Below are 115,343 nucleotides of genomic sequence, written 5' to 3'. Positions count from 1 at the left end.
CTTGAAGACCGCCAGGAATGCCCGCCCGTAATGACCAATCGTGAGTTCGCCTGAATGAGCCCCTTGAGTCTTGGCGCGGGACTGGACCGTGACTGGATGAAACTGCCCCATGCCGAGCCGGGCAACCGCATCGGCATTTTCGGCGGATCCTTCAATCCTCCTCATTCAGGTCACCGGTTGGTGGCTTCGACCGTGTTGAAGCGGCTGGGGCTGGATCAGGTCTGGTGGCTGGTGACACCTGGCAACCCGCTCAAGAGCCACGCGGACCTGGCGCCGCTGGAGCGGCGGCTGCGCCTGACGGGGGACCTTGCCGACCATCCACGCATGAAGGTCACCGCCTTCGAGCAGGTTCTGGGAACACCCTATACGGCCAGAACGCTGGTTGCCCTGCGCCAGATGCGTCCATCTGTCCGATTCGTTTGGGTCATGGGGGCTGACAATTTAGCCGGCTTCCATCGCTGGCAGGACTGGCGCGACATCGTCGGCTCTGTGCCGATCGCCATTGTCGACCGGCCGGGAGCCTCCTTGTCAGTGATGTCGTCTCCCATGGCAAAAGCCTATGAAAAATATAGGCTTCCTGAAGAAGATGCAGCACTTCTGCCGGAAATGGAGGCGCCGATCTGGACTTTTCTGCACACGCCATTGGACCGGACATCGTCCACCGATCTGCGCCTTGGGCAAAGGCGGTAAACAGCGGATTTGCCAAGAATTCCCGCGTGTCTTGAAAATGCCAAACGGGAAGCGGTATTATAGGGACGGTCGCGATGAGCGCGGCCGAGGTACGGTCAACCGGTCCTGCATCCAAAACGGGTGACGTACGAAGTCGGACGTTTCAGTTCGTGACGACGTTGGGCGCGGGACGGCATAAACGGCGAAAGGCACAACACCTGACCATGACCTTTGAAAGTGGGCGGACAGACATGTCCTCTCCTCTGCAGGCTTCCGTAGGTAAAGAACTTGCGGCAGACCTCCTCGATACGGTCCTCACCAGTCTTGACGACTCCAAAGCTGAGGACGCTGTTACCCTCGACATCGCAGGCAAGAGTTCACTGGCCGATTACATGGTAATCGTGTCCGGTCGTTCCCATCGTCACGTGGGCGCGATTGCCGAGCACTTGCTGAAAGACCTCAAATCGGCCGGCGCCGGATCGGCAACGGTTGAGGGTCTGAACATTTGCGATTGGGTGCTGATCGATGCGGGTGATGTGATCGTACACATCTTCCGTCCGGAGGTTCGCGGCTTCTACAATCTTGAGAAGATGTGGGCACCGGAAGAGGATGCGGCACCGCATTACATCGGCTGAGCCGGCATTGAGGCCCTGAAGCAGGGCCTCCGTCTGCTGCCGGGCAGATTTTTCACCGGATCGATCTCCGGCAGGGACTTATGCGCTTTACGCTCTTCTGCATTGGCAAAATGAAAGCCGGTGCGGACAAAGAACTTTTCGACCGATATATCGACCGCGCCCGCAAGACAGGCCGCGGTCTCGGCGTTACCGAAGTCATCATCAACGAAATGCCGGAAAGCCGTGCGCAGCGCGCCGATGACCGCAAGGCGGAAGAAGCGCGGGGAATTCTTGCCGCGCTCAACGCCGGGGCGCGGCTGGTGGTGCTGGACGAGAACGGCAAGAACCTGACCAGCCCGGCCTTCAGCCAGAAACTGGAAGCCTGGAAGGATGAAGGTGTTCCCGACGTGGTCTTTGCCATTGGCGGAGCGGATGGTCACGGCCAGGAGGTTCTGAGCCGCGCCGATCTTAAACTCGCTCTTGGTGCCATGACCTGGCCGCATCAGATCGCCCGCATTCTTTTGGCGGAGCAGGTCTACCGCGCCATGACGATCCAGTCCGGTCACCCTTATCACCGTGTGTGAGACTTCTGAAAAAGCCCTGGGAGAGAACTGGTGATACCGGCACTTGAGACCGAAAGACTGATTCTGCGGCCGATGACCATGTCGGACTGGCCGGCGTACGAGGCTTTGATGGCCTCGGATCGATCCCAATATATGGGAGGCCCGCTATCGCGGTTTGCAGCCTGGGGCCTGTTCTGTCACGACATTGCGCAATGGCAGTTGATGGGGCATGGGGCCCTGATGATGGAGGCGCGCGGCTCCGGCGAGGTCTTCGGTCAGGTCGGTATCAATCATGGCCCGCTTTTTCCGGAACATGAACTCGGCTGGTTCGTCTATGAGCATGCGGAGGGCAGTGGCTACGCTTTCGAGGCGGCCAGGGCCTTTCGTGACTGGGCACGGCAGGAACGCCGTCTACCGTCGCTCGTCAGTTATATGGATCAGGAAAACACCCGCTCGGCGCGCCTTGCCGAACGGCTTGGAGCCCATCTCGATGTCGATGCTGCGCGCCCGGACCCCAAGGATATTGTCTACAGACATTACTGATTGTGAAGGACAGGAGATGGGGTTTTCGTCGGAAAACCTGTTGTCGTAACGGCACTATGACCAAAAATTAACGATTGAAACGGCGGAAAAAGGCGAGAATGCCTGTATCTCGCCGCATTCGCCACGTAACGGTCATCGATCAGACAGAAGAGGGAATGCGATCCTCGGTGGGAGCAGAAGTTAATTGGCCGGTCACTAGGGTAAACGGTTCGTTAACGCAGACTGTGTATCGCATTGGAAGATAACCCTTTGGGAGCTTAGGCAGGTTGATAGCGGATCGCATGACAGCGGCGCGTTCGGAACTCGAGAGACGGAAGAAATTCCGCCCGCTCTTGAGTGGCCTGACTGCGGCCTTGCTCGTTCTGCCCCTGCCAGCCGGATCGACGGAAAGTGTCGATGAGACCACCACCCAGGAACAGGCGGCTCCGCCTGCTGAGGTGACTGCTGCACTGGAACGCAAGAAACAACGCGAAGAGGAACTTGCCGCGCTGTCGCGCGATATCGAGGTATCGACGGACCGGCAGGCGACCATCGCACGCGAAATCCGCGCACTTGATCGCGACCGGGACACGTTGAATGCCAAGATCATCAGCACGTCCGACACGATCAAGGGCCTGGAAGGCGAACTGACCGATACCGAGCGGCGGCTGCGCGCGCTGGGGGAGAATGAGGACGCGGTGCGCTTGTCGCTGATTGCTCGCCGCGACGTGCTGGCAGAAGTTCTGGCTGCCCTGCAGCGAATCGGACGCCGTCCGCCACCGGCGCTTGCCGTGCGCCCGAGCGACGCGCTGTCGGCTGTGCGCAGTGCGATTCTCCTGAACGCGGTCATGCCGGAGCTGAAGGTAGAAACCGAGGCACTGGCAGCAGATCTTGAGGAATTGCACCGCCTGAAGACGGTGATTGCTGAGGAAAAAAACCGCCTGCGCGGCGACGCGATGCGATTGGCTGAGGAAAAGTCCCGGCTGGAGCTTCTTCTGAGCGCGAAAAGGCAGGAACATCAAAGATCGGTACAGGACCTTCAGGAAGAGAAGGAGCGTGCAGCGGAACTTGCGGACAAGGCGGGATCTCTCCAAGAATTGATCGCGACCCTGGAAGTGGAAATCGAGAGCGCCCGGGAGGCGGCGGAAAAGTCGCGTCAGGCAGCACTCGAGGCCAGGAAAAATCCGTCGCGCTCGTATGATCCCTTTGCAGATCCTGGGCGTCTGGCACCGGCCATTTCGTTCCAGGAAGCCAAGGGCAAGCTGCCTCAGCCTGTTGCCGGTACGCTTTTGAAGGACTATGGCCAGGAAGACGATTTCGGCGGTGTGACGGAGGGTCAATCTATCGCCACACGGCCTGGGTCCAATATTACGTCACCTGCCGACGGATGGGTGGTCTATTCCGGACCGTTCCGTTCGTTCGGACAGCTCTTGATCCTGAATACCGGCGACGGCTACCATGTGTTGCTGGCCGGAATGGACCGGATCGATGCGGAGTTGGGGCAATTTGTTTTGACCGGGGAACCGGTCGGAGTGATGGGCGCAACCCAGTGGGCAAGCGCTTCGACGTTCGGTTTGGGCTCGACCCAGCCGATCCTTTATGTTGAATTCCGGAAAGACGGTCGTGCGATCGATCCCACACCCTGGTGGGCACGCACTGAAGAAGAAAAGGCTCGCGGATGATACGGAAAGCTTCCTTGCTGCTTGTGGGTGCTCTCATGGGAGCAGCAGCAATCACGACACTGTCCCAGATGCCGATCAATGTCTCGGTAGCGGCCAATGCGGCGGCAACGGATACGTACCGGCAGCTTAACCTGTTTGGCGACGTGTTCGAACGCGTGCGGTCAGACTACGTGGAAGTCCCTGATGACGCCCAGCTCATCGAGAGCGCCATCAACGGCATGTTGACCTCCCTCGACCCGCACTCCAGCTACATGTCTCCGAAGAGCTTCCGGGACATGCAGGTGCAGACCCGCGGCGAATTCGGTGGTCTCGGCATTGAAGTCACCATGGAAGAAGGCCTCGTGAAGGTCGTGTCGCCGATTGACGATACGCCTGCCGCCAAGGCCGGTGTCCTGGCAGGTGACTACATCACCTACATCGATGGCGAACAGGTCCAGGGACTGACCCTCAACGAAGCGGTCGAAAAGATGCGCGGTCCGGTCAAGACGGACATCGTGGTGACGGTGCGCCGCAAGGGCCGCGCCGAGCCGTTCGACATCACCATCACCCGCGACATCATCCGCATCCGTTCGGTTCGCTGGCGGGAAGAGGATGACGTCGGATATGTTCGCGTCACCCAGTTCAACGAACAGACCTTCGACGGCCTGAAGGAAGGCATCGAGGAAATGACCGCGAACATTGGTGAAGACAAGCTCAAGGGCTTCGTCATCGACCTGCGCAACAACCCGGGTGGTCTGCTGGATCAGGCAATTGCCGTTTCCGACGCCTTCCTGGACCGTGGCGAGATTGTTTCGACACGTGGCCGTGAAGCCGACGAAACCCAGCGCTACAACGCACGGGCTGGCGACCTGACAACCGGCAAGCCGGTAATCGTGCTGGTCAACGGCGGCTCCGCCTCCGCTTCGGAAATCGTTGCAGGTGCGCTGCAGGATCATCGCCGGGCAACCATTCTCGGCACACGGTCCTTCGGCAAGGGCTCGGTGCAGACGATCATCCCGCTTGGTGCCAACGGCGCCATCCGCCTGACCACGGCTCGGTACTACACCCCGTCTGGCACATCGATCCAGGCCAAGGGCATCGTGCCGGACATTGAGTCCCTGCAGGATCTGCCGGACGATCTGGTCGGCCGTGTCGATACCAAGGGCGAAGCCGGTCTTCGTGGCCACCTGGAAGCCTCCGAAGGTGAGGAAGAATCCGGTAGCCAGGCCTATGTGCCGTCCGATCCGAAGGACGATACCCAGCTGAACCTGGCACTCGACCTTCTGCGCGGTAATCAGGTGAACAGCGCCTTCCCGCCGGTCTCCGACAGCGCGGCTGTCAAAAACTAAATCAAAAAACGCGCGCCGGTCCGCCGGCGCGCGACTTGCCGTTCTCGTTCTGCGTATATCAAAAACAAACTTTCCGTTTCGGGGACATCCTGAAACCGGGCAATAGGCTCAGGACGATATGTCGAGCGAAGATCTCACAGCTCCTTTAGGCATGGGCAAGCGGCGGCTGGTCAGGCTGCCGTTCGGTCTTATCGGGGTCGGAATTCTGAGCGTGATCCTCACTTCTACGCTCGTCTGGATCACTGTTGTCGACGACCCGCTTGGCGGAGAACCCGTCGCCGTTCTGCCGCTCGACGCCATTGTCGAAGGCGTGACCTCCCAGGACATCGAAGTGGTTGAGATCCGCCCGGGCATCAACGGTGACCTGGGCCCGAACCTGCGTCCGGAAAGCAGCAAGGATCTGCTTGGCCCGCGCTACGACATGGTCATGCGACCGGACGGACTGGGTCCGGAAGCCCCGGTAACCGGCCTGTCGATCAATCCGGACAGCCGTGTCAGCGAACGGTCCGATTTCGGGTTCCTGCCGAAAGTCAGCGATGCCGGTATCCGTCCGCTGGATGCCTATTCCCGGCCCATCGTTCGCGAGTTCACCTCGATCCCGAAAATTGCCGTCATCGTGACCGGGCTCGGCCTGAGTGAAACCGGTACGCAGAACGCCATTACCCGGTTGCCGGCCGATACGACCTTTGCGCTTGCCCCTTATGGTGAAGACCTGGACCTGTGGATGCAGCAGGCCCGGACCAAGGGCCATGAACTGCTGCTGCAATTGCCGCTGGAGCCGTTCGATTTTCCCGACAATGACCCGGGCCCGCACACGCTGCTGGTCAGCCTGCGCCCCAATGAAATGATGGATCGGCTTGGGTTCCTGCTCACGCGGGCGACCAATTATGTCGGCGTCATTCCTGAAATGGGCGCGCGTTTCACGGCGACGAAACCCTCCATGGAGTTCCTTCTGGAAAAACTGAAGGCGCGTGGCCTGATGTTCGCCGACAACGGCACATCTTCCCGGTCCATCGCCGATGATGTCTCCAAGGAAATGCGCGTTCCCTTCAGTGGGGTGGACGTGGTGCTGGACGAAGTACCGCGTGAAGACGATATTAACGCCAAGCTGCTGCAGCTGGAAAGCGTCGCCCGTGCCCGCGGTGTCGCGGTGGCGACCGCATCCGCATTGCCTGTGACCGTGCGCCAGCTGGAAAAGTGGGTGCAGGATCTTGAAGAGCGCGGTCTCCAGCTGGTCCCCGTCAGCGCGACCATCGATCGATAATTCTGAGAAACTGAGCACCAAGAGGTATTCGTGAAGAAGCTGGCACTCGGACCGGGATTTCCGGAACCCGTCGACGGTCTTCCCTATCGGCCCTGCGTCGGTATCATGCTGATCAACAAGGCAGGCAAGGTCTGGATCGGCAGCCGCGATGATGGAGGCAGTTCCTCCAACTACGAATATTGCTGGCAGATGCCGCAAGGCGGCATCGACAAGGGCGAAGCACCCGAACCGGCTGCCCGGCGCGAGCTTTACGAGGAAACCTCGATCAAGTCCGTTTCCCTTCTGGAAGAAGCCCCGGAGTGGTTCGCCTACGACTATCCAGAAGAGGTCGTCCGCACATCGCGCAAGGGCAAGTATCGCGGTCAGGCTCAGCGCTGGATCGCCTACCGCTTCGACGGATCGGAAGACGAAATCGATATCCTCACGCCCCCGGACGGCCACACCGCGGAATTCAGCGAGTGGCGCTGGGAAGATGCCGACCGGCTGCCCGGTTTGATCGTGCCATTCAAGCGCCCAGTCTATGAGCGCGTGGTTGCCGCGTTTTCCCATCTGACCTCGTAAAACGAAGCTCATCCGACACGGGCTGAAAAGCCCCCTGGAACCTGCCGGGTTCGCGGTGCTTTTTGTCCGTGAGGTGCTCCAAAGCGTCAGCATTGGAGTCCCGCTTGTCGTTTTTCAAACAGACAGGCTGACTCGGCGCGGCTAACATCCGGACCAAAATGCGGGGTAGGTCCTGGGTTCGCCTGTTCGAACCATCAGCCGCCCCCGCGAAGATCGAGAGAGGAGCGCGGACGCGAAATCCAGATGCGCTCCAGCAATACGGGAGGTACGCCAATGTCTTTCGGCAAGGGGCTTTCACGCAAGCCGTCCCAGCCAAAAGGGCGTCAGTTGGAAGATGCGGCCCTGGACGAAGTCCGGAATTTGCTGGGTGATGAGCCGCGCCGGCGCGACCTGCTCATTGAACATCTGCACAAGATCCAGGACGCATTTGGCTGTCTTGAGGCTCGGCACCTGCGCGCATTGGCCGACGAGATGCGCCTGTCGCAAGCCGAGGTCTATGAGGTCGCGAGCTTTTACCACCATTTCGACATCGTCCGGGAAGGGGATGCAAAGCCTGCACCTCTGACCATTCGTGTTTGCGACAGCGTTGCCTGCGCGCTCAAGGGGGCGGACGCTCTGGCTGCTGCGCTTGAAGCCGGGGTTGATCCGGCAAAAGTCCGCATCCAGAAAGTTCCGTGCATCGGGCGCTGTGCCGGTGCCCCGGCCGTGCAGGTCGGCAAGCGGGCCATCGACAACGCAAGCGAAGTGTCCGTGCGCGCTGCCTTGTTCGAAGGAACGTCCGATCCGGTGGTTCCCGATTACATCAAGCTGGATGCCTACCGCGAGGCTGGTGGTTACAAGTTGCTGGAGCGCGTGCGCGCAGGTGAACTGGATGCAGCGGCAATTGCGGACAAGGCGCTGGAAGCAGGCCTTCGCGGCCTGGGCGGTGCAGGCTTCCCGACCGGCACGAAATGGAAGATCGTCCACGACCTGCCGGCTCCGAAATACCTCACCATCAATGGCGATGAAGGCGAACCAGGCACGTTCAAGGACCGCGTTCACCTGGAACGCGACCCGCACCGGATGCTCGAGGGCGCGCTGATTGCCGCCCATGCGATTTCCGCCGCGCGCATCTATCTCTATATGCGCGACGAATATCCGGCGGTTCTCCAGATCCTGAAGACCGAAATCGAGGCCCTGCGCGAAGCGGGCATCATCACGACCATCGACATCGAACTGCGCCGCGGGGCGGGAGCCTATATCTGCGGCGAGGAAAGCGCGATGATCGAATCGATCGAAGGCAAGCGCGGCCTGCCACGCCACCGCCCACCGTACATTGCCCAGGTCGGCCTGTTCGGTCGGCCGACGCTCAATCACAACATAGAAACCCTGTTCTGGATCAGGGATATCGTCGAGAAGGGTTCGGAGTGGTTCGCCAGCCACGGCCGCCGTGGCCACAAGGGCTACCGCTCCTTCTCGGTTTCCGGCCGTGTCAGGGCCCCAGGCGTCAAGATGGCCCCGGCGGGGATCACCATGAACGAGCTTCTGGCAGAATACTGCGGTGGCATGGAAGAGGGGCACGTCTTCAAAGGCTACCTGCCCGGTGGTGCATCCGGGGGCATCTTGCCCGCGTCTCTTGCCGACGAGCCGCTGGATTTCGGTACGCTCGACAAATACGGCTGTTTCATCGGCAGCCACGCGATCGTCGTTTTCTCCGATCAGGATGACATGCGCGATGTGGCATTGAACCTGATGCGCTTCTTCAAACACGAGAGTTGCGGTCAGTGCACGCCCTGCCGGTCCGGAACGGAGAAGATGGAACATCTGCTGGCAGCAGGCGATTGGGACAAGACGAAGATCACGGATCTCGATGAAGTCATGCGCTCGGCATCCATTTGCGGTCTTGGGCAGGCAGCCAGCAATCCGGTCACGTCGGTGCTGAAATTTTTCCCGGAGGAGTTCGAGAAATGAGCCAGGTCACTTTCTCCCTCGACGGTCGGATGGTCACCGCGGAAGACGGCGAAACCATCTGGCAAGTTGCCAAGCGTGAAGGCGTCGCCATTCCGCATCTCTGCCACAAGGACGCTCCGGGTTATCGCTCCGACGGCAATTGCCGTGCCTGTATGGTCGATATCGAGGGCGAGCGCGTGCTTGCCGCTTCCTGTATTCGCACCCCTGCCGAAGGCATGGTGGTGAAGACCGCCAGCGAACGTGCTTCCAAGGCACGCGAGATGGTGTTCGAACTTCTGGCAGCCGACCAGCCGTCGCGCGACCATCATCCTGACCCGGAAAGTGATTTCTGGAAATGGTCCGACCATGTCGGTGTCTCCACCAGCCGCTTTGCCCCATGCGCCAAACCGGCCCAGGACATTTCCCATCCGGCCATAGCGGTCAATCTGGACGCCTGCATCGCGTGCAATCTGTGCGAGCGAGCCTGCCGGGAAGTACAGGTCAACGACGTTATCGGCATGGCGGATCGCGGTTCGCACACGGTGCCGGTGTTCGATCTGGCAGACCCGATGGGTCTTTCAACCTGCGTTGCCTGCGGCGAATGCGTGTCGGCCTGTCCGACCGGGGCCCTGATGGAAAAGAGCCTTCTGGATGCCAGCGCCAGCAAGCGCGAGATCTTTGCCGAAGAAACCGTCGACAGCGTCTGTCCTTTCTGTGGTGTGGGCTGCCTGACGTCTGTCTCGGTGAAGGACGGCAAGATCGTCAGCGTCGAGGGACGCGACGGCCCGGCCAACGAGAACCGGCTCTGCGTCAAGGGCCGCTTCGGCTTCGATTATGTTTCCAGCCCCGAGCGCCTGACCAAGCCGCTGATCCGCCGGGACGATGCGCCCAAGCGTGGCGACATTGCCATGACGCTGGAAAACCATCTCGACTATTTCCGTGAGGCAACCTGGGACGAAGCGCTCGAGCGAGCCGTTGGTGGTCTTAAAGCGGTTTATGACGCCAAGGGCGGCCGTGGTATTGCGGGCTTCGGCTCGGCCAAGGGCTCCAACGAAGAGGCTTATCTCTTCCAGAAGCTGATCCGCCAGGGTTTCCAGACCAACAATGTCGACCACTGCACGCGTCTCTGCCACGCCTCTTCCGTGGCTGCGCTCATGGAGGGCATCGGTTCGGGTGCAGTGACAGCCCCGTTCAATGCAGCCGGCGACGCAGACTGCATGATCGTGATCGGCGCTCGTCCGGAACAGAACCACCCGGTTGCCGCGACCTACATCAAGCAGGCGGCCAAGAACGGCACAAAGCTGATCGTCATGGACCCGCGCGGCCAGGGGCTGATGCGCTTTGCGGACTACGGCTTGAAGTTCAAGCCGGGAACCGATGTGGCGATGTTGAACGCGATCCTCAACGTCATCATCACCGAAGGCCTCTACGACAGCCAGTATATCGCCGCTCACGTGGACGGCTTCGAGGCACTGAAGGAAAAGATCGTCGATTTCACGCCGGAAGCGATGGAGCCGGTCTGCGGCATCGACGCCCAAACCCTGCGGGAAGTCGCAAGGCTTTACGCCACCAGCGCCAAGTCGATCATCTTCTGGGGCATGGGCGTTTCGCAGCATGTCCACGGCACCGACAACGTCCGCTGCCTGATTGCCATGGCGCTGACAACCGGCCAGATAGGCCGCCCGGGCACCGGCCTGCATCCCCTGCGCGGTCAGAACAACGTGCAAGGGGCATCCGACGCCGGGCTCATTCCGATGGTGTTCCCGGACTATCGTTCAGTTGAAAACCCGGATATCCGCGCCGAATTCGAAGACGCCTGGGGCCGCACGCTCGACCCCGCGCGCGGTTTGACCGTGGTGGAGATCATGGACGATATCCTGGATGGTGGCATCGAGGCGATGTTCGTTCAGGGTGAAAACCCGGCCATGTCTGATCCGGACCAGGCCCATGCCCGCAAGGCACTCGCCAGTCTGAAACATCTTGTGGTTCAGGATATCTTCCTGACCGAAACCGCCTGGCATGCGGACGTGATCCTGCCTGCCTCCGCCCATGCGGAAAAGCTCGGTACGTTCACGAACACCAACCGCCAGGTTCAGATCGGCCGTCCTTGCGTGCCGATGCCCGGTGAAGCACGCGCCGACTGGCAGATCCTCATCGATATCGCCAACCGCCTGGGCCTGAACTGGACCTATGACGGCGTGCCGGCGATCTATGAGGAAATGCGGTCGCACATGAATTCGCTGAGCAACATTTCCTGGGAAAGGCTGGAGCGCGACGGCACGGTCACCTATCCGGCGGATGCCCCGGACAAGCCTGGCAACGAGATCTTGTTCGGCCAGTCCTTCCCGACGGCAGATGGCCGCGGACGCATCGTGCCGACGGATCTGGTGCCGCCGGATGAACTTCCCGACGATGATTTCCCGTTGGTGCTGACCACGGGTCGCATGCTGGAGCATTGGCATACCGGTGCCATGACGCGGCGTGCGGAAGTGCTCAATGCCATCGAACCGGAGCCAGTCGTTTCCATGAACCCGCGCGATATCGAGCGCTCGGGTCTGGACATCGGCCAGCAGGTGAGGGTGGAAACACGGCGCGGCGCAATCACATTGACCCTGCGCGCAGACCGGGACGTGTCGACAGGCATGCTCTTCATCCCGTTCTGCTTCAGCGAAGCCCCGGCCAACTTCCTGACCAACCCGCAGCTGGACCCCTTCGGCAAGATCCCGGAGTTCAAGTTCTGTGCGGCGCGGATCGGAACGGTCGGACAGCAGCAGGCGGCAGAGTGACGCCGGGTCTCGCCAGAACTCAAGGAACGAGCTAACTGCTTGAAGGCAAAAAAGGGCGGCCACTGGCCGCCCTTTTGGTATTTGCATTCACGTGGTCAGAGCAATCAATTGGCAACAATCTTGACTGCAAGCAGATCCGGCAGGGTTTGCGGTGCTGCCATCGAACCCAGGATCTGCGCCAGCGGAACCGGGTTCGGCGGTGTCAGGGTGACCTTCAGTTCCCCCGGATTGTCGAGGAACTTGGACGCTGCTTCAGTAACCATCTGCGTGAAGGCCGCATTCTGGATCGGCGCGGTCATTTGCGTCGCCTGTGCCACCAGGGCTTCCCGGAAGACATTTTCGGGGATGTTCTGAGCCTCGGCAATGTGGGCCAGGCCCTTCTTGGTGAGGCCGGCATCCTTGAAGGTCAGGGATGCGTCGACGAACTGGGCAACCACAAGGGCCATTTGTCCCTGGTTCTCGGGATCCTCGAACAGGGACTTCGGTACGTTTGCAAGACGTGCGGACAATTCGGCGCGGCCGAGCCCTTCGACATCCACCATCATGCGCTCCAGGCGCAGTTCCAGCGTTGCCTCGTCCCAGTAGAGCCGGGTCTCGTCGGACCAGACGACCGTTTCCAGACCGAGAGCTTCCAGCAATGCCTGGGCTTCCGGGTCATCAATGGCCGCGACAGGCACTTTCAGCCCTTCGGTCCTGGCGTGAAAGCTGGTCGGGATTGGCGGCACCGTAGTGGACAGCGTCATCTCGGCTCTGCCGATTTCGGTCCGACCGAGGTCCGGCACGGCAACGTCCAGTCCTTCCAGTTCATAACCGAAAGAGCGCGGCATGAACGCGCGGGCCACCTCCATCGGGTGATCCTCGCCGAAGCTTGGGTCCGCCATCAATGTGCTGATCATGGCACGCATGGGCGTATATTCGGCGAATTCGATATCGCCAATCGCCGCCCAGTCGATCTTGACCGATGCACCTTCCGGCAGGTCCGGGGCATCGAGACCGACCATCATCATTTCGCCGATACCGTCGGAGTTGATCTCCGACATGGACATTTCCTTGATGGCGATTTCCATCGGCTTTTCTGGACCAGGCATCGGTATGGTCACGTTGATACCGCTGATGCGGGCATCGGTGACGCCGAACGACCGGTAGAACTGGAATACGCCGGTGATCAGTTCTTCAGGGGCTGGAACCTGCTTGGCAAACAGACTGTCGAACAGGGCAAGGATGTTGTTGTCACGCTTCAGAACGGTGACTTCTGAAATCGAGGTCTTGTCGACGGCAATTTCAATCGCAAGCCCGTCGGCGATGTCCTGTTTGGACTTGTAGTCGATCGCCGAAGCCGAGCCGAGCATGACCACTTCATCGCCGGTTTCGGGAACATCGGGGTCAAACAGATCGAAGAACGCGGCCGCGTCCATGTCCGTGTAAACGGTCTTGCCCTGGCTGGTGGTCTGGTTCAGCATCTGGCCCGAGGTCGTGTCCAGGGTCTGCATCGACTGGCTCATGCTGTCGATCGTGTATTCCCCGATCCGGCCATCCACAGCGTCGGCCATGCGGTAGCCGGCAATCTGCATGGTGCCTGACAGAACCAGAGTGTCCTTGCCGTCTTCGACCTCATGTGCCTCGATGGTCATCGCCGTGTTGTCGGCCTTGACTTCGTCGTAGGAAGTCAGGAGGGCGGCCTTCACGAACGGCAGCCAGCGGCTGACCTGATGCGCCTCGTCTTCTGCCGGCACTTCCGGCATGGTGAAGCTGTAGTTCGTCGCGGAAACTCCGCTCAACCGGCCGTCGATCTTCAACCGGCCCTTGCCTTCGGCGCTGGCGGAAAGAACCATTTCTGAATCGTCGGAATAGACCCAGTTTGCGGCGTCAAAGTCGCCGTCTTCATGGCTGAGACCTGTAATGGTGACCGTGCCGCTGCTGAATGAAAGCGAATAGGTCAGGTCGGTCAGCTTTTCCGGTTCGATATCCGTGGCGCCGTCATTGCCCGTGACATCCGTTTCCTCTGCCGGAATATCCTCGATCGTTCCGCTGAAGGAGATCGTGCTGTCGGTGAGGGTCAGAGTATCGGTACCTTCGTCATAAGCGACGCTACCGTTTTCGACCTCGACACCCAGGCTCTTCAAGCCTTCTACATAAGCTTCATAGGCGGTCTCGCCGGTGTCCTGCGCAAGGGCGGAGCCGGAAACCAGCGCAAGCGCGGTGCCGAGCATGAGGAGCCGGACGCGGGCCCTGGCTGGTTTGGATGAGAAAACGGAGGCGGGCTGAAAATTCAATGTCGTGGCTCCAATAAAATGATCGGAATCGAGCGGTTTGAACGAGATCGGTCCCGATAGGGTTGGACGTCCAAGTCCTCATCAAGACCTAGGCCATTCCATGACTATGTACCAATCACATGACAAGGTCGAATCGGGAAAAGCCGGATCAGGATTGCGCGAGGAGCCATTCAGAACGCACGGTCTCGTCCGTTTCAACGCGCAACGCCGCGGTTTTGCGGGCCTGAAAATCTTCCTGTGCAGAAAGTTGGCCGAGTGCCCAGACGGCGGTGCCGCGAACAAGGGCGTCGGCATCGTCGAGCAGCGCTTCGATCCTGCCGAGCAGTTCAGTTTCTCCGGAATTGCCGGCGGCAATCAAAACGTTGCGCAGAAACTTTCCCCGTCCGATCCGTTTCACCGGCGATCCGGAAAAGAGCTGGCGGAAAGCTGCGTCGTCCAGCGACAGGAGGTCTGCAAGCTTCGGAGTAATCATCTCCTCCCGGGCAATCAACTTGGCCTCCCTGGCAGCTTCGGCAAACTTGTTCCAGGGACAGGCAGCCAGACAATCGTCACAGCCGTAAATTCGGTTGCCGATGGCGTTGCGAAACGCGTCCGGAATGGGGCCGGGGTGTTCGATGGTGAGGTAGGAAATGCAGCGCCTCGCATCGAGCTGATAAGGCGCGGGAAATGCGTTCGTCGGGCAACTGTCGAGGCAGGCGCGGCAGGAGCCGCAATGATCGCGTTCCGCACCGCTCGGCGGCAGATCCAGTGTGGTGAAGATCGAGCCGAGGAAAAACCAGGACCCGAGATCTCGTGACACCAGGTTCGTGTGCTTGCCCTGCCAGCCAAGCCCGGCAGCCTCCCCGAGCGGCTTTTCCATCACCGGTGCGGTATCGACGAATACCTTCACATCGCCACCGGATCGGGAAACCAGGAAGCTGGCCAGTTCCTTCAAGCGACCCTTGATGACATCGTGATAGTCGCGGTGTCGCGCATAGACGGAAATGCCGCCGGTGGTCTTGTCGGCCAAATGGGCGAGGGGATGTTCGTGCGGTGCGCTGCCGGGGCCATAGTTCATCGCCAGCATGATGACAGAGCGAACCTCCGGCCATAGCGCTTGCGGTGAGGATCGGCGGTCGGCGGTTTCCGCCATCCAGGCCATGCTGCCTTCATAACCCTTGTCCAGGAAGTGCCGCAGGCGTTCGCCCGCTTCCGGAATGCTGTCGGCAGCTGCAACCTTCACGCCGTCGAAACCGAGGGCGCGGGCCTTCTCCTCAAAGGCGGTCAGAAGCTTTTGCGTCTTTCGGTCCAAGGCCTTCGGCTGCTCGCTGGAACAACGTTCAGTTCAACCGGAACCGGTTGAACGCACGAAGAATGCGTCAGAAATCGAGATCCGCATAGGTCTGTGCGGCCGGCATGCCCAGCACCTTCTCGCCCAGGAGCGGGCGCATCGACGGCCGCGACTTGACCCGCGCATACCAGCTCTTGATGTCTTCCTGATCGCTCCAGGGCACTTCGCCCAGATAGTCGGCACACGACAGGGAGGCCGCAAGGGCGAAGTCGGCGAAGGTCAGCCGGTCGCCGGCAACCCAGCGGCGGGAGGCGACCAGATAGCCGAAGTACTTCAGGTGGTGATGGATATTTGCCCGGGCAACGCGCAGGGCTGCCGAATCCGGTTCACCGCCGCCGGCGGACTTCGGCATGATCTGCTTGTAGATGCGTTCACGCACAAGATGACCGATCACTTCCTGATCGAACTTTCCGAGGCTCCACTCGACCAGGCGTCTCGTTTCTGCGCGGGCATCGGGATGATCCGGCATCAACCGGCGGTCGGCAACCGCATAGCCCCGGGTTTCGTCCAGATACTCCATGATCGGTCCGGCGCCGCAAATGGCAGGGCCTTCGTTTTCCACGATAACCGGCACGGTGCCTGCCGCGTTCAGCACCAGGAGCGCCTGAGGCCGCTCCCATGGGTTCACGTGATGCTCCTCGAAGGCGGCTCCGTATTCGCTCAGGATGAGCCGGATGAACCTTGAAGATGGCGAGAACGGATGATGGTAGAGCGTCAGCATGAAGGGGTTAAGAGCCTGAACTGTGGCAAGACTACGTCAAAGCGAATGCCGAATGCTGCAATCGCCTTAACGGAGAGTTTGCCCCGAATATGGTTATCAAGGGTTTGACGGCGTGACTTCGCTTCGTCAAATAAGCGGCGACTTGGGAGACGCCCTGAGTCGCGAGACATACTTGGTCAGGCTGGTTTTCATCAAGCCATTTGGAGACAAGATACACAATGGACGGCCAAACGATTGTTAATGCTCTCATTTTGGGGATTGTCGAAGGTCTGACCGAGTTCATTCCCGTCTCGTCAACCGGTCACATCCTGCTGCTGGGGCATTTTCTCGGCTTCGACAGCACAGGCAAAACTTTCGAGGTTCTGATCCAGCTCGGCGCCATTCTGGCGATCCTGTCGGTTTATTTCGGCCGTTTGTGGACGCTTCTGGTTACGCTGCCAAGTGATCCCTCCAGCCGGCGCTTCGTGGCCGGTATCCTGATTGCCTTCCTGCCGGCCGCCGTCATCGGCGTGCTGCTGCATGGTTTCATCAAGGAAGTGCTGTTCGAAACGCCCGCGCTTATCTGCACGACGTTGCTGCTCGGTGGCATCGTCCTTCTGTGGATCGACCGCCTGCCGCTGAAGCCGCGCTATACAAATGTGATGGATTACCCGCTGTCGCTCTGCCTGAAGATCGGCTTTTGCCAGTGCCTTGCCATGGTGCCCGGCGTTTCACGCTCCGGTGCGACCATTGCCGGTGCATTGCTGATGGGCACCGACAAGCGCTCGGCGGCCGAATTCTCGTTCTTTCTGGCCATGCCGACAATGGCCGGCGCCTTTGCCTACGATCTCTACAAGAACCGCAACGTGCTCTCGATGGACGATGCCATGCTCATTGGTATCGGCTTTGTCGCGTCTTTCATCGCCGGTGTGTTTGTGGTCAAGGGGCTGCTCGACTTCGTCTCCAAACACGGCTTCGCGCCCTTTGCCTGGTGGCGCATTTTCGTCGGCATTGCCGGTTTCGCCGGACTTTATTTCCTGGGCTGAGGCCGCTTCACCAATGTCCGGATCAGCGTGCATATTTTGCTGCGCTTGTCCGGACCGACGGAGCGAGTGTGACGCGGCTTGGCTCAGGCTGAACGGTTGAGCTGTCTCTTGGCCGTATAGGTCCCCGCCAATGCCTCCAGTTCGCTTGCAAGCTCCTGACGAAGGTCCTCCGGGCCAAGCAGTTCCGCCCCCGGCCCGAGCCAGCGGACGAGCGGCAATATGCGGGCCCGCTCGGTAGAGGGGATGCTGACGAGGATCCGGCCTTCTTCGGCCGGTGTGAAGACGGCGTGACGGTAATACCAGTCGGCGCTCAGCTTCTTTGCCTGTGCGGCAGTGATCAGGATCTCGGCAATCGCTTCTTCCTGCTCCCAGCGACGCATCGCCTGCGACAGCCATGCCCCGCCGAGAAGGCTCTTGATGGAGAAGGTCTTGTCGGGCCGGAAAAAGAGCCCGCTGATTTCCAGATCCCGCAGCCGGTCCGCCCGATAGACCTTGAGCGTGTCCGTATCGACGCAGCGTCCGGCCAGGTACCAAAGGTCCCGGTCGAACATGACCCCATAGGGTTCGACGTCATGGGCTTTCACAGTCCGCCTTGTGGGGTTGACGTGTTCGAAGCGGACCCGTTTGCCATCCAGGATACCGGCCATGAATCCGTCGAGGGCCTTCTGCCAGTCGCCCGTCGGTTCCGCCTTTGTGCCGGAATGAAAGATGTCGGGCGGGATTGGTTCGATGCCCACGATCCTGTCGGCCTCTTTCAAGAGCCCGTGAACCGTTTTGGGCAGGGACGCCAACAGCTTCTTTTCCGCGGCTGCAAGATCGTCTGCCAGCGGCACCGTGCGGCTGGAGCGCACCAGTGCCATTGCAGCCAGCAGGGCGGCGGTCTCATTGCGGGTCAGCGCCACGGGTGGCTGAAGATAACCGCTGGCAAGCCGGTAGCCGCCTTCCGCACCACGCTCTGCATCCACCGGAACGCCAAGCGCGATCAGCCTGTCGATGTCGCGATAGATCGTGCGATGGGAAACGTGAAACCGTTCGGCAAGTACGGTTGCCGGGACAAGTTTGCCGCCGGTCAGCAGAAGCAGGATGCCGAGTGCGCGTTCAATCGGGTTCATGGAAAATCGGGCTCTGTGAGGTCGGAACAAAAAAAATCATAACCTGAGAACAGAACGGGATCAAACATGACTCACTGCTGTCAGGATTGATTTGTCATTCTCATCTCGTCCCCAGAAAGGAACGGGCGTTCAGCCCTTAGGAGAAGAGAGATGAGCCTTGAGATCGACACCATTTTCCGCAGCCGCGCAAACAGCCGCAGTGTTCTGTTTTCTGCCCTTCGTGTTTGTGTGGCAGAGTTCCGGAATTATCTTCGCCGCCGGGAAACTAACCGAGCACTTTCTCGCCTGAACGAGAGTGAGCTGAAGGATATCGGCCTGCAACGCACAGAGCTCGGCTACAGCGAGCTGCACGACGACCGCTTCAAGTTGGGGCCTCGGCGTGGATAATCTTTTCCGGCGGCTGGCAAGTTCTCCTGTCAGCCGCCGGATCCGCGCATCAATGCCTTTATCTCCGGCTTGTTCCAGGCAAAGAACATCACAACAAGAGCGGTGAGAGCCGCGATGATCACACCGTAGAACGGCAGATCCAGATCAAGCCCGATCAGTTCCCCGCCCAGCAACGAGATCACGCCCGCCACCAAGGTGAAGACGGCGATGGTCACACCCATGACCCAGCCCTGTTCCTTGTCGCTCACGGCTGCCGAATAAAGCCCGAGAAACGTCGGGTAGGCGATGCCGAAGGCAAAGTAGAAACAGAAGACCGGCACATAGGTCAGAATTGCGTTGGGCGAGGCTATGAAAGCTGCCGCCGACACCGCCCAGACCGTGAAGGTCATGCCCAGAATAGCTTCCTTGCTGAACCGCTTTTGCGCCGGCACCACCAGAAACGTGCTGGAAAAGGCGAGGGCTATGCCGATCGTCAGCATCACCATCGAGCCGCCGAGCGTGCCGTAACCGAAGCGGCTGGTCAGGTAGTTGTCGACGAAGATGTAGAAAGACAGGTTGGCGACGTGAAAGAAGAAGAACACCACCGTCAGCCGCATCACTGTCGGATACTTGCGGATACGCCATAGAAGTTCGAGGATTTCCGAAGGCCGGAACACGAATTTCTGCCGCTCCGCCTCGGCGTCGTGTGCATCCTTGAATGAGAATATCACCAGCAGGATGGCAATCAGCACCAGTACGAAACAGGCATAGAACGGCAGTTTGATGCTCGCCAGGTCGCCAAGCAGGACCGGGTCCGACAGGAGACCGCCGAGTAGCGGGCCGCCGACCAGCCCGAAGCTGACGCCGGTGATGATATAGCCCATGTTCCGGTTGCGGTCCTCGTCATCCGTGCTGCCATCGATCATCGCGGCCTGCGCGATCGGCTGGTTGCCCGCAGTCAGCCCGGTGATCGCGCGGCCCAGGATCAGGAGCAGGAAGCTGTTGAGATAGAGCGCTGCAATGGTGAGCGCATAGCCGCCGAGCGCGCCGAACAGGCAGATCAGGATCGCATTCTTGCGGCCGATGATGTCCGACAGTTTGGAGATGTAGGGCGCACCGAAGAACCAGCACAAGAAGAAGACACCGATGATGAGGCCATAATCGAAATGGCGCATCGCGTCGCTGGCGGACTGTGGCAACATTGATGTCGACGGTTCCATCACCAGGGAATTGATGATCGGAAACACCAGCCCCTGGCCGAGCAGGTCGACAAAGACAACAAAAAGTAACGTGACCTTGGCAAGAAATGACATCTGCGCCTCCCGTCAATTTTGACGGTAGGCGAAGGAGCGGGATGCGGCAACGAAAAGCTGTGCCGGGTGAGCAGCGGATGAAAGGTTCTGTGTGCGGACGGGCTGTTGGCGTGCGCATACCCGCCCGGCACCGGGCAAGTTTCTTTCAACAGAAAACGGGCCCCGAAGGGCCCGTCGAAGAAGTCAGTTACAAGCAGGCCTTACGCCGGCCGGTGCGCGTCGTACTGGCCGTGTTCGCGGTAGCGTTCCAGATAGGTCGGCAATACGGCGGCAAGCGTTGCCGGGGGAACGCCGATGCCTTCCAGGGTGCGGCCTTCCGCCTTTGCCTTGTCAGACACCACGTTGTCGGTTTTCAGCAGCTCGACCTGATCGGCGGTGAACGGCGCGTAGGGGAAGAGCTGCAGAACCTTGCCCATGGCAGATGCGACCGGGAAGGGCAGCGGCAACAGAACGCGGTTGCGGCGGGTGACTTCCAGCACGTCTTCCAGGCAAGACTTGAAGCTTTTCACTTCAGGGCCGCCGAGTTCATACGTGGTGCCACCGGCAAGCTGGCCATCGACAGCGCGGGCAACGGCTTCGGCAACGTCGCAGACATAAACCGGCTGGAACTTGGACTCGCCGCCACCAAGCAGCGGCAGCACAGGCGAGAAGCGGGCCATGTCGGCAAACTTGTTGAAGAACTTGTCTTCCGGACCGAACACGATGGATGGCCGCAGGATGACGCTGCCGGGCAGGGTTTCCAGAACACCGGCTTCGCCGACCGCCTTGGAGCGGGCGTAGGCGGAGCTGCTCTGTGCGTCCGCACCGATGGCAGAGATATGCGTGATCCGATCAAGGCCAGCAGCACGCGCGGCTTCCGCGATCGCTCGCGGACCGAAACTCTGCACCGCGTCGAAGGACTGTTTGCCGCTGGGGGCCAGGATGCCGACGGCATTGACCACCGCATCCGCGCCGATCACGGCCCGGTCGACCGACCAGCGATAGCGCAGGTTGGCCTGTACCGGCATGATCTGGCCAACGGCGCCAAGCGGCTGAAGATGAGTCGCCAGATCGGGACGGCGGACGGCTGCGCGCACGCGGTAACCGCGCTTGGCGAGCGCCTGAACGATATGACGGCCAAGGAATCCCGATCCGCCGAAAACCGTGACGAGTTTGCCGTTAAGTGCTGTGGACATCCTGAAAATGCCTTCTGTCGCGTCCAAAAGGAGAGGCGGCCTGGAATTTGGCCGGCTCAGTCTGGGAGTTTCTTAGCCCTTTGCCGCGGGTCTGTGAAGGGCTCGCTGTGAATGAATAAAAAAAGTCACACAGAGTGATTGACAAGCCCCGGAACCACCCTTACAAGCCCCCCTCACAGCCCAGGTGGCGGAATTGGTAGACGCACTAGCTTCAGGTGCTAGCGCTCGCAAGGGCGTGGAGGTTCGAGTCCTCTCCTGGGCACCAAATTCCGGTTTTGGACACACTACCAAGGTCCAGAACAATCAAAAAAAGCTCCGGTTTTCCGGAGCTTTTTTCGTTTCTGGGGCTGCTTCGGCGTTTTGGCCTAGTGGCCTACCGATTTCGAGAAAACATTGATGATCACCACCCCGCTAAGGATCAGTCCAAGGCCGATCAGGGCCGGCAGGTCGAGTTTCTGGTCGAACACCAGCCAGGCGACCATGGTGATGAGAACGATGCCCGCTCCGGACCAGATTGCGTAGACGATTCCCGTCGGCAAAACGCGAATCGGATAGGACAGCAGCCAGAAAGAGATCGCATAACCGGCCACGGTGATGATCGAAGGCAGCAGGCGGGTGAAATTTTCGGTTTTTGCCAGAGCGGAAGTGGCGATCACCTCGGCGACGATGGCCGCGACGAGGAAAAGATAGGTGGCGGCGAGGCTGTTCGGCATCTCTGGCTCTTTTAAGCGGTGAGGGAGCTCCGGATGAAGGTACGCGGGCCCTTCAGGGAGTGAGTGGTTTTCGTGTCGTCTGTTTATACGAAAAAGGCCCGCGTGCGCGGACCTTTCTGAAGGTTGGGGCTGTATTTCCGGGCGGCTGTCTGGCGCAAATCACGATGCACGATCCTTCTGGTTGAAGGCGACACGCTCTAGAAGGTGTATTTGCTTTCCAGCAGCAGGCCGTAGCGGTGATAGTTCTGGTCGAGAACCACTTTCTCACCAGTGACGACATATCTGCGGTCGAAATTCGAGTGGAGCCACCAGTAGCGGCCGCCGACGCCCAGTTGCCAGTTCTTGGTCAGGTCGACATTCAGCATCGCATCTGCTTCCAGACCATAGGTCCAGTCGCTTTCCCAGTTTTCGATCTTGTTGTAGCTCCAGGGGACACCTGCGACGTCAACAGACCAGCCGGCGCGTTGGCCGATGTCGCCTTCAGCAGTCATGCCGAGGCGGATCGCATGCCAGTCGCGGGACTGTTCTACGGTCAGGTTTCCGTATTTCGCCGAAACGTCGTCGGACAGGTACTGGTAGCCGACGAACCCTTTCAGCCGCACCTGGTTGTTTGCAAATTGCGCAAAGCCCCAGCCGCCGTCGAGAACAACATATCCGAGCGAGGTCTCATCGGTTTCGTCCATCTCGTAGCCAGAGAAATGCACATCGCCGCCGTCGCTCCTGCCGAGGCCGACATAGCCCCTGAAGAAGGTGTTGGACGTCGTGTCCTCGAGCGTTCCGACCAGTTCAGCGGTGTGAGAGGTCACATTATCCGTGCTGGAAATGTCGAAGCCGCTGTTGTCCAGATCGGAGCGCGACTGGCTGTACCAGTATCGCAGACCGATGCTGCCGCGCAGCGTCGATGGCTGATAGAGCTCGCCGGGCCCTGAGTAGACATCCGCAGCGGAGGCAAGGGGCGCCGAAGAAAGCGCAAGGAAGGCCGCAATCGGAAGGGACTGCAAAAGTCTTTTCATGGCTGAAACACCGCTTGTCTGATTCCGCGGAAATGCGCGCTATTGGTGTGTCAGGTATTGCAATTTATGGTTAACAGTGCGTGAAGGCACACCTGTTTAAGTCAGGTGACGCAGCGTCCCGCCCGGCGGGCCTTGCAAAGGAGGCAGGCCCCGGCACAGGCCCAACACGGCCCCGGCAAGCCTTGCTGCGGGGCCTCTGGTGAAAGTGATTTGGCTCAACCGCCTCCCGCACACTTTCAAGGGGGGGGAGGCGGCGACTTACCGGTGATGGATCAGATCGGATAGCCCTGACCGGGATCTTCGATGGTGATCCAGCGCAGTTCCGTGAACTCGTTGATGCCTGCCGTACCGCCGAAGCGGCCATAGCCGGAGGATTTCACACCGCCAAAAGGCATCTGCGCTTCGTCAAAGACAGTCGGGCCATTGATGTGGCAGATGCCGGACTGGATGTCCTTGGCAACTTCCAGAGCCCTGCGGGTATCCTGCCCGAAGACGGCAGCCGAAAGGCCGTAGTCCGTGTCGTTGGCGATCTCGATGGCATGGGCGGTGTCGCGGGCGCGGATCATCGTGGTGACAGGACCGAAGCTTTCCTCGCCGTAGATGCGCATCTCCGGAGTAACCAGATCGACGATAGTCGGGGCCATCACGGTGCCTTCCTCCGGCACGCCGCCGCACAGAACCTTTGCGCCTTTCGCAACGGCGTCGTCAATCAGGGCTTTGACATGGTCGACCGTGTCGCGATCGACAACCGAGCCGATATGAACCTGTTCGGTTGGCGCGCCCACTTTAAGCGCGCTGGCGCTGGCCGCGAATTTCTCCGCAAAGACGTCTGCAATGGACTGATCGACAACAACTTTTTCCGTGGACATGCAGATCTGTCCCTGGTTCATGAAAGCGCCGAACCGGGCGGCATTGACCGCACCGTCGAGATCGGCATCGTCGAGCACCACCAGTGAAGCCTTGCCGCCGAGTTCCAGAAGGCAGGGTTTCAGGTGCTTGGCAGCACGCTCTGCGATGATCCGGCCAACGCGGGTCGATCCGGTAAAGTTGATCCGGCGCGTCAGCGGGTGATCGACCAGCGCGTTGACCACTTCGGGAGCGTCAGCTGCATCGTGGGTCAGGATGTTCAGGACGCCCTTGGGCAAGCCCGCATCAGCCATGACGTCACCCAGAAGCCTGTGCAGGCCCGGACATTTCTCGGAGGCTTTCATCACCACCGTGTTGCCGCAGGCAATCGGCAGCGCGAAACAGCGGACACCCAGAATGGTCGGAGCGTTCCACGGCGCCATGCCGACCAGAACGCCAACAGGCTGGCGGTAACCCATGGAAAAGGATCCGGGCTTGTCGGAGGGGATGATCTCGCCCTTGATCTGAGTGGTGGAAGCGGCCGCTTCACGCAGGATCTTGGCGGCGAACATGTTGTTGAAACCGAGCCATGGCGCGGTCGCCCCTGTCTCGCGAATGCCGACCTCGACGAACTGCGGCGTGCGTTCTTCCATGAGATCGGCAGCCTTGTTGAGGATCTTGCGCCGTTCACTCGGGCCAGTCTTCGACCACGCGGCAAAGGCAGCCTGCGCGGACTGCACAGCCTTGTCGACGTCGGCCGCCACCGCGGCTGCCGCCACGCTGGCGCGTTCGCCGCTGACCGGGTTCTTGCGTTCGAAGACAGCCGCGTTGCTGGCTGCCTGGTCCTCGTTGTCGATGAAAAGGCCGTAGTCCATGGGATCCTCCGTTGTGTTGGTCTTGTTTTGTCCCGTCAGTCGTCCGGGCCTGCGAACAGGGCGGAGTAGACGAGTGTCTGGTTGGCGTGTTCGCGCATGATCGATTCAGCGCGCTGTGGGTCGCGTTTCGAGATCGCGTCGAAGATGAGGCGGTGCTGCATGTTGCCCAGGCGCAGGCGCATCATGTCTTCTTCGGCCTTGTCGGCGCTGAACACCACCGTGCCCAGCTTGAGCATCGGGAGGCTTTCCATGCGATCGAACGCATAGCCGATGTAGTCGTTGCCGCACTGGCGCATGATCGTCTCGTGAAAGGCGACATTGCCGTCCTGATAGCGCGAGATCTTGTCACCATCCGCCGATGTGTCGGTTAGCGCGATGTCCATGTCCTTGATGACGGATTTCAGCGTCGCCTCGACGTCCTTGCTCATGCCGCTCTTGGCAAGCGTGCCGGCAGCCAGGCCTTCCAGTACACCGCGCACCTCGTAGGCGTGCTTGATGTCGCCCAGATTGAATTCCTGCACCGTGAAGCCGCGACCGTCACGCTTCTTGATGAGACCTTCCACCTCCAGCGCGCGCAGTGCCAGCCGTGCAGGTGTTCGCGACACGTCGAACATGTCGGCAACGCTCACTTCGCTGATCTTCGAGCCCGGTGCCAGCGAGCCGTCCATGATCATGCGATGAAGAACTGCCAGCACGCGCTTGTCGGACGGGGCTGTTTCATTTGCCTTGGTCGTCATCTGTCCTTGCCATTTTCGGATCCATACCTGTTCGAAGGCATGGACCTTATCATGAGCATTTTCATATTTATGTATCCAAAAATAGCGCTTTGTCATTACAAAATTTCTGAAATCACCATTATTGGATGCAGTATGTTGCAAAGTTGAAAATTTATGGATACAAAGCTGAGGCGCGATCAAACGCATGATCTGCGCGACTGGGAGGAGTTCTGATGCGTAGAATAGTTTTTGGAGCGAACGCGCTTGTCGCGGCGCTGCTGGCCTCCACGGCCTTTGCCGCGGACCCGATCAAGATCGGCCGCGTGGTGCATATGACCGGTCCGGCGGCAGGAGGTGATGCTGCCAGCCACAGCCCGAATGTGGAGCTCTGGGTTAGCCAGGTGAACGGACGCGGTGGCCTGATGGTCGGCGGCGAGCGCCGTCCTGTGGAACTGGTCGAATATGACGACAAATCCAATCCGGCCGAGATGATCAAGGCGGTGCAGCGTCTCGCCACGCAGGATGAAGTCGATTTTCTGCTGACGCCCTGGGGCACCGGTTTCAACGCGGCAGCTGCTCCGATCTTCGCAAAATACGGTTATCCGCAAATCTCGGTGACCAACATCACCGACGAGATCGAGGAACTTTCCGAACGGTTTCCAAACATGTTCTTCACCCTCGGCAACACGACCGGTTTTGTCGAGGGCCTGCGCGACACCTTGAACAAGCTTCGTGACAACGGTGCCATCGGCAACAAGGTGGCCATGGTCAACGTGGCAGATGCCTTCGGCATAGAGCTTGCGGCCGTCGCCCGTGAAGTTCTGCCGGCGGCTGGCTACGAGATTGTCTTCGACAAGTCCTACCCCCTCGGCACGGCGGATCTGTCCCCGGTGGTCAAGGGAGCCAAGGCGACCGAACCGGATGCGTTCATCGCCTTTTCCTATCCGCCGGATACCTTTGCCCTGACGGAGCAGGCGATCATTGAAAATCTCGATGTCGGCGCCTTCTATACGGCTGTCGCGACAGCGTTTCCCGCCTACGCCGGCAAATTCGGCAGCAAGATCGAAGGTAATCTCGGGGCAGGGGGCGTCAATCTCGATCTGGAGCCGATGACGGAATACCGCGCGGCCTTCAACGAGCTTCATGGCAACCAGCCTGAATATTGGGCTGCAGCCACCTACTATGCCAGCCTGCAGGTTCTGGAACAGGCGATCGAAGGGGCCGACAGTACGGACCGCGAGGCCGTGACCGAGTACATCAAGGCCAACAGCTTTGACACCGCCCTCGGCACGATCAGCTTCGACAAGCACAATGAATCGAAGCACTACTGGACGGTGGGCCAGTGGCACGACGGCCAGTTCAATGCCGTCGCCGGCGTCGGTGTCCCGGTTGCGGTCGAGCCGGTCGCCAAGGAAGGCTGGAACTGAAGACCTTCGGACCGGCCGGCTCAGGCCGGTCCGGATCGTCTCGCGAATTGGTAGTTTAGATGGACATCCTGATTTCCGGCCTGCTTCTGGGCGGAACCTATGCGCTCATAGCCATGGGGCTCAATCTGCAATATGGCGTCGCCCGGATCATGAACCTTGCCAATGGCGAGGTTCTGGTCATGGGAGCACTGGCGTCGTTTCTTGCCTTTACCGCGGCTAGCTTAAGTCCGCTGATCACGGTGTTCCTCGTGGCGCCATTGGCGTTCGCAACCAGCTGGCTGGTTTACCGCGTCCTGCTTCTGCCGCTTGTCCGGCGGGCAAAAACGCAGGGCCAGCTGGAGGTGGACTCCATTCTGGCAACCTTCGGAATGGCATTCATTCTGGTGGGTACCATGGTGTTGATCTATCCGGAACTGTTTGCCTATTCCTTCCTTGCCGTTCCGGTGGACGTTGCCGGAACGACGGTTGCCGCCAACCGGCTGGTTGCCTTCGGCGGGGCCGTGGCCATCAGTCTGGCGCTTTATCTCTGGCTGAACCGGTCCAACGCCGGATTGGCTGTCCGGGCTGTTGCCGTCAGTCCGATGGCAGCCGGCCTTGTCGGCATCAACGTCGAACGCATCAGCGCGCTGGCCTTTGCCATCGGCGGCACGATCACGGCGATGGGGGGCGTGCTGATTTCAACCTTCGTCACGCTGGATCCGTCGTTCGGTGTCATCTTCACCATGAAGGCGTTGATCATCGTGATCATGGGCGGGGTCGGCGACATTCGCGGGGCGATTGTGGCTGCGCTGATCCTGGGCGTGGTGGAAACCGCCGTGGCGACGCTGATCGATCCGGGGCTGACCCTGGCTGCTGCCTACACGATCTTTCTGCTTGTTCTCCTGTTTCGGCCCCAGGGTCTGTTTGGCAGGAGACCTGCATGAACATTTCAGCCCTTGCTATGCCCGGCGCCGCAGCGCTTCTGGCGGCCGCCGCATGCGTTCCCTTTGTTGCAGACGGCTACTGGCTGTCGATCGCCGTAACCGTTCTGATGTATGCCGCCCTTGCCACTTCATGGTCGCTGTTTTCCGGGCCGACCCATTACATTGCCCTGTCCACGGGCGCCTTTTTCGGCATCGGTGGCTATCTGGTCGGCCTCGGCATGAGCGATTACGACCAGAGCTTCTGGGCCATGGCGGCACTCGCCCCCGTTGTCGCGACAGCGCTTGCCGCGCTGATCGGCTGGGCAACCCTGCGCCTGTCCGGCGTCTATTTTGTCATCTTCACGCTCGGTCTTGCGGAAATGGTCCGCAACCTCGTCAGCTGGGTGCAGAACAATTTCCTCGGCAGCCGCGGGCTCTATGTGCTCACCGACCTGGACGAAACGCATATCTACTGGATGCTGCTTGCCGTTCTTGCCGCCGTGTTCGCGTTCGGCTGGTGGCTTGGGCGGTCGCGGCTCGGGTTCGCGCTGCGCATTCTCGGCAATGACGAGGCCGTGGCGCGTCACGTCGGCATCAATACCGCGCGCACCAAGGTCCTGATGTTCATGACCACCGGCTTCGTCGCCGCTCTCGTCGGCGCCATCGTCGCACCGCGCTACTACTACATCGAACCGAATGTCGTGTTCTCGCCAGAGCTCAGTTTCGTCGTTGTCATCATGGCTCTTCTGGGTGGCACGCGGAAACTTTACGGCCCGCTTCTGGGCGTTCTTCCCTTCACGCTTCTGTGGGAGGTGATTTCTGTCTCTTTCCCCAATGCCACCACGCTGGTTCTGGGTCTCGCCTTTCTTTTGATCGTCTATTTCCTGCCGAATGGTGTCACCGGACTTTTCGGCAAGCTTCTGGCAGGGAGGTCGTCATGACACCAGGTCAACCGATCCTTCACGTGGAAAGCCTCAGCAAGCGCTTCGGCGGTCTTGTTGCAGTGAACAATGTCAGTTTCCAGGTACTCGAGCATGAGGTGATGGGGCTGATCGGGCCGAACGGGTCCGGCAAGTCCACGACCATGAACATGATTTCCGGCGCCCTGAAGCCGAGCTCCGGGGCAATCATTCTCAAGGGGCAGGATCTGACCAGGAAAAAGCCCCACGAAATTGCCCGCTCTGGCGTTTCCAGAACCTTCCAGCTTGTCCGCATTCTGCCGGAGCTGACCGTGCTGGAAAACGTCATCGCCGGCGGCGTCTTCGGCCATGCCAGGCGCTGGGGGAAGGAGGTGGAAACCTTCGCGACGGAGCTTCTGGCAAGGGTCGGTCTGGAAGGGCAAAGTGGCAAGCCGGTCTCCGCACTGACCTACATCGACCAGAAGCGGCTGGAACTTGCCCGCGCACTCGCCAGTGAACCGGAAGTCCTTCTTCTGGACGAGTGGCTCGCCGGTCTCAATCCGTCCGAACTGACGGTCGGCATCGATCTGATTGCCAGCCTGCGCCAGGAGGGGCGTACGATCATTCTTGTCGAACATGTCATGGACGCCATCCGCTCGCTATGCGACCGGTGCCTGGTGATCAACTCCGGCGCCCGGATTGCCGAAGGCACACCTGAAGACGTGCTTTCCGACCCGGAAGTCATCCGGGCCTACCTGGGGGACGGCTGATGCTGGATATCAACGGGCTCACCGTCACCTATGGTCTTCATGCAGCCCTTCAGGGTGTCAGCCTGACCGCATCGAAAGGCGAGATCGTCGTCATCCTCGGCGCAAACGGGGCCGGCAAGAGTTCGCTGTTGCGGGCCATCGCCGGGATCAGTGAAGGAACGGTCAGTGGTGAGGCGGCACTCGCTGGCCAATCCCTTCGCCAGATGAAAGCGGACAGGATCGTCGAGGCTGGCATAGCCTTCGTGCCGGAAGGTCGAGGCATATTCGGCGATCTCAGCGTCTGGGAAAACCTGATGCTGGGTGCCTATCCGGAGCGGGCGCGAGCAAGCCGGCAGGAGAACCTGGAAAAGGTGGTTGCTCTCTTTCCGAAGCTGGCACAGCGGCGCAACCAGACCGCCCGAACCATGTCGGGTGGCGAACAGCAGATGGTGGCCATCGGCCGCGCCATGATGTCGAACCCGGACATCCTGATGCTGGATGAGCCGTCCCTCGGCCTGTCTCCACTCCTGTCGGGCGAACTCTTCGAGAACCTGTCGCGCATCCGGGAAACCGGCATCGGCGTCCTTCTGGTCGAACAGAACGCCAAGCGAAGCCTGGCGATCGCGGACAGGGGGTATCTGATTGAAAACGGCCTGATCACAGGTGCTGATACGGCATCTGCCCTGCTCAATGATCCGGCCGTACAGAAAGCCTATCTAGGATCGGGATAAACACCGGCCGGAGAATAAGCAATTGTCCACCTTGACCTTCCAGCAACTGGAGGGCCTATCTGATGAGGAGATCGAAGATCCATCAGGGCGAACATCATGCAGGATACAGAGATCCAGCCGAACCAGACTGGCGAGGCAGGCAAGGTCACGGACCCGGTCTGCGGCATGTCGGTTACTCTTGGAAAAGGTAAGCCGAGCCTGAAATACAAGGGCAAGGAGTTCCACTTCTGCAGTCCGAAGTGTCACGACAAGTTCGAGGCTGATCCCTATTTCTATGTGTCCGGCAATAGCAGGAAGAAAAAGGCGATGGAGGCGGAACAGTCCGCCAAGGGCGCACTTTATACCTGCCCCATGCACCCGCAAATCGTCCAGGAAGGTCCGGGAACCTGCCCGATTTGCGGGATGGCACTGGAACCGCAGAGCGGCGTTTCCGACGAACCCAACCATGAGCTGGTCGATTTTACCCGCAGGCTCTGGGTCAGCGCCCTGGCGGCTGTCCCGCTTCTGATCCTGACCATGGGGCCGATGGTAGGCGTGCCGATCCGCGACTGGATCGGCGAAGGCGTTGCGATCTACCTTGAAGTCCTGCTGGCTACGCCGGTAGTCCTGTGGGCAGCCTTGCCTTTTTTCCAGCGGGGCTGGGCGTCTCTGGTCACTCGCAATTTCAACATGTGGACACTGATCATGATCGGTGTCGGTGCAGCCTATCTCTATTCCATGATTGCCGCTTTCCTGCCTTTCCTGTTTCCGGATGCGCTGAAGGGACCGGAAGGCCATATGCCGGTTTATTTCGAGGCCGCGGTGGTGATTATCGCGCTGGTCTTCGTAGGCCAGGTGCTGGAACTGAGCGCCCGCGAACGCACGGGCGACGCGATCCGCGCCCTGCTGGACCTTGCCCCCAAGACAGCCCGGCGGATCACGCCGGAGGGTGACGAATACGACGCACCGCTTGAGAATATCCTCGCAGGGGATCTGTTGCGCGTTCGCCCAGGCGAGGCTGTTCCGGTCGACGGCGTGGTCAAGGAGGGTGGTTCATCCGTCGATGAAAGCCTGGTCACCGGGGAACCGGTTCCGGTTGAAAAGAACCCGGGAGACAAGGTTACCGGCGGAACGCTCAACAAGACCGGGTCCTTCACCATGGAGGCGAAGCTGGTCGGTGCGGACACCATGCTGTCCAAGATCGTCGACATGGTTGCCTCGGCGCAACGTTCACGGGCCCCGATCCAGGGGCTGGCCGATCGCGTTGCAGGATATTTCGTGCCTGCGGTACTCGGTGTGGCGGTGCTTGCTTTCGTGATGTGGCTGTTCCTAGGTCCAAGCCCTTCATTCGTTCACGCGGTTGTCGCAGCCGTCTCGGTGCTCATTATCGCGTGTCCGTGTGCACTCGGCCTTGCCACCCCGATGTCGATCATGACGGCAACGGGCAGAGGCGCACAGGCCGGCGTTCTGGTAAAGACCGCCGAAGGTCTGGAACGGCTAGCAGCGGTGGATACGATCGTCGTTGACAAGACGGGAACCCTCACCGAAGGCAAACCGGTTGTCGATGAGATTGTTCCGGCCGCCGGCAAAAGCGAAATGGAGCTTCTGCGGCTGGCCGGCGCGCTTGAAAAAGGCTCGGAACACCCGCTTGCCGAAGCGATCCACGGGGCAGTCAAAAGCCAGGATCTGGATCTGCCCAGGGCAGAAAACTTCGAAGCCGTCACGGGGAAAGGCGTGCGTGCACGGGTCGATGATGCAGTCGTTCTTTTTGGCAACGCCGCTTTTGCCAGCGAAAGTGGCGCCGATTTGTCCGATCTTGGCGATCGTGTCGAAGAACTGGCTGAGCTGGGCAAGACGGTGATGTATCTGGTGCAAGAGGCTGGTGAGACAGCGCAGCTTCTTGGGCTCATCGCCGTTGCGGATCCGGTCAAGGCAAATGCCGGGGCAGCCATCAGCGCCCTGCATGACGACGGTATCAGGATCGTCATGGCAACGGGCGATGCGCCCCGCACGGCAGACGCCGTAGCCAAGCTGCTGGGGATTGACGAGGTTCACGCCGGTGTGTTGCCGGAAGGCAAGAAAAAGCTCATTGAAGACCTGAAGTCCAGGGGGGCAACGGTTGCCATGGCTGGTGACGGTGTCAACGATGCGCCCGCATTGGCTGCTGCCGATGTCGGTCTTGCCATGGGCACGGGGGCCGATGTCGCGGTGGAAAGCGCCGGACTGACGCTGCTCAAGGGCGACCTGGAAGGCATCCTGCGTGCCCGGAAGCTTGCCCGCGAGACGGTTCGCAACATCCGGCAGAACCTCTTTTTCGCCTTCGTCTATAATGCGGTCGGTGTGCCTGTGGCAGCCGGTGTGCTTTATCCGGTCTTCGGCGTACTGCTGTCGCCGATGCTGGCCGCCGCCGCCATGAGCCTGTCTTCGGTTTCGGTTATCAGCAACGCGCTGCGTCTGCGCACGCTGAAGCTCTAAGGAAAAGAAAAATGAATATCGGTGAAGCCTCCGAACAGAGCGGACTGCCGGTCAAGACGATCCGCTACTACGAGGATATCGGCCTCGTCCGCCCTCTGCGCAGCGAGAACGGATATCGCGATTTTATCGACGCGGATCTCCAGCGGCTGAAGTTCCTTCAAAGGTCGCGCAGCCTTGGGTTTTCCATCGACGAGTGCCGTGAACTTCTGTCTCTCTACGAAGACCGCAACCGGGCAAGTGCCGACGTCAAGGCGATCACCCGGGCGAAGATCAAGGAAGTGGATCGCAAGATCGAGGAACTGCGCTCACTCAAGAAGGTTCTGTCAGAGCTGGTGACCGCCTGCCATGGTGACGATCGGCCCAACTGTCCGATCATCGACGATCTGTCCGGCCAGCATGACCACGATCAGCTGGATGAAGATAGCAGGCAGGCTTGATGAGCAGGATCTTTCTGACAGTTTCAGCGATCTTGTCCGTTATTGTGCTGGGCATTCTGTTCTGGGGGCTCGTGTCCGGAAAGAAACAACCGCCTGCCGCCAGTGGAGCCGCGCTGGTGTCGGTGCAAGTCCCGGCCCTGGAAGGAGACGCCCTGGCTGGCGAAACTCTTTTTCGCGAAAACTGCGCGAGTTGTCATGGCGACAACGCTGCCGGGCGCGATGGCATCGCGCCTCCGCTGGTACACAAGATTTACGAGCCTGGCCATCACGCCGACGGGGCATTTCTGCTTGCAGTTTCCCGTGGCGTGCGTGCGCACCACTGGCCATTTGGCGATATGCCGCCCGTGGATGGTGTCAGCCAGGAGGATGTACAAAAGATCGTTGCCTATGTACGCGCGCTTCAACGGGCAAACGGGATCAACTGAACTCGAGGGGCGGGGCGCGAGCTTTGAGCCGGAGGGGTGTTTGTTGGCCTCGGCTGTCGCGCCATCTTTCCGAACCGGTCATGGAAGAGGGATGGCCGGCGGCCGAGTGCCTGGTGCGTTGTTTGCGACTTGGGATTGGAATTGCAATGAGCTGCCACCAGGCAATTCGTATCAAGAAATAGCATTCTCTTCACGTATCGGCATGGTTCTGCGGTCAACCGACTTGCCTCATCCCGCCGCATGTTTTACCTGACGGAAAACTTATTCGAAAAAGCGGCCTGTCGTTTGCCTGTTGCGGGCAGTCGGCAGGCAATAACATTTGCGGTCGTTCAACCTGTGTTCATGTGTCTTGGCATAAATGCAGGTGCGGTCATTGAAGATAAGAAACAGGTGGCCTGCTGGATCAGTATGGCAGGAGCATCGACAGAAATTGTGCTCGGGACAGGCCAGAGGAGACGAAACGTCATGACCATCCGCTATCACAAGGGCGATTTGCCCGATCTGAAAGCCTATGAAACGGCAAGTGCGGTGGCGGTCGATTCCGAGACCCTGGGCCTCAACCCGCATCGTGACCGGCTCTGTGTTGTGCAGCTTTCACCGGGCGATGGCAGCGCCGATGTGGTCCAGATCGCACGCGGCCAGAGCGAGGCGCCGAACCTCGCTGCGCTGATGACCGATACGGCCAAACCGAAAATATTCCACTTCGCCCGGTTTGATGTTGCGGTGCTTCAGCACTATCTGAACATCCAGGTCTCGCCGATCTGGTGTACGAAAATCGCCTCCAAACTGGTTCGGACCTATACGGATCGCCACGGACTGAAGGATATCACGCGCGAACTTCTCGGGGTTGAATTGTCCAAGCAGCAGCAGAGCTCGGATTGGGCTGCAGAAACATTGAGCGACGCCCAACTGGCCTACGCGGCTTCGGACGTGCTTCATCTGCACGCCTTGAAGGAACGGCTGGAAATGATGCTGGAGCGTGAAGAACGTAGTCATATTGCCCGGGCCTGTTTCGATTTCCTGCCGACGCGGGCAGAACTCGATCTGAAGGGCTGGGAAGAAAACGATATTTTCGCCCACTCGTAATGGCTTAGGTGCCAGGAGATCGGGCACACGATTTCGGAGAATGGATTGAGCGCTGTTGGCGATCATATGCACGGACATGCGGCCAGGCGACCATTGACCCGCGCCCAACGAGCCGCGCGCCGACACAGCCTGATGGTGCGCATCATGCGCTGGCTGTTTCCTGGCGTCGGGCTGTTGATTCTGGCAGTCATGGTCGGGCTTGTGGTCTTGTTCAACGTGCTCAGCGGGCTTGGTGCCACCAACATGATGCTGACCAGCGAGGGGCTGGTGATGGATCATCCCGAACTGTCGGGTCATGATGGTGACCGCTCCTACCGGGTAACCGCCTACAGGGCGATCCAGCGCCTCAGTGACCCGCGCGTCATCGATCTTGAGACCATTCGGGCCGACATCACGCTCAGCAAGGACCAGAGCGCGCAGATTGTGGCGCTGAAAGGTACCTACAACAACGCGACGGAGAGCTTGCGGCTCTACGAAGGCATTCAGCTTGAATGGAGTGAAGGCTACACGGTCGACCTGTCCGAAGTGGAAATCGACCTCAGCAACGGGGCTCTGAAGACCTCGCAGGTCGTGTCCATTCGTTCCGATCAGGGCCGTGTCGTGGCGGGCAAACTCGACTATGATAAAGCCAAGGGAATCGTCAGGTTTTCCGACGGTATCAAGATGACCCTCAATCCTGCTTCGCAAGGACAGTAAGAGATGACTTTTCTGAAACGCATGACGATTGCCGCCGCCGCAGCCCTTCTTGCCGGTTCGGCCCATGCCCAGACCTTCTCCGATGCCTTCGCCGGCTTCGGGTCGAACGATGGTGAGCCAATCGAGATCGAGGCGAGTGAACTGAGGGTCGAAGACAACAACAACACCGCAACCTTCGTTGGCGATGTGCTGGTCACGCAGGGCGAAACCAGCCTCAAGACGCAGCGGCTCAAGGTGTTCTACGTCGGCTCAGGGGCTGAGAAGACAGAAGAAAGCGCCGTCCAGCAGAAGATTTCGAAGCTGGAAGCGGCGGGAGGCGTGTTCATCACCTCCAAGGACCAGACCGCGAAGGGCGACGAAGCCAGCTTCGACATGAACAAGGAAGTCATGGTGATGACCGGCAAGGAAGTCGTGCTCAGCCAGGGACCGAATGTTGTCGTCGGGAACAGGCTGACCGTCAATCTGAAGACCGGCCAGGCCAATCTGAGCGCCGGCAACGGGAAGGTGTCCGGCCAGGGCAGCGGCCGCGTCAAGGTGCGCATTCAGCCTAACAGTGTGAACAACGACCAAAACGGCAACTGATATTGACGGCTGGTTCGACTCGACAGTGTCGGCCTCAGACCTTATGTGAAGCCGCGGCAATGATCGGATGGACGGCGCGCCAGTGAAGAGAACGTCTTCGGAGTATAACGGATTGCAGGGAAGCATGCCGGAAACGGGCCACGATGGCGAAGAACTGTCGCAGGCGCTGGTCGTCGATGGCATCGGCAAGACCTATGGCCGCCGCCAGGTGGTGAAATATGTCAGCCTGTCCGTGAAGCCTGGCGAAGCCGTCGGCCTTTTGGGGCCGAACGGTGCCGGCAAGACCACGACCTTCTACATGATCACCGGGCTGATCCGGCCGGATCAGGGCAAGATCTCGCTGGAAGGCTTCGACATCACCCGCATGCCCATGTACCGGCGCGCCCGGCTAGGCATCGGCTACCTGCCCCAGGAAGCGTCCATCTTCCGTGGCCTGACGGTGGAAGAGAATATCCGCGCCGTTCTGGAAGTGATCGAGCCGAACCGGCAGAAACGCCGGGAGGAGCTCGACGAGCTGCTGGCTGAATTCGGCCTCACCCACTTGCGGAAATCGCCGAGTATCGCCCTTTCCGGTGGTGAACGCCGCCGCGTTGAAATTGCCCGCGCACTTGCAAGCCGTCCGTCCTTCATGCTGCTCGACGAACCTTTCGCAGGTATCGACCCTATCGCGGTAGGGGATATTCAGCAGCTCGTGCGTCACCTGACCCAGCGTGGCATTGGCGTTCTGATAACGGACCACAATGTTCGCGAGACGCTCGGCCTCATCGACCGCGCCTACATCATCGCTTCGGGCGAGGTTCTGACGGAAGGGCTCCCCCAGGAAATTGTCACCAATCCGGATGTGCGCCGGCTTTATCTGGGTGAACAGTTTACGCTTTGATGACACGCCGCCAGCTACGTTATACACTCAGTCTGCAATCAAGAAGCAAAAAGCAGACCAACTTGAAATAACGCTTGCCTGGGAACTCAATGGCCATTTCAACCAAGCTGGAGATGCGACAAAGTCAGTCGCTGATCATGACGCCGCAACTGATGCAGGCGATCAAGCTGTTGCAAATGTCCAATCTCGATCTCGTTGCCTATGTCGAAGCCGAGTTGGAACGAAATCCGCTTCTGGAAAAGAACGACATCGCCGAAGGCGGAGGCGAGGGGGATGGCGGCAGGGACGCCGCTGCAGACGCATTTGGCGATGGCGCGGACAATCAGACCCGTCAGGGCGACGAGCCCGATACCGGCGACTGGATGCAGAACGATCTGGAAACCGGGTCGGAGGCCATTGCCTCACGCATGGATACCGACCTGGGCAACGTCTTTCCCGACGAGCCCGGCGTGCCTGCATCGCCGGACCCGGCTCTTCTGAAGGCCGGTGACAGTTACAAGAACGCCGGCAGCAGTGGTGCTTCTGAAGATTACAATCTGGAGGCCTTCGTTGCCGACGAAGCCTCCCTGGTCACGTCTCTTGAAGAACAGATGCATCTGGCGATCGGCGATGAAGCCGACAAGCTGATCGCGACCCACCTGATCAACTCGCTTGATGAAAACGGCTATCTCTATCTGGATTTCGATGAGACGGCGGAGCAGCTCGGGGTCGAAACCGAACGGCTGGAAAGCGTTCTGGCCATCTTGCAAACCTTTGAGCCCGCAGGCGTGTTTGCGCGTAACCTGGCCGAATGCCTGAAGCTGCAGCTCATCGACAAGAACCGCTACGATCCGGCCATGGAAGCGCTGATCGACAATATTGAACTGCTGGCCAGACGCGATCTGCCGGGGCTTCGCAAGGTTTGCGGTGTCGATGATGAGGATCTGGTCGAGATGATTGCGGAAATCCGCGCACTCGATCCCAAGCCCGGCAGTCTCTTCGGATCGGCGCTGGTGCAGCCGGTGGTGCCGGATGTCTTCGTGCGCCCGGCCAACGACGGCACCTGGGCGATCGAGTTGAATTCGGACACCCTGCCGAAAGTGCTCGTCAATCAGACCTATTATGCCAAGGTCATCAAGACGGCCCGAAACGAGACGGAGAAGGAATATCTCACCGACTCGTTGCAGACGGCCAACTGGCTGGCCAAAAGCCTTGATCAGCGCGCCCGTACGATCCTCAAGGTATCGACAGAGATTGTCCGGCAGCAGGACGGGTTTCTCACCTACGGCATCGCCCATTTGCGTCCGCTCAACCTGAAGACCGTCGCGGAAGCGATCGGCATGCACGAATCGACAGTCAGCCGGGTGACGTCGAACAAATTCATGGCGACCCCGCGCGGCATCTACGAGCTCAAGTACTTCTTCTCTTCCGCCATCTCCGCAACGGTGGGCGGCGATGCCCATTCGGCGGAGTCGGTCCGGCACCGGATCAAGCAGATGATCGATGCCGAAGATCCGAAGTCGATCCTGTCGGACGATACGATTGTCAAAATTCTGAAGGACGACGGTGTCGATATTGCCCGCAGGACGGTCGCCAAATACCGCGAAGCCATGAAGATCGGTTCGTCCGTTCAGCGCCGGCGTGAAAAAAACGTGCGACTTTAAGTCCTGATGTGATCTGCCGTTAGGGCTCAATGGTGCAATATTTAAAATGTTTCAGAGATTTCCACTGAAACAATACAAGGCAATTACACGGCTCTTTTTCAACTTTGTTTCTTTAATTCATAATCAATTGACTCTTTGAGCGAGCGCAATTATAGCACCGCCCTCGTGACGTAAACAGGGGATGGCGCTTCGGCGCTGACTGGTCCATTCTGTAAGCTTGAAACGTCTCGCGTTTCAACACCGGCGGCAACGCCGGTGACCTATCGGTCAATAGAAAAAGAAGAGGTCCCCATGGCTTTGCGGATTTCGGGTAAGAATGTCGATGTAGGCGATGCACTGCGCGTCCACGTCACAGACCGAATCGAAGACGCTCTGGAAAAATATTTCACAGGCGGCTTCACAGGCCACGTTACGCTCAGCAGGGAGGGCACAGGCTTCAAGTCTGAATGCAGCCTGCATTTGGACACCGGTATTGTACTTCAAGTGTCCGCGCAGGATCAGGACCCGCGCGCCAGTTTCGATATGGCTGCGGAAAAGATCGAAAAGCGGCTTCGCCGCTACAAGCGCAAGCTGAAGGACCATCATGGCCCCAACGGCCACGACCGGGAGGCTCTGGAAGCAGCATCTTATGTGCTGGCTTCGCCCGAGGAAGACGAGGAAGTGCCGGTGGATTTCAATCCGCTGGTGATTGCCGAAACTTCCGCGAAAGTTAAAACGATGACCGTCGGTATGGCGGTAATGGAGCTGGATCTGACCGAAGCGCCGGTCGTGTTGTTCAAAAACGCGGCAAATGGCGGTGTCAATGTTGTCTATCGCAGGCCAGACGGCAATATTGGCTGGATAGATCCAGCATTGGTAGCCAATCAGGCTGCCGAATAAGGATGCGGATGGGGTCGGCTTCCTCAGGGAAGCCGGCTTCTGAAACTTGTAGGCGGACTAATGGATCTTGGTGATCTTCTGGGTAAAGACGCGGTAATTGCCGGGCTCAAGGCCAAAAGCAAAAAACAGGCAATTCAGGAACTCGCCGGTAAGGCGTCTGAACTGACCGGTCTTTCCGAACGGGAAATCTTCGACACGCTTCTTCAGCGCGAACGTTTGGGCTCTACAGGTGTCGGTCACGGCATTGCGATCCCACATGGCAAGCTGACACGGCTCGACCGTCTGGTAGGACTGTTCGCGAAGCTGGAAAAACCAGTCGATTTCGATGCTCTCGATGATGAGCCGGTTGACCTGGTGTTTCTGCTTCTGGCGCCGGAAGGCGCTGGTGCCGACCATTTGAAGGCTCTGGCCCGTATCGCGCGCCAGCTCCGCGACGGCGCTGTCACCCAGGGCATTCGCGCGTCCCATGATGCGCAAGAGATCTACGATCTTCTAACCCAGCCGTTGGCATCTTCCAACGCGGCTTAATCCGTTTCAAAGTCTCTGATGCAAAAAGACCGGCTGCGAGGCCGGTCTTTTGGTTCGTATGCGGCGCGTTCAGCCAGCAAGGAGGCTTAGGACGGGTCACCTGGTGTCACCCAGCCCTCAATGGACTTGGCAGGTCCCAGTGCGCGAGCCTGATCCGTGTCAGGCCTTCGCCGGATTGGCATCGCCCTGAACGAGCCCTTGCTGCTGGACGGCGACCGCACCTTTGGTAAGCGCCGGCAGGTGAAGGTCTGCGAGCTCTGCAGGTGGATTGGTCTCTTCGGGAATACGCCACAGGGTTGAACGGATCGCGATCTGGCCAAGTGTTCTGGTCGAGGTTGTCACCGCGATGACAGCTGCCAGAAGCGGCCCGATGGCCACGGGAATGACCGGCCACACCAGATCGATGGGCTGGGTGGAAAGCCAGGCAAGACCTGCAAGTCCGAAGAGTGTCTGCGGCCAGAGCTTGCGGGCCGCCAGCAAGACCGGCAGTCGTTGGACACCACGTGCCTGCGCACCCCAGCCGATGGTTTTGCCGAACAGGAGCCCACCCATGAACAGTGAGTGCGCCACGGCCATGATCGGTGCCAGCATTGCCGAATAGACGATTTCCGCAAGAACGCTCACGACGACACGTATCGGCCCGCCGAAGGCCTTGCGAAGGTCCGGACGGGCAAGCACGTCAGCGACGGTTGCAAGTTTCGGCGCGAACACCATCGTCAGGACGGTGAAGAAGAGCAGGGCACCAGTGTCAGGGCGATATGGCATGTAGTCGGTGACCATGCCGAGGATGGCCGCCGATGTCATGAAGCCCAGCCACGCAGGAGAGCCGAGGAACATCAGGATAGCAAGCACCAGCTGCATCCGGCTAACGGGTTTGAGGCCAGGAAGCCCGATCAGCCGGCGGTATTGCAGGTTGCCCTGGCACCAGCGCAGGTCACGGCGGATAAACTCCAGCAGATGAGGCGGATTGGCTTCATAGCTGCCCGTTTCGAGCGGCAGTACGCGCACTTCGTAGCCTGCGCGGCGCATCAGGACGGCTTCCACCTGATCATGGGAAAGAATGGTTCCCGAGAGCGGGCCTTTCCCGGGCAGTTCCGGCAGACGGCAGCTTTCCTTGAACGGTTTGATCCGCAAGATGGCGTTGTGTCCCCAGTAGGGGCCGCAGTCACCCTGCCACCAGGCACTGCCGATGGTGTAGGAACGCATGCCAAGCCGCATGCCGAACTGGAAGACGCGGGCAAAGGCGCTGTCTGTCGGAAGGCCAACCACGAGACTTTGCAGAATGCCGAGCTGGGGATTGGCTTCCATGCGCCGCACCAGTCCGACAATGGCGTCGGCCGACATGTAGCTGTCGGCATCCAGCACAAGTGCAAACTCGTGCCGCTCCCCCCAGCGTTCGCAGAAGTCTTCGATGTTGCCGGCCTTGAAACCGCGATTGTCCGTGCGCCGCCGATAGACCACCTCCATCTGGCCTTCGAAGCGATCTTTCAGCCGGGACGTCATCTGCTGCTCCTGAAGGGCAACGTCGTCCATGTTGGTGTCGCTGAGCACATAAAGGGTGAACCGGTCTGCTTCGCCTGCGCGTATCAAGTGAGACACGATGGCGTTCAGATTGGTTTCCAGGCTTTCTGTATCTTCGTTGCGGACACAGGACAGCAGCGCTGTCGAGCTTCGCAGCGGCTGAGTAGGGTCGCCGTGCTCGATCGGGCAGACGGCATCAGCAGGGTTTCTGGAAAGCCGCATGATGAGGAGGCCGATCACCGCATTCCAGAAACCTATGATGGTCCAGGGCAGGGTGATCATGAAGCAGACAAGAATGAAAATGTCGAGCGCCGTATATCCACCAGGAGAAAGCGTCAGCGTCATCAAGGTGGCAAGGCCGGCAAAACTGAGCCCGATAAGGGCCGCGAACGTCAAACGCCGTGCGGTCATAGGAGCAATTGATCCATTGAATTTTGGCATGTCAAAGACCCGAAACATTTTTTTGACTTCCAATCGGAGCGATCATCGCAATAGTGCGCATGTCAAAATGTCCTAACGTTGACAAAGGCAAGGGTTGATGACCGCAGAGGATAAAGGATGACCGCAGACGTACCGGTGACGCGCGACACAGGTAAACCGCAGGCGCTGTGGTACACCGAGCCCGGTCGATGCGGACTGGAGACTGTTTCCTTGAATGAGATGCAAACCGGCGAAGTGCTGGTCGAAACGCTCTTTAGCGGGATAAGCCGGGGAACGGAAGGCCTTGTCTTTCGCGGCGACGTTCCGTCGAGTGAATGGCAGCGCATGCGGGCGCCGCATCAAGAGGGAGATTTCCCGTTTCCGGTTAAATACGGATACGCAAACGTCGGCAGGGTCATAGCAGGAGACCCGGATCTCAACGGCTGTCTTGTGTTTTCTCTCTTCCCTCATCAAAGCGTCTTTACGCTCCCCTCCATGTCGTGCGTGCCGGTTCCCCAGGGCGTTTCCGCCGAAAGGGCCGTCTTGGCGGCCAACATGGAAACGGCACTTAATGCGTTATGGGACGGAAAACCATCACCGGGGGATCACATCTGCGTGGTCGGCGGTGGTGTCGTCGGTCTCTTGACGGCATACGTTGCCGGACGGTTACCCGGATCAAAAGTAACTGTCGTGGATACAAACCCTGACCGAGCGGAAGTTGCCATCGGGCTGGGTCTGGAATTTGCACTGCCGGAAGATGCGCCGGCTAACCAGGATCTGGTGTTTCACACAAGTGCCACGTCGGCGGGACTGGCGACGGCGCTTGCCTGTGCCGGCGACGGCACGTCCATCGTCGAGCTGAGCTGGTACGGCGCGCATGCGGTCACGGCTCCGCTGGGAGCAGACTTTCACTGCCGCCGCCTGAAGCTTGTTTCCAGTCAGGTTGGAACGATCCCGATCGACCGGCAGGCCCGCTGGACTTACCGCCGCAGGCTGGAAACGGCTCTTGGCCTCCTGGCCGATCCTGCCCTCGACCGTCTCATCACCCACAAGGTGGCGTTTGCCGATCTGCCGGATCGTCTTCCCGATTTGTTGAACAAGGCGTCAGATGTGCTTGCCGCCCTCGTCGTATATGACGGAACCAACCAAGCCGTCGTTTGAAAAGCTCTCAATTTTCCTCATGATTTCAGGATGATAAGATGTTTGCAGTTGAAGTACGCGATCACGTCATGATTGCCCACTCCTTCAAGGGAGAACTGTTCGGTCCGGCCCAGGCATTGCACGGTGCCACGTTTGTCATCGATGCCGCGTTTCTGGCCGACAGCCTTGACGCCAATGGCGTGGTGATCGACATCGGCCGGGCGCATGATGCGTTGAAGGAAGTCCTGCAGCCTCTGAATTACAAGAACCTCGACGAGGTGCCGGAATTTGCGGGCATCAACACCACGACCGAGTTTCTGACAAAGCACATCCATGACCATCTGGCCAAGGCTGCCAGAGCGGACAAGCTCGGACGTCCGGGATCTGAACTGAAGGCGATCCGCGTGACGATCTCAGAATCCCACGTCGCGCGCGCCTGGTACGAAGCCGGGATCTGACCGCTCATGCCCGCACTTGTCTTCGCCTATCCGGGATATTTCAACACACCGACCGGTGGCTACGGCTACGATCGCAGGATCGTCGCCGGTCTGCGCACGCTAGGCTGGGAGGTTGATCTGGTTTCGCTTGGGGACGGCTTTCCGTTTCCCACCGAAGAAACGCTTCGGCTAGCCGAAGCCCGGCTGTCGTCGGTGCCGGAAGGGTCGCTTGTTGTCGTCGACGGTCTCGCACTTGGTGTAATGGCGGAAGCCATGGAAAGACTGCAGGATCGGATCACTCTTATTGCGCTTGTGCACCACCCGCTCTGTGTCGAAAACGGGTTGTCAAAGGAACAGGCTGAAGCTCTTTTCCAGAGCGAAAACAATGTGCTGGCTTTTGCCCGTCGTATCATCGTGACCAGTCCCGCAACAGGCACCCAGGTTGAGGAGCTTTTCGGCATATCTCCGGACCGCATCACCGCCGTTCTGCCCGGCACGGAAAAGCCTGAGCCGTATGAGCGCCCACAGAACGACGTCACGAGGCTGTTGTCGGTCGGCACCTTGCTGCCACGCAAGGGCTACGATCTCTTGCTGACCGCCCTTGCAAGCCTCAAGAATTTGCGCTGGCATCTGGATATCGTCGGTGGGCTTGAGGCGGATCCTGAATGTTACCAGGCGCTGTTAGCCCAGGCGCGTGAGTTGGAACTTCTCGACAGGATTACCTTTCACGGCGCGGTTCCGGCGCAAGACCTTGGCGACTTTTATCGCTCGGCAGAGATATTCGTGCTCGCAAGCCGTTATGAGGGCTACGGCATGGCTTATACCGAAGCGCTTGCCCACGGTTTGGCGGTAATCGGTAGCGGTGGCGGCGCGGTGAAGGAAACACTTCCGGAGAAAGCTGCCATCTACTGCGGTGTCGAGGATGTCGATGCTTTGCGTGACGCGCTCGAAACACTCATCTCTGACCGCGAGAAACGTGCGGGATTGAGCACTGAAGCCAGAAAGGCCGCTGAACTCTTGCCGGACTGGACGGATGCGGCACGGAAGTTTGCAGACCTGTTGCAGGATAATGGCCGATGAGTGGTTTTTCACCAGCATGGCTTGCCTTGCGCGAACCGGTCGATCTGGCGGCTCGCAATGAGGACGTTGAAACCGCATTTTTCGCGGCTCTCGGCGGTCAGCCGATGCGCATAATGGATCTCGCAAGTGGAGCAGGCTCGACTGTCTCGGCTCTTGCTCGGCATCGAAGCACTTCGACCGAATGGCTTTTGACCGACTACGATCCGGCTCTGTTGGAAGTTGCCGGGCAGCGCTGGCAGGACAGGGTAACAACGCGGCAGATCGACCTTGCGAGCGATCTGGAGGAGCTGCCGTTTGCCGAGGTTGACGCGGTGACTACATCCGCTTTTCTGGACTTGGTCGCAGAGCCGTTTCTTGTCCGGCTGGTCGATCAGGTCGTGAAGGCGCGAAAACCGTTTCTGGCAAGCCTGACCTACGATGGCCGCGCGGTGTTCACCCCGCAACTTCCCTTTGATGCCGCGTTGTTGGCCGCACACAACACGCATCAGCTGTCTGACAAGGGGTTTGGTCCAGCCCTCGGTCCGGCCGCTGCCATGCGTGCCATCGAACTGTTTCGGGATCGAGGCTACAAGGTGGTGCAGGGCCGGTCTGACTGGCAGGCAGACAGTTCGTCAGCGGATTTCCTGAAAGAGCTTCTCGGAGGCTGGTGCAACGTCGGCAGGGAAGTCGCGCTGGACGAGACGGAACTGGCGCAATGGTGGTCGCAGCGGCAGGAACACATCACTTCCGGTCAACTCACTCTCAGCGTCGGTCACGTCGATTTCACTGCCTTGCCGTAAGACACGGGGTTCCGGCTTCCTCCCGGGACTTGTTGAAACCGGGTGGTCTGCCTAAACTGTGTGCAGGCAGGAGAGGAGAGGTGCGATATGGGCGCAAGTGATGAACGCTATAGCCCGATTGCCCGGCTGATCCATTGGCTGACCGCCATTCTGGTGCTGACAATGGTGCCTGCCGGCCTTGTCATGATCCGGATCGACAGCGGCCCCTTGCAGAACCAGCTGTTCGACTACCATCGCTCGGTCGGCATCGGGTTGATGATATTGACCCTGGTACGTCTCGGTTATCGGCTGACCCACAAACCCGCCCCCTTGCCGGAAAGCATGCCGCTCTGGCAGCAATTTGCCGCCAAGGCTACCCATGCCTTTCTGTACGGTTTTCTGCTGGTCAATCCCTTCATCGGGTGGGTGGCTACCTCCGCCTACGGTGCGGCAATCTCGGTCTTCGGCCTGTTCACCATGCCGGCGATTGTCGCCAAGGACCGTGCGTTGGCAGACCAGCTTTTTCAGTTTCATCTTGTACTCGGGCTGCTCTTCACTGCCGCCGTGGTGCTGCATATTGCCGCCGCGCTTTATCACGGTCTTGTGCGCAAGGACGGTGTTCTCGGTAGAATGATTTAAGTTTTTGGAACAAATACTCTGCGGTAATGTTGGGTGACTTGAAGGATTGTTTATGATTGAGGAAGTGTTAACTGAACAAAATTTAATAGTTCCTGTTTTGTAATTTTTTACCATGCCCTTTAATTACAGTTTATCGTTTTTTTCGCCTAAATGACGTCTCGGAACTCAAGGACCGGTTCAAGTGTAACCGTTAGAAAATGGTAAGGACTAAAATGAAACAGACCATTCGGACCCTGCTGGCAAAACACGGCAATCTGCCGGTTTCTATCGACGACGTCGCGGACGGTGCTGACCTCTACGATGCCGGTCTGTCTTCGTTTGCATCCGTCCAGGTGATGCTGGCGCTCGAGGAAGAGTTCGATATCGAATTTCCGGAGCATTTGCTGAACCGTAAGTCTTTCTCCTCCATTGATGCGATCGACGCAGCCTTGACTGAAATCCTGAAAGAGCAGGCTGCGTAATCCATGACCGCCGCAGCCAAGATCACTGCCATGGGGTTGGCAGATCGCGCCAAGCGGGCCGCCAAGGTCGCTTCCGAGTTTGCCGACAAGGTTGATGTGGAAGGCCGCTTTCCTGTTGAAGGCATGAACGCCCTGAAAGCGGAACGCCTGATGGGTGTCATGATCCGTCCGGAATTCGGCGGGGAAGGCGCAACACTGACCGAGATTGCTGATGTTTGCGCAATTCTTGGACAAGCCTGCGCGGCCACCGCGATGACTTACGCCATGCACCAGATCCAGATTGCCAGCCTGGCGGATTACGCCGTAGGCAGTGCCTGGCACGAAGGTTTCCAGAAGCGGATCTGCGATGAGCAGCTTCTGATCGCCTCTGCAACCAGTGAGGCGGGTATCGGCGGCAACTTGCGCAATTCGATCTGTGCGGTCGAGGTCGAGGGCGACACCGTGCGCCTGACCAAGGATGCGACCGTGATTTCCTACGGCGCCAATGCGGACGCCATCATGGTGACCTCCCGCCGGCATGTCGACGCGGCTCATTCCGATCAGGTTGCGACCATTTTCCTGAAGGATCAGTACACGCTTGAGCAGACCAGCAAATGGGATACGCTCGGCATGCGGGGAACCTGTTCCGACGGCTATATTTTCAAGGCGGAAGCTCCGGCCGACCAGATCCTGCCGCGCCCGTTTGCGGAGATTGCCGCCCAATCCATGCTGGCCGTTTCCCATCTTCTTTGGGGCGCGCTCTGGTACGGCATCGCTGCTGATGCGGTTGCCCGTGGGCAGGCATTCGTGAAGAACGCTGCGCGCAAGGCTCCCGGCCAGGTTCCTCCGGGAGCACTGCGTCTGGCGGAGGCGTCAAGCCTGCTGCAGCTGGTCAAGGCCAACGTCGTTGCCGGCCTGAAACAGTTCGAAGGTTGCAAGGGCGACAGCGATGCGCTCAATGCCATGAGCTTCTCCGTTGCCATGAACAACGTGAAGATCGGCACGTCACAGACGATCCTGACAATCATCAACCACTGCATGCTGATCTGCGGGATCGCAGGCTACAAGAACGGTACGCCGTTCAGCCTCGGACGCCACCTGCGTGACGCCCATTCGGCGCAGCTGATGATTTCCAACGACCGTATTCTGGGCAACACGTCCACGATGCTCCTGGTCAACAAACAAGACACCAGTCTTTTGGGGTAATGATGGACGCGCAAGTCTCTTTTCTGGATCAGCTCTTTGCCAAAGGCGTCCTGCATGACAGCGGCGTCGACGGCCTCTATGCCCGCAGCGGCGAATTTGAAGACGTTATTGCCCGTTTCGAAAAATTTGCCCTCACATACGGTCAGGACGAGATCTCCGAAGCAATGGTGTTCCCGCCGGGAATGACCATGCAGGATTTCGAAACCAGCGGTTACATGAAGAACTTCCCGCAGTTGGCAGGAACAGTGCATGCCTTTTGCGGCAACGATCATGACCACATGGGGCTGTTGCAATGCATGGCGGCTGGCGACGACTGGTCCAAGGATCAGAAACCGACCCAGGTGGCTCTGACGCCCGCTGCCTGCTATCCGCTTTATCCGATCCTCTCGCGCCGTGGTGCATTGCCGGCAGAGGGAGCCTACGTAGCGCTGCAGTCCTATTGCTTCCGCCACGAACCTTCCAAGGATCCGGCTCGGATGCAGATGTTCCGCCAGCGTGAATACGTGCGTGTCGGTTCTCCCGAACAGACCATGGATTTCCGCGAGACCTGGAAACAGCGCGGCTCGGACATGATGGAGCGGCTGCAGCTCCCGCATAACGTTGATGTCGCCAACGATCCGTTTTTCGGCCGAGCCGGCAAGATCATGGCGTCCGGCCAGCGTGAACAGGAATTGAAGTTCGAAATGCTTGTGCCGATCACGTCGGAAGAAAAGCCGACGGCCTGTATGAGCTTCAATTACCACATGGACAACTTCGGCAAGGCCTGGAACATCCGTCAGGCTGATGGAACGCCTGCCCACACCGCCTGTGTCGGCTTCGGTCTGGAACGACTGGCGCTGGCGCTCTTCCGCCATCATGGTTTCGACACGTCCAAATGGCCTGAAGGCGTCCGTGCCACGCTTTGGGGATGAGGGGACGCAACATGACGCAAGCCGTGTTTGACCGCTTCAATGCGGCGACCTACGTGCGTAGCCCGCTCCATTCCCAGGACCGGGACTGGCCCGAAACCAATTGCTATCTTGATGTCTGGATCGAGGTATTGCCGTCGCTTGGTCTGCCGGCGGAGGCTTGTCTGTCCTATTCGGTCACCCAGGATTTTGAAGGGGACCAGTTCACCTTCTTCAAGGTGCCGCTGGAGGATCTGGAAGCGCTTTATGGTCTCAAGGTCACCGAACTTGCGATCTACGACCGGGTGGAAGCCCACGTCCGGCAACAGATCGAACGGGGCCGCTTGTCACTGGTCGAAGTCGACAGCTATTTCCTGCCGGACACACACGGTGTCGGTTATCACGAGGCCCACGGCAAGACCACGATCGCAGTCAACTGGATGGATTTTGAAGCCAGGACCATGGAATATTTCCATGGTCTGGGCCTGCACCGGCTGGAAGGTGACGATTTCGACGGAGTGTTCCAGCGCGGCGCACATGAAAAGCCGACGCCGTTCCTGCCATACACGGAATTCGTGAAGGTTCCGGACACACTGCCAACACCGGCTCACATCCTGAACGTTTCGGAAGGCCTTCTGCGCCATCACCTGAAGCGCCGCCCAAAGCAAAACCCGATTGCTGCCTTTGCACAGGTGTTCCCGGCACAGGTGGAAAAGATCTGCGAACGCGAGTTCGGCTTCTTCCACTTGTATGCCTTCAACACGCTGCGCCAGCTCGGTGCGAATTTCGAGCTGTTTTCGTCCTATCTCGAATGGCTGGTTGCGGAAGGCAGGGACGATCTGACCGAGGGTGCGCAAATGGCCAAGACCATTTCCTCCACCTGCAAGATGGTGCAGTTCAAACTGGCGCGCGCCGTCATGCGCAAGAAGTTTCAGGGGCTGGACGAAGGCTTGCTGCCGGCAGTCAACGCCTGGGACAACCTGATGCAACTTCTCGACACCCACTACGGTGATCAGGAAACACGTTTTACTCCCGTAGTCAGCGCTGCCGGGGCTTGAATGATCGACCTGGGTGAAGTGACCTGGGCACTGTCGATGACAGAGCCCGGTGCCTTTGAAACCTCGCTTTCGACGGGGCATCAGTGGGATTTCGTTCCGGCACACGTTCCGGGAACCGTCGCCGGTGCTCTGACGGATGCAGGACTTTACGACCCGGAAAATCCCGTTCCCCTTCATGGCAAGGACGTCTGGTATGAAGCCTGGTTCGACGCCCCGCCGGGCCGATATAGCTTGCACCTGGAGGGGTTGGCGACCATTGCCGAGGTTTTCCTGAACGACGTTGAGGTGCTGTCCAGCCGGAACATGTTCCGCAAATACAATGTTCCCGTGGAACTGGCCGATCGCAACGTTCTGAAAATCTGCTTTCGCGCGCTAGAGCCGCACTTGAACGCAAAGGGGCCGCGCGCCCGGTGGAAGCCTCAGTTGGCAACCAGCCAGGGGCTGAGGCTCGTGCGGACGACGCTTCTCGGTCACATGCCCGGTTGGTGCCCGGAAATCCATGCGGTTGGCCCATACCGCCCAATCAGGCTCGAACCCGAGACGACGCCGCGTATTGTTGAAAAGCATATTCTTGCGGACCTGGCTCCGGATGGCACAGCCGCGCTGTCAGTTACGGTCAGGCTCGAAAATACGGATGCCGTTCCGGTGCTGACTTGCGCGGGAGCATCGGCGAAGATGAGCCTTCAGGACGACGGTTGCTATGCGGCGACCGTCCGTCCTGAGGGCGCCAAGCCCTGGATGCCACACACACACGGCGAGCCTGCTCTTTACGACGTAACCGTTCAGGCCGCTGACAATACTCTTTCACTGGGCAAGACAGGCTTCCGCCGGATCGAGGCGGACCACGGTGCCGATGGACGCAGCTTCGGCCTGAAGATCAACGGTGTGCCGGTCTTCTGCCGGGGCGCCGTCTGGACCAATGCGGATCTCCTGAACCTCTCGTCCAGCCGCGAAACCTATCGCCCTCTGTTGGAAAAAGCCCGGGACGCAGGCATGAACATGCTGCGCATCGGCGGGACGATGCTTTACGAGAGCCGCGCCTTCCTTGAGCTATGTGACGAATTGGGCCTGCTGGTCTGGCAGGACTTTCAGTTCGCCAACTACGATTACCCCGTGAAGGATGCCGCCTTCGTCGCGGAGATCGAAGCGGAACTGCGCGATCAGCTGGATGAAAGCATGGGCAGCCCTTCACTTGCCGTTCTGTGCGGTGGAAGCGAGATCTACCAGCAGGGCGCCATGATGGGGCTTTCCGAGGATCGCTGGAAGGGGCCGCTGTGCGAGGAGATCTTGCCGGCTATTGCCACAGAGCTGCGGCCGGATGTGCCCTATGCAGCAAATTCGCCATGCGGCGGGGTCCTGCCGTTCTCCCCCAACGAAGGCATCGCCCACTATTACGGCGTCGGGGCGTATCTGCGGCCTCTGGAAGACGCAAGACGGGCCGATGTCCGCTTTGCAGGTGAGTGCCTCGCGTTTTCCAATATTCCCGTCCAGCAAAGCCTGGAAGAAGGATTGCCGGTGAAACCGGGGCATGATCCACGCTGGAAGGCACGGGTGCCGCGTGATCGTGGAGCCGGTTGGGACTTCGAGGATGTGCGCGATCACTATCTGAAGCTGCTCTACGGTGTCGATCCGGCCGCGCTGCGATACGGCGATCCGGACAGATACCTCGACCTCGGACGGGCGGTCACCGGTGAGGTCATGTCCGAGACCTTTTCCGAATGGCGACGGCCCGGGTCCAATTGCCAGGGGGCACTGGTCTGGACCCTTTCCGACCTCTTGATTGGTGCCGGGTGGGGACTTGTTGATGCAGCCGGACGGCCCAAACCCGCGTGGTATGCCCTCAAGCGCACATTCAGGCCGGTAATTGCCTGTGTCACCGACGAAGGCACGAACGGCCTTGCCATTCACGTCCTCAACGAACGGGCAGAGGAAAAGCCGGTCAGGATCAGCATTGCCTGCCTGAGGGATGGCCAGCTGCCGGTGGTTTCAGGAGACAGGGAGCTGTTGTTGGCGCCGAACAGTGCGCAGACGCTCAATGCAGTGGACCTGATCGGAGCCTTCTTCGACGTCACCTACGCCTATCGTTTCGGCCCACCCTCGCATGATGTAACCGTGGTGCGTCTGTTCGATACGCAAACCGGAGAACTCATTTCCGAGGCGCATCATTTCCCGCTCGGCCGAGGACTGCATCGCCATTTCGAAGCTCCCGAGGTGAGTGTGGAACAGGACGAGGCTGGCAGATGGTCGCTGATGATCTGCGCCAAGCGCTTCCTGCAATCGACCGTCGTTGCAATTCCCGGATTTGAGGCGGAGGATAACTGGTTCCATCTGGCTCCGGGCGAGGCGAAGTGTATTCAACTGCAACAAACGCCAGACGAAGAAAGCGATGATCAGGCAGCCCCCAAAGGGCAACTTACGGCCTTGAACTTCGCCGGGCGCGTGCCCTTCTGACGCCTTTCTGGAAGCGACGGATCAGCCTGCGGTTTCCTCTGGTTCGGGCGCAGGTGCCTTTGTCCAGAAAATGAAGAACCAGGTGCCCGCGGTCAAAGCAATCTGGACGCCAAAGCGGAAAAGCGCTGCCCCGGCCAGGCCTCCTAACGCAGCGCCAAGGCTGACGACGGGTATCAGCAGGAGGCTGGTGCTGATAAGCAGCGCCATCCGCACGCGTTGACGACCGGTGGCTCGCAAGATGTCCGCCCCTACACCGGAAAGCCCCATCAGGAGCGGATAAAACGCAAGGCACATAACGACTGTCGGTGTTTCTGCGAAATCTTCTCCCAGAACAAGGGGAATGAAACCGGCGATCAGCAACAGGAAAACTGCGACCGGCAAGGCGAGGAATACCGTCACTGGCAACAGCTTGACGCCGAAAGCAAGGCTGCTTGCCTGCCCATCTTGTGCCTGGCGAAAATGGCGGGTGTAGGTTGCATAGAGAAACGCTCTGACAGGCGCTGAGGCTGCGTCGATGATGCGGAACCCGGCTGCGTACTGCCCGCCTGCATCTGCGCTCAAAGTGTGAACGACCACCGGCTTGTCCAGATCCTTCATGCCGCCGATGGCAAAAAACTCGATGCAATAGAGAAGGCTGAGTTTCAGGTCGTCCCGGATCAGGGTGAAGGTCGGCCGGCCGAGATCACGCAGAACAAGCCAGCAAGCCGCAAGAGCAGAAAGAATTCCGGCGGCGAAATACCACCACGCCCATTCCTGGAGCGTGAGACTTCCGGGGAGAAGCGTGGCAACAAACAGGAAAGCGAGTTTCAACGAAGCAGCCAGAACATTGATGACAATCTGTTTTCTGGCCCGGTCGAAGGCCATGTAGGATTGCGCGGACAAGATCACCAATTTTGTGAGGAGCAGATCCGAAAGAGTGACAATCGCGATAGTCGATAGCGGAACGGTATCGCCGATGAGGACGTACAACAAAGCGATTGTCCCGGGCAGGACAAACGGAAAGGTAAGTCCCATCATGATCAGGGAATGCCCGAGGTATCTGTCGAAAGACTGAGGCTCAACCGCGACCCGCTGGAGGAGAAGGTATTCACTGCCCAAACCGACCAGGAAACCGGCCATGATGGAGACGCTGACGATGGTGATGAACAGACCGTAGTCTGCTGCCCCCAAGGCGCGCGAAATGAACAGGAAAAAGACGAGCTGAATGACGAGCAAGAGACCAAAATTGATCGTGTAGGAAATTGTATTGGCAACAAGCGGGCGTCGTGAGAGGCCAAGGGCCTTGTCATAAAGCGCGCGAAATTTTCTCGATGCCGAACTGGAATTCATTGACACGAAATTGCCTCGAGGCGTGGGCCGTTGATCGAAAAAAGCGGGATCCGTGGCCGCTGGCCTTGGACCGCAGGAGCGGATTTTGTGTATCTGCCCCCCGGATAAGTCACAACAGAAACTAGGTGCCAAACCTGACTGCGCCGTTAATAGGCAGGCAACGCGAACCTGCACAAACTATTTTAACTTCCCTGCGTCAAGGATCTGGCGTCCTGTTCGAAAAGGCGGAGAAAAAATGCTGGCAAAAACGCAGGTTCTCACTTTCCACGGTATTGGTGTACCAGCGGTGCCTGTTTCGCCGGAAGAGAGCCATTACTTCGTCCCGATAGAGACTTACCAGCGCACAATTGAACGCCTTCCTGCACTTGAGCAGAAACACGGAGTGAAGCTGGAAATCACCTTTGATGACGGCAACCTGTCTGATTTCGAGGTTGGGCTGCCAGCCCTAGTGGAGGCGGGCCGGCCAGGTCGTTTTTTCGTTCTGGCTGCACGTATCGGGGCAAAGGGCTATCTGACCGCGGAACAGATGCGGGAGATTGTTTCGTCGGGATCGGTCATCGGCAGCCACGGCCACGACCATGTCGACTGGCGCAAGCTGGATGCTGCCGGCTTTCAACGGGAACTTTACGACGCTCGAAAGAAAATCGAGGATGCGGTAGGGGCTGCTGTCACAGAAGCGGCGATCCCGTTCGGTGCTCTGGACGCGAACGTTTTGCATCGTCTCAAGGAAGCCGGGTACCGGCGGGTCTTCACAAGCACACCGGGACTTGCCTATCAGACGGCATGGTTCTGTCCGCGCTTTTCGCCTGCAAATGGTTTCGACCCGGATCGTGACATCCCGCCGATGTTTTCGGCCAAGAAGCGCCTGAAAAGCTCCCTCTATGCCTTCGCACGGCGCGCGAAATTCCGCATTTGAAGGCATGTCCGAGGCGTAGGCGCCAGCTGGTTCAATCCGGTTTTCTATAGAGCTCTGCAAGGGGCAGGTTGAATACAGCGCGCAGCTTGCCTGTATTGAGCGCAAGTTTTTGCCGCATCCGGAAAGAACGTCCCCTGTCGAGAAGCCGGAATGCGAGCGCTAAAACACCGGCAACTGCACATTTTGCCAGTGCTCCAAATGCGAAAAAAAACGTGCCAGAAAGGGTCTGGATGCCGGGCGAGGCGCATCTGGCCATAGGATTGGCCTGACCGTGTCGCGCGGCTGAGAATGAACTTCGTCGACAATCGGTCTTGTGGAACATGTTCGTGCGCGATCGCATCGTCCGTGGCAAAGATACGGGCCCCGCGTTCGGCTGCATGAGCAAAGAAGATGGTGTCTTCGCCACCTGTCCGGCCATAGGCTTCATCAAATCTCAGTTCCAGCGCACGAACAAAACCAACCCGCACCAGCGTGTTGCCGCCCCGGCCGGTGTAAAGTCTTTTTCCCCGGTGCCCCCAGTCCGTGTAAAGCGGGTTCGCACGCCGCATCCACTCGGGCGTATTGTCCGGATAGCGTGGTTTTACCGGGCCAATCACGACGTCTGCGTTGAAGTCTTTCTGGCAGGCGAAGAGTTTTTCCAGCCAATTGCGCTCCACCCATTCGTCGTCATCGACAAATATCAGCCAGTCGCCATCAGCTGCATCGAGCAATGCGTTGCGGGCTGAAGAGATATTACCGCTTGCCACGGCAAGGCAGGTCACGTCCAGCGACTTGATGGGGTGACTTGCCACGAGTTTGGTCGCCGCACCGGATTTGGAATCATCGGCCACCAGCACGTTGAACTCTATCCCGACCGGTTTGGTCACCGCCGCCAGGGAACGTAACGTATCGAGCAAGGTTTCACGGCCAATGCTTGCTATGGCGACGGAAACTTTTTCCATTCAGACTGGGCTCCGAAGCAGAGTTGGAAGCAATCAACAGGATGTGAGACGATCTTTTAATGCACCAGAAGTTCCTGCAGCATTATTAAACAATGGCTTAGAAAAAAGGCGCAAGATGCCCCGGAATTTTGGAAGGACCGCCTTCCACCCGCCATGAAGCTGGAGCTCGCACGTGATATGAACCGGCAAGGTTTTGATACCTCCTCTGCCACACCTGTTGCCGGAACGTCTCCTGTGGCCTTGCCGATCTCGTTCGATGGGCTTGCTGGTTATTTTCATCCAGCTGCGGGAGGCACAGCAATCCTGCTTTTGAGCCCCTGGGGGTATGAGGAGCTGTGTTCCCGGAAAAGCTACAGGATGCTCGGCGAAAAATTCGCTGCATCCGGGTACCCATGTCTGCGGTTCGACTATCCGGCAACCGCGAATTCACACGGGGACAGCGCGGATATTCAGGACAAGTCGGCATGGCAGGCTTCCGTTCGAACAGCCCTTTCCGAACTCAAGAGATTGGCAAACCCGGATCGGGTTGTCGTGGTCGGACAGGGGATAGGTGCAAGTCTCGCAAGCAACCTGGCAGCAGACGGAGAGATTGCAGGACAAGTTCTAATGGCGCCAGTTGCCCAGGGACGAGCTTATCTGCGGGAACTCGCAGCCTGGACTGCGTTGACGCAGCCGACGTTCCTGGTCAGTGCGTCGGATGGTCCCGAGGGCGGGTTGATGGCTGGCGGTTTCGTGCTCTCGGCCGCAACGGCCGACGAAATCAAATCGCTCAATCTCTACAAGACGGAATTGCCCTCCGGATTGAAGACATTGCTTGTTCAAAGGGCCGACCATCCGGGCGATCAGAAACTTGCAGATCACTACGCCGAAAACGGTTTGGAGTTCGAGAGCCTGTCGTTTGAGGGGTACGTCGACTATGTGTCCGACCCGACCCTGTCCGTCCCCCCGGTTCAAACGCTGGATCGGATCGTAACCTGGGTGAAGGCCAATTTCCCGGCAGGGCAATTGGAGACTGCAGCTCTTGCCGAAATCTCTGCGGTGTCGGAGCCATTGCCGGATGTCGAGGAGGAGGCGCTGCGTTTCGGGCCCGACAAAATGTTCTTCGGCGTGCTCGCGAGCCCCCGTGGCAAATGTGCGGAAACGGCGGTGATCATGCTCAATTCCGGATATGACCATTCCATTGGCTGGGCACGCATGTCGGTCGGCTTTGCCAGGTCTCTTGCGGAAAGCGGCTGCGCGGTCCTGCGCACGGATCTGGCTGGTATCGGTGAGAGCTGTTATTGGCCGGATCAGCCGTCCCAGGTTCTTTATTCTGACAGGCAACTGGAGGATGTCAGAGCCGCCGTCGGGTTCGTCAAGGAACGGACCGGGGTGAAAAACGTTATCCTGTTCGGCCGTTGCAGCGGTGCCTATCTCGCCCTTCTGGCGGCTGCAGACGATGACCGCGTCACTGCGGCCTTTCTGGTGAACTCACGCAAACTGGTCTGGGATCCGGACGAAAACGTGGACAAGGCTATCCGTGAGCCGATACAGACGCTGTCCAGTTATGGACGCAAGGCGGTCGATACAGCGACCCTGAAACGGGTTCTGTCAGGGGAAATCAATCTGGTTTCCGCTTTGAAAAAGGTAACCCGACCCGTGAAGTTGAAGGTCGACCGAACCCTGGCTCCTGTTCTTGGCAATCTGTCACGCCATTACCGGCTCTTCAAGGTCCTGACCGGTCGCCTTCAGAAACTCGAGCAACGTGATGTCCCGGTGTCCCTCGTCTATAGCGACAACGACCGGGGGCTTCTTGAGTTACACAACTGGTTCGGCGTCGACCGGCATGGATTGAAAGCCTATCCGAACATCGAGATGCACGGCCTGCAGGATGCGGATCATAACCTGACACCTATCGCCGCCCGTCAACAGATGTTCGCCTTGTTGACTGACTTCGTTGCGAAAGTCTCCGCTTCAAGATCTCGCAAGTGATGCGTCAGCTGATCCGTTTCACGCGTATTTACGGCGTGATGGCGGCGGAGTGCCGGTCATCGTTCGCACGAGACCGGAAGGTCGACCTTCTGCGATCGTAAGCAGGTCACGCGACAGGATCGGCATCGAGATCTGATCTTCTTCACGCTCGGCAACCGTGACCAGGAATTGCGTTGAAAGGCCTGCGAGCGGATCATCTTCGACAAGTTGCGGCAGGGCAACGCCATCGATGATTACAAGATCGTAGTCACGTGCGATGTCTGCGAAATCGAAAGCTTCGCGGATGTTCATCCGGTGGTGCTTGTACTTCGGCAATCCGGAGACCAGCGAAAGAAAGGAAATATCCAGCTCGTCGTAGTCGACAACCCTTTCGCGAAGCGTTCCGCCAATGTCTTCCATATCGTCGATGCTCAGGTCGTGGCTGAGCATTCGCTGTTTCGGTTCACCATCGGCGAGGAGCACGTGCAATCCGCGCTGGGCCGCCCCGAGGGCGAGGGCAAGGGCAGCAATGGTCTGGCCATGGCCAAGGGCGGGAGAGGTCAGAAAGACGATCCGCGTGCCGTTTTGGGCAGGCGCGCTCTGGATGGATGCAATGATCTGGTCAACGCCTTGTCCGAAAGACCATCCAGGTCCGGCGTCGTCCGAATAAAACTGCTCGATCGCATCTTGTACGGCAGAGATGGCGTCGGAGCTGAGCGGACGGACACTGCCGTTTTCGTCGGTTTCCGTCAGCCAGGGCAGCTGGCTGATAACTTTCAGCCCGGGTTCTGATTGGGGCACCTGCCTGGAGGGAGTGCGTTTGCTTCTCGTCCGCGTTCCCGGCAGCCCCACTGATGAGCGTGCATTGTGGGAGGTGTCGACAACCGTGGTTACGGGAGCAAGCGACTGTGCAGGGCCGGCGACGGCCATTGCAGGTTCGGGGTTCTGCAGGAACTCCGGCAACAGGTGTTTTTTGGCAATGCGAATGGCTTCGCCACCAACGGCGATTATGGTGCCGAACAGCAGACCCAGGATTCCGGCCAGCACCACCATGATCTTCCGTTTCGGGTAGACCGGGCTTTCCGGTGGAATGGCAGGCGAAATGATGCGGGCATTGGGGAGAACAACCTGGTCGAGCTGCGAAATTTCCTTGGCCCGGCTCAGTGCTATCTCATAAAGCTGCCGTGTTGCCTGTGCTTCCGTTTCCAATTCACGCAACCTGATGGAAGCCGCCTGGTCAACGTCGGAAAGATTTCGCGTGGAATCGAGCTGCTGCTCGAGCCTGGAAACCCGTTCCTGATTGACCTGGACATCGATGCGTGTGGATTCCGCAATCCGCCTGATTTCGTCCCGGATGAGATTGCGCAACCGTTCCAGCTGGGATCTTGCCTGCACGACAGACGGATGTGAGGGCAGAAGATCGGCCATCAGCTGAGCTTCCGTGCGTGCAGCCGTGGCATATTGCTGGCGAAGTGAGGAGATCGTGGGGGAGTTGACCACATCTCCGATGGATTCCGCGTCGACACCGCTCTGCAGAACCCGCTGGATTTCATCGTATTTGGCGGTTGCTTCCGCCAGTGCCGCACGGGCATCGATGAGCCTGGAATTCAGTCCGGTCAGTTCCTGTCCCGTCAGCAGCGACCCCTCGTCGGAGTTCTGCAGCTTGTTGGCCGCGCGGAATTTCTGGATTTCTTCTTCGGCTTGCCTCAGGCGTTCCCGCAAATCCACCAGCCGATCATCGATCTGGGCGGCGGCTTCGTCCGAGGCCAGGTCAACTTGCCGTTTCTGGTCGGACAGATAGCTCTCGGCGATCGAATTCGCCAGAACGGCAGCCTGGACCGGTGAAGGGGATTCCGCGGCAATATTGATGACGAAGGTCTGACCAACGCGCTTGACGCTGGTTGCATCTGCAAGAGCTTCGACCGCGGCGGTCTCCTGCGCTTCAAGCGTTGCGGCGTCCTTCTTGGTTGCCCCGAAGATCAGGCTCTTGAACTGGCTCATCAGCCCCGGCTTGCCTTCGCCGAAATGAGGATCTTCAGCCAGGTTGTTTTCCCGGGCGACGGGGCGCAGCACTGTGTCGGAATGGATGACCGACATCTGACTGTCGATCACTTCCGAGCCTTGTCCCGTGCGGCTCGGGCGGTTCGGGTCATCGAAAGGCTGGCGGACAGTTGGGTCAAACAGGACTTGCGAGGAGGCTCTGAAGATCGGTGTGATGGTCAGGGAGTAGGCGGCAGTCAACGCTGCAAAAACAAATGCAATTGCCGCGATCAGGAAGATGCGGCGGCGCAAGACCTGAAAAATGGACAGGATGTCCAGAGCAATGGCGTCGCGGCCTTGAAGGGCCACCTTATCGTAAGCCGGGTTTTCTACCTGTCTGGGGTCCACAAAAAGTCACCTTATGTCCTCGCGGGCATGCGTCTTATTGCTTGTAAGCACTTATGGTTAGTGAACTGCTAATTTGCGGCAAGACTACGGTGCTCCGACACCACGAAGCCCGCTGTCATTTGCCTGCGGCCAGAGAGGGGGGCACTAGTTCTGCGAACGATTGTCCCAGGTGCGAACCACTGCATGCGGCAGTAGCGCGGCAAGCAAGAAAATCAGCCAGTTCAGGGAAAAGGAACGAAACCAGGCGCTCTCCAGCATGTTGTGACAGGTGACGAAGAGGATCAACGAATAGCAGAGAGAGGCAATCCGGTAATCCAGCGTAACGACCCGGGCTGCGGAAAACAGAGCGGTCAGGATAACCAGGAACAATAGCGAAATTCCGACAATGCCGAGTTCGAGCATGACATCGAGATAACCGTTATGAGCCTGGATCAGCAAAATGACGAAACCCGGCGCCTCACGGAAGGCAATTGAATCGGACCCCGTGGCCCAGAAAGAGGCATAGCCCTGGCCAAGTACCGGGGCTCTGGAAATCACATCCACGACAAACGCCCAGATGAACGTCCGGCCGGTGTAGGTCTCGTCATTGAACAGGAACAGAGACAGGTCCGAGAACCCGAACCGCGTAAGGAGCGAGAGGAAGGACAGAAGAACGGCGCCGGTAACCGCTCCGAAAATCAGCAGCAATGCGGCATTGATACGGAAGAGGAAGGCCATGCCGACTGCAATATAGGCGATGATCGGCATGAGGACGGCAAGCCCGAGGGATGTTTTCGACTGGCTGAGAACAAGCAGGCCAAAAGCCAGTGCCGAAATGATCAGCATGCCGAAACGTTTCAGAAAACCGCGCGAAACCAGAAATCCGTAGATATTGAACATCATGGCCAAAGCCATGACCGCGCCCAGATTGTTTTTCTGGGTGTAGATGCCTGCGTGACCGATAGGTGTCGGCGGTAGCAGGACGACTGCAACCGCATTCATCAGAACAACGGTATTCATCAGCAGCATCAGTCGGCCTAGCAGTGAGCGGGCGTCGTCCGTGAACGAAACCGAAATCACAAGGCTCATCACAATGATGATCTGCAAGACCACGCGGCGAAACGCAATTCCGGGTGCATGAGACCAGAGCACGCTCGTGACAGCGAGCAGCAGATAAAGCATCAGGATCCAGATAAGCGGACTTTTCAGAACCGTAAATGCGTTAAGCAAGCGTCGCCCCGCCGATACCAGCAGAACCATGAACAGGCAGATCCAGAACAACTGGTTCAATGCGTTGGACTTTGACGCGCTGATGTTGGCCGCGGTGTCTTCACCTCCGGACGACACCAGAAAGAATGGGCTGATCAACATCGGATAGGCGAGCAGCAGCACCGGAATCCAGTTGAAGATCCTGTCCAGCAACGTTTGCCCGTGCATGGCGGCCTGTGGCCCGGACTGTTCAACGGGGTGAACTGTCAAATCCCAGTCTCCAGATCAATTGCAGCTGCAGAAGCTTTCTGCCGGCCCGCACCGCTAGGTCAGTCACTAGGCATGATTCGCAGCTGTCAGCTCAATCTATCAGTCACGATTTCGCACAGTCGACTGCAAATTCCGCATCAACTGTCGTGCCTGGATGGCGCGGTTCATAGCGCGTCTGCGTTGAGCCCCAAGGCATCGACCATAGCCGGCTCGACGGTTCTTTTGACGTTGTCGGTCATCAGACCGAAGCCTTCGTAGTAGTCCCACAACGCCCAGCCAAAGCCGCGTTCCTCCACCACTGTGCGGACGTCCTTGATCCAGGCAAGCCTGCTTCCATCGTCCGGAAGTCCTTTCGGGGGACGGATAGCACTGAATTCGCCAAGCACGATCTGGTCCGGGGAAATGTCATGTTTTTCCGCCCACTGCGATATCGTGTCAAAGCGGCTTTCAATGAAATTCCGGTCAGGTCTTTCACGTTTATAGTAGTCCCTGACACCGTCCATCGCCTTGTCGAAGGCATAGTCGGGAACGTCGACATCGGCTGCCTTTAGGGCGGCGATATGCTGACGTGTCCTCTCTTCGGCAGTCTCCACGTCACCCGCTGTCCAGGGATAGCTGAGGCCCGCGATATAGCGGAGAGGGTCCAATACCCAGGGGAGGGATTGATGGGTGAAATAGAAGGGCTCGTAGAAATGGAAGTCGACGATGATCTTGTCGTCGTAGCCGTCGAGACTCATGTACTCGAGGCCTTCCATGGACCGCCAGCAGCCCGGGGTAAGGACAATCGGCAGGTCTGGCGCAACACTGCGCGCCCTGTCATACAGCTGCTTTTGAGAGACTGACCAGTCTTGGCTGTCTTCTTCGAAACAGACGCCCTGCGGCTCGTTCATAAGTTCCAGCGCGACCTTGTCCGTCGGCAGATCGCGGATCCGCTTGGCGACTTCTTCCACAAGATCGGAGTAGGCCTGAAAGCGCGGGCCATCGGGTGCATCGCGCAAAATGTCGACAGGTGCCCATTCCGTGAGATACGCAGCCGGATGCAGATCGACCATCACGGTAAAGCCGCTGTCCAGTAAGCGAACCGTTATGGATTTCGTATCATCCAGCAATATGCGGCGTTCGCTGTCCGTCGCGGCCAGAAAGACGCCGGCGTCGATCGGAAAGCGAATGAAGTCGAACCCGAGCGCGCGCAGGCGTTCAAGTTCGGCGTCGGAGACCTTGGACAATTCGCCCCGGAACGGTGGCCAGAGATATTTTCCCGGCCGCTCGGGATCCCGATAGGCAAAATTTTGCAGCCTGGAAACATTGATACCCCGTTTGAATTTGGGGATCGAAATCGTCTCCTCCTTCGCTGCCTGAGTTCCGGCAGCGATAGCGTTCTGACGTTCGTCCAGATACAGAAAACCACCAACGAAAACGAGGAAAGCCAGACCAAAAGCAAGCGCGGTCAGCCAGGACCATAGGCGCTTCGACTTTTTTGCGGTCACGTGCGGCTCCGTTGTTGATCTGGGGTCAAGACAGATTCCAGGTCCTGACGGTAACTTTCAAGGATCATTGCAGGGTTGAACCGGTCGTGCAAGATTTGCTCGCTTGCCACTATCTGGCTGCGATAGTGAGCTGATTTTTCCGCCAATTCCTTGAAAGCGGCCGCAATTCCAGCGACATCACCGGGTTTCACGCCGATACCGACATCGATGTCATCAAGATAACCGTCGATACCCGTATCCTTGCCGTAGATAATCGGCAAACCGGCAAACAGCGCTTCCAGGTAGACCATCCCGAAGGTCTCGTTGTAGCTGACCAATGCCATCGCAAGATAGTGCGGCAGAACCTCGAACAGGTCCTTGCTGTTCATCGGTCCAAGAATCCGTACGCTGTCGCCGAGCCCCAGTTCGGCAATTTCCTTTTTCGCCGCTTCCATGGCCTCCGCACTGCCTGGGCCGATCAGGTCCAGTCCGATGTCCGGGTGTGTTTTTTGGAAACCGGCAAATCCCTGCAGCAGGTCGGACATGCCTTTTCGGCGGCGCATGTCCAGATCGAACACGCTGACGAACCGGGGGATCGGATCCTTTACCGGCACTTTGCTGGTGGAGTTCCCAACAATGTTTGGAAGCAGTCTTTCCTTCTCAGGCTGCGCTGGAACATACCTGTGGTAGGTGTCCCGGAACCAGGCGGAGATATGATATATCTTGTCTGCACGTGCCGCGATCCGGCGCATCAGGCTCCGGTACGTCGGCTTGAACAGCAGGATCTTGCGTTCCGATTCACCGCGAACGGAAATGAACAGCCGGGTATCCGGTCCAAACCGTTCCGCCAGCCACAATCCCGCGATGCCTTCAAACGAGAGTTTATGAGCGTGAACGAGGGCAGGCGTCTCGTGCTCGGTCCTCAGCGTCTTAAACACATGTCTTGCGATACGTCGCATCGCCGAGGCGAGACCTATACCCATCGGCAGGCCGAAATAGCGGTAGGAGAATAGCCGCACGCCTTTTATCTCACCGCAATCCTTGAAGCTGGCCTGCCAGGGGAAGCTGGTCCGGTCCATCGTCACGACGATGTGCCTGCCGAAGTCCACGCCGGTGACGAGACGCTCGATTGCGGTGGTTCTGCGATGGAATTGCTGCGGGTTCGGGTAGTCGGCGCTCAGATGCAGGATGAGGGGTGCTGCTGCACCCGGTTCACCGAATTCTGCTCTTGTGTCCATTGTTTCCCTCGGCAGCGAATATTAGCGGCAGAACGGTTGGGCCGCGCTCATCAGTCTTTGATTGCAACAAGGCCGCAGGTCGTTCCATCAGCCTGGTTGATCGTCATTTTCGGGGCAAACTTCTCTCATTACGTTTCAATAAAGAGTGAATGCCGCGACCTTGCGTCACCAACGGCCTCATTCTGGAGCGTCACGAGAGAGCGGAAATGTACAATCGACAAAAATAACTAACTTTAAACGACAGTTCGTCACATTGCCGGCAGGCAGCCCCCAAGGTTGAGTGGCGTCCCCATGTTGGCCGGGAACACGTTTCACGAACAACCTGCTGGTGGAAACTGCGCAGGAGGACGATGAATGCCGAACCAGATCGACGAAGACAGGGACGCCAGGGCGCTCGGCGCGCAAAGCTTCGGCCTGAAGAACAGGCTGTTCCGTATCCTCTGGGGCATAGTCTGGTTCCTTCTGGCCTCCTGGACGCAGCCGTTGCATGGCTGGCGCCGTTGGCTCTTGCGACAGTTCGGAGCGACAGTGGGGGAGGGGGTCTATGTGGCTCCATCCGCCAGGATATGGCATCCGGGCAACCTGATCCTGGAGGATTTCGCCGCGATCGCAGACGGCGCAGATATCTACAACATGGGCCCTGTCACGATCGGCCGGTACGGTGTCGTCTCCAAGCGCGCGCACATTTGCGCGGGAACGCATGACATCAACGACGACAAGTTCCTGCTGATCGCAAAACCCATCGTTCTGGAGGCCTATAGCTGGGTTGCCGCTGAAGCCTTTGTTGGCCCCGGGGTTCGTGTCGGTGAGGGAGCTGTTCTGGGAGCGCGTGCGGTAACGGTGAAAGACCTGGCTCCATGGACTGTTTATGCAGGTAATCCTGCCAAGGCGCTCAAGGAGCGGGCGCGGTTTGAGCGTAGTGACGTGCCGAAGCGGGGATGGCGTGAACCGTTGGAAACCGCCGACTGATTTTCCCTCCGATTCAACGTGCCCGTCAGGCCCATTAAATATCGGTAACTACGAACTTTCTAACGGCTATGTTTACAACTGCTTAGAGACCGATCGGATATTGCTCTAATGCGTTCGCCGCCGTCGTAACCGGGACGAACGTAAAGGGGAGACTGGGAACGGAATGCTGGCAAAAGATTTCGAGAGTGAACTGCTGGGGTGCCGGATCGAAGCAACCGCTATCGGTCCGTTTGCCATCGGGCGTCTTCGCTCCCGGGATGCCATCCAGCTTGTCGAGGCCGCCGTTCAAAAGCGGCAGAACCTCGATATTGCCATCTGCAACGCCCATACGCTCCTGTCAGCGATGGATGATCCCCGCTACGCTGCAACACTCCAGAAAATGACGCTTCTGAACGACGGGATCGGTATCAGTCTTGCCAGCAAGCTGCTCAGGGAAGAGCCGTTTCCGGAAAATCTGAACGGGACTGACCTCATTCCCCGGATCCTGGCGAACATCGGCATTCCGCTGCGGATCTATCTGCTCGGCGCCAAGGAAGAACAGGTTCGCCTTGCCAAGGAGCATATCGAGACTGCCTATCCGAAGCACCAGGTGGTTGGCTACCGGGACGGCTATTTCGCAAGCGATGAACTGGACAGCTTGTGCCAGGGGATCAACGAGGCAAAGCCAGACCTTTTGCTTGTTGCCATGGGGAACCCCAGGCAGGAGACTTTCATCGTTGAGAACCGGTCGGCGCTGGCAGTTCCGGTCGCGATCGGGGTCGGGGCGCTGTTTGACTTCATGTCCGGGGCCGTTGTCCGCGCACCGAAGATTGTTCAGGCCGCTGGCCTTGAGTGGCTGTTCCGCCTGTTGCAGGAACCTCGCCGCCTGTTCCGCCGCTATGTCATAGGCATACCGCGTTTTCTGTTTGCCCTGATGAAAATCAGATTTTCCAGGTCCGGCGTTTCGCGCTAGCTCCCACGTGCAAGGATCTGCCGTAACCGGTCAACGAGCGCTGAATTCGTTGGAGCAGTTTCGGCTTCCGGCAGTTCTGGCCGGGCGATCATGATGACGGGAAGTTTCAAGGTCCGCGCAGCCTCGATCTTGGCGTAGGAACGACTGCCACCACTGTTTTTCGTCACCACATGAGTGATGCTCTTTTCCAGAAACAGCGAGACTTCCTCATCGGCAGATGCCGGGGGGCGGGAGAGGATCAACTCCCAGGCGGGAGGTAATCGTGTTTTGGGCGGCTCGATCATCCGGACAAGACCGAAAATATCGTCTCGAGGAGTGAAGCGCTCGATCTCCTTGCGGCCAATGGCCAGGAAGGCGCGCGCGCCATCAGGCAGGGCCTCGGCCGCATCGTCCATGGTCAGGACATTTGTCCAGGCGTCGCCTTCACCGGGTTGCCAGCATGGCCGTTCCAGGCGCACAAGCGGTACCTTGAGCATCTTGGCGGCTTCGGCCGCGTTACGACTCATCTGGGCAGCGAAGGGATGGGTCGCATCGACAATGACGGTGATCCCTTCGTGCCGCATGAAGGCAAGCAGACCTTCGGAGCCGCCAAAACCGCCGACGCGTGTCGGGACGCCAAGATCAGGCAGGTCACGAACCGCTCCGGCAAAAGAGGCGGTCAGGCGACTTTCCGGAAATGTTTCCGCCAGCGTTCCGGCCAATTGCCGGGCTTCGCTTGTTCCGGCGAGCAGCAGGATATGATCTGCCTTAGCGGTCAAAGCCTGTTTCTCCCAGCACTTTGCCCTGGCGATCGGTGATCAGAACTTCCACATCCACCGGTGCATCGCGCAGGATCTGGCGGACGGCGCCCTTCGTTCGCCGCGCAAGTGGGCCACTGAGATCGATACCGGCAGCCAGGGAGGCATCCAGCACCTCCTTGGCCGTGTTGGCCGAGGCGGCCTGTTCAATCAGATCCGCGGAAGCGTTCTCCTGACGCAGAAGATCCTGCAGGAATTCGAAGTCGACGGAGCTGCGGGCCGAATGCAGATCGAGCGCCCCTTGAGCCAGCTTGGTGAACTTCGCAAATCCGCCTGCGAGGGTCAGCCGGTCAACCGGATGACTGCGCAGGTACTTCAGCAAACCGCCGGCGAAATCCCCCATGTCGAGAAAGGCGGTTTCATCCAGATCGTATCGGGCCTTGACTGCGTCTTCGGAACTGGCGCCGGTTGCGCCAACCACATGTGACAGCCCGACTGCGCGCGCAACATCGATGCCCCGATGAATGGACGCAATCCACGCAGCGCAGGAAAACGGCCGGACGATGCCGGTCGTGCCAAGTACGGACAAGCCGCCCAGGATACCAAGCCTGGGATTCATCGTCTTGAGGGCGAGCTCTGCGCCGCCTTCGATCGAGACCGTTATCTCGACATCGCCGGCCCCGCCATTCAGTTGAGAAACCTCATCGATTGCCGTCCGCATCATCTGGCGCGGCACCGGATTGATGGCAGGTTCGCCCGGCGGGATCGGCAGGCCAGGCCTTGTGACGGTGCCGACACCTTCTCCGGCCCTGAAGATTACTCCAGAACCAGGAGGCAACAGGTTGACGGTCGCACTGACTAAGGCGCCATGGGTCACATCGGGGTCGTCCCCGGCATCCTTGACGATGGCGGCGGACGCCGATTTTCCTGAAAGCGTATGCCGGGTCAGCGCAAAGGAGGCCGTGCCCCCCTTGGGCAGGGTGATTTCGACCGGATCCGGGAAATCGCCGGTCAAAAGGGCCTGATACGCCGCCTTGGTGGCTGCTGTCGCACAGGCTCCCGTCGTCCAGCCCCGCCGCAGCTCTTTTGGCTCTTCCTTCGACATGCTCTTTCTATAGACGATGAAATTCCGCTTTGTGCATATTAGTTTATGTGCGCGATGAAATGTCGTTTTCGCATCGTTTTTGATCGCCGAAGCGCTTGGCGTTACCGGGCCACGCGGGTAAACAGGAACCATGACTGGAGAAGACGACAACAACCGACCGCATGAAGGCTTGCCGGGAGACCTGCCAGGTGGGTTACCCGTGTTCGAACCCGGCTGGGTTTGGCTTGCCGGTGCAGGTCCGGGCGATCCCGGCCTTCTGACACTGCATGCGCTCAATGGTCTGCGCCAGGCCGATGTTGTCGTGTTTGATGCCCTTGTCGATCAGAGCATTCTTGACTGGGTCAAACCGGGAGCCGTGACTGACTACGCGGGCAAGCGCGGCGGCAAACCGAGCCCGAAACAGCGCGACATAACCTTGAAGCTGATCGATTACGCCCGCGAAGGTAATAGAGTGCTTCGCCTGAAGGGCGGCGATCCTTTCGTCTTCGGCCGTGGCGGCGAGGAAGCGCTCGGCCTTGTCGAGGCCGGTGTACCGTTCCGTATCATTCCCGGCATCACCGCCGGTATCGGCGGTCTGGCCTATGCGGGGATTCCCGCAACCCACCGGGACTGCAACCAGGCAGTCACCTTCCTGACAGGCCATGACCAGACGGGCCTCACCCCGGACGCGATCAGCTGGGATGGTATCGCCAAGGGTTCGCCCGTCATTGTCATGTATATGGCGATGAAGCATCTGGACGTCATAGCCGGAAAACTGATTGCCGGTGGACGATCTGTGGATGAACCTGTGGGTATCGTGTGCAATGCGTCCCTTGCAGGCCAGGACGTTCTGGAAACCACGCTGGGCCGCTGCGCTGAAGAAGCGAAGGCTGCCGGGATCGAACCACCGGCAGTTGTTTGTGTCGGTGAGGTTGTCCGTCTGCGCAAGGGGCTCGACTGGCTCGGCGCCCTGTCAGGCAAGGTGCTGGACAGCGACCCGCTAGGCCTGCGCATATCCTCCCGTTCTGCCGATGCCGGCTGACACTGCCAAGGCAAGCGCCAAGGGTGTTCTGATCGCGGCGCCATCGTCAGGTGCTGGCAAGACCACACTGACGCTTGCGTTGCTGCGCGCACTGAAATCTGCCGGGCGTTCGGTCGTTTCCGCCAAGTCCGGCCCAGATTACATCGATCCGAAATTCCACGAAGCTGCCAGCGGGACGCCCTGCATCAACCTGGATGCCTGGGCTATGGACCCGGCGACACTGCAGATGCTTGTCCACCGTCAGGCCGACAGTCATGACGTACTCGTGGTCGAAGGCGCCATGGGGCTTTTCGACGGAGCTGCCAGCGGCAAGGGCTCAGCTGCCGATCTGGCGGCAACGCTGCATCTACCCGTGATTCTCGTTGTCGATTGCGGCAAACAGGCCCAGTCGGTCGCAGCGCTTGTTCATGGGTTTCAAAGCTTCCGGCCGGATATCAATCTCGCAGGCGTTATTCTCAACAAGGTTGGCAGCCCGCGCCACGAAGCCATGTTGCGCGCAGCACTGGCACCGCTCGCCGTGGATGTTCTGGGTGTCTTGCCGCGGGCTCAGGAACTAGGCCTTCCAGAACGCCACCTGGGGCTTGTCCAGGCGGGGGAGCATCCGGATCTGGAAACCTTCCTGGAAAAGGCAAGCGACCTGTGTGCCCGGAATGTAGACCTGAACCGCCTGGAAACATTGGCGGAACCACTGAGCCCTGCCGGTGATAACAGGGAACACCTGCCCGCGCCGCTTGGCCAGTGCATTGCCATAGCCCGGGACGTTGCCTTTGCCTTTTCCTATCCGCATCTGCTGGAGTTCTGGCGAAGGCAGGGCGCGAGGCTCGAGTTCTTCTCGCCACTCGCGGATGAAGCGCCGTCGCCTGATGCCGATGCAATTTTTCTTCCCGGCGGTTATCCGGAGCTACATGCCGGAAAGCTGGCTGCGGCAGACAGGTTCAAGGCTGGGGTCTTGAGGGCCGCAGCCACCGGAAAGCTGATCTATGGCGAGTGTGGTGGCTACATGGCACTCGGCAAGGGCATGATCGATGCCGATGGCACACGCCACGAAATGCTGGGGCTTTTGCCGCTGGAAACCTCGTTTCAGACCCGCAAGCGTCACCTCGGCTACCGAAAAGTCATGCCACTCCGTGACCTACCCTGGCAAATGCCGCTATCCGCACACGAATTCCACTATGCCTCCATAATGTCGGAAGGCGGGGCGGAGCGGCTGTTTTCAGCGGAAGATGCCGAAGGCAACGAACTGGCACAGATGGGGCTGCGCGCCGGACCGGTCATGGGCTCCTTTGCCCATGTCATTGCTGTTGCCTAAACCACCTCAAGCACGACCAGCTCGCAATAGACGTCTTCCTTGGTGTGATAGGGACAATGGGTGATCTCCAGCGTCCTTGTCTTGCCGTCCTGTTCCAGCTGTTCGACCTTGGCCTTGAAGCCGTCGGCCTCCCAGGCGCTATCGCGTACTGTCAGGACGATGGGAGCACCCGGTTTGGCGATGCGCAGCAGTTCGTCGATCCCTTCCGGACCCACATGGCCATTCGTGAAGACGCCAGCGCTGACGATGCCGTCATAAATGTTGTCGTCAATGCCTGAGAGCGTGGCCATCATGTCGGCCTGGGACAGATTGCGGTAAATCCCACGGCTGCGCGAATGCTCCAGCATCGCCGGTGTCAGGTCTATGCCGTCAATGGTCAGGGCTGAATTGCGACTGATCAACTCGCTCCCGACGAGACCGGTCCCACAGCCTGCGTCCAGAACCAGCGCCGTTTTGGGCAGGCGTTTTACCAGTGCTTCCGCTGCAATCCTGGGGCCGACATACCCTATGGTCTGAAGCAGATCGGCATCGTAGGTCTCCGCCCAGTCCGCGTAGAACTTGCGAATGGCATCGGGATCACCGCTGAGAGAAATCGCCTGTTTCAGAAGTGGGTTTTCATCTGTCATGGGATTGCTCCTGTCCGGTCTTAATCCTGTTGAGATTAGGCGAGGGCAGGAGCGATATGCAAATGAGCGCTCTCGGACAGGCAAATCATTGCTCGATGAACCTGCGAAGCGTTTCGCGACCTCCCACATACCGATGATGACAGACAGTGGAAGGCCGCGAAGTGGTTTGGTTCCGCCGGTTCCTCAGGCTTTCGCCTTCTTCTTCGGGCGCAGCACATGCACGTGGTCGGCGTCGTAGAGGGCGCTGTCGCGGAAATCAGCTGCAGGCTTCAAGGCATGGCCGACGAAGATCAGCGCGGTGCGGGTGATCTTGGAGGCACGCACTTCTGCGGCAATGGTCGACAATGTGCCGTGAATGAAGGCCTCATCCGGCCAACCGACGCGGTAGGCGACAATCACCGGGCAATCGGCACCGTAATGCGGCGTCAACTGGCGTTCGACTTCCCGCAGGTTCCTGATCGACAGGTGAATTGCCAGCGTCGCCCCGCTCTTGCCAAGCGTGTCCAGGTCCTCGTTATTCGGCATCGCCGAGGATTTCATTGCCGTGCGGGTGACAATGATGGTCTGGGCAACTTCCGGGATGGTCAGCTCGGTCTTGAGTGCAGCGGCCGCGGCCGCGAAGGCCGGCACGCCCGGGGTTACATCATAATCGATGCCGAGTGCGTCCAGACGGCGCATCTGCTCCGCCGTTGCACCGTAAATGGAAGGGTCGCCGGAATGAACCCGGGCAACGTTCTGGCCCTTTTCATGGGCAGCCTTGATCTCGTCGATGATCTCGTCAAGCGTCATCGGGGCCGTGTCTATGACGCGTGCACCTTCCGGCGCGGCGGCAACGATCTGTTCAGGCACCAGCGAGCCTGCGAAAAGGCAGACCGGGCAGGATTGGATGAGCTTCAGGCCACGAACGGTGATGAGATCGGGATCGCCAGGTCCGGCGCCAATGAAATGAACGGTCATGATTTGTCATCCGTTTCGAGAATGTCGGAAATGTCGGTCGTCACGTCTGCCATCTGGGACGAAGGCGCGGCTTCAGTGGCAACTGGTGCTGCTTCCACCGGCTTTGGTGCGTCGATCCGCTTGGCATAACCGCGCGGCGTATAGACGAAAGGTTTCCCGTCACCGCGCATGACGGTGCGGGTGTTGGTCGAGCCGACCAGCACGGTGGTCAGCATGTCGACATCGTCGACGCTGAGCGCATGCAGACTGGTGACGCGGATGGTTTCCTCGGGCCGGCCAAGATTGACGCCGAGAATGACCGGTGTCGCTGCCGAGCGGTGCTCCAGCAGGATTTCCTTTGCGGCTGCAAGCTGCGTGCGGCGGCGTTTGGACACCGGGTTGTAGAAGGCAATCACGAAGTCGCCCTCGGCCGCTGCCCTCAGGCGCCTTTCGATCACCTCCCAAGGGGTGAGGAGATCGGACAGCGAGATCGCACAGAAATCATGGCCAAGCGGCGCGCCGATACGGGCCGAGCAGGCCTGAAGGGCGGAAATGCCCGGCGCATTTGTGACGCTGACCCGCTTGGCGGCATCCGACACACCGCCATACTCCTCATTCCTGTGCAACAGTTCATAGACCAGCGAACCCATGGCGTAGATGCCGGCATCACCGGAGGAAATCAGCGCGACATTCTTGCCCTTGCCGGCTTCTTCCAGCGCAAAGCGGACGCGGTCCTCTTCCGCGCCAAGCGGGAAGTTGTGGTGGGTCTTGCCGGTAATGTGCTGGTCAACAATGTCGAGATAAAGCGAGTAGCCGACAACATCGGTTGCTTCCGCCAGAAGCTTGGTGGCCTCCGGTGTGCGCCAGTCGTCCTTGCCCGGACCGATACCGATAACGGACAGATGCCCGCGAGCCCGGCCGACCGTGTCGGTGTCAATCCACTTCGGAGACCGTGCAATGGCGCAAGTTGCGTTTTCGGTTTTCTGCTTTTCGACCTTCAGTGTTCCAAAGGCTCCGGACACGGCCAGTGCAGCCCCTTCCGAAACGCCGTAACAGCCGACTTCCTTGAAGACGACGGGCGACGGGTTTTTCAGGCGCGGGGTCTCGCGCTGCAGGTCTTCTGCGGAAAAGACCCGAAGCGGCACATCCAGATGCGCGGCGAGAGCATTGACAGCGGCCTCATCTGCCTTGAGGTCGATGGTCGCGATGCAGGCAACAGCGCCCTTGGCAATGTTGGCACCCGCCAGTTCGGTCTCGACCAGTTCGATCAGTTCGGCCGCATCGCACCCGCGCGCGCAGCCGACGCCAACAGCATAGCGCTGCGGGTGGTAGACCAGACGCGTCGGGCCTGCTTCTTCCGGATGTTCGGTTGCCGAAAGCGTGATGGCGGCATCGTCTGCCTGCTGCAGCTTTGCCTCTTTCAGCCAATCGGCGCGGCCTTCCAGGCGGACGGGAGCGCCGGAGAGCAGCTCGGCCATCACCGGTTTTGCATCTTCCGGATTGGCGAGACGCCAGCCGCGGGGCGGGGCGTCGAGCGCAACACCAAGCTTGGTATCCCCAGCCGTCGTGATCGCCGCGTGCCCACCGAGAGCGCTGGCCAGAAGCTTGGCCAGTTCGTTGGCACCGCGATGCCCGCCGAGAAGCGGCACGACACTCTTGCCGTCTTCCGACACGGCGATCACCGGCGGTTCGCTTGTCTTGTCGGACAAGACCGGTGCAAGCGCACGGATCAGAATGCCGCTGGCGCAGAAGCCGACGATCGGATGACCGGCCTGAAACAACAGGCGGATATGGTCGATCGTTTCGTTGAACTGGGTGTCCGCTGTCGGCACACGGCCGGCAAGCCCGTGGATGCGGGCGGTTGAAAACCGCCTGGCGATCACTTCGGCAGCGGCAAGGCCAGCCTGGTTCAGGACGAGTAGGATGGGGGAAGCGTCCACGCTTCTTCTCCCTTGTAGATGAGGATCATGGAAAAATAGGGGGCGGTGTCGGTCTCAAGGTCGATGAGCCGATGAACCTTCTGCTCCGGCAGGCTGGCACGTTCCACGTAACCGGCCTTTTCCAGCAGCCCCATGTCGGAAAGCAAGGTCTTCAGCCGTGTCAGGTGACGGCCGACCTTCATGATGGCAACCGCCTGGGCTTCTTCGATCTTGCGGCGGATGTCCGCGTCCGGAAGCGGGCCAGGAATGACGGTTAGTACATCGTTTCGTGCCGTCAGCGGTCGTCTCAACTGAGCGGCGCAGGCTGTCAGCGAGGTGACACCGGGCACGATTTCTATCGTGAAACGGTCGGACAGGCGCTCGAACAGATACATGAACGAACCGAAGAAGAAGGGATCTCCTTCACACAAGGTCACGACATCCTCACCGTTTGCCAAAACGGCGGCTATCTCTTCGGCGGCCTTGTCGTAGATCTCCTGTGCCGGGAACCTGTCGACTCGCATCGGCACGACAATCGGGATTTCCCGCACGCCGACAGGGATCACAGCAGAGGCGATTGACCGGGCAAAGCTTTCACCGGAATCGGGCGCGGGGTAGGCAATTACCCGTGCGGTTGTGATCAGCCTGTGCGCCTTCAGGGTCATCAGCTCCGGATCGCCCGGGCCAAGACCTACGCCATAGAGTGTGCCCGTCATGATCTCGTCAGGCTCCACTGCGTCACGGGCATCAAGGGACGCCATCCGGTCAAGCCGCCGACGGCGCTTGCCCGGTGAACGGAAACTTTCTTCAAAGTGCCTCCATGAGACTGATAGGCGGAGAGAAGTATGGCCTCGCTCTCCAGGGTCACTGCATTGGCGACAAGCCGCCCCCCTGGGCCTAGCGCTGCAAGACAGGCCTCGATCACACCGGAGGCTGTCAGGCCGCCGCCAATGAAGATCGCGTCCGGCTGTGGCAGATCGTGGAGGCCCTCCGGAGCGGTCGCGTCCAACAGTTCCAGATGTGGGACGCCAAGCGCGACAGCGTTTTCAGCCGCCATTTGCCGCCGTTCCACATGCGGTTCCAGGCCGATGGCCCGGGTTCGGTCGGCTGCCCGCAACCATTCGATGGCAATCGAACCGCAGCCTGCACCGACATCCCACAAGAGTGCGCCTGGGTGAGGCTTCAACTCCGCCAGGGTGATGGCGCGGATGTCCTGCTTGGTCATCTTGCCGTCGTGGCGAAAGGCATCATCGGCAAGGCCGGGTGTCCGCGCACGGAACCGCACACCGGGGTCGGCAATCACATCCAGAGCAAGTGTGTGAAAATCGGCAACCTCGGCAGACCAGTCTTCCGCGGTACCTGCAACGCACCGTTCCCTGGTGCCGCCGAGATGCTCCAGAACCGTCATCCGGCTGCGCCCATAACCTTCGTCGGCCAGGAGGTCAGCCACCTGGCGGGGAGTTTCCGCATTGCTGGTTAGACACAGGATCCGGGCGCCCGGGTAAAGCGATGCCCGCAACAGATCAACTGGTCGACCATGAACCGACAGGCAGTCGGTTTCCTGCAAGGCCCACCCCATTCGTGCGGCAGCCAGCTGGAAGGCGGACGGCGAGGGCAGCACCATCAGCTCGTTTGCAGGGAAATGCTTCAGCAAGGACGAGCCGATGCCGAACCACATGGGATCGCCTGTCGCCAACACCGCGACGTGCTTCTGCCTGAGCGCTGCCAGATCTTCGAAGACGGTTGCAAACGGGCTGGGCCATGTCCGCTTCTCGGCAATGATCCCGCCCGTCAGCTCCAGGTGTCGGGTGCCGCCATAAACGATGTCTGCACCTGCCAGGGCTTCTGCGCCACCCGGAGCCAGAACACCGTCCTCGCCCAGGCCGACCAGCGTCAACCACGGGCGCTTGTCTGTGGAGGAAGTCATTTGTCCTCCAGACGATAAGGTTTGATCACCGGTTTTACCGACAGGTCCTGTGGCGCGCCGCTACTGTTTGGCGATACCTGCCGGGCACCCCGCGACCGGTGATGGACCGGCTGGTCACCACTGCTGTCCGTAGGCGTCTTGACCGAACCACCCGGCTGGGACAGGAAACCGCGTGACCGCAGAGGCTTTTTGCTGCGAACGGATTTCAATCCGATTGGTTTCTCGTCGTCTTTCGGCGGACCTCCGGCCATCTTACGTTTCCTCCGGCAGGCCGGCGGCAAGAGCGTTGACTGCGGCGGCAGCCATGGCCGATCCGCCCCTGCGGCCGCGAACAGCCAGGAAGGGTACCTTGAACGGATTGGAGATCAGAGCTTCCTTGGATTCCGCGGCGCCCACAAACCCGACCGGGAACCCCAGAACCAGCGCCGGTTTCGGTCCGCCGGCGGCAATCATTTCAAGCAGATGGAAGAGGGCCGTCGGTGCATTGCCAACCGCAACGATGGCTCCCTCCAGCCTGTCGCGCCAGAGCTCGACCGCAGCAGCCGAGCGGGTCGTGCCGAGCTCTTTGGCAAGGGTCGGAACCGCGGGGTCGTTCAAGGTGCAAACCACGTCGCAGTCAGCCGGAAGTCGTGAGCGAATGACGCCATGCACCACCATCTCCACATCGCAAAAGACGGGTGTGGCCCGCGCGAAGGCATCCTGCGCGGCAGCCAGGATATTCTCCGACCAGGCAAGATCCTGCGGAAGGTCTGTCATGCCGCAGGCGTGGATCAGACGCACCGCGACCGGTTTCAGCCCGTCGGGTAGATGAGACAGTTCTGCTTCCGACCGCACGATTGAAAAGGACTGGCGGTAAATCGCCGCCGGGTCCTTTTCATAGTCGTAGGACGGCATGGTTTCGGTGCTCACGGCAGCCTCAGTCTCCGCGGTTCAACGACCGGGGGCCGTGCGGATGGTCTGCGTGCGGGTAGGGGTGGTGGTGGTGATCGTGATCATGCCCGTGGCTATGCCCATGCCCATGCTCGTGCGAATGATCATGAGAGTGGCCATGATGATGCGCATGATCATGCCCATGGTCATGGGAATGATCGTGATGATGATGACCATGGTCGTGGTGATGATGACCACCCGCCTGCACCTGCTTTTCGCAGGCCCCGGTGCAGATCTCGTCACACAGCTTGCATTCTGCTTCTGCACCGAGGCCTTCCACGTGATGGTGGTGGCTTTCCTGGGCCAGACCCACTTCGGCTTCGAAGCCAAGGACCTGCTCGCGGTACTTGCACATCTGGCAGTTCATCAGATTGGCGCCCTGCAGGATCTCCTGCACCCGATCGGCCATCGTGTCGATCACCTGCGGGTGGTCGTTCAGATAACCGGCTTTCAGGAATTCGATTTCCGGATGTTTGGCGGCAACTTCGTCCGTGGTCGAATAGATCCGCTGGACCAGTACGCCGGTGAACAGGAAATAGGGGAACACGATGACGCGCTTGTAGCCGAGCCTTGCCGCATGTTCGAGACCGGGTCCGACCAGGGGGAAGGTGACGCCGGAGTAGCAGGTTTCCGCCCAGCCGAAACCGAAGCCTTCCCAAAGCATGCGCGTAATCTTGGAGACGTTGGAGTTCGCGTCCGGATCGGAAGCGCCGCGCCCGACCACCATCAGCAGGGTCTCGTGCAGCGGCACGTCGCTGTCGGCAGCGTCGATCGCTTCCTGAACACGGGCAGCGGCGGCTTTCACCATGCGTGTGTCGACGGCCAGTTCGCGGCCATAGGAGATCGTCATCTCCGGATGCATGGCCTGATAGGTGTTCAGGACCGAGGGAATGTCGTTCTTGGCGTGACCAGCGGCAAACAGCATGCCCGGCACGGCCAGAACGCGGGTGCAGCCGGCCTCGCGCAGCTTGTTCAATCCGTCATGAATGACCGGGTTGGCGAATTCCAGATATCCGTATTCCACCGGCCAATCGGGGAAGCGAGCCGTCAGGCCTTCCGCCAACTGTGCAAATTGCTTTACGGCACCCTTGTTGCGGCTGCCATGACCGCAGATCATCAGTCCGAGTTTTTCGCTCATTGAGCAGCTTCTCCGGCAGTCTCGTCGTCTTCCGGACGGGCTTCAGGCGCGTCTTCGGCTTTTTTCTGCTTCTTGTCTTTGAGGGCGATGATGCCGGCGACGAGCGCGGCACCGGCAAGGGCTGCGACCCCGACCCAGTGGGAATGACCGGCTAGTTCGCCAAGATGGCCCCCATGGGCAAAGGCGGAGGTAGGCAGCGCGGCGGCAAGGCCTGCAAGGATGGTCCGTCTGATCATGTCTCTCCCCAGTGGCTGATGCCGGATCGGCAGCGTGGCAACAGGCGTCGGGAAGAATGAAAGCAAACACGCGCAAAAGCCGGCGGAGCCGGTTGATCTGCAGATGCCTTGGACAGCTCCGGCCTTGGTCCCCTGCTTGGGTCAACCTCATCCGGAATGGCTTTCAGTCCCTCCACGGGACGCCGTCAGGTGGGCGCACCTTAGGGGAGTGGCCATAGCGGATCAAGCATGAAAGCGACATCCATTGGCACGAGGCAGCCATGGCCTGAAACCGGCAATCGTTGCGTCTTGCGGCTCCCTGAAAAGAACCGGTTTGTCTTTGTCATCCCTTTGGATTAGTGATCAACCTGTCTCGATTCGGGGTAAGTGGGGCGTGGAAAACTTCCGGCAAAAACATCCGGACCTCATGGCGGCAGCCAGGCTACTGCTACTGCTGCCGTTTCTGGTCACGGCGCTTGTGCCCAAGGGGTACATGCCGGACGTGCGCGCGGATGGCGGTTTTACCGTCACGCTGTGTACCACCGAGGGCCTTCGCACTGTTACGCTGGATGCGAACGGTGCAGAAATTCCGCCGGGTTCCGACGAGAATAGCCCTGCGGAAAAGGCCTCCCGCCATTGCGTCTTTGCCGGTGTCGGTGCGTTTGCTGCGCCTGACAGGTTGCCTTTCCTTTTCGTGCAGGAAGAGATCTCCCGCCAACCGGGTTCTCTACCTGCAAAGGTCTGGGCTTCCAGCACTCCGCGCGGCCGCAACTTTGCCCGCGCACCGCCGCTCAACGCGTGATCTTTCCGAACCTTATCTGAATTCGTTTTGAACCCGAGGTCTGTCCGGCTTTTGCCGAACGGACGCACTCGGGTGTGGAGATCCCATGAGCAACATCCCTTCGGACGCTGTAAATGCGTCTACCTCCAGCCGATTTTACCTGGCTGCGTGGCGTTGGCACTTTTACGCCGGTCTTTATGTCGTGCCGTTCCTGATCATGCTGGCCGTCACTGGCCTTTCGATGATGTTTATTTCCATTCTTGATGGCCGCGATGGGGAATACATCAAGGTTGCAGTTGCCGGCGAACCAGTGGCGCTGTCGCAGCAGGCCGATGCTGCGCTGGCAACGCGCGGGCAGGGCGCGAGCCTGGTGGAATGGATCGGCGCCAAGACCGCCGACGGAGCCAATGTCTTCCGCGTCAACGACGCGGGCACCAATTACATGGTGGCAGTTGATCCTTATTCGGGCTCAGTTGTTGAGAGCTGGATCCGGCGTGACGGCTGGTATGACTTGCTGAACGACATTCACGGTACGCTGCTGATCGGCGATCTTGGTGATCGTCTGATCGAAATCGCGGCCGGCCTTGCCATCGTGCTGATCGTGACCGGCCTTTACCTGTGGTGGCCACGGGCAGGCAGTGGAAATGCTCTTGTGCCGGATCTTCGTGCAAACGGTCGTGCGCCCTGGAAGAGCCTGCACAAGGTGATCGGCGCCTATGTTTCTCTTATCCTGCTGGTCTTCCTGGTCAGTGGTCTCTCCTGGGCCGGTGTCTGGGGCGAGAAATTCGTTCAGGCCTGGAGCACGTTTCCAGCCGAAAAATGGTCAAACGTGCCTCTGTCCGACGACACCCACGCCTCGATGAACCACGGCTCGATAAAGGACGTTCCCTGGGGGCTGGAACAGACCAGCATGCCGATGTCCGGCTCTGATGCCGGCACCGATGCGATTGTTGCCGGAACGCCGATTGATCTTGACAGTATTGCCGCGTTCGGCCGGCAAATCGGCTTTGAAGGCCGGTTCCGGGTGAACCTTCCCGGCAATGAAACCGGTGTCTGGACCATCAACCAGGATTCCATGAGCAACGACTCAGAGAACCCGATGGTCGACCGCACGGTGCATATCGATCAGTACTCCGGGCGGATCCTGGCTGATGTCGGTTTTGCGGATTATTCCCTGCCGGCCAAGGGCATGGCCATCGGCATTGCCTTTCACGAAGGCGACATGGGGCTCTGGAACGTTGTGCTCAACACCCTATTCTGCCTGTCGGTGATTTTCCTTTGCATCAGCGGGCTGGTCATGTGGTGGCTGCGACGGCCGAAAGGCTCAGCTCTTCGGGTTTTTGCACCGAAAATGCCGGATGACCTGCCGCATTGGCGCGGCGCGATGATTCTGATGCTGGCCGTCTCCCTGGCCTTTCCGCTGGTCGGCATCACGCTATTGAGCGTGCTGGCGCTGGACTATCTTGTTGTCAAACGCGTGCCGGTTCTGAGAAAGGCCATCGGATGACGACGTGCGGGGAGTCTGACGAGGCCACTGTTCTGCTCCTCAACATTGCTGTTACCCCGGATAGGCGCTGCGCTTATCCGGGGCGATACGCATCCAAAATTTTGATCGCAGTGTGCGGCAGCAAGCTGCGGCCAATGCTGCCGGCTTACTTGTGCCGGATCACCATCAGCGTAATGTCGTCATGCACCGTTTGTGTGTCGATATGGGCCTTGAGGTCCGCCAGGATGCCTTCCAGCACCCGCCCGGCCTTTGGTGCAGCGTGGCGGCGGGCACTTGCGACCAAGCGGTCCAGACCATACAGCACACCGTCCGGGTTTTCCGCTTCGGTCACGCCATCCGTATAGAGAATGATGAGATCTCCGGGACCGAACGCCAGTTCCCTGGTTTCGATGAATGGTTCGATGTCTTCATCGAGGCCGATGGGGAAGCCGAGATCGACCGTATCGACGATGTCGCATTGGCCGTTTTCGCGCAGAATGATCAGTTCCTCGTGCTGGCCCGACAAGGTTACCTTGTTCGGTTCGAAATCGAGGAAGGACAGCGTCAGGTGCTTGTCGGTCCGGGTGCGCTTCAGGTTGCGGCAGATGGCGCTGTTGAGTGCAACCAGGAACTGGCGCGGATCTGACGGTCCGCGTTCCTGCAGGGCGACGGCGATGGACTGAACCATCAGCATCAGAACGCCGCTTTCCAGGCCATGGCCGGTCACGTCGCCAATGCCGATCTTCACCTTGTTGTCCAGCTGCAGCACGTCGTAATAGTCGCCGCCAACTTCGTCTGCCGGTTCCATGAATGCCGCGATTTCCAGTTCATGAATGCCGCCAAGCTCATCCTTGGTCGGCAGCACCATCATCTGGATCTGCCTTGCGACTTCAATTTCCGCTCCCAGCCGAAGGTTTTCGGACGTCAGCTGCTTGTTGAGATGCGCGATTTCCGTATTCGCGTGCTCCAGATTGACGTTCATCCGGTGAAACCGCGTTGCCTGGTGCCATTGCAGGGCGGTGACCGCAGCACCGATCGCCCCTGCACAGCCAAAGTAGAGCAGCAGATATTTGAACGACCAGAGGTTTGCGGCAATGGGTTGGCTGATGGTGATCGCCTGAATGCCACGCACGTCGCCCGTCTTCCAGTCGGTCTTGGGGCTTTCCGGGTGGCTGTTGTGACAGGACACGCAGGCCTCGCCCATCATGACGGGGGAGGCGATCTGGATCTTTCGGTCGAAGATCGATCCTTCGTAGGCAATCTCCAGGTCTGCAGGATCACGGCTTTGTCGGAAATCGTTCAGTGCCTTGATCTCGAAAGGTGTCAGGTTGTGTGATCCGCGCTCCATGAACGGCAGATCCGACACGAATCGGTATTGCAGATTATGGTCGTTGCCGCCGATCACTTCCCCAAGCTCGATGGAGAGCGTGGCGGGAATCGGAATGCCGCCTGGCGTTTCGTGATATTCATGTGTCGGGGTGATGTTGCCCGGCGCCTGTTGAACCCGGGCGATCACGTTTTGCGCGTAATAGGTCCGGATCTTGCCGATGGCCTGGTCCAGGTCAACCGCCTGCGAGCGCAGGGAGGCATCTGAAATGGCGCGCAGGTCCATCCACACGGCAACAGGCAACATGCCAAGCCCGATCAGCACCAGAACCAGAAAAACCGCCGGTCGTTCGATGAGCGTGAGCCAGAATTTGTCGACGCGGCGGGGTTCTGTCTGCTTCATGGGGAAACCTGATTTTCAGTATGGATTGAAACGGAATGCGGATCGGCAAGAAAGCCTGAAGGGAAACCCGATCAATCTCGCCATTATGACGGTTGTCTGCCGCAACGGCCACAGCTCGAGATGAGATTTTGCAGTCTTGTTTTCAGCACGTTGAGGCTGTCTAGTAGGATGGTCGAGTTCCAATGCGCAAGCGGGGCATCATGCAAACTCATCTTGTTTTCACAGTCATTGCAAAGGACCGGCCAGGCCTGGTCGAGCGGATGGCGGAAATCATCGCCGGCACCGGCGGCAACTGGATCGAAAGCTCCATGGCCCGCCTCGGCGGCGAATTTGCAGGCATCGTGCGCATCGCGATCGAGGGGCTGCATGCGGACAAACTGGTGGAAAAGCTGCAAGCTCTTTCCGCCGATGGCATCGATATCACGCTTCGCTCCGACCAGACCGGTGCCGAGCTGCCGGAAGGCGCATCCGCTCATCTGGATCTCGTCTCCCAGGACCACCCGGGCATCTTGCGGGATATCACCCGCGTTCTTTCCGAAAAGGGTGTCAGCATCGAGCATCTGGAAACGGAAGTCGTCTCCGGCTCGATGCAGGGAGAGGCCCTGTTCAAGGCATCTGCCGACCTGCGCCTGCCAAGTGGACTGGACCCTGCAAGCCTGAGCGACGCACTTCAGGAGACGGCAGGAGACCTGATGGCGGACATCAATCTGATTGACTGACGTCGCTCAATCCTGCCAGAGGGAAGCGACACGACACAGGCTTAGCAGGACAGAGGCTGCAACTTCATGCTCGACCGGCTGGATTTTACCGGCAAACTATGGCTGTCCGCCGGCCCAGGCGGCTGGACCTTTGTGACGTTACCGCCGGCCTGTGCCGATCAGATCCGGTTTTTCACAGGAAGCCATAGAGGCAGCGCCTGGGGCATGATCAAGGTAACGGCGTGGATCGGCGAGGCCGAATGGAGCACCACCATCTGGCCGGACAAGGCGTCGGGCTCGTTCCTGTTGCCGGTCAAGTCGGCCGTGCGCAAGAAAGAGAAGATCGCAGCCGGAGACACCGTTGACGTATCACTTTGGCTTCAGGTGCCGCCGGGTTTCTGACGGGGAGGGCTGTTTGAGCTTTTGAGTTCCGTCGGTCAGGCTCGTTCAGCCGGATCCGGGCAGGCGGACTCAGGCGGCAAGCGCCCAATCGGCCGCGTCCGTGCGCGCCCCGATCAGTGCAAGGCCGTTGGCAACAGACGTCAGCTCGTTGCCGCCGGAAATCCGCTCCTGGCCGAAGCGCTCCGCAAACTGGCGGCGCACGGCAGGCACGAAGGAGGTGCCGCCGGTCATGAACACCCGATCGATGTCAGCTTCGCTCAAACCGGCCTTTTCCAGCGTGACATCCAGCGCCAGATCCATCTTCTTCAGGTCAGGCGCAATCCAGCCGTCGAAGTCCGCACGTTTCACAGTTGCCCGGAAGTCCAAACCGAGCGGGGCAAAAGTCAGCTCCGCCTCGTCAGCAGACGACAGGAGGGCCTTGGTTTCCGAGACGGATTTGTAAAGCGGGTAGCCCTGGTCTTCTTCCACCAGATCGATGAAAAGCTCAATCTTCTCCGGTTCCACGCAGTAGCGCAGCAGCTTCTTCATTTCCTTGAAGTCGTCTGATGTCTTGAAAATTGACAGCATGTGCCAGCGGGCGAAGTTGGAAAAGAGGTTGGGCGGGATCTCCAGGATCTTGCCCATGCTCCGGTAGGTGGTGCCCTTGCCGAGCTTCGGCAGAACCACATTGTCGATGATGCGATAGTCGAACGTGTCACCGGCAATGCCGACCCCGCCTCGGCCAAGTGGCGTCGCTTTCAGGTGCCCGGCTTCGGTCTCGAATCGCATGATCGAATAGTCGGTCGTACCGCCGCCAAGGTCGGCAACCAGGATGGTCGTGTCCTGTTCCAGCGATTGCGCATAGGAAAAGGCCGCCCCGACAGGCTCCATAACAAAGAGGATGTCTTCAAAACCAACCTTCTGAAACGCCTTGCGATACCGCTCCATCGCCAGCTCTTCATCCGGATTATGCCCGGCAAACTCCACCGGCCGGCCAATAACGAGCCGCGTTGCCGCGGGATCAAACGCAGCGCCGGCCCGCTCGAAAGCCCGCTGCAGAAACGTCGCCATCAGATCTTCAAACTCGAACCGGACCCCGAAAACTCCGGTCCCCTTGAAAACGCGGCTCGCCGCAAAGGTCTTCAGCGACTGGATGAACCGCACATCCCCAAAGCTCTCCAGAAACTGCCGGATCGCCCAGGGCCCGACCTCCGCATTCAGCGCCTTGGCCGGCCCCCGGTCTAGAAAACTGAGAACGGTCGGAAGCGATGTGAAGCTGCTTGAGCCGTCCTCAAACGTGACCGGCATCGTCGCAGGCCCGTCGGCGAGCACTGCGACTGTGTTGGAGGTACCGAAATCGAGGCCGATGATATTAGGCATGAGCTGGGATCCTGATCAGTTCCAGGCCAAGGCGCTTGCCGCTGGCGCGGCCGACACCATTCGGCAGGACAAAGGTTTGGATGCTGGAGTGCTCGGGTTCGATACGAACGAAACACTGATATGGCAATAGGCAAGAGGGAGTCTGGATCGCTCTCATGCTCATCGACCAATCGGTGTCTGCCTGACAGCGTTGTGCCCGAACGGTTCTGGAAGGTCTCCTATAAAACTCTTTCCACAATACATGAGCCCGCCGGCGGCGGCTTCGCATCATGCGATCGGAAGTGTGTTGTTTCCAACGTCGTCTCCGTGGAAGTTGACCCACGGGCGCGGGGCCTTTAGATGAGCGGTTCCATAATTTCGCCCGATCGGACTGGAAACTAACACAAGGGCGTTTTACGGTCTGCAGCGCAAGAAACTGATCTGGTGTGACGCAATTGTATTCTGAACCTCTTCACAAGGGACTCCAACGGCAGTTTGCCATAGTCTTCGCACTCGTTGTACGTGAAATGACAACGCGCTACGGAAACAAGTTTGGCGGATACATGTGGGCCGTTCTCGATCCAGTGTTGACCATTGCGATCCTTACCTTGGTGTTTTCGGGGATCGCTCATGTTCCGCCGCTAGGGCGGAGTTTTACGTTATTTTTCGCGACGGGCTACGCAGCGTTTTATATGTACCGTTCGACGTCTGATCAGGTTGCTTCGGCCATTGACGCGAACAGGGCTTTATTGAACTACCCGGTCGTACGCCCTTACGATGCAGTTATTGGTAGGATTGTCCTGCAGGTCGCTACGCTTTTCGTCGTGAATTTACTTCTGTTCGGAGGGCTATGGTTTGTGGTGCCGTTCGAACAAATCGATCTCGGTCCTATCTTGCTGGCGTCCTTGATCGCCATCGTGCTTGGTGCTGGTGTCGGGGCCTCCAATATAGTCTGGTTTCACCTGAGCAGCACCTATCAGCAGGTCTGGGGCATTATAAACCGGCCGGCTTTCATCATCTCTGGCGTGTTCTTTTTACCTGACACTGTTCCGCATCCCTTTCGGGAGTATCTGCTCTGGAACCCACTTGTGCATGTCGTCGGATTGTTCCGCACCGGATTTTATCCTACCTACCGTGCCAATTACGTGGACATGCCCTATATCGTCGGCCTTGCCGTATTTTCGATCGTTTTTGGGCTTTTTCTCATTTGGTTGTTTGACGCAAAACTGCGAGAATCGAAATGATTCGACTGGACCGACTTACAAAGGCGTTCAAGCTGAAAGGTGAGACGCGCTACATTGCTAAGGATGTAACCTTCACTGTCCCACGCGGCAGAAGTGTCGGTCTACTCGGGCGGAATGGAGCGGGAAAGTCGACGCTTCTGAGACTAATTGCGGGCACCATCAAACCGACGTCCGGCCGGATCATTCGATTGGCAAACGTATCTTTTCCACTAGGGTTCCAGGGCAGTTTCAACGGGTCTCTAACCGGGGAACAGAACGTGCGATTCGTCGCTCGTATCTACGGTCACGACACCGATGAACTTGTTAACTATGTGCAGGATTTCGCCGAACTGGGAAAATCCTACTATATGCCTGTCAACAGCTACTCGTCCGGGATGAAAGCCAGGCTCGCATTCGGGGTCAGCATGGGTATCGATTTCGACTACTACCTGGTGGATGAAATCACGGCAGTAGGCGATTCGAACTTCCAGAAAAAATGCAGGCGCGTTTTTGAGGAAAAACTACAGAATTCAGACATAATCATGGTATCGCATTCCAACGCTGCATTGAAGGACTATTGCACAACTGGAATTGTGCTAGAAGATGGGTTGTTAACGTATTTTGCTAACATTGATGATGCCATCGCGTTACATGATGAAAATATGGCTCGCCGCTAGGTTTGCCCGCTTCGGTTCAAGGTTTGAAAAATGTCTTCTGCAGAAAAATTAGCTGAGAGTGAGGCGTCACCCGGGTCTAAAGGCGCCGTTTTCAAGCTTCCGTCCAAGAAGGATGGCCCGGTAGCAAAAAAAACGTGAGAAAGACGGTAAGCTCGTATCTCGTCTGAAGAAATCCGGCCTTGATCCGCAGAAGCTCCTAGATCTCGCCCTTCCGGGCACGACCGCAAAGTCGGTCGCGAAGACCCGGCACAGATTGATCATACTCGGCTTCTTTCTATTTGTTGCGCTGCCCTCCGCCGCCTTTTCTGCCTACATGTTTTTTTGGGCGAGTGACCAGTATCACAGCACGGCAGCTTTCGCGGTGCGTAGCTCTAATACTGTCGCACCTATGGAAATTCTCGGCATGGTGATGGGCGGCGGCGGCGGATCTGAGTCGACGACCTCAAATAGCTATATCGTCACGGACTACATCCAGAGCCAAGCGATTCTGGAGGACCTGCCCAAGGAACTCGATCTGCAGACGATCTTCAATCGCGAAGCGTCGGATTTCCTTTTTTCGATGGGAACAGACCTGCCGATCGAAGACCAACTCAGTTACTGGAACGGCATGGTCGACGTGAGTTTCGATGCAACTTCCAGTGTAATATACGTCGATGTCCGTTCATTCCGGCCGACAGATTCCGTAGTGATTGCGGAAGCGATCCTGGAACGCAGCGAGATCCTAGTCAACAAACTATCTGAATCCAACCGGCGTCAGTCAGTGCGATATGCCGAGGAAGCGCTTGCGCGAGCCGAGGCGCGGCTCAAGGCAATTCGCAAGCAGATGCTAGCCTATCGTCAGGAAACGCAGGAAGTCGATCCCGAAGCGAATGCGGAAATTGCTGCGGAAATGATTGCTGGCCTCGACCGGGAGCGGGCCAGCCACGAGGCTGAGAAGGCCACCCTGATGAGTTATCTTGACGAGGATTCTCCGCGCATCCGGATGCTGGACCAGCAGATTGCCGCTCTTCAGGGCGAGATCGCCTCAGTTCGTAAGCGACTCGGCACCGGCGGGACAGGCTCCGGCGAAGCTGGGGATCGCCGCAATAACCTCTCCCTTAGGCTAGCCGACTATTCGGAATTGGCGGTGGAAGAGGAATTTGCGCAGCAGCTTTATGTGACCTCGCTGGCGAGCCTTGAAAAGGCGAGGCAAGAAGCCGACAACAAAAGCCTCTATCTGGCGACATTTATTCGGCCGACGCTCTCGGAAGAAGCCCAGTATCCGAGCAGGTTCCTCTATTCTCTTGCGGTTTTCCTGATGCTGACCGGTCTGTGGTCAGTGGTCGTGTTGCTTTATTACAATGTTCGGGACAGGACCTGATCATCGGGGTGTGACTTCGAAAACCGTTTTCCGGAACCGGATTGAACACAAACATGCTGATCGGCATTGCTACATCCGGCCTTTGGCGTCTGCGGTATGCGGTTGAACTTATGACCGGCTGCACAGCTTGCCGGCTTCCTCCTTTGGGGTTGGGCGTTGACGCGATAGCTGGCTGGGGTCACAAGCCGACCGCTGACCGGGCGCGTGAAATCGCAAGATTGCAGGGCATTCCCTATATCGCCTTCGAGGATGGGTTTCTGCGCTCGATCAGTCCCGGAAACAGCGAAAAGCCGCTGTCCATGGTGATGGACCGGACGGGGATATATTACGACGCCAGGCAGCCGAGCGACCTTGAAGCAATGGTAAGGATGCGCGCGTCGTCGCCGCAGCCGCTTGCTCAAATACGGCTCTCAATGGAAAATCTCAGGAAATCGCGTCTCTCAAAATACAATAACTCCAAAATTCTAGATGCGTCGGCCCTGCAGTTGAAAGCCTCAAGGCCGGAGGATCGCGTACTTGTGGTTGATCAGACGGCCGGTGATGCTTCGATAGCTGGGGCCATGGCCAGCGAGGACACCTTTGCAGAGATGCTGGATGCCGCTGCGACGGAAAACCCGGGTGCAGAAGTAATAGTCCGCGTCCATCCTGAAGCCAGGCTCGGCAGAAAATCCGGACATTTTGGATACGAGAGGCTGCAAGAGATTGCGAAAGCCAGACCCGAGGTAGAGAAAGCGCTCAAGACCGACTTGTTGAGACTGACCGCGGAGCCAATCAATCCATGGTCCTTGCTGGAAGCGTGTTCGACCTTGTATTGCGTTTCCAGCCAACTCGGCTTCGAAGGTGTGATGGCTGGTTGTTCGGTACATTGTTTTGGAGCGTCATTTTATAATGGATGGGGTCTCACAAATAACAGGTCGAAAAAAACATTAAATGGCCGTGAAAAGGTCAGTATCGAAGTTTTGTTCGCAGCAGTCTATTTGGATTACGTAAGATATATAGATCATGAGGAAAGGAGAATTTCTAGCTACGAAGATACTATTAGTAGGCTATTGTTCAATTTATTAGAATAAGCGAAAAAATTTTTAATATATATCTTGAAAGAGGTTACTTCTCTCCGGGGCACGTGAGAGCGTGCAGAGACAAGGGTACTGATGAAATCCCAACACAAATCGAGATCCTACATCGAGCAAGGTCTAGCAAGAAATACAACAGACACTGCGTTCCAAATCAAAGCTGACTTCACATGACACCCTAGAGCATGTCCGCTCAATCTAGGATCATTTGATGTGGAAAAACAGTTCACTCGGCGAAGTGCGATGCGGTGCAGCGGTCAAGCGGCGTAAAGCTGCCGATGGACTGCTTTGCGTCACCCGATAGGCCGGGCTTTTGCGTCCGCTGACCGCATTGGTTTGCGCTTGTGGTGGAACCGCACCACTGCTCGCAACCCGCCTGTTCAGCAAAGGCAATCGCTCCAGTCGAATGAATCTACATAGAGTGGACATACTCTAGACACCAATGAGCTAATCGGAGAAATGACGCTTGTAGCCAGCTGGGATGATCAGCAGGGGTAAAAAATGTAGTCGCGTCTGAAGAAGAATGCCCGCTCGTATCTAACCAGATGCTTGATTAAATCCCCGGACGGTACACCGCTCTCATTGCTCTCCAGTGGGTTCGCTACAGTGCCCGCCACCGAGGGAAAAGTCAGGCAGGCGACCAACTTGTTCAGGCTGCGCGGCTTTGCTGCGAACAGCCAGGCTGAAGGTCCGTTGAGTGTCATTAGGTCAGACGCGCAGATTTTATCCGGATCGGTAGGCAAGCCTGACAAGCCGCCAAATGGCCAATAGCCACGCTTGCTAAACACCGCAATTCCCGGATAGACAACAAGGTCAGCTTCTTGCGGATCCTGCAGGCTGCGTAAATCTTCGACGGACTGGCTCGCCACGTCGGGATCCTTGCTGAGCGGAACACAGACAGCATCGGCACCGCGGAGTCCGATGTCTGCCAAGTCAGCAACGAAACGCACGACCCGCTGCCTCGAATCCGTGCCACCAACTTTATAACCCTCTCCCGACTCCAGTTTGCATTCGTCCAACTCTTGGAACGAATTCACGGAGTATTCGATGTCTTCCACGTAATCTGGAACCAGATCGGCACAATGCAGATGAAGCCCGCCCTTTTCCCGAAGAGCTTGCCAGATGATGTGGCGGGTGAGTACCTTTACCGCAGCGTTTGGTCTTTCTGAACTGCAATCTCGCTCGAACAGTTCTTTGTACTGAACCTTTGGAAAGGCATCGAGTTTCCCCCCGATGGTGGCATCCCGAATCACAAATCCGTTTTCTTTTGCGACCTTGTTGGCGTGTTGGTAGGCTTTGTAGCAATTTTCGAGTTTCGGTAAATGCCACTTCTTTCCTCTTCCAAAGTAATTTGGATGAAAGTGATTTGGATCATCTTCATTGGAAAGAATAGAATTGGCTTTTATTTTGGAGTCTTTAGGGACCTTGTAATCAAAATCGACGCCAATTAGGATAATGTCCTTGAAGCCAAGAAACTTGGCAATCTGGAAGTTCAGATATGTGACAGTCTGACCGACATAGGCTGTCTTGGAGATATCAAAACTGAATCTGGGTTCGCAGAAGTACTTGCTGCTCTTGTAGTAGAACTCCCAATTCACCGGCAGAAAAAAGTGATTTTCGCGCTCTCCAACTGCTTCTCTATACTTGTTTGGAAAAAATTTGTACTTGCAATCTAGTGCGCGAATCTCCGGCAGGTTATCATCAACGACGTGATTGTCCTCCACTGCATAGAAAGTTGGCCTGAAATTTGCGATCTGTTCAAGAAGGTAGACACCATTAACGCCGAAAGTATATTCGTTACGCAGCTGCCACAGGTCTGTTTTGTTGAGCGACGGTCCGTTTCCGATGATGAAACACCGGTGTGAACTGAAACGGTCCCGCAAGGATTCAAGGCGATGCCGGTCTTTTTCGGAGATCTTTTCCTGTTGGGAGGCTGCATATTTTCCCGTCTTGAAACCTCCCGTATTTTGATCCTGGTCTAGAAGAACGCTTTTTTCTTCATAGATTTCAAGATTGACACGCGCCGGGTATTTTCTGCCGGAGGCTTCGCTGTTTTCGGTAAAGACTTCTCTCGCCAATCGTTCGATGTCTTCATTCGCCTTAAGACCGGGAAGCGCGTGAACCATAGCCGCCATGAAACGCTGCTCATGTAGTGGCAAGCCACTGATCCTCGTGACGTATTTTTCCCGATCCTTCAAGTAAATACGCTGGCAAGCTTGTTTTATCGCGGTAAGTTTCTCAACCGTACCTGTTGGTTTGTCTGTGAGCGAAAACCTGAGGTCCTCGTAAAGAACCCGTTTCAAGTACAAATTCGGGAATTGCTCCCAATGGTGTTTTGCATAAAGGTGTGCAAATGCACGGTATTTAAGCACACTGAAGGCGTGCCGCTGGTCAGATGCAACCCTTTTTGAGTGGCGCTGGTCCGTGCGGTGCAACAAAACATTTTCCGTATCGACGTAGTTACTGTAACCCGCTTTTTGCGCCCGGATTGCAAAGTCGCTGTCCTCGAACCCATAAGGATCGAACAATTCGTCCAACTCGCCGATTTCCTCAAGCAGGCCTATTCCAAAGAACTGACAACATCCTGGAATATTCGAGACGGTGATTTCGGTGTGGGCAGCATCAAAAAAGAGCTGGTGAAAATTAGCCAGCAGCTTAACGGAGCTTATCTTCTGATTATTGAAGGAAGGAAATACCGTTTCAGTTATCGCAGCAGAGATGAATTCCATATTGAAGTAAGCGAAATCGTAGTCAGCGACCATACCGGCATGATCAACAAACTCGTGCCTGAATTTGCTCTGGATGGCCTTCTTGATTTCCGCAGCGGCAGGTAACTTCCGATCGGCTTCCAGATCCTGCAAGAGTGCTGGCTGCTTGATTCGCTCCAGGCGTTTACAGACTTCAGGGTAGTCAAGCACAACCGGACCGACAATGCCCGGCTTCTCCATTCTTCCGTAGAAGGCTTTTATTCGTCCAAGGTAATCCGAAGGAAGGATCGTATCGCTATCGAGCAGAGCAATTGCGTCGAACGCGTTTCGGCCTATTTTCGAGAACAAAAAATTCCTGGAACTCGCAACTCCGTATTTTTTGTCCGACTGAAAATACTTAATACGGTCGTATTTCGCACAAAAATTCTTGAGGGCGCTATCACTTCCGGAATGCAGGAAAACATAAACCCCGTCATCACTCTTCAACTGAGGAAGCAACGACTGAATACAGAGTTTCGCCACTTCCACTTCGTTGGGCATAGCCACAATCAAGACGGCAGTTCTAAGCGGCATCTAAATCACCATTTGAAGATAGAAGTGTTGAGAAACTGAATAGGAGAGCATTGTCGGGGACGGCATCGCTCTCAATTGCCTGCAGCTAAAATTCATTGTGATTTTTTTTGAGATCCCGTGACCAGCTTCAGCACAGGCAATTTCTTTAAGGCTTCAACCACGTCCGAAACGGTGGGAACATTCAGTCTCTTTGCCTTTGCCAGTTTCTGACGCAGTTTGGCGTTCTGCGCCTGCAAGTCCCGTGCAATCAAATGTTTGCGCTCGTTTTCGCGCTCTGCGGTCGCGAGCTGTTTCAAGGCAGCTTCTTCGCGCTCTCTCGCCAACAGAAGTTGCTTTGCAACTTCATCGAATGAATCATCAAATCCGATGGAACTGTAGATGCCGATCATTCTTGAATAATTGTCCCGAATATCCTCCTCAATTTGATCTTCAAATTTATCAATTAACTCTTTACGTTTCTCTTCTTGCGTACTTCTTACTTCGGAAAGAAAACTATAGTAGCGGCTCATTTCTTACACCGGAATATTGGGAATGGGCAGGCTCTCAAGGATAGGCATTTGAATTCTCTTACCACTATTCAAAGAAGTCAGGCAAGTGTCGCGTCCCTACCCGCGGGACGCTATCTGGGCTGCTCTCCTGTAGTTTTCCTCGCTTTGAACCGCGGTTGTTCCGACCGCAACTGAAGGAAACAGACCAAACGCAAAAGAACTCGATGTTCCGGTCAGTAGATCAACCTATACTTGTCCGTGGGAGCAGTAGTAAAAACGGAACCACAGTAACGAAATTGAAGGCAGGTCAACGGAGACTAATCGAAACGGGCCTTCGTCGGTTCGCTCAGCAGGCTTCAAACTGGTCAAGTCCATCAGCGACGATGTCCTCGTCGATGAGCCAGGAGCTCATGTCGGTGCGCATCGAGAACGACTGTCCTCCAACCGCGAGCAGCTCAAGTTTTCTGTGCGCAGTTATCGTAAAATGATGCCGGATGACACGCATTAACTCCGGGTAAAAGAAGCAGCAGACTTTCGCCCGCTCCCGCATGAACACAATGCCCCCCAGCGCACTGCCGTGCGGTGCCGCAATAGACTCTGCATTCCGGAAAAGGGAAATCTCATCCGCGACCGATAGCTGCGCGAATTCAACCGGGCGATAATCTCGTTTGTCCAATTGCTGCAGGATGCGATCTTCATTTATCCAGCGTCGACGACCGCTCCGCACTTGCCTTGCCGCATATATCCGCTTCGGGAAGGTGGAAGTATCGGCCTTCATTGTAGCCAAAGCGCGGTCCGCAATGGTGTCATAGAGATCGAAGACCTCGGGAGCGATGTAGTCATACATTCGCGCCGGCCTGCTCGGCACAAGCAACATATCGCTGTCGACCCATTCTTCCGGCCCGAGTTCAATCAGTCGATCCTGGGAAACCCCGGCGTAATGAAGCATCTCCTTCTGTTTGGCTGACAGCGGCCCCGATATGGCAACCGGAATGCCTCCCAATCCCATGTTTTCCAGATGAGGGAGCACCCAGAGCTTGCTCAGAACATCAATCAGCCAGTGCGAATAGACATGGTGGTAGAGTGCTCCGACCAAAAGGACCGGTCCATCAATTGTCCTCGACGGCAAGGGCCTTTTGCGAGGCCTGAAGTACCCGGGCTTCCCCGCTACCAGAAACCTTTGGTCGAGAAATCCAATGTAGGCTTCCTCCTTGCCTTCGCTCAGCGGAAAGCTCGGCCCCCAAGTGCTGTATTCGCCCGGATCGACTGGCGGAAGGAACGATTCCTCGAAGATCCTGTTGTCCTGGGTGATGGCCACCCCCATGCCATTGAAAATGGCATGGGGCAAGAATGACAGGGACAAGTCCTTGATAAGGAATTCCTGCTGGGTAAGCTGCTCCACCGTCTTGCCGGAGGAGGTCTCCATCATGACTTTGGGCTTTGTGCTTGCGATGAATTTATGTTCGGGACGCAGAATAAGGCTCGTTGCTTCTTTGACATGATCGAGACTGCCGGCGTCGATTTGATCGGTTGTCGCGATGTCACGGACGCGCCTTATCGGGTAGAAAATCTGATCCACGTTGTTGGCATTCACGGGCTTCATGGCGGGATTGACCTTGAGATCGACCGCGTTGTCCGAAAAGTTTTTGTAAAAATTCTCGATTATAACCAGTTGGAAGGCGCCGCAATCTATAGAACAGGCCACCTCGATATTTTTATTTTTGCTTTTTAGGGCGTCATCGAGGTCCTTAACGTCTCTCGACTTTATTTTCAGAATAACAACTGTCCCGGTATTGGCCGCCGAGGACAGGCGCTGAAGTGTTTCAACAATTGCTTTTGCCGGCTTTTTGGTGGACAGAGCTATCACGTGCGCTGTGTATTCAGTTTCAAGGGATTGCATCAGTTCCGCTGTGAGACCGTCCACCTTCCATGAAGTCTCTGAGCTTGCAGCGGGTCCGCTTGCAGAGAGACCGGCCGTTTTGTTTCTGAATTTTCCGCCAGTTCCCGGCTGAACCAAACCCGCCTGAAGATTGGCCAGTTCCGGATGTAGCGCCTGCCATGTGGAGCAGTCTGAATCCAGGAGAAGGGCGAGGGGCTTCGGTGCCCCAACACCCGAAGGTTCGAAGTCCCGCTGGATGCAGGCAAAATGCAGAACGGCGAAGAATACGGGGTCAATGCGAGAATCTTCCGAAAGCTTGCGCGCGAGCAACTCCCCGTAGAATTTACCCATTGCGTCGCTTCCGAGAGCCGGAAGCATGCAATTTGGGTTTCCGGAAAGAGCCGCAGCCAATCGCTCGATGCCGCGAGACAATGCGCTTTTTTCCGCAAGGTTTCCCTTGCGAAAGCGCTGACAAAATACTTTCAGATCCACGCGAAACAGCCCTTTACAGTTTTGTCAGGTCTGGAACACGGATAACATCTTCCTCGTAGTCGTCCTTGTCTCGTGAGTGCTTGGAGACAACGATGAACGTCGTATCTTCAAGAAACTCCATTGCATGCTCGACCATTGGAGGTGAATAAAAAACGCTTCCAGTTTCAAAAATTTCTGTTGTCGGTTTTTCGTCACTGCCGACGGGGCGATGATAATACTTTATCTTGCCCGAAATTACGTAGCTATAATGCCAATCGGACTGATGATAATGGTTTGCCCGTATGGCGCCCGCTTTCGAGGTGATCAGCGCACAGCCGCCCATCTGGGAGTCTAGGATCGGTTGAATTGTTCCCCGCGCGTCAACGAAGGGCGGGATCGCCTCACATGCTGCCTTGTCGGGTGATTTCAGACTCGGTGTTGTCGCCATGACACTTGTTTCCTTTTCTGGAGATTTAATCAGCAGTGTATCTGTTCGTAGCGCTGCGCGTTACGAAAGTACTTTCTGCCTCTATTCACATCTGGTCGAAATGATCGCGTACCGTTTTGAGAGCCATTTCCAGTCCACGGTCCAACTCCACCTGAGGTTCGTATCCAAGGGACCTTAGTCTACTGATATCAGGACAACGTCGCATGGTTCCACCGGACGGAAGCCCGCTAGGCACGAAGTTGGTATCGATTTCCAACGCCCTGGCAATCCGTTTTGCCAGATCAAGAATCGAAATTTCCTGATCTGTACCTACGTGATAGGTGTGCAGATGCTCACCTTTATCCATTGCCAGAAGCGTTCCGTTGACGAAATCGTCGATAAACACAAAAGAACGGGACGCGGCACCGTTGCCTTCAAGCGGCACGTCAACCGTTTTCGCTTGCGGATCGGCCTTCCTCGCCTGAAGAATTTTCAAGGCCAGCTCCGGTACAACATGGTCAAACCCCATATTGGGTCCGTACACGTTATGCGGCCTGACGACGATCGCTTTTTCCATGGCGTCGCGGCAATAATTCATAGTCATGAGTTCGCCGGCAATTTTCGATCCGCCATAGGAATACCTGGGGTTTACAGCATCCGGCAGGTATAATCCCACACTCTCATCAGTCGGCACCACTTTGGGTGTCTGATAAACTTCAGAGCTCGACATGAATAGGAATTTTTTTATGCCTTGCGATATCGACTCATCCAGGAGGAGGTGTGTCCCGATTACGCCGACTTCCAACACCTGCCTGGGAATATTGTAAAAATTCTTGGTCCCGTTAATCGCCGCGAGATGATAGATTTCCGAACAGCCGTCGACCGCTTTCTTGACGACTTCCCGCTCGCGGATATCACCAAGCACAAGCTCATAATTTTCTTCGGCCGCCTCAAGGTACTTCGCATTACCTCTCAGCTGATTGTCCAGTATGCGCACGGTTTTCCCGCGCATTCTGAGTTCATGAGCGAGGCTCCGGCCGATGAAACCCAACCCCCCGGTGACCAACACAGTACTCAAGACCAATTCCTTTCATTCACCGCTCTGCGCATCCGTTCGAAAGCACTGCACAGCGCAACTTCAAATATCTTCCAATGAAGTTTGGTTAAATCCTCGCGAGGCGCACCACGACCCCATGCTTCTGGAAACTCCGGACACAATTCAACTGCATTCGCTTGACCGGAAACAATAGGGGGCACCTTCCGATGCGAGCGCTCTGAGCGTCAGTGACGCAAGAGTGGACAGATAAATATTGTGGCTCGAGGACAGAAGCATCGTGTTTCTCGACATCTCATTTTGGGCGCCAGACAAGAACGCCATACGGCTCATGCAGCATGGTTCCAAAAGTAAGCCGTCTTTGGTCCAGGATTTCCACCTTGTTGGCATCGGCGAGACGCATAAGCTCAGTCTGGTAGACTCTCAGGTAGCCTCTCTTGTTGTGGTACAGCCGGCCGAGGGCATCGAAAATAGGCTCGTCGTCGTAATTTTCGTAGATTGGCTCGATCTGAATGCAAATTTTCGGCTTTGCCTCGAGCAGCATTCCGAGAATGCCTTGCCACTGCGTGCCAAGCTGTTCAAACGAGTGAACCGAAAGCACCACGTTATCCGTCAACGTTCCAAGGCTTTCACGCCCTTCAAGCGACAGCATGTCAAACCGCGCACCCGTGGCACGTCCGTCATAGTAAGTTGAAATCTTGTTGGTGATTTCAACCGAGGGCTCTGCCCAGTCCGCCCCGACGACCTGACTGTTCTTGAACATGTTCAGGAGCAGGTAGACGTTGGCCGCACTGCCTGTTCCCAGATCGACAATTCGATCACCATCTTCAATGTAGTGAGCATAAAGTGTTGTCTTGACGGCGTGGCAGAGCGCGAACTCGAACAGCTTATCCTGGCGCAGCGCATAATCCCCGTCGAAGCGAAAGGCGTCGAACTTGAAATATTGCGGGCAGAGCGTATCGTATTCGAAAGATGCGTCGGCAATCCTGTCGAGGATTTCGCCCCACCCTTTGCGCCAGGCATCAATACGGTGCGCACCAGAGCGCTTTAGGGAGTCGTCCTGCAGAAATCCGACGACGTCCAACAAAATCTTGTCACGCTCATCAGTTGTCGGCCGACGGTATCGCAAGTGACTTTCAGCATCAAACCAGTCTGTAACGGCAGCCGAAGACATCGGAACGCCGCAACGCTCTGCGATTTCCGATAGCTTCAAAACCTCATCCGCCAAAACGGACTCTTCCGCCGAACCAATGCCTGTGTCGGTCATGATCGCATTTTCCTTGTAATTAAAGCCTGCTGGAACCGCTTTCCCGCTCGCGAACCGCGATCGCGTTTCTGATACGCTCAACAGAGGTCTTTCGCAAAGCCGGCAAGAGCGCGCATGCCCTTTCGATGGAGACGACAGGCGCCTGATAGTTGATCGGTCCGAACTCGATTTCCCGCCCGGCAAGACATGCCACGTCCTTCAGTGTGACGGTATCCGCCGCGGCCAAATTGAAAAAACCTTCTGCAGAGCGGTTCAACGCCACCTCTATGAAGTCTCCGATTTCATCATGGCAAATGTAGCTGAAGCGGGACTCGCCGGACAATGGAACGGACGGGGTCGCTCCAGTTAAGATTCGCTTGGTGACATTGGTGGGAGAATAGGGACCGAGCGTTGATGACAGCCTTAAAATAAGGAATTTGCCGCCTGTTCGATGCGCCCAATTGACGACATGCCGCTCTGACAGCAACTTCGCTATGCCATAAAATTCATGCACTTCGTCCAGCTTGATCGGGTCATCCTCACGAAGGCTGTGCCCTTCAAGCGGATATACGGAAACGCTGGATATCAAAATAAACTTTTGCTTGCAAAGTCGAAGAACTTTTGACGTGAGTTCGAAGGAATCAGAAGCATAGTCATCCAAGCTATCTGTATCTACGTCTTTCGCCCTGCTGTGAGCGCAATGAATGACCAGGTCATATTTCGTGTCTTGGGAAAAAATTTCGTCAGCATTTTCGCGAGTCATCGCAGTCGCGCGGAACCGTTCGCAAAGAGCTCGCCCCAGACCGCTGCGGGCTCCCGTTACCAACACTGAAAGTTCGTCAATGAGCATTGCCAGTCATTTTTTGTCGTTGGCCAAAATTATGCAACATCCGGTCATACATGCTCAAATGCGGCCGTCATGCCAAGGGAGCCCGACGGGGCAACCATAGCAACACACTCTTTCGGTCGTGAAGTCCCATCCATGCGAGACCGCGAACATGACCCGCGCGTTCTAAAGTTTCAACTGTTTTGATGTTAGGAGTTGAAAAAAGCGAATGAGTGCTATAGCGAAATGGCCATCAGTCTGGGGGCTACGGGTGAAATCTGTCTCATGAATTTCCGCTATAAAAAGAACGATACCTGTCGGATGTGTGGTTCGTCAGATCTCAGCCTGGTTCTGGATCTGGGCGAGCAACCACCTTCAAACGCCTTCATCAAAACAGAAGAAATTCCGACCGAGCAAAGCTTCCCCTTGAGGATGTTTCGCTGCAGGTCCTGCGGCTCCTCCCAGCTCCTGGATGTGGTGAACGCGCAGGACGTTTTTGACGACTATCACTACCTTTCCTCCACCTCTGGAGCCTTGCGGAATCACTTCCAGGGTTTGGTCGACAGACTGCTGAGCGACTACAGCCCGAATGAAAATTCGGTCATCGTCGATGTCGGCGCAAATGACGGCATCATGCTCGACCGGTACCCGAAGGATCGTTTTCGCCTGGTCGGCGTTGAGCCCTCTTCTGCAGGGCAATATGCTGAGCAGAAGGGGCATATTATTGTAAAAGATTTCTTCGGTCAGGAAGTCGGACGGCGGATCAAAGAAGACTACGGGCCTGTTGCGCTGGTGACCGCAACAAATGTTTGCGCGCATGTTGACGACATGGTGGATTTCATGTCGGGTTTTGCTGAAATGCTGGATGACGACGGTCTCGCAGTGTTTGAGTGCTCGTACCTGCCCGACATGATGGAAGGGGTCTATTTCGATACGATTTACCATGAGCATCTGTGCTACCATGGTTTGACCCCGCTCAAGGCCCTGTTGCGAAGAGTCGGCCTTCGAGCCGTGAAAGCCGAGCGCATTTCATTTGGTGCATCAGGCCCGGCTCTGCGTTTGACCGTCGCTCTGGAGGGATCCGGGCGAAAAGAGGGTGCATCTGTCCAATCGATGCTTGACGCGGAAGCGGCGTGGGGACTGATGACTGATGCCCCCTATGATCGCTTTGCCGAAAAGGTCGAAAGCGCGATCAAGGAACTTCGCGAAACGGTAGCCAGGCAGAAAGAATCCGGTAATCGGATCGGTGTGTTTACCGCGCCTGCAAAGGGAAACACGCTCCTGAACTCGGCCAGGTTTACTTCTGAAGACCTTGAAGCCGTTGCCGAGAACAACGCTTTGAAATGTGGAAAGCTGACGCCAGGCAGTCATATTCCAGTGATTTCCGATGAGGAATTCCTGGGAAGAAAATTTGACATGGCCCTTCTGCTGTCCTGGAACTACGCGGACTTCTTTGTCTCGAACTCTGACTTTGTGAAACAGGGCGGGCGCTTTATCGTGCCGCTGCCCAGGCCGGTAATTCGCCCATAAGGCCTTAAGAGAGAGCCTGTGCCCCAATTCTGCGAAGCTACCCGCGCATGCCACGCTCACCGCAGCGCCGTCTGTCCCACCCGTTTTCTCGGAACACTAGAAGCTTAGGATAAACAATGCCGTCCAAATATGATGTGTTGGTTATTGGCGGTCTTGGTCACATTGGGTTGCCGCTCGGTCTGGTCTTCGCGGATCAGGGTCTGCAAGTGGCCCTTTATGATATCAACTTGGAGTTCCGTGAGATCGTTCGCAGTGGGAAGATGCCATTTCATGAGGATGGCGCTGATGAACTGCTCGCCAAACACAACGGCAAGAACCTTCATGTTGTGGACGATATCTCCGCTATTCAGGATGCCGAGACGCTGTTCATTACGATCGGGACCCCGCTTGACGGGTATCTGAATCCGCGAATTGAACCGCTTCTGAAGCTCATTGACGCAATGAAGTCTCATCTGCGCAATGAACACCTGATCATCCTTCGAAGCACCGTGATTCCGGGAACGACCGATCTTCTCAGCGACATCGTCGGCAAGTCGGTTAAAGCGGACGTTTCCTTCTGCCCAGAACGCGTTGTGCAGGGAAAAATGATCCAGGAAATGGAAACGCTGCCGCAGATCATTTCCGGCTGTACCCCCAGCGCGGTGAAACGGGCAAGGGCGCTGTTCGACTTGCTGGGTGTCAAGCAGATCGAAACGCGTCCCAAGGAAGCGGAATTCGCCAAGCTTTACTGCAACGCATGGCGTTACATTACGTTTGCGGCCGCCAATCAGTTTTACATGCTTGCGGAACAGGAAGGTCTTGATTTCGGCCGTATCCAGCACGCCATGACCCACGAATACGCACGCATGCGGGACTTCCCGTCTCCCGGATTTGCTGCCGGTCCGTGCCTGATGAAGGACACTATGCAGCTTGCCGCGTTTGCGCGCCGGTCCTTCGAAATGGGACAGGCGGCCATGTTTGTCAACGAAGGCCTCGCCGCATTTGCCGTCGACAAATTGGCAGAGAAATGTGGCGGCTCGCTGGTGGGAAAACGGGTCGGAATTCTTGGCATGTCGTTCAAATCGGGTTCTGACGACATTCGGGATTCCTTGTCTTACAAGCTTCGCAAGTTGTTGCGCGGGCACGGCGCGGATCTGAGATGTACCGACGAATACGTTATGGTCGACCCGGAACTTGTACCGCTTGAAGAGGTCACACAGTGGGCTGAGGGAATTATTGTGGGCACTCCGCATCCGACCTATCGGGATCTTAAAATTCCGGAAGACACGGCAGTCATCGATGTATGGGGCATAACCGACAAAGGTTAGCGTGGTGCAATTGGAACGGGCGAATAGGAATTTGCAGCCATCTAGGTTTGACGTTCAAGGAAATCACCAGTTCCGCTTGCCGCTGTCCGCACTCGCAGAATATTACTCCGACGCTGAAGAGGCGTCGATTTGCGGAGACTTTTCTTGGGTGACGCGGTTTGCGCGATCCGACATTGAATTGTCGGCGATCGCGCTCTTGATGATGGGCAACAGGGAAGGGGCTTCGCGCCTCTTCTCTTCCCAAAGCGTCCCAAGTCCCCGCGGCATGTTGTTTGGCGCGCTGGGCCGATGGTTGGAAAGCGGCACGCTTGACGATTTTCAAGCGTGCCGGAAACTCCTCTCCGTTGCGAATTCCAGCCTGTCGCACGACTTTGACGAATTGGGTACAAAACAGCCCCTGCAAGTGCTTTTTGTTGGCGGTCCCCTGTCTCGTCTGGAGGGTCTTATTCCCGAATTCCAGGGAATTTGGGCCGCGGTCGGCGAACCTGATCCGGAGACAGGTCGCATTCGGGTTAAGCCGGCAAGCAGTGGCGCACCGCCGCGTGGGTCGATTACCGCTATGGACCTTGTGTTTGTTGATCCAAGCCATTGGTTTTCTCCCGGTCTCGAATCGTTCGATGGCATGAAAGTCGGTTTCATCGGCGATTTTGAGTGGAATTTCGCGCACCACCCGGAGCGGTACCGCGTCTTCGATGCGATGCTTTCTCTTGGTTCACAGGGAAACATTGAATCCAGAGCCAGGTTCGGGCGGCCAACATTTGTCGGACCGATTTTGACTCATCTGGGTCTTCTTCCTGTGAACCGGCAGTTTCTGGAGCCGAGTTCGGCTGAAGCGGCCTGGCGGCGAATTCGTCGAGATACGGACATCGTTTCGACCGGTCGCCAGAAACATCTTGCTGGATTCTACTACGACAAAGCCGTGTTTAACCGCGCCTTGATGTCGGTCGGCACTCAGCAAGAGGTGGTCATGATGAACAGCATGCTGCCGGAACAAGGATACCAGGAGCTCATGGAGCGCTCGAGGTTCGTGGCAACGAGCCATCGCTACGGCATTGGGCAATCCTGGCGGGTTTTTGAAGCGTTGGGTGCAGGTGCAATGACGCTCGTGGATTCGGCGAGCGGAGCGATTTCTCGATTCTCCCGGGATTATCGATGCATTCACTCGATCCGTTCTCGAGACATGACCGATGACTTTGAAAGGCACATAAAGGAATATCCAAGGTATGCCGAAGAGTTTGCTCCCAGGGCCGGGGACTTTTTCAAGGAACTGAACAGCCTTGTTCCTCCGACCCGCGACGGTGTCTTGAAACAAATGCGTACCCTGCAGTTGGGTGTGCTCCTCGCACGGCACGGGTTCCCGGATGCGACTTTGTCTGAGTGGCGGACAGACCCGATTCTGCGCCGGTCTGAAAACAGGATCGCAGCTACAGGGGCGGGCGCCAAACTCGATGAACCGATAATACAGTCGCATTTTCTGGCGCGTTCGGCAAAAGCCTACGTTCAGTCGAGAGTGGCGATGGAACCGGCACGGCTAAGCTATGCCGAAGCGCTTGATGAACTGGCTCTTCTGCATGTGCGCCAGGCCATGGGGGAAAACCTGGAGAGTTCCATCTGCGACTACACACAGAAGATCATTACCCGTCACGCACAATACGGAATGCCGAAACTCTTGATGGCGGCCGCGCAGCGCAAGGAGAACAGACTTGCCGAAGCGGACACGCTATTGACGGAACTCGTGTCAAACCTGGATGGCTATCAGTTTGTGCTCGCGGATGCCCGCCCCGAGTGGCAACTCGGCTCCGTCAATGTCGGTGAATTGATCGATGGTGCAATGAAGGACCTTCTTGAGAATGGTGCCTCCGGCAGTTCCTGGAGCGGACCCTCAGATGCGCCCTTTCCGTTGGAGGCCTTCAGAAAAGTCGTCGGGTCGGCGGCCTATGCGCTGCTCGCCGACAGTGCATTGCGCCGGTCAGACGACACCGCCGCTGTGGAGCTCGCATCAACAGCGTTGAAGTTCTGCAGCTGGCAATCAGCCGCTGGCGGAATTCTGCTTCAGGCGTTGCGCCGATTGAGTTTGGCGCCCAACGGGGAGGCAGCCTGCAAGGACTTCCTGGTCGCATTCGAAAAGGTCAGCCGGCAAAATCAGGAGCTCTTTCACCAATTCGCGCTGACGGCGATGAGGGTTCTGGTCGACCTCGGTCGAACACCCGAGGCGCAAGAGCTGGCGAAAACCTGGGCCGTTGGCTGGAAAAGAATTGGCAAGCCTGTTGGCTGGGGCGCTGTACCCAAGTGGTCTGCTTCCGAGTTCCAAACGGTTTGGAAGCACGACAGCTTGCAAAAAGAAATGGCGGCGTTCGGTCTCGATCTATCTGTGCTGGTTTACAATTAGGGCGTTTCCATCTGACCGGAATCTAGTGCCACTCAGTGTGCTTGATCCAATTCCAAACGATGCTGGGCATGTTCTTTTCGGCGAAGTTTTTCTTGTCTGACCGCTTGTTCACAACTGCGATTTCGTAACAGAAGGGCTGGTCGTTGTTTTCGATGCGTTCGTTCGTAAAGGGGCGACCGTCGATCGAATATGCAAGGAAATCATTGGTCTCAAGGAAGTTGAAAAAATCCTCCTTCGACACGCCGAGCAGGCCAAGTTGGTCCATTTCAAATTCCATAATGAAAAGCGGGTCCTTGGCCTGAATGAGGTTCTTGGCGCCGCGCAGAACATCGAAATCGGCACTTTCTGCATCACACTTTATGAAGTCGAGCCGGCCAATTTTGTCGAAGTCGAAAAAGGCGTCGAGTGTGATCGACTGAATCCTGGAGGTACTGGTCTGGTCAAAGTCAATACCATGACCTTCAACAATTGTGCTTTGCCCGTTGTTCTTGTCATTTTGATAGAAGGTAACCACGTCGTCGGTATTCGACACGGCAAGGTTGAACACCTTGATCTGGTTCGGTTCCTTATACTTTTCGGCTGCTTTTTTCTGGATGTGCTGAACAAATTGGGGGACGATTTCGAATGAGAAAATTTGGCCGTCGAGACCAATTCGCTCTGCGAAACGGAACGTATGCAGGCCGAACTGGGCGCCGACATCGATGACCGTGCTATCGGACCGGATAAGACCAAAATAAATGCATTTCAAGATAGATTCGAAGTGACTGAATTTACCTTCAGGTTCGATGATTTTTCTAAGTTCCTGGTCAATCTGGTTCACTATTGTTTCCTCTGAAAGCGAACAATCTATCTCGCAGGATATACGCGAACGTATGCAAGACGGATCTGGCCAAATCCATATTGCCTTTGGGGACCTGGTTCAAACCCGCAGATTAAATTCAAACGTTCATGAAAACTCTCGAAAGGCCTGAACTCAGGAGAGGGCCCTGAAAGTGGTGGGTCCCATCAAGCCAAAACAGTTCGGCTTGTTGCTCGAGACGGTGACTTTTATTGCCGATTGCGGAGATTGGGCGACGAAGAGGTGGTTGCCGCCCTGACATTCGTCGTTGGTTGAAAATTCCATGATTTTTGCACTGGTATGCGAATTTGTTGCGTGAACGCTGATGCTCATGGGGATTTGCCCATGCGGGCTCAGTTTCGAGGTCAGTTCATATTCCTTTCCCGGCATCGTCTCCACGATGGAAACCAAAGCCGGGTAATAGGATTCTTTTGGTGATCGGCATATGCGAATTTGTTCGCCTTCGACGGTTGCGCTGGCGTAGTTAATGGGCCGCCACTTGGATATCAGTGTGCGATTGCTTTCGTTTGCCCAGACGCCCTTCATTTCGACGATGTCGAAATCCGGCATCTCAAGAGGCTTTTCGCCAATTTCCCTCATGGCAGTCGCATATTGATCATATCTGGAGGCATTTTTTCGAAGGTACGCCAGGCTTCTTTCATCACCGGTTCTGCGGGAATGCCAGAGCGCCACATGGAATTGCATGTCGACAGGGTCGATACCGACAGCCCGCTCGCAATAAACGCATGCGGGTGGCATGTTCTCACCGGTGAGCAAGGACCGCCTTATGTCCTCATAGACCTTGTTGTTCCAGACATCGGCCAAGGCCCCGTCTTCAAGCAATAGCGTGATCGGGAATTTCTTCAATGATGAAGAACAACACAGCCCTACGTAAAAGTCGCCGTCGCGCTGCACGATATTCGGCTTCGAAAACGGAAACAAACAAAAGCGGGTTTGACCGAGACCGAGTGGGAGGGCCTCGTGCGCATCGTTATCGAGCGTGTTGATCAGGGTCTTCGCCATTCCATTCCACTCCTAGCCGGCCAGCAGCGGGCGTAGCGGCTGAGGAATATTGAGGGCCACGCCATATTCTTTTGCAAGGTTCGACGCTTCGGTCAGATGTTTCGCTGAGACGTCCAGATCTTCGGTGATCAGGCTGACAGTAAAACTTTCCGGTTCGTACTGAAAGTCAGGCAGTCGCATGTTTGCAAAGGCAACGCCATCCACACCAAGCTCTCTGGCCAGTTCGATCATTTTCGGAGCGTCTGCGATGTTTTCCCTCATCAGCACCATGTTCATCGTGACATGGGGCGTCCGGCTACCGAGCTCGCACCGAATTTCCATCAGGTTCCGGAGGTTTTGAGTAACGGTATCGAATTTCGCGCCGCGCATGACAAATTCGGCGGTCTCCTTGGTCGCACCGTGGATCGACACGTAGATATGATGTATCCCGCTTCGAACAATGTCTTCAGCGAGATCCCTGGTAATGAGCGTGGCATTCGTGATGACAGTGACCTTGGCGCCATGCGCGATCAGTTTCCTGGAGGTCGGAATGATGTCGCGGTTCATGAACGGTTCTGAGTAGCTTCCCACGAAGGTGATCTCCGACACCTGAACGTCGGAAAAGAACTTCATGATGTCGTCAAAACCCAGGCGCGAATACTTGTCGAATCCTTTCTCTTCTACATAAAGGGCGCCGCCGCACATTCTGCATGAAACATTGCATCTATTGACGATATCCATTCCGACATTGACCGGCAGGTTTTCCCCGTAAATGAGATGTTCAACGTCATCAAGTGGCTGGAAATTCGACATTAACTGCACCAGTGCCGGCTAGAAATCACCAATCGCATTTCTTGTATTCTTGCCGAACTCAATAATCTTAACGGAAAGACTGTGTCAAGGCATCGCCGTCCAGCAAAATTCAATGCCAGGGTTAGGAGCGTCTGCCTGCGCGTTGAAAGCTTGAATACAGTCCTTTCCTGAGCGACCTGAACGTACAATTTTGGGTCCGTAATGTAGAGCATTTCCAGTCACTGTAGGATCATCTGACCGGAGCGGTCGCGTCCTCTGACCGCGTTGGCTCGCGCTCGTGGTGAGCACACTTTCGAGAATTTCCGACGCCTTCATTGTCGGCATCAACCCGGCGCGTCTCTCGACCACCCCGTGAGACATGCGGGTTATGAGAAAATGAAGTCGGCAGAGGAAAGAAGGCCCGCATCGAAATTCTTCAGATAGATCGTCGTTCCGGAGGCATCGACAACAGCGTCAGCCCCGCTTTGACTGATGCTCAGGTCAACGAAGCCGGAGGCCATACTGCTGTCGATTTCGAGCACGTCGATGCCATCCTCGAAGTCCTGAATTTGATCCGTACCGTCGAGAGCTGCAAAATAAAATGTATCCGCTCCAGCATTGCCTGTCAGAAGATCTGACCCGGATCCGCCGGCCAGCGTGTCATCGCCGTCACCGCCAATCAGTGTATCGCTGCCGCCGCCTCCGCCTCCGCTCAGGAAGTAATCAACGGTCGGGTCGTTCCCGGCGACGTAATCATCGCCATTTGCGCCCATGAAACGCTCGAAGCCGTACCAGGACAGGCCGCCAGTCAGAAATCTCGATCCGGATTCGATGACCAGGGTGTCGATGCCTGCTCCCCCGAGATCGATCGGAGAGGATCCTGACTTGTTGATATCGCCGGAGCCGAAATGGATCGTGTCATTTCCGGCCCAGCCCAACAACAGGTCGCTTCCCTCGCCACCAATGAGGACATCATCGCCCTGATGGCCGATCAGGGTATCATTCCCGGAACCGCCTTCCAGATGGTAGTCGACCGTTGCGTTGTTGCCGGCGACATAGTCATCACCGTTGGCGCCGATAAACCGCTCAAAGCCGTACCATGACAGTCCGCCGGTCCGAAAGGTCGTGCCGCTCTCGATGTGGAGGGTATCGATGCCGTCGCCACCGAGATCAATGGGAGACGTTCCGTTCTTGGTTATGTCTCCGGCACCGAAGTAGATCTGGTCGTCTCCGTCTCCACCCAGGAGCAGGTCACGACCAAGACCGCCAATCAACGTGTCATTGCCGTTGTTGCCGATGAGCGTGTCATTCCCTGCGCCGCCGCTCAGGTAATAATCCACGGTGGGGTCGTTCCCGATAACGTAATCGTCGCCACCTGCTCCGATAAAGCGTTCAAATCCGTACCAGGAAAGCCCGCCCGTGCGAAAAGCGAAGTTCCCATCGATCAAGAGCGTGTCCGTGCCGCTTCCCCCGAGATCCAGCGGGATCCCCGCTTGCTTGGACAGATCGCCGGCGCCGAAATGAATTGTATCGTTGCCGGCATTGCCTCTGAGCAGGTCGCGGCCGGCGCCGCCGATCAAAGTATCGTCGCCGCTGTTTCCCAGGAGCGTGTCGTCTCCGGCACCGCCGCTCAAGACATAATTCACACTTGCAAGGTTTCCGGACACGTAGTCGTTTCCATCAGCCCCGCTGAAACGTTCAAACCCATACCAGGACAATCCTCCGGTTCTGAAAGTTGCCCCCTGTTACATGACGAGGGTGTCCCGCCCGGCGCCGCCGAGATCGACCGGTAGTCCGCCTTGTTTGGTGATGTCATCGGAATCGAAGTAAATGCGGTCGTTTCCGCCGCCTCCCATCAGGAGATCGCGGCCTGAACCTCCCGCGATCGTGTCATTTCCGCTGTTTCCGATGAGTGTATCGTTGCCGGCGTTTCCCCTGAGGATGTAGTCGACGGAAGCATCGTTGCCGGCGACGTAGTCATCGCCGCTCGCGCCGACGAAGCGTTCGAACCCGTACCAGGAAAGCCCGCCGGTGCGAAAGGTCGTGCCACTCTCCAGAACAAGAGTGTCCGTACCGCTCCCGCCCATGTCGACCGGAGCAGATCCCAGTTTGTTCAGATCGCCCAATCCAAAGTAAATGACGTCGTTGCCGCCGTGACCGTAGAACAGGTCACGTCCTTGCCCGCCTCTTAAAGTGTTGCCATGGTCGTTTCCGATTAAAACATCGTCGCCGCTGCCGCCGATCGCATTTTCAATCACCGAGCCGCGGGCAATAATCAGGTTCCCTGTATACCCGCGCACGCTTGAAATCGCCTCTTCGCGCAGGTCGATCGTCTGGTCGAAGCCGGAAGACCTGAAATCCAGCGTATCGATTCCCCCATCGTCCACGATTGTGTAGCTGATATAGCTGTTCATGCTGCTGAGCGTCTGCATGAGGTCGCCGGAATTGGCGTTGTCGCCGTAGACCGTGTTGCCCGTTCGCGTGTTGCCGGACGTGCCGTAGAGGTTCCGAATGGCGATGACGTCTGCCACCTGGGGCGTTACCGCATAGGCGCTGCTGGCGTTGATCGACGTGTTCTCGCCCTGGCTGAAATAGGAAATGACGGAGGCTTGCCAGGAATCGTTGGCATAGTGGTTGTCGATTCCATATGTGGCGGAGCCGTTGTAGTTGCCGCTGTGTCCAAGGCCGAGGGCGTGGCCGATCTCGTGAATGTAGGTCTGGAAGCTGTAGCTGTTGTAGACGGTTCCGTAGGTGGCAAGCCAGTCCCAGCCGACATTGACATAGCTGTACAATATGGTGGTCCCGGATCCGCTGGACCAGCTGTAGGCGCTATAGGCGTCCGTGTCTCCGAATTCGATCTGCGCGCTGCCCGATGTAAAGCTGAACGTCAGCCCGGTCGCGTCCGACCAGAGTTCGAGCGCCTTCCGGGCGAGGTTCTGTGCGCTGGAGGGCAAGGAAGCGATGTTGACCGAGAGCGTCCCTGCGACGCCGACGCTGAACGAGCGTTGCGATCCGCCCCAGAATACGTTGGTCAGTTGATAAGCTATCTGATCGTTCGAAAAGACCGGCGCCGGAGCGTAGAGCGACCCACCTGTGTTGCTTGTCTGATCGCAGCAGAAGTTGGATACACTGAATCTTTCGCCAGCCCAGCCCCCGGCCAGACAGAGAGTGCACACTTGATCAAGCCTTTGTTCAACGAAGTCGAGATCGAGAAACCAAAAAGCTGCACAGCTCTACTTGCAGGCAGGTCCTGTCAACATCAACTGATTGTTGGCAAGGGTAGGGAAGCTGGAGCCGGCTCTCCAGCGAAAATGAACGATATCCATCGTATACTGTTAACTGGCCGGAAATGGCTGCCCCATGGGCTTTTCGTTCACCGCCCCTGTAATCAGTCACGGCCGAAGCGGAAATGCAGTCAGGAGGCCGCCGTCTCCAGGAAGAACCCTTCCAGTCGCGTTATGGCCTCGTGACTTGCCCTGACGACGGCGTCTACCGTATTCGATCCATTATGCGACCCGAAAACGCAACTTTCGAATTTTCGAAGCGGAGAGTTCTGGGGAAGGGGCTCGACTTCGAACACGTCCAGCGCAGCGGATGTGACATGACCGCTTTCAAGCGCGGCAATAAGAGCCGCTTCGTCGATCAGCGGTCCGCGGGCGACATTCACGATGCGGACCCCTTCCTTGCAGTCCGCGAGCGTTTTCGCGTTGAGCATATGGTAGCTGCTGTTGGTCAGCGCGCAAGTGAACACGAGAAAATCGTGTTCCCCGATACGGTCCGGCCAGTTGGCGCGTTCTACCCCGTGAAGACCGCCGTCACCGTCGATGCCGGGATCGTAGACGCAGACCTTCATGTCGAGCGCTTGAAGCCGCGAGGCCGTCTTGTGCCCGATGTCGCCGAAGCCGATCACTCCGGCGCGTTTGCCCGCCAGGCTGATACCTGCGGGTTTTGGCCAGCCACCGGCCCGAACGCCCCGGTCGATCACGAACAGGCTGCGGGCCAGGCTGATGACGTAAGCGGTTGCCACATCCGCGACCTCGCTGCCAAACATCGCCGGAGTGTTGATGATTGGGATCCCCAGCTCCTTGCAGGCATCGAAATCGACGTTGTCGGTGCCGATACCCCACTTGACCGCAGCCTGCAGCTTGCCTTTCCGGGCTGCGGTGAACACGCGCTTCGACGCAGGGTCGTCCCCGATGATCCAGCCGTCGTACTGGGGTATCAGCTCGCAGAGCTCGTCCTCGCTAAGTACCTGCGTCGTGTTGGCAGGGTGAAGCGTTAGCCCCTTCTCGGCGGCGAAATCGGTAAATCGGTCAAGCTGCCCAAGCATTGGTGGGCAGGTTACGATTACATCTCTTGTCATGCTGCTTCCTGTTTTTTCCGCATGTTCGCGACCGCTTCGGCCATCATCCAGTCTTCGAGTGTATCGATGTCGACCGCCTCAAGCTTCTGCATTTCGAACAGGATCGGTTTCTTGCCAATTCGGGCATTCGTTTCAACGAAACTTCCGCTGGAAAAAATATAGAGGTTGGAATTTTCCTCGTACCAGGGTTCGAGATCCTGGGTTTGGATGAGATTATCCGGATCGTGGTTCACAGGACTGCCGTCCGCACGGTAAAAGCGCGTCTGGATCTTGTTGACTGTGAAAAGAGAGTCTGACGTCCCTTTGGTGACCCCCTCCTGGTAACTTGCCAGTGCAGTGCGGATGGTTTCGCTGGACAGCATCGGATTGGTGGTGTGCGTCATCAGATAGGTGTCAGCCGGCACGTTCTGGATGTCATCGGCAAGGATCAGGTTCATAGAGACGGTGTCGCCGCAAAGCTCTGCTTTGCGGTCGCGGATTACGACCCGGTCGGACTCAACCAGCCCATTTTCCGCAAGGATGTCTCGGGCGTCGGTGTTGATGACAACCTGGTCGATTTCTTCCAGCGAAAGGAGGGAATCGAGGATCCAGCGAAACAAAGGCTTGCCGTTGAGTGGACGGAAGTTCTTGCCCTTTACCCGCTGGCTATTTGCCTTCATTGGGAGAAGGGCGACGCATCGGCTTGAGCCACTCATCTTGTTCTGCCTTTTTACTCACTTGTGGATAGAAAAAACGCTGCTTGGCGGCCTGAGAAAGAATACGGTGTTCATGGTTCCCGGTATAGGAACCCCAGTATTGGCACCAGCGATAGCGCAGCATGTCGCCAAGACCGGTCGAGGATATTCCGTTGCGCATCGCGGACCGCCAGTCGGCGTAGACGCTCCGGACGATGCACTGCAGCACGTCGATCTTGGACAGGTGCACTTCGGGCATGATCATGCGCAGAGCAATAGCCTCCCGCTCAAACCTGCGACGCACAGATGCCCAGGTTTCCTGGTGGTGATGAAAGACGGGCGCTTCAGCGACATATCCGATCTTGGACCCTGCAGCGACGAGGCGCTTGGCAAGTTCCATATCCTCAAGACCGGTCAGTTCCTCGTCAAACAGGTGTTGTTCCCACGCTGTGCGAAGGACAGCGGAGTTTGCGTTGTTGCAAAAGAAACCGTCTTGCGGAACCGAAGAGTGAGCAGGGAAATACTTGGCGAAAATTCGCCGTTCACTGTAGTTGCTGTCGTCGTCGCCAATCTGCCGGCCATAGCTGTAGACAACCTTGCCGTCCACAATCGGCTGGCAGAGATTTTGAAGCCAATGCTTATCGACAGGGATACAGTGTCCCGAAATGAATACCAGAATGTCGCCGGTGCTGAACTCACACCCCCAGTTGAGCGAACGTCCGAAAGAGAAATCCTGTCTCGTAATGTAGGTGATACGGCAGCCGAAGCTTGATGCGATTTCAACCGTTTTGTCAGTCGAACCGGAATCAATCAGAACAACCTCAACGCTTTCGAAGCACGTTTCCTGGGAGTCGATCATTTCCAGGAGGTCTGAAAGGTATTTGGCTTCGTTGAGGGTACGTATTACGATACTTATACGCATCGGAAGCTTTCTGATTTACTTGACAGTCGGAAATAAGTTAAGTGCACCGTCGCGTGGATATCACCTCTTTTCTAGGCTTTGATACCGAACGGATCGTGTTTTGTCCAGTCTTGAATTCGGGGGCAAAGTCAACGTTTTAATCAATAGTATAGCAGTGAAAGGCGTCTTGTTTCGGTTGACTGGGCTGCCGTCCACCGAAGATGCAGTTCGCGTCGTATCCCTGTGAATAACTGGCCCTTGGAAATGGCTTTGCGAGGAGGTGCGGACATTATCCGATTTCATCACAAGGTCGTGTCAAAACTTGGGAGAATAAAGTCCTGACGCCGGATCGGCGGCAGATATGTTCACGGGCGATCGGAAAGGGAAGCCGGCAGTATCCCAGGCTATGGACTTGCCCGCGCTAGAGAGCCACACTCGTCTCGTCATGCTTTTGGATGAACGGGTCCAAGGCTTGAACGGCCCGGACTACGGGGCAGGGGCAGTTTTTGAGGAATACCTCGTTGCCCGGTCTACAGAAGCTTCAGACAGCAGTGAGAGCCAATTTATTGGTCTGCTCCCGTCGCCGCTTTGGATCAAGCTGCGGCTATCCGTCAGTCTCGTCATTTCTTGAAAACACGGTCATAGATGTGCGAGGCTTGCCTGATCACAGGGCCGATCAACCGAGTGTCTTTTGTCTTGTGATAAAAAATCTCGAGATGATCATCGATATGAAGAAGGACTTCCCGGAGATTTTTCCTGTGCAGGTTCCTGATGGAGGCCCCTTCGGAACGCTGGCGCTTCTCGGCCTCCGCGATAAGCTTCAACTTGGATCGGGTGACGATTGTGTTCACGGAGCTGCTCATCAGGACGTCGGCGAACCTCCCTTCCTGGCCTTCGACCTTGCCGGTATTCCGGCCGTACGTGGGTCTGATTTTCGCCAAGATCTTCCGAGTGTCGAACATGGACCTAGAGAACATGTCGACCGCGCGCAGATTGGTCCTCCACTCGTTGGCTTGAGGCGCCGTCTCTACCTGATCGAACAGATCGCCGAGGGTCCGGGCGATCGCGATGGCAGGTTCCCCGCCTTCTCTGTTTGCGCAATGCGTGTCCAGGAAGCCAGGCCAAGCGTGCCTATGCAGCTCTGCCAGGCCGGGTGCGTTTTCAAGAAGGCGGGCCAACTCCTGCGTGGTCTCGGCGATCGGATAGGCCCCCATTGGATCCTTGAACTTGTCGACCTGTTCCGCGTGGGGATTGAAATAGATGACCTGCCGACCGTGAGCCAGGCCTTCTAGTATACCGGATGCAAACCGTTGCACGACCACCGTGCTGTTGCGCGTCGCCGCATCGAAGGTCTCGGGGGTCACCTTGTCCTGGTGTAGCGTGCCAAGATCGGCAGGGTGCCGGGAAATAACCCAGTCGAGTCCTGCCTGTTCGCAGGCTTCGACCGCCTGCGTCAGCCAAGCATCTCTATGTTCAACCAGCACGCCATAGCTAAAGTTCGAATTGATGAGCACTCGCGGGATGGACGGCAGTGGGAGGGGAGGAGCAGACCTCATCTCCGCAATGCGTGGCAAGCCGCAAACATGGATCTCCTGGCTGCTGTCGGAGAAATACCGCTTGTCAAAACTGCCGGGTAGAAGGACCGCATCTGCCATGCGGTAAGCGCCTCGGTCTCGGTTGATGTCTGCGTCCCAATAGTCCTGTATCCCCTCTACGATCGCAGCTGTCTTGATCCCTGCGGCTTGTGCGGCACCGAAAATTGCTCGTACAGATGGATCCCAGTCGTTGAGGGCAACAATTACCTTCGGTGCATAGAGCCCTAGCATGAAAGGGCTTAATCCAATGAGTGGGATATCCAACTCCACCGCTTTGGACCTGAGAAAACGATCACCGCAGTGGCTTGACAGGTCTACGACGTGACAGTCGATGTTTCGGGTGGCGAGGTGCTTGAGAACAGGCGCCAAAGTCTCTAGGTGGTAATCCTTCTGCAAAAGGAAGACGATACTGGGTTGTCGGGTCTTGCCTAGGTTCCAGCCACTGAATTCGACGGAATCCGTGAAAGGAAATGTGGAATCGGTTGAGTCGACTTTGGAGGGCAGGGGCTCCTGCAGAGCCGTTTTCAGGAGGCGGTCGAGCAAAGCCGTTGTCTGCGGAAATTTGATTTCCAGACTCTTTTGCGGCTCAGTGTGAAAACGGGCTATACCGGTCTTCAGATGAAGCCTAATGTCGTTCCGGCTCAGAACTTGGTGCAGGTCAGGCAATTCCGTGCGCAGCATCACGCCGAGGTCGTTTAGATCTGCGTTGTCGTCCGCCTGGTTCCTTCTTGCTGCTTCCATGCCCACAAAGGACAGTATACGTCCCGCAAGATCGGCTTGTTGCCGGTAGACTGGCCACTTTTTTGTATAGGTGGTTATATCAGCATCAAAGGAAGCCTGGGCCGGCAGGTCCATGTAAGATGCCTTGTTCAGCTGAATAGCAATATCCAGATGTTTCAAGGGCTGTTGGCGGATCATGCTTCTGCTTCTGCTTCGGTAGGTTACGGCGTGACGCTTAACGGCAACGAAGCGATAGCCGGCCCGTAAGGAGCGCATCCAGAATTCGTAATCCTCGGCTTGAACCATTTTCTCATTGAAGCCCCCCAACCGGCAGAGCTTGTCCGCGAAAAAGAGAGGCTGGTTCGCGTTGAACGGACAACTTGTTCCGGCGCGGAGAAAATCGACCGGCTTCAAAATACAGGAGCTGCTCCTTGGGGGCTTTTTTGTGTCTTCGCGTATTGTGACGCTGCCGCAATAGCTTCCGATCACGTGCTCGTCGTCACACTCAAGTAATGGTGCGAGGCGCAGTTCGAGACTGTCTCGCATCATCAGGTCATCTGCGTCCAGAAAGCACACGAATGGTGAGGTTGTTGCGCGCAGGCCCGTGTTGCGGGCCGCCGAAAGCCCCGAGTTGGCTCCATGATTTATAATTTGGATGCGTTTGTCGCGCCGCGCGAACTCTTCTGCGATCTCTCGGGTGTTGTCGGTTGATCCGTCATTCACGACGATACAGCGGAAGGATTTCGTCGTCTGTGCAACGATGCTATCGAGCGTCCAGCGCAAAAAACTACCAGCATTGTAAGCTGGCACAACAATTGTGCAAATCGCAGAATTCAAATCAAACTTCCTAAGGTCGATTGTGGCGAATAATGTCAACGACGGAGAAGGCAACCTGCACCAAAGCCTGCAATTTTCCGCTATATATGACTTCGTAGCATGGGCGAGAGAAGGGGGCTCTTTTTACTCCCGCTTTAAGAAACTGGACTGCAACAAATATCATTAGCTCAAAGCTTCTACGAACCAAAATCCATAACTTTAACAACAATAAATTGGATGATGAGCTTGCGTATTGCGGGTGGGATCGCTGCAGGTTTGCGACATTTTTTGCGCGTTGAATGCAGCTTTGTAAGCTCGCCAGCAGCCTAGTTTTCTCCGGTCGAATATAGTGTATTAATTCAAGATCCGGGCTAAAGTAGATGCTGTTATTCGGGCACAGTGCAAGTATTCGCAGCTGCAATTCGGTTTCTTCGCCGTATCTTGTCTCTGATCCACTCATGCCGAAGTTGGGGTCGAATGTGCCTACTTTTTCAAGTAGATCGCGCCGGATTGCCATGTTGCCACCTGAGAGACCAGGCTTGGAAAGCCAGCGCTCTTGCCAATCGTCGCGGATGTGGTAGCTGTCTCCATACTTTTCGAGAAAACCCTTGGCGTAGTGTCGTTTGTCTATTTCGGGTAAATACTTTCCACGATAGGGCCCCCCCACCATGACGGGCGACTTTTCACCAATCACACAATAGAGACGATCTAACCAGTCGGCATCAACGTCACACTCATCATCTAAAAAGACCAGCC

The 115,343-nt window shown here is 57.6% G+C and carries 101 protein-coding genes, 1 tRNA gene and 2 pseudogenes (1 of these 104 running past the window's edge); 56 read left to right on the top strand and 48 right to left on the bottom strand.

The features are described from left to right. Nucleotides 1-54 precede the first annotated feature (54 nt). From ACP90_RS21135 to fdhF, 10 genes are all read left to right on the top strand, one after another. Complete coding sequence (locus ACP90_RS21135; RefSeq protein WP_286145695.1) at nucleotides 55-690, top strand: nicotinate-nucleotide adenylyltransferase; 636 nt, start codon at nucleotides 55-57, stop codon at nucleotides 688-690. Nucleotides 691-920: 230 nt separating this feature from the next. Beyond that, nucleotides 921-1,304: a ribosome silencing factor gene (gene rsfS, locus ACP90_RS21130; protein ID WP_023001680.1), complete on the top strand. Its 384-nt coding sequence runs from the start codon at nucleotides 921-923 to the stop codon at nucleotides 1,302-1,304. A gap of 80 nt (nucleotides 1,305-1,384) precedes the next feature. Next, on the top strand, nucleotides 1,385-1,867 hold the full coding sequence (gene rlmH / locus ACP90_RS21125; RefSeq protein ID WP_062489874.1) for a 23S rRNA (pseudouridine(1915)-N(3))-methyltransferase RlmH: 483 nt from the start codon (nucleotides 1,385-1,387) through the stop codon (nucleotides 1,865-1,867). 30 nt (nucleotides 1,868-1,897) lie between these two features. After that, complete coding sequence (locus tag ACP90_RS21120; RefSeq protein WP_082809818.1) at nucleotides 1,898-2,389, top strand: GNAT family N-acetyltransferase; 492 nt, start codon at nucleotides 1,898-1,900, stop codon at nucleotides 2,387-2,389. A 281-nt stretch (nucleotides 2,390-2,670) separates the two neighbouring features. Beyond that, entirely contained in the window at nucleotides 2,671-4,050 is a 1,380-nt protein-coding gene (locus ACP90_RS21115; protein WP_055658261.1) for a peptidoglycan DD-metalloendopeptidase family protein, read from the top strand. Next, nucleotides 4,047-5,378, top strand: coding sequence for a S41 family peptidase (locus tag ACP90_RS21110; protein WP_023001676.1), 1,332 nt, complete (start codon nucleotides 4,047-4,049; stop codon nucleotides 5,376-5,378). The genes ACP90_RS21115 and ACP90_RS21110 overlap by 4 nt, the downstream gene beginning before the upstream one ends. Before the next feature lie 118 nt (nucleotides 5,379-5,496). Further along, complete coding sequence (locus ACP90_RS21105; protein WP_208984457.1) at nucleotides 5,497-6,642, top strand: divergent polysaccharide deacetylase family protein; 1,146 nt, start codon at nucleotides 5,497-5,499, stop codon at nucleotides 6,640-6,642. Between the two features lie 30 nt (nucleotides 6,643-6,672). Then, a complete protein-coding gene (locus tag ACP90_RS21100; protein WP_062489872.1) occupies nucleotides 6,673-7,203 on the top strand; it encodes an RNA pyrophosphohydrolase in 531 nt (176 codons plus the stop codon). Between the two features lie 273 nt (nucleotides 7,204-7,476). Next, entirely contained in the window at nucleotides 7,477-9,153 is a 1,677-nt protein-coding gene (locus ACP90_RS21095; RefSeq protein ID WP_062489870.1) for an NAD(P)H-dependent oxidoreductase subunit E, read from the top strand. After that, nucleotides 9,150-11,918 (top strand): formate dehydrogenase subunit alpha, encoded by a 2,769-nt coding sequence (gene fdhF, locus ACP90_RS21090; RefSeq protein ID WP_062489869.1) that lies wholly within the window; start codon nucleotides 9,150-9,152, stop codon nucleotides 11,916-11,918. Before ACP90_RS21095 ends, fdhF begins: the two co-directional genes overlap by 4 nt. A 104-nt stretch (nucleotides 11,919-12,022) precedes the next feature. On the opposite strand, the gene ACP90_RS21085 is transcribed toward fdhF, so the two are convergent. The 3 genes from ACP90_RS21085 to ACP90_RS21075 form a co-directional block, all read right to left on the bottom strand. After that, nucleotides 12,023-14,191, bottom strand: a complete 2,169-nt coding sequence (locus tag ACP90_RS21085) for a hypothetical protein (protein WP_062489867.1) — start codon at nucleotides 14,189-14,191, stop codon at nucleotides 12,023-12,025. A gap of 148 nt (nucleotides 14,192-14,339) precedes the next feature. Next, on the bottom strand, nucleotides 14,340-15,482 hold the full coding sequence (gene queG / locus ACP90_RS21080; RefSeq protein WP_062489865.1) for a tRNA epoxyqueuosine(34) reductase QueG: 1,143 nt from the start codon (nucleotides 15,480-15,482) through the stop codon (nucleotides 14,340-14,342). A 67-nt stretch (nucleotides 15,483-15,549) separates the two neighbouring features. Beyond that, the gene (locus ACP90_RS21075) at nucleotides 15,550-16,242 is read right to left on the bottom strand and encodes a glutathione S-transferase family protein (RefSeq protein WP_023001669.1); all 693 of its coding nucleotides are present in this window, start codon (nucleotides 16,240-16,242) and stop codon (nucleotides 15,550-15,552) included. Nucleotides 16,243-16,460: 218 nt separating this feature from the next. Here ACP90_RS21075 and ACP90_RS21070 point away from each other — a divergent pair, with 218 nt between their 5' ends. Continuing rightward, nucleotides 16,461-17,267, top strand: a complete 807-nt coding sequence (locus ACP90_RS21070; RefSeq protein WP_055658273.1) for an undecaprenyl-diphosphate phosphatase — start codon at nucleotides 16,461-16,463, stop codon at nucleotides 17,265-17,267. Between the two features lie 83 nt (nucleotides 17,268-17,350). On the opposite strand, the gene ACP90_RS21065 is transcribed toward ACP90_RS21070, so the two are convergent. Further along, nucleotides 17,351-18,379 carry a WYL domain-containing protein gene (locus ACP90_RS21065; protein WP_062489864.1) on the bottom strand — a complete coding sequence of 343 codons (1,029 nt, stop codon included), beginning with the start codon at nucleotides 18,377-18,379 and terminating at the stop codon, nucleotides 17,351-17,353. Between the two features lie 150 nt (nucleotides 18,380-18,529). On the opposite strand from ACP90_RS21065, the gene ACP90_RS21060 reads away from it, so the two are divergent. Further along, nucleotides 18,530-18,766 (top strand): DUF1127 domain-containing protein, encoded by a 237-nt coding sequence (locus ACP90_RS21060; protein WP_023001666.1) that lies wholly within the window; start codon nucleotides 18,530-18,532, stop codon nucleotides 18,764-18,766. Nucleotides 18,767-18,795: 29 nt separating this feature from the next. Here the strand turns inward: ACP90_RS21060 and ACP90_RS21055 are convergent, their stop codons facing one another. Continuing rightward, complete coding sequence (locus tag ACP90_RS21055; protein WP_062489862.1) at nucleotides 18,796-20,058, bottom strand: MFS transporter; 1,263 nt, start codon at nucleotides 20,056-20,058, stop codon at nucleotides 18,796-18,798. A 200-nt stretch (nucleotides 20,059-20,258) separates the two neighbouring features. Beyond that, on the bottom strand, nucleotides 20,259-21,233 hold the full coding sequence (locus ACP90_RS21050) for a complex I NDUFA9 subunit family protein (protein ID WP_062491845.1): 975 nt from the start codon (nucleotides 21,231-21,233) through the stop codon (nucleotides 20,259-20,261). Between the two features lie 178 nt (nucleotides 21,234-21,411). Between ACP90_RS21050 and ACP90_RS21045 the strand changes: the two genes are divergently transcribed. Continuing rightward, nucleotides 21,412-21,498: transfer RNA gene (locus tag ACP90_RS21045), tRNA-Leu, on the top strand. Between the two features lie 100 nt (nucleotides 21,499-21,598). On the opposite strand, the gene ACP90_RS21040 is transcribed toward ACP90_RS21045, so the two are convergent. The 4 genes from ACP90_RS21040 to ACP90_RS21025 all read right to left on the bottom strand — a co-directional run bounded on the left by ACP90_RS21040 (nucleotide 21,599) and on the right by ACP90_RS21025 (nucleotide 25,417). Continuing rightward, on the bottom strand, nucleotides 21,599-21,946 hold the full coding sequence (locus ACP90_RS21040) for an SMR family transporter (protein WP_055658316.1): 348 nt from the start codon (nucleotides 21,944-21,946) through the stop codon (nucleotides 21,599-21,601). Nucleotides 21,947-22,143: 197 nt separating this feature from the next. Then, the gene (locus ACP90_RS21035; protein WP_062489858.1) at nucleotides 22,144-22,959 is read right to left on the bottom strand and encodes a hypothetical protein; all 816 of its coding nucleotides are present in this window, start codon (nucleotides 22,957-22,959) and stop codon (nucleotides 22,144-22,146) included. A 272-nt stretch (nucleotides 22,960-23,231) separates the two neighbouring features. Continuing rightward, nucleotides 23,232-24,680, bottom strand: a complete 1,449-nt coding sequence (locus tag ACP90_RS21030; protein WP_062489857.1) for an aldehyde dehydrogenase — start codon at nucleotides 24,678-24,680, stop codon at nucleotides 23,232-23,234. A 35-nt stretch (nucleotides 24,681-24,715) separates the two neighbouring features. Further along, entirely contained in the window at nucleotides 24,716-25,417 is a 702-nt protein-coding gene (locus tag ACP90_RS21025; protein ID WP_055658321.1) for a GntR family transcriptional regulator, read from the bottom strand. Nucleotides 25,418-25,629: 212 nt separating this feature from the next. Between ACP90_RS21025 and ACP90_RS21020 the strand changes: the two genes are divergently transcribed. The 15 genes from ACP90_RS21020 to ptsN all read left to right on the top strand — a co-directional run bounded on the left by ACP90_RS21020 (nucleotide 25,630) and on the right by ptsN (nucleotide 39,714). Beyond that, complete coding sequence (locus tag ACP90_RS21020) at nucleotides 25,630-26,823, top strand: amino acid ABC transporter substrate-binding protein (RefSeq protein WP_062489853.1); 1,194 nt, start codon at nucleotides 25,630-25,632, stop codon at nucleotides 26,821-26,823. Nucleotides 26,824-26,882: 59 nt separating this feature from the next. Continuing rightward, complete coding sequence (locus ACP90_RS21015) at nucleotides 26,883-27,746, top strand: branched-chain amino acid ABC transporter permease (protein ID WP_062489850.1); 864 nt, start codon at nucleotides 26,883-26,885, stop codon at nucleotides 27,744-27,746. Beyond that, entirely contained in the window at nucleotides 27,743-28,666 is a 924-nt protein-coding gene (locus tag ACP90_RS21010) for a branched-chain amino acid ABC transporter permease (RefSeq protein WP_055658326.1), read from the top strand. The genes ACP90_RS21015 and ACP90_RS21010 overlap by 4 nt, the downstream gene beginning before the upstream one ends. Beyond that, a complete protein-coding gene (locus ACP90_RS21005) occupies nucleotides 28,663-29,394 on the top strand; it encodes an ABC transporter ATP-binding protein (protein ID WP_062489848.1) in 732 nt (243 codons plus the stop codon). The genes ACP90_RS21010 and ACP90_RS21005 overlap by 4 nt, the downstream gene beginning before the upstream one ends. Continuing rightward, nucleotides 29,394-30,104 (top strand): ABC transporter ATP-binding protein, encoded by a 711-nt coding sequence (locus tag ACP90_RS21000; protein WP_062489846.1) that lies wholly within the window; start codon nucleotides 29,394-29,396, stop codon nucleotides 30,102-30,104. The genes ACP90_RS21005 and ACP90_RS21000 overlap by 1 nt, the downstream gene beginning before the upstream one ends. Nucleotides 30,105-30,200: 96 nt before the next feature. Continuing rightward, nucleotides 30,201-32,558: a heavy metal translocating P-type ATPase gene (locus ACP90_RS20995; protein WP_062489844.1), complete on the top strand. Its 2,358-nt coding sequence runs from the start codon at nucleotides 30,201-30,203 to the stop codon at nucleotides 32,556-32,558. A gap of 11 nt (nucleotides 32,559-32,569) precedes the next feature. Continuing rightward, the gene (gene cueR / locus ACP90_RS20990; RefSeq protein WP_055658337.1) at nucleotides 32,570-32,995 is read left to right on the top strand and encodes a Cu(I)-responsive transcriptional regulator; all 426 of its coding nucleotides are present in this window, start codon (nucleotides 32,570-32,572) and stop codon (nucleotides 32,993-32,995) included. Continuing rightward, nucleotides 32,995-33,420, top strand: a complete 426-nt coding sequence (locus ACP90_RS20985) for a cytochrome c (protein ID WP_062489842.1) — start codon at nucleotides 32,995-32,997, stop codon at nucleotides 33,418-33,420. Before cueR ends, ACP90_RS20985 begins: the two co-directional genes overlap by 1 nt. Before the next feature lie 465 nt (nucleotides 33,421-33,885). Continuing rightward, nucleotides 33,886-34,506: a ribonuclease H-like domain-containing protein gene (locus tag ACP90_RS20980; RefSeq protein ID WP_031269608.1), complete on the top strand. Its 621-nt coding sequence runs from the start codon at nucleotides 33,886-33,888 to the stop codon at nucleotides 34,504-34,506. Between the two features lie 45 nt (nucleotides 34,507-34,551). Then, on the top strand, nucleotides 34,552-35,202 hold the full coding sequence (lptC, locus tag ACP90_RS20975) for an LPS export ABC transporter periplasmic protein LptC (RefSeq protein WP_208984459.1): 651 nt from the start codon (nucleotides 34,552-34,554) through the stop codon (nucleotides 35,200-35,202). A 3-nt stretch (nucleotides 35,203-35,205) separates the two neighbouring features. Beyond that, entirely contained in the window at nucleotides 35,206-35,784 is a 579-nt protein-coding gene (locus tag ACP90_RS20970; RefSeq protein WP_023001649.1) for an LptA/OstA family protein, read from the top strand. 124 nt (nucleotides 35,785-35,908) lie between these two features. Continuing rightward, nucleotides 35,909-36,664: an LPS export ABC transporter ATP-binding protein gene (lptB, locus tag ACP90_RS20965; protein WP_023001648.1), complete on the top strand. Its 756-nt coding sequence runs from the start codon at nucleotides 35,909-35,911 to the stop codon at nucleotides 36,662-36,664. 89 nt (nucleotides 36,665-36,753) lie between these two features. Next, nucleotides 36,754-38,307: an RNA polymerase factor sigma-54 gene (gene rpoN / locus ACP90_RS20960; protein ID WP_023001647.1), complete on the top strand. Its 1,554-nt coding sequence runs from the start codon at nucleotides 36,754-36,756 to the stop codon at nucleotides 38,305-38,307. Between the two features lie 291 nt (nucleotides 38,308-38,598). Next, the gene (gene raiA / locus ACP90_RS20955; protein ID WP_023001646.1) at nucleotides 38,599-39,186 is read left to right on the top strand and encodes a ribosome-associated translation inhibitor RaiA; all 588 of its coding nucleotides are present in this window, start codon (nucleotides 38,599-38,601) and stop codon (nucleotides 39,184-39,186) included. A 60-nt stretch (nucleotides 39,187-39,246) separates the two neighbouring features. Next, nucleotides 39,247-39,714 (top strand): PTS IIA-like nitrogen regulatory protein PtsN, encoded by a 468-nt coding sequence (gene ptsN, locus ACP90_RS20950; protein ID WP_023001645.1) that lies wholly within the window; start codon nucleotides 39,247-39,249, stop codon nucleotides 39,712-39,714. A 159-nt stretch (nucleotides 39,715-39,873) separates the two neighbouring features. Here ptsN and mdoH read toward each other — a convergent pair whose 3' ends face one another. Next, entirely contained in the window at nucleotides 39,874-41,646 is a 1,773-nt protein-coding gene (mdoH, locus tag ACP90_RS20945; RefSeq protein ID WP_208993378.1) for a glucans biosynthesis glucosyltransferase MdoH, read from the bottom strand. A gap of 147 nt (nucleotides 41,647-41,793) precedes the next feature. On the opposite strand from mdoH, the gene ACP90_RS20940 reads away from it, so the two are divergent. The 10 genes from ACP90_RS20940 (at nucleotide 41,794) to ACP90_RS20895 (ending at nucleotide 51,751) form a co-directional block, all read left to right on the top strand. Beyond that, the gene (locus ACP90_RS20940) at nucleotides 41,794-42,816 is read left to right on the top strand and encodes a zinc-binding alcohol dehydrogenase (RefSeq protein WP_031269605.1); all 1,023 of its coding nucleotides are present in this window, start codon (nucleotides 41,794-41,796) and stop codon (nucleotides 42,814-42,816) included. A 38-nt stretch (nucleotides 42,817-42,854) separates the two neighbouring features. Then, the gene (locus ACP90_RS20935) at nucleotides 42,855-43,253 is read left to right on the top strand and encodes a 6-carboxytetrahydropterin synthase (RefSeq protein ID WP_055658347.1); all 399 of its coding nucleotides are present in this window, start codon (nucleotides 42,855-42,857) and stop codon (nucleotides 43,251-43,253) included. A 6-nt stretch (nucleotides 43,254-43,259) separates the two neighbouring features. Next, complete coding sequence (locus ACP90_RS20930) at nucleotides 43,260-44,312, top strand: glycosyltransferase family 4 protein (RefSeq protein ID WP_062489841.1); 1,053 nt, start codon at nucleotides 43,260-43,262, stop codon at nucleotides 44,310-44,312. Then, nucleotides 44,309-45,091 (top strand): class I SAM-dependent methyltransferase, encoded by a 783-nt coding sequence (locus ACP90_RS20925; RefSeq protein WP_062489839.1) that lies wholly within the window; start codon nucleotides 44,309-44,311, stop codon nucleotides 45,089-45,091. Before ACP90_RS20930 ends, ACP90_RS20925 begins: the two co-directional genes overlap by 4 nt. Before the next feature lie 87 nt (nucleotides 45,092-45,178). Continuing rightward, a complete protein-coding gene (locus tag ACP90_RS20920; RefSeq protein ID WP_062489837.1) occupies nucleotides 45,179-45,709 on the top strand; it encodes a cytochrome b in 531 nt (176 codons plus the stop codon). Between the two features lie 212 nt (nucleotides 45,710-45,921). Then, nucleotides 45,922-46,170: an acyl carrier protein gene (locus tag ACP90_RS20915; RefSeq protein WP_006933785.1), complete on the top strand. Its 249-nt coding sequence runs from the start codon at nucleotides 45,922-45,924 to the stop codon at nucleotides 46,168-46,170. A 3-nt stretch (nucleotides 46,171-46,173) separates the two neighbouring features. Beyond that, on the top strand, nucleotides 46,174-47,355 hold the full coding sequence (locus ACP90_RS20910; RefSeq protein WP_023001638.1) for an acyl-CoA dehydrogenase family protein: 1,182 nt from the start codon (nucleotides 46,174-46,176) through the stop codon (nucleotides 47,353-47,355). A gap of 2 nt (nucleotides 47,356-47,357) precedes the next feature. After that, nucleotides 47,358-48,266: an amino acid--[acyl-carrier-protein] ligase gene (locus ACP90_RS20905; RefSeq protein ID WP_062491841.1), complete on the top strand. Its 909-nt coding sequence runs from the start codon at nucleotides 47,358-47,360 to the stop codon at nucleotides 48,264-48,266. Nucleotides 48,267-48,277: 11 nt separating this feature from the next. Then, complete coding sequence (locus ACP90_RS20900; protein WP_062489835.1) at nucleotides 48,278-49,300, top strand: DUF1839 family protein; 1,023 nt, start codon at nucleotides 48,278-48,280, stop codon at nucleotides 49,298-49,300. After that, on the top strand, nucleotides 49,301-51,751 hold the full coding sequence (locus tag ACP90_RS20895) for a glycoside hydrolase family 2 protein (protein ID WP_062489833.1): 2,451 nt from the start codon (nucleotides 49,301-49,303) through the stop codon (nucleotides 51,749-51,751). Between the two features lie 21 nt (nucleotides 51,752-51,772). On the opposite strand, the gene ACP90_RS20890 is transcribed toward ACP90_RS20895, so the two are convergent. Next, nucleotides 51,773-53,254 carry an oligosaccharide flippase family protein gene (locus ACP90_RS20890; RefSeq protein ID WP_145915820.1) on the bottom strand — a complete coding sequence of 494 codons (1,482 nt, stop codon included), beginning with the start codon at nucleotides 53,252-53,254 and terminating at the stop codon, nucleotides 51,773-51,775. 61 nt (nucleotides 53,255-53,315) lie between these two features. Between ACP90_RS20890 and ACP90_RS20885 the strand changes: the two genes are divergently transcribed. After that, entirely contained in the window at nucleotides 53,316-53,996 is a 681-nt protein-coding gene (locus ACP90_RS20885) for a polysaccharide deacetylase family protein (protein WP_062489830.1), read from the top strand. A gap of 44 nt (nucleotides 53,997-54,040) precedes the next feature. Here the strand turns inward: ACP90_RS20885 and ACP90_RS20880 are convergent, their stop codons facing one another. Then, nucleotides 54,041-54,937 (bottom strand): glycosyltransferase family 2 protein, encoded by an 897-nt coding sequence (locus ACP90_RS20880; protein WP_062489828.1) that lies wholly within the window; start codon nucleotides 54,935-54,937, stop codon nucleotides 54,041-54,043. A gap of 153 nt (nucleotides 54,938-55,090) precedes the next feature. Here ACP90_RS20880 and ACP90_RS20875 point away from each other — a divergent pair, with 153 nt between their 5' ends. Then, the gene (locus ACP90_RS20875; RefSeq protein ID WP_062489827.1) at nucleotides 55,091-56,908 is read left to right on the top strand and encodes an alpha/beta fold hydrolase; all 1,818 of its coding nucleotides are present in this window, start codon (nucleotides 55,091-55,093) and stop codon (nucleotides 56,906-56,908) included. An 18-nt stretch (nucleotides 56,909-56,926) separates the two neighbouring features. Here the strand turns inward: ACP90_RS20875 and ACP90_RS20870 are convergent, their stop codons facing one another. From ACP90_RS20870 to ACP90_RS20855, 4 genes are all read right to left on the bottom strand, one after another. Beyond that, on the bottom strand, nucleotides 56,927-59,275 hold the full coding sequence (locus tag ACP90_RS20870) for a GumC family protein (protein ID WP_062489825.1): 2,349 nt from the start codon (nucleotides 59,273-59,275) through the stop codon (nucleotides 56,927-56,929). 144 nt (nucleotides 59,276-59,419) lie between these two features. After that, on the bottom strand, nucleotides 59,420-60,733 hold the full coding sequence (locus tag ACP90_RS20865; protein WP_145915819.1) for an O-antigen ligase family protein: 1,314 nt from the start codon (nucleotides 60,731-60,733) through the stop codon (nucleotides 59,420-59,422). Between the two features lie 164 nt (nucleotides 60,734-60,897). After that, the gene (locus ACP90_RS20860) at nucleotides 60,898-62,220 is read right to left on the bottom strand and encodes a cellulase family glycosylhydrolase (protein ID WP_062489822.1); all 1,323 of its coding nucleotides are present in this window, start codon (nucleotides 62,218-62,220) and stop codon (nucleotides 60,898-60,900) included. After that, nucleotides 62,217-63,437, bottom strand: a complete 1,221-nt coding sequence (locus ACP90_RS20855) for a glycosyltransferase (RefSeq protein ID WP_062489820.1) — start codon at nucleotides 63,435-63,437, stop codon at nucleotides 62,217-62,219. The genes ACP90_RS20860 and ACP90_RS20855 overlap by 4 nt, the downstream gene beginning before the upstream one ends. A gap of 354 nt (nucleotides 63,438-63,791) precedes the next feature. Here ACP90_RS20855 and ACP90_RS20850 point away from each other — a divergent pair, with 354 nt between their 5' ends. Then, a complete protein-coding gene (locus tag ACP90_RS20850) occupies nucleotides 63,792-64,406 on the top strand; it encodes an acetyltransferase (RefSeq protein ID WP_055658374.1) in 615 nt (204 codons plus the stop codon). A gap of 163 nt (nucleotides 64,407-64,569) precedes the next feature. Further along, nucleotides 64,570-65,358, top strand: a complete 789-nt coding sequence (locus ACP90_RS20845; protein ID WP_062489819.1) for a WecB/TagA/CpsF family glycosyltransferase — start codon at nucleotides 64,570-64,572, stop codon at nucleotides 65,356-65,358. Here the strand turns inward: ACP90_RS20845 and ACP90_RS20840 are convergent. Together ACP90_RS20840 and ACP90_RS20835 are read right to left on the bottom strand one after the other, a co-directional pair. Then, complete coding sequence (locus ACP90_RS20840) at nucleotides 65,355-66,116, bottom strand: cobalt-precorrin-6A reductase (protein WP_062489817.1); 762 nt, start codon at nucleotides 66,114-66,116, stop codon at nucleotides 65,355-65,357. The genes ACP90_RS20845 and ACP90_RS20840 overlap by 4 nt on opposite strands. Further along, complete coding sequence (locus tag ACP90_RS20835; protein WP_062489815.1) at nucleotides 66,106-67,200, bottom strand: cobalt-precorrin-5B (C(1))-methyltransferase; 1,095 nt, start codon at nucleotides 67,198-67,200, stop codon at nucleotides 66,106-66,108. The genes ACP90_RS20840 and ACP90_RS20835 overlap by 11 nt, the downstream gene beginning before the upstream one ends. A 130-nt stretch (nucleotides 67,201-67,330) precedes the next feature. On the opposite strand from ACP90_RS20835, the gene cobA reads away from it, so the two are divergent. Continuing rightward, nucleotides 67,331-68,221, top strand: a complete 891-nt coding sequence (gene cobA, locus ACP90_RS20830) for a uroporphyrinogen-III C-methyltransferase (RefSeq protein ID WP_208993377.1) — start codon at nucleotides 67,331-67,333, stop codon at nucleotides 68,219-68,221. Further along, nucleotides 68,211-69,530: a cobyrinate a,c-diamide synthase gene (locus tag ACP90_RS20825; protein WP_062489813.1), complete on the top strand. Its 1,320-nt coding sequence runs from the start codon at nucleotides 68,211-68,213 to the stop codon at nucleotides 69,528-69,530. Before cobA ends, ACP90_RS20825 begins: the two co-directional genes overlap by 11 nt. On the opposite strand, the gene ACP90_RS20820 is transcribed toward ACP90_RS20825, so the two are convergent. The 9 genes from ACP90_RS20820 to ACP90_RS20780 form a co-directional block, all read right to left on the bottom strand. After that, nucleotides 69,527-70,156 carry a class I SAM-dependent methyltransferase gene (locus tag ACP90_RS20820; RefSeq protein ID WP_062489811.1) on the bottom strand — a complete coding sequence of 210 codons (630 nt, stop codon included), beginning with the start codon at nucleotides 70,154-70,156 and terminating at the stop codon, nucleotides 69,527-69,529. The genes ACP90_RS20825 and ACP90_RS20820 overlap by 4 nt on opposite strands. A 183-nt stretch (nucleotides 70,157-70,339) precedes the next feature. Beyond that, entirely contained in the window at nucleotides 70,340-71,113 is a 774-nt protein-coding gene (cobM, locus tag ACP90_RS20815) for a precorrin-4 C(11)-methyltransferase (RefSeq protein ID WP_023001619.1), read from the bottom strand. After that, nucleotides 71,110-73,032, bottom strand: a complete 1,923-nt coding sequence (gene cobJ / locus ACP90_RS20810) for a precorrin-3B C(17)-methyltransferase (protein ID WP_062489809.1) — start codon at nucleotides 73,030-73,032, stop codon at nucleotides 71,110-71,112. The genes cobM and cobJ overlap by 4 nt, the downstream gene beginning before the upstream one ends. Continuing rightward, nucleotides 73,002-73,727: a precorrin-2 C(20)-methyltransferase gene (gene cobI / locus ACP90_RS20805; RefSeq protein WP_201030501.1), complete on the bottom strand. Its 726-nt coding sequence runs from the start codon at nucleotides 73,725-73,727 to the stop codon at nucleotides 73,002-73,004. The genes cobJ and cobI overlap by 31 nt, the downstream gene beginning before the upstream one ends. Next, nucleotides 73,724-74,938: a bifunctional cobalt-precorrin-7 (C(5))-methyltransferase/cobalt-precorrin-6B (C(15))-methyltransferase gene (locus ACP90_RS20800; RefSeq protein ID WP_062489806.1), complete on the bottom strand. Its 1,215-nt coding sequence runs from the start codon at nucleotides 74,936-74,938 to the stop codon at nucleotides 73,724-73,726. Before ACP90_RS20800 ends, cobI begins: the two co-directional genes overlap by 4 nt. After that, nucleotides 74,935-75,189, bottom strand: coding sequence for a hypothetical protein (locus ACP90_RS20795; protein WP_062489804.1), 255 nt, complete (start codon nucleotides 75,187-75,189; stop codon nucleotides 74,935-74,937). Before ACP90_RS20795 ends, ACP90_RS20800 begins: the two co-directional genes overlap by 4 nt. A 1-nt stretch (nucleotide 75,190) precedes the next feature. Further along, the gene (locus ACP90_RS20790; protein WP_062491837.1) at nucleotides 75,191-75,832 is read right to left on the bottom strand and encodes a precorrin-8X methylmutase; all 642 of its coding nucleotides are present in this window, start codon (nucleotides 75,830-75,832) and stop codon (nucleotides 75,191-75,193) included. 22 nt (nucleotides 75,833-75,854) lie between these two features. Continuing rightward, complete coding sequence (locus ACP90_RS20785) at nucleotides 75,855-77,006, bottom strand: sirohydrochlorin chelatase (RefSeq protein WP_062489802.1); 1,152 nt, start codon at nucleotides 77,004-77,006, stop codon at nucleotides 75,855-75,857. Further along, the gene (locus ACP90_RS20780) at nucleotides 77,003-77,242 is read right to left on the bottom strand and encodes a DUF6732 family protein (RefSeq protein WP_031269597.1); all 240 of its coding nucleotides are present in this window, start codon (nucleotides 77,240-77,242) and stop codon (nucleotides 77,003-77,005) included. Before ACP90_RS20780 ends, ACP90_RS20785 begins: the two co-directional genes overlap by 4 nt. Before the next feature lie 406 nt (nucleotides 77,243-77,648). Here ACP90_RS20780 and ACP90_RS20775 point away from each other — a divergent pair, with 406 nt between their 5' ends. Together ACP90_RS20775 and ACP90_RS20770 are read left to right on the top strand one after the other, a co-directional pair. Beyond that, nucleotides 77,649-78,023 (top strand): DUF2946 family protein, encoded by a 375-nt coding sequence (locus ACP90_RS20775; RefSeq protein ID WP_062489800.1) that lies wholly within the window; start codon nucleotides 77,649-77,651, stop codon nucleotides 78,021-78,023. An 85-nt stretch (nucleotides 78,024-78,108) separates the two neighbouring features. Then, nucleotides 78,109-79,509, top strand: coding sequence for a PepSY domain-containing protein (locus ACP90_RS20770; RefSeq protein WP_062489798.1), 1,401 nt, complete (start codon nucleotides 78,109-78,111; stop codon nucleotides 79,507-79,509). Between the two features lie 145 nt (nucleotides 79,510-79,654). Here ACP90_RS20770 and ACP90_RS20765 read toward each other — a convergent pair. Together ACP90_RS20765 and ACP90_RS28815 are read right to left on the bottom strand one after the other, a co-directional pair. After that, nucleotides 79,655-80,458: pseudogene (locus ACP90_RS20765) on the bottom strand (PP2C family protein-serine/threonine phosphatase); the annotation flags it as partial. A gap of 144 nt (nucleotides 80,459-80,602) precedes the next feature. Further along, a pseudogene (locus ACP90_RS28815) lies at nucleotides 80,603-81,100 on the bottom strand (DUF3365 domain-containing protein); the annotation flags it as partial. 317 nt (nucleotides 81,101-81,417) lie between these two features. On the opposite strand from ACP90_RS28815, the gene ACP90_RS20760 reads away from it, so the two are divergent. Continuing rightward, a complete protein-coding gene (locus ACP90_RS20760) occupies nucleotides 81,418-81,936 on the top strand; it encodes an ACT domain-containing protein (RefSeq protein WP_062491835.1) in 519 nt (172 codons plus the stop codon). 66 nt (nucleotides 81,937-82,002) lie between these two features. Next, the gene (locus ACP90_RS20755; protein ID WP_062489794.1) at nucleotides 82,003-82,317 is read left to right on the top strand and encodes a DUF1905 domain-containing protein; all 315 of its coding nucleotides are present in this window, start codon (nucleotides 82,003-82,005) and stop codon (nucleotides 82,315-82,317) included. Nucleotides 82,318-82,386: 69 nt separating this feature from the next. On the opposite strand, the gene ACP90_RS20750 is transcribed toward ACP90_RS20755, so the two are convergent. Further along, nucleotides 82,387-83,676, bottom strand: coding sequence for an Hsp70 family protein (locus tag ACP90_RS20750; protein ID WP_062489792.1), 1,290 nt, complete (start codon nucleotides 83,674-83,676; stop codon nucleotides 82,387-82,389). Here ACP90_RS20750 and ACP90_RS28810 point away from each other — a divergent pair. The 5 genes from ACP90_RS28810 (at nucleotide 83,675) to ACP90_RS20730 (ending at nucleotide 87,985) form a co-directional block, all read left to right on the top strand. Beyond that, the gene (locus ACP90_RS28810) at nucleotides 83,675-83,806 is read left to right on the top strand and encodes a hypothetical protein (RefSeq protein ID WP_286145694.1); all 132 of its coding nucleotides are present in this window, start codon (nucleotides 83,675-83,677) and stop codon (nucleotides 83,804-83,806) included. The two genes, ACP90_RS20750 and ACP90_RS28810, sit on opposite strands and share 2 nt — an antisense overlap. A gap of 304 nt (nucleotides 83,807-84,110) precedes the next feature. After that, nucleotides 84,111-84,899: an ABC transporter permease gene (locus ACP90_RS20745; RefSeq protein ID WP_006939261.1), complete on the top strand. Its 789-nt coding sequence runs from the start codon at nucleotides 84,111-84,113 to the stop codon at nucleotides 84,897-84,899. Further along, on the top strand, nucleotides 84,896-85,555 hold the full coding sequence (locus ACP90_RS20740; protein ID WP_062489788.1) for an ABC transporter ATP-binding protein: 660 nt from the start codon (nucleotides 84,896-84,898) through the stop codon (nucleotides 85,553-85,555). Before ACP90_RS20745 ends, ACP90_RS20740 begins: the two co-directional genes overlap by 4 nt. A 253-nt stretch (nucleotides 85,556-85,808) precedes the next feature. Beyond that, entirely contained in the window at nucleotides 85,809-86,915 is a 1,107-nt protein-coding gene (locus ACP90_RS20735) for an RkpR, polysaccharide export protein (RefSeq protein WP_145915817.1), read from the top strand. Nucleotides 86,916-86,968: 53 nt separating this feature from the next. Beyond that, nucleotides 86,969-87,985, top strand: coding sequence for a beta-3-deoxy-D-manno-oct-2-ulosonic acid transferase (locus tag ACP90_RS20730; protein WP_062489785.1), 1,017 nt, complete (start codon nucleotides 86,969-86,971; stop codon nucleotides 87,983-87,985). 488 nt (nucleotides 87,986-88,473) lie between these two features. Here ACP90_RS20730 and ACP90_RS20725 read toward each other — a convergent pair whose 3' ends face one another. From ACP90_RS20725 to ACP90_RS20695, 7 genes are all read right to left on the bottom strand, one after another. After that, nucleotides 88,474-91,269, bottom strand: coding sequence for a 6-hydroxymethylpterin diphosphokinase MptE-like protein (locus ACP90_RS20725; RefSeq protein WP_062489783.1), 2,796 nt, complete (start codon nucleotides 91,267-91,269; stop codon nucleotides 88,474-88,476). Between the two features lie 92 nt (nucleotides 91,270-91,361). Next, on the bottom strand, nucleotides 91,362-91,778 hold the full coding sequence (locus ACP90_RS20720) for a hypothetical protein (protein WP_145915816.1): 417 nt from the start codon (nucleotides 91,776-91,778) through the stop codon (nucleotides 91,362-91,364). A 325-nt stretch (nucleotides 91,779-92,103) separates the two neighbouring features. After that, nucleotides 92,104-94,128: a glycosyltransferase family 61 protein gene (locus tag ACP90_RS20715; protein ID WP_145915815.1), complete on the bottom strand. Its 2,025-nt coding sequence runs from the start codon at nucleotides 94,126-94,128 to the stop codon at nucleotides 92,104-92,106. Between the two features lie 13 nt (nucleotides 94,129-94,141). After that, nucleotides 94,142-94,555, bottom strand: a complete 414-nt coding sequence (locus ACP90_RS20710; protein ID WP_145915814.1) for a hypothetical protein — start codon at nucleotides 94,553-94,555, stop codon at nucleotides 94,142-94,144. 85 nt (nucleotides 94,556-94,640) lie between these two features. Then, on the bottom strand, nucleotides 94,641-95,603 hold the full coding sequence (locus ACP90_RS20705) for an NAD-dependent epimerase/dehydratase family protein (protein WP_286145770.1): 963 nt from the start codon (nucleotides 95,601-95,603) through the stop codon (nucleotides 94,641-94,643). 280 nt (nucleotides 95,604-95,883) lie between these two features. Beyond that, nucleotides 95,884-96,855, bottom strand: coding sequence for a hypothetical protein (locus ACP90_RS20700; RefSeq protein WP_062489777.1), 972 nt, complete (start codon nucleotides 96,853-96,855; stop codon nucleotides 95,884-95,886). 19 nt (nucleotides 96,856-96,874) lie between these two features. Beyond that, entirely contained in the window at nucleotides 96,875-97,684 is an 810-nt protein-coding gene (locus ACP90_RS20695; protein ID WP_062489776.1) for an NAD(P)-dependent oxidoreductase, read from the bottom strand. 261 nt (nucleotides 97,685-97,945) lie between these two features. On the opposite strand from ACP90_RS20695, the gene ACP90_RS20690 reads away from it, so the two are divergent. From ACP90_RS20690 to ACP90_RS20680, 3 genes are all read left to right on the top strand, one after another. After that, nucleotides 97,946-99,190, top strand: coding sequence for a class I SAM-dependent methyltransferase (locus ACP90_RS20690; protein ID WP_158514208.1), 1,245 nt, complete (start codon nucleotides 97,946-97,948; stop codon nucleotides 99,188-99,190). A 116-nt stretch (nucleotides 99,191-99,306) separates the two neighbouring features. Beyond that, nucleotides 99,307-100,497, top strand: a complete 1,191-nt coding sequence (locus tag ACP90_RS20685; RefSeq protein WP_082809811.1) for a nucleotide sugar dehydrogenase — start codon at nucleotides 99,307-99,309, stop codon at nucleotides 100,495-100,497. Nucleotides 100,498-100,573: 76 nt separating this feature from the next. Beyond that, a complete protein-coding gene (locus ACP90_RS20680) occupies nucleotides 100,574-102,886 on the top strand; it encodes a hypothetical protein (RefSeq protein ID WP_088665318.1) in 2,313 nt (770 codons plus the stop codon). A 22-nt stretch (nucleotides 102,887-102,908) separates the two neighbouring features. Here ACP90_RS20680 and ACP90_RS20675 read toward each other — a convergent pair whose 3' ends face one another. The 10 genes from ACP90_RS20675 to ACP90_RS20625 all read right to left on the bottom strand — a co-directional run. Beyond that, nucleotides 102,909-103,706 (bottom strand): FkbM family methyltransferase, encoded by a 798-nt coding sequence (locus ACP90_RS20675; RefSeq protein WP_062489772.1) that lies wholly within the window; start codon nucleotides 103,704-103,706, stop codon nucleotides 102,909-102,911. A 153-nt stretch (nucleotides 103,707-103,859) separates the two neighbouring features. Continuing rightward, a complete protein-coding gene (locus ACP90_RS20670; protein WP_062489771.1) occupies nucleotides 103,860-104,747 on the bottom strand; it encodes an SPASM domain-containing protein in 888 nt (295 codons plus the stop codon). Nucleotides 104,748-104,759: 12 nt separating this feature from the next. After that, nucleotides 104,760-105,539 carry a radical SAM protein gene (locus ACP90_RS20665; RefSeq protein ID WP_062489770.1) on the bottom strand — a complete coding sequence of 260 codons (780 nt, stop codon included), beginning with the start codon at nucleotides 105,537-105,539 and terminating at the stop codon, nucleotides 104,760-104,762. A 365-nt stretch (nucleotides 105,540-105,904) separates the two neighbouring features. After that, on the bottom strand, nucleotides 105,905-107,185 hold the full coding sequence (locus tag ACP90_RS20660) for a calcium-binding protein (RefSeq protein WP_158514207.1): 1,281 nt from the start codon (nucleotides 107,183-107,185) through the stop codon (nucleotides 105,905-105,907). A gap of 78 nt (nucleotides 107,186-107,263) precedes the next feature. After that, nucleotides 107,264-108,694 (bottom strand): M10 family metallopeptidase C-terminal domain-containing protein, encoded by a 1,431-nt coding sequence (locus ACP90_RS20655; protein WP_062489766.1) that lies wholly within the window; start codon nucleotides 108,692-108,694, stop codon nucleotides 107,264-107,266. Between the two features lie 239 nt (nucleotides 108,695-108,933). Continuing rightward, a complete protein-coding gene (locus tag ACP90_RS20650; RefSeq protein ID WP_062489764.1) occupies nucleotides 108,934-109,881 on the bottom strand; it encodes a phosphoglycerate dehydrogenase in 948 nt (315 codons plus the stop codon). After that, nucleotides 109,878-110,540 (bottom strand): acylneuraminate cytidylyltransferase family protein, encoded by a 663-nt coding sequence (locus tag ACP90_RS20645; RefSeq protein WP_062489763.1) that lies wholly within the window; start codon nucleotides 110,538-110,540, stop codon nucleotides 109,878-109,880. Before ACP90_RS20645 ends, ACP90_RS20650 begins: the two co-directional genes overlap by 4 nt. Beyond that, a complete protein-coding gene (locus ACP90_RS20640; RefSeq protein ID WP_062489761.1) occupies nucleotides 110,527-111,477 on the bottom strand; it encodes a glycosyltransferase in 951 nt (316 codons plus the stop codon). The genes ACP90_RS20645 and ACP90_RS20640 overlap by 14 nt, the downstream gene beginning before the upstream one ends. Before the next feature lie 599 nt (nucleotides 111,478-112,076). Then, entirely contained in the window at nucleotides 112,077-114,608 is a 2,532-nt protein-coding gene (locus ACP90_RS20630; protein WP_158514206.1) for a glycosyltransferase family A protein, read from the bottom strand. A 10-nt stretch (nucleotides 114,609-114,618) separates the two neighbouring features. After that, nucleotides 114,619-115,343, bottom strand: partial view of a glycosyltransferase family 2 protein gene (locus ACP90_RS20625; protein ID WP_062489757.1) — the 3' portion only. The gene runs 328 nt beyond the window's last position; the window shows 725 of its 1,053 coding nt (coding positions 329-1,053); the start codon falls outside the window, past its right edge; its stop codon occupies nucleotides 114,619-114,621.

The sequence above is a fragment of the Labrenzia sp. CP4 genome (genome assembly GCF_001579905.1).
Taxonomy (GTDB): domain Bacteria; phylum Pseudomonadota; class Alphaproteobacteria; order Rhizobiales; family Stappiaceae; genus Roseibium; species Roseibium algicola.
The sequence above is the reverse complement of the archived record's forward strand: the minus strand, read 5'-3'. Positions and strand labels throughout refer to the sequence as shown.

Bases quoted from the DNA above. Each gene is read 5' to 3' on its own strand.
- ACP90_RS21135 (WP_286145695.1), top strand. From the start codon at position 55: ATGAGCCCCTTGAGTCTTGGCGCGGGACTGGACCGTGACTGGATGAAA.
- rsfS (WP_023001680.1), top strand. From the start codon at position 921: ATGTCCTCTCCTCTGCAGGCTTCCGTAGGTAAAGAACTTGCGGCAGAC.
- rlmH (WP_062489874.1), top strand. From the start codon at position 1,385: ATGCGCTTTACGCTCTTCTGCATTGGCAAAATGAAAGCCGGTGCGGAC.
- ACP90_RS21115 (WP_055658261.1), top strand. From the start codon at position 2,671: ATGACAGCGGCGCGTTCGGAACTCGAGAGACGGAAGAAATTCCGCCCG.
- ACP90_RS21110 (WP_023001676.1), top strand. From the start codon at position 4,047: ATGATACGGAAAGCTTCCTTGCTGCTTGTGGGTGCTCTCATGGGAGCA.
- ACP90_RS21105 (WP_208984457.1), top strand. From the start codon at position 5,497: ATGTCGAGCGAAGATCTCACAGCTCCTTTAGGCATGGGCAAGCGGCGG.
- ACP90_RS21095 (WP_062489870.1), top strand. From the start codon at position 7,477: ATGTCTTTCGGCAAGGGGCTTTCACGCAAGCCGTCCCAGCCAAAAGGG.
- fdhF (WP_062489869.1), top strand. From the start codon at position 9,150: ATGAGCCAGGTCACTTTCTCCCTCGACGGTCGGATGGTCACCGCGGAA.
- ACP90_RS21075 (WP_023001669.1), bottom strand. From the start codon at position 16,242: ATGCTGACGCTCTACCATCATCCGTTCTCGCCATCTTCAAGGTTCATC.
- ACP90_RS21070 (WP_055658273.1), top strand. From the start codon at position 16,461: ATGGACGGCCAAACGATTGTTAATGCTCTCATTTTGGGGATTGTCGAA.
- ACP90_RS21065 (WP_062489864.1), bottom strand. From the start codon at position 18,379: ATGAACCCGATTGAACGCGCACTCGGCATCCTGCTTCTGCTGACCGGC.
- ACP90_RS21060 (WP_023001666.1), top strand. From the start codon at position 18,530: ATGAGCCTTGAGATCGACACCATTTTCCGCAGCCGCGCAAACAGCCGC.
- ACP90_RS21055 (WP_062489862.1), bottom strand. From the start codon at position 20,058: ATGTCATTTCTTGCCAAGGTCACGTTACTTTTTGTTGTCTTTGTCGAC.
- ACP90_RS21050 (WP_062491845.1), bottom strand. From the start codon at position 21,233: ATGTCCACAGCACTTAACGGCAAACTCGTCACGGTTTTCGGCGGATCG.
- ACP90_RS21040 (WP_055658316.1), bottom strand. From the start codon at position 21,946: ATGCCGAACAGCCTCGCCGCCACCTATCTTTTCCTCGTCGCGGCCATC.
- ACP90_RS21035 (WP_062489858.1), bottom strand. From the start codon at position 22,959: ATGAAAAGACTTTTGCAGTCCCTTCCGATTGCGGCCTTCCTTGCGCTT.
- ACP90_RS21030 (WP_062489857.1), bottom strand. From the start codon at position 24,680: ATGGACTACGGCCTTTTCATCGACAACGAGGACCAGGCAGCCAGCAAC.
- ACP90_RS21025 (WP_055658321.1), bottom strand. From the start codon at position 25,417: ATGACGACCAAGGCAAATGAAACAGCCCCGTCCGACAAGCGCGTGCTG.
- ACP90_RS21020 (WP_062489853.1), top strand. From the start codon at position 25,630: ATGCGTAGAATAGTTTTTGGAGCGAACGCGCTTGTCGCGGCGCTGCTG.
- ACP90_RS21015 (WP_062489850.1), top strand. From the start codon at position 26,883: ATGGACATCCTGATTTCCGGCCTGCTTCTGGGCGGAACCTATGCGCTC.
- ACP90_RS21010 (WP_055658326.1), top strand. From the start codon at position 27,743: ATGAACATTTCAGCCCTTGCTATGCCCGGCGCCGCAGCGCTTCTGGCG.
- ACP90_RS21005 (WP_062489848.1), top strand. From the start codon at position 28,663: ATGACACCAGGTCAACCGATCCTTCACGTGGAAAGCCTCAGCAAGCGC.
- ACP90_RS21000 (WP_062489846.1), top strand. From the start codon at position 29,394: ATGCTGGATATCAACGGGCTCACCGTCACCTATGGTCTTCATGCAGCC.
- ACP90_RS20995 (WP_062489844.1), top strand. From the start codon at position 30,201: ATGCAGGATACAGAGATCCAGCCGAACCAGACTGGCGAGGCAGGCAAG.
- cueR (WP_055658337.1), top strand. From the start codon at position 32,570: ATGAATATCGGTGAAGCCTCCGAACAGAGCGGACTGCCGGTCAAGACG.
- ACP90_RS20985 (WP_062489842.1), top strand. From the start codon at position 32,995: ATGAGCAGGATCTTTCTGACAGTTTCAGCGATCTTGTCCGTTATTGTG.
- ACP90_RS20980 (WP_031269608.1), top strand. From the start codon at position 33,886: ATGACCATCCGCTATCACAAGGGCGATTTGCCCGATCTGAAAGCCTAT.
- ACP90_RS20970 (WP_023001649.1), top strand. From the start codon at position 35,206: ATGACTTTTCTGAAACGCATGACGATTGCCGCCGCCGCAGCCCTTCTT.
- lptB (WP_023001648.1), top strand. From the start codon at position 35,909: ATGCCGGAAACGGGCCACGATGGCGAAGAACTGTCGCAGGCGCTGGTC.
- rpoN (WP_023001647.1), top strand. From the start codon at position 36,754: ATGGCCATTTCAACCAAGCTGGAGATGCGACAAAGTCAGTCGCTGATC.
- raiA (WP_023001646.1), top strand. From the start codon at position 38,599: ATGGCTTTGCGGATTTCGGGTAAGAATGTCGATGTAGGCGATGCACTG.
- ptsN (WP_023001645.1), top strand. From the start codon at position 39,247: ATGGATCTTGGTGATCTTCTGGGTAAAGACGCGGTAATTGCCGGGCTC.
- mdoH (WP_208993378.1), bottom strand. From the start codon at position 41,646: ATGACCGCACGGCGTTTGACGTTCGCGGCCCTTATCGGGCTCAGTTTT.
- ACP90_RS20940 (WP_031269605.1), top strand. From the start codon at position 41,794: ATGACCGCAGACGTACCGGTGACGCGCGACACAGGTAAACCGCAGGCG.
- ACP90_RS20935 (WP_055658347.1), top strand. From the start codon at position 42,855: ATGTTTGCAGTTGAAGTACGCGATCACGTCATGATTGCCCACTCCTTC.
- ACP90_RS20930 (WP_062489841.1), top strand. From the start codon at position 43,260: ATGCCCGCACTTGTCTTCGCCTATCCGGGATATTTCAACACACCGACC.
- ACP90_RS20925 (WP_062489839.1), top strand. From the start codon at position 44,309: ATGAGTGGTTTTTCACCAGCATGGCTTGCCTTGCGCGAACCGGTCGAT.
- ACP90_RS20920 (WP_062489837.1), top strand. From the start codon at position 45,179: ATGGGCGCAAGTGATGAACGCTATAGCCCGATTGCCCGGCTGATCCAT.
- ACP90_RS20915 (WP_006933785.1), top strand. From the start codon at position 45,922: ATGAAACAGACCATTCGGACCCTGCTGGCAAAACACGGCAATCTGCCG.
- ACP90_RS20910 (WP_023001638.1), top strand. From the start codon at position 46,174: ATGACCGCCGCAGCCAAGATCACTGCCATGGGGTTGGCAGATCGCGCC.
- ACP90_RS20905 (WP_062491841.1), top strand. From the start codon at position 47,358: ATGGACGCGCAAGTCTCTTTTCTGGATCAGCTCTTTGCCAAAGGCGTC.
- ACP90_RS20900 (WP_062489835.1), top strand. From the start codon at position 48,278: ATGACGCAAGCCGTGTTTGACCGCTTCAATGCGGCGACCTACGTGCGT.
- ACP90_RS20895 (WP_062489833.1), top strand. From the start codon at position 49,301: ATGATCGACCTGGGTGAAGTGACCTGGGCACTGTCGATGACAGAGCCC.
- ACP90_RS20885 (WP_062489830.1), top strand. From the start codon at position 53,316: ATGCTGGCAAAAACGCAGGTTCTCACTTTCCACGGTATTGGTGTACCA.
- ACP90_RS20880 (WP_062489828.1), bottom strand. From the start codon at position 54,937: ATGGAAAAAGTTTCCGTCGCCATAGCAAGCATTGGCCGTGAAACCTTG.
- ACP90_RS20875 (WP_062489827.1), top strand. From the start codon at position 55,091: ATGAAGCTGGAGCTCGCACGTGATATGAACCGGCAAGGTTTTGATACC.
- ACP90_RS20855 (WP_062489820.1), bottom strand. From the start codon at position 63,437: ATGGACACAAGAGCAGAATTCGGTGAACCGGGTGCAGCAGCACCCCTC.
- ACP90_RS20850 (WP_055658374.1), top strand. From the start codon at position 63,792: ATGCCGAACCAGATCGACGAAGACAGGGACGCCAGGGCGCTCGGCGCG.
- ACP90_RS20845 (WP_062489819.1), top strand. From the start codon at position 64,570: ATGCTGGCAAAAGATTTCGAGAGTGAACTGCTGGGGTGCCGGATCGAA.
- ACP90_RS20835 (WP_062489815.1), bottom strand. From the start codon at position 67,200: ATGTCGAAGGAAGAGCCAAAAGAGCTGCGGCGGGGCTGGACGACGGGA.
- cobA (WP_208993377.1), top strand. From the start codon at position 67,331: ATGACTGGAGAAGACGACAACAACCGACCGCATGAAGGCTTGCCGGGA.
- ACP90_RS20825 (WP_062489813.1), top strand. From the start codon at position 68,211: ATGCCGGCTGACACTGCCAAGGCAAGCGCCAAGGGTGTTCTGATCGCG.
- ACP90_RS20820 (WP_062489811.1), bottom strand. From the start codon at position 70,156: ATGACAGATGAAAACCCACTTCTGAAACAGGCGATTTCTCTCAGCGGT.
- cobM (WP_023001619.1), bottom strand. From the start codon at position 71,113: ATGACCGTTCATTTCATTGGCGCCGGACCTGGCGATCCCGATCTCATC.
- cobI (WP_201030501.1), bottom strand. From the start codon at position 73,727: ATGACGGGCACACTCTATGGCGTAGGTCTTGGCCCGGGCGATCCGGAG.
- ACP90_RS20800 (WP_062489806.1), bottom strand. From the start codon at position 74,938: ATGACTTCCTCCACAGACAAGCGCCCGTGGTTGACGCTGGTCGGCCTG.
- ACP90_RS20795 (WP_062489804.1), bottom strand. From the start codon at position 75,189: ATGGCCGGAGGTCCGCCGAAAGACGACGAGAAACCAATCGGATTGAAA.
- ACP90_RS20790 (WP_062491837.1), bottom strand. From the start codon at position 75,832: ATGCCGTCCTACGACTATGAAAAGGACCCGGCGGCGATTTACCGCCAG.
- ACP90_RS20785 (WP_062489802.1), bottom strand. From the start codon at position 77,006: ATGAGCGAAAAACTCGGACTGATGATCTGCGGTCATGGCAGCCGCAAC.
- ACP90_RS20780 (WP_031269597.1), bottom strand. From the start codon at position 77,242: ATGATCAGACGGACCATCCTTGCAGGCCTTGCCGCCGCGCTGCCTACC.
- ACP90_RS20775 (WP_062489800.1), top strand. From the start codon at position 77,649: ATGGCGGCAGCCAGGCTACTGCTACTGCTGCCGTTTCTGGTCACGGCG.
- ACP90_RS20770 (WP_062489798.1), top strand. From the start codon at position 78,109: ATGAGCAACATCCCTTCGGACGCTGTAAATGCGTCTACCTCCAGCCGA.
- ACP90_RS20760 (WP_062491835.1), top strand. From the start codon at position 81,418: ATGCAAACTCATCTTGTTTTCACAGTCATTGCAAAGGACCGGCCAGGC.
- ACP90_RS20755 (WP_062489794.1), top strand. From the start codon at position 82,003: ATGCTCGACCGGCTGGATTTTACCGGCAAACTATGGCTGTCCGCCGGC.
- ACP90_RS28810 (WP_286145694.1), top strand. From the start codon at position 83,675: ATGAGCTGGGATCCTGATCAGTTCCAGGCCAAGGCGCTTGCCGCTGGC.
- ACP90_RS20750 (WP_062489792.1), bottom strand. From the start codon at position 83,676: ATGCCTAATATCATCGGCCTCGATTTCGGTACCTCCAACACAGTCGCA.
- ACP90_RS20740 (WP_062489788.1), top strand. From the start codon at position 84,896: ATGATTCGACTGGACCGACTTACAAAGGCGTTCAAGCTGAAAGGTGAG.
- ACP90_RS20730 (WP_062489785.1), top strand. From the start codon at position 86,969: ATGCTGATCGGCATTGCTACATCCGGCCTTTGGCGTCTGCGGTATGCG.
- ACP90_RS20725 (WP_062489783.1), bottom strand. From the start codon at position 91,269: ATGCCGCTTAGAACTGCCGTCTTGATTGTGGCTATGCCCAACGAAGTG.
- ACP90_RS20720 (WP_145915816.1), bottom strand. From the start codon at position 91,778: ATGAGCCGCTACTATAGTTTTCTTTCCGAAGTAAGAAGTACGCAAGAA.
- ACP90_RS20710 (WP_145915814.1), bottom strand. From the start codon at position 94,555: ATGGCGACAACACCGAGTCTGAAATCACCCGACAAGGCAGCATGTGAG.
- ACP90_RS20700 (WP_062489777.1), bottom strand. From the start codon at position 96,855: ATGACCGACACAGGCATTGGTTCGGCGGAAGAGTCCGTTTTGGCGGAT.
- ACP90_RS20695 (WP_062489776.1), bottom strand. From the start codon at position 97,684: ATGCTCATTGACGAACTTTCAGTGTTGGTAACGGGAGCCCGCAGCGGT.
- ACP90_RS20690 (WP_158514208.1), top strand. From the start codon at position 97,946: ATGAATTTCCGCTATAAAAAGAACGATACCTGTCGGATGTGTGGTTCG.
- ACP90_RS20685 (WP_082809811.1), top strand. From the start codon at position 99,307: ATGCCGTCCAAATATGATGTGTTGGTTATTGGCGGTCTTGGTCACATT.
- ACP90_RS20670 (WP_062489771.1), bottom strand. From the start codon at position 104,747: ATGGCGAAGACCCTGATCAACACGCTCGATAACGATGCGCACGAGGCC.
- ACP90_RS20665 (WP_062489770.1), bottom strand. From the start codon at position 105,539: ATGTCGAATTTCCAGCCACTTGATGACGTTGAACATCTCATTTACGGG.
- ACP90_RS20650 (WP_062489764.1), bottom strand. From the start codon at position 109,881: ATGACAAGAGATGTAATCGTAACCTGCCCACCAATGCTTGGGCAGCTT.
- ACP90_RS20645 (WP_062489763.1), bottom strand. From the start codon at position 110,540: ATGAAGGCAAATAGCCAGCGGGTAAAGGGCAAGAACTTCCGTCCACTC.
- ACP90_RS20640 (WP_062489761.1), bottom strand. From the start codon at position 111,477: ATGCGTATAAGTATCGTAATACGTACCCTCAACGAAGCCAAATACCTT.